This window comes from Nonomuraea sp. NPDC003707, from assembly GCF_053587055.1.
This window is the reverse complement of the sequence record NZ_JBSFNK010000009.1, coordinates 336132-437792: the sequence shown is the minus strand read 5'-3', so window position 1 is coordinate 437792 and position 101661 is coordinate 336132. Positions and strand designations below refer to the sequence as shown.

97 protein-coding genes (1 of these 97 cut by a window edge) are annotated in these 101661 nt (G+C 71.3%); 54 read left to right on the top strand and 43 right to left on the bottom strand.

The features are described from left to right. Nucleotides 1-122: 122 nt before the first annotated feature. Both ACWDRB_RS26065 and ACWDRB_RS26060 read right to left on the bottom strand, forming a co-directional pair. A complete protein-coding gene (locus ACWDRB_RS26065) occupies nucleotides 123-779 on the bottom strand; it encodes an L-2-amino-thiazoline-4-carboxylic acid hydrolase (protein WP_449897641.1) in 657 nt (218 codons plus the stop codon). Nucleotides 780-945: 166 nt separating this feature from the next. Then, on the bottom strand, nucleotides 946-1470 hold the full coding sequence (locus ACWDRB_RS26060; protein ID WP_449897639.1) for a hypothetical protein: 525 nt from the start codon (nucleotides 1468-1470) through the stop codon (nucleotides 946-948). A 96-nt stretch (nucleotides 1471-1566) separates the two neighbouring features. Between ACWDRB_RS26060 and ACWDRB_RS26055 the strand changes: the two genes are divergently transcribed. From ACWDRB_RS26055 to ACWDRB_RS26045, 3 genes are all read left to right on the top strand, one after another. After that, the gene (locus ACWDRB_RS26055; RefSeq protein WP_449897637.1) at nucleotides 1567-2238 is read left to right on the top strand and encodes a TetR/AcrR family transcriptional regulator; all 672 of its coding nucleotides are present in this window, start codon (nucleotides 1567-1569) and stop codon (nucleotides 2236-2238) included. 150 nt (nucleotides 2239-2388) lie between these two features. After that, nucleotides 2389-3615, top strand: a complete 1227-nt coding sequence (locus ACWDRB_RS26050) for a S1C family serine protease (protein WP_449897634.1) — start codon at nucleotides 2389-2391, stop codon at nucleotides 3613-3615. A gap of 84 nt (nucleotides 3616-3699) precedes the next feature. After that, nucleotides 3700-3993, top strand: a complete 294-nt coding sequence (locus ACWDRB_RS26045) for a hypothetical protein (RefSeq protein WP_449897632.1) — start codon at nucleotides 3700-3702, stop codon at nucleotides 3991-3993. Between the two features lie 3 nt (nucleotides 3994-3996). Here ACWDRB_RS26045 and ACWDRB_RS26040 read toward each other — a convergent pair whose 3' ends face one another. From ACWDRB_RS26040 to ACWDRB_RS26020, 5 genes are all read right to left on the bottom strand, one after another. After that, on the bottom strand, nucleotides 3997-4719 hold the full coding sequence (locus ACWDRB_RS26040) for a GNAT family N-acetyltransferase (protein WP_449897630.1): 723 nt from the start codon (nucleotides 4717-4719) through the stop codon (nucleotides 3997-3999). A 70-nt stretch (nucleotides 4720-4789) separates the two neighbouring features. Beyond that, entirely contained in the window at nucleotides 4790-5455 is a 666-nt protein-coding gene (locus ACWDRB_RS26035) for a response regulator transcription factor (protein WP_350723458.1), read from the bottom strand. Further along, the gene (locus tag ACWDRB_RS26030) at nucleotides 5452-6624 is read right to left on the bottom strand and encodes a sensor histidine kinase (RefSeq protein WP_449897628.1); all 1173 of its coding nucleotides are present in this window, start codon (nucleotides 6622-6624) and stop codon (nucleotides 5452-5454) included. Before ACWDRB_RS26030 ends, ACWDRB_RS26035 begins: the two co-directional genes overlap by 4 nt. A gap of 23 nt (nucleotides 6625-6647) precedes the next feature. Beyond that, on the bottom strand, nucleotides 6648-7232 hold the full coding sequence (locus ACWDRB_RS26025; protein ID WP_449897625.1) for a hypothetical protein: 585 nt from the start codon (nucleotides 7230-7232) through the stop codon (nucleotides 6648-6650). A 92-nt stretch (nucleotides 7233-7324) separates the two neighbouring features. Next, nucleotides 7325-7504, bottom strand: a complete 180-nt coding sequence (locus ACWDRB_RS26020) for a hypothetical protein (protein ID WP_355193846.1) — start codon at nucleotides 7502-7504, stop codon at nucleotides 7325-7327. A gap of 154 nt (nucleotides 7505-7658) precedes the next feature. On the opposite strand from ACWDRB_RS26020, the gene ACWDRB_RS26015 reads away from it, so the two are divergent. Together ACWDRB_RS26015 and ACWDRB_RS26010 are read left to right on the top strand one after the other, a co-directional pair. Next, the gene (locus tag ACWDRB_RS26015) at nucleotides 7659-8909 is read left to right on the top strand and encodes a sensor histidine kinase (protein ID WP_449897621.1); all 1251 of its coding nucleotides are present in this window, start codon (nucleotides 7659-7661) and stop codon (nucleotides 8907-8909) included. Then, the gene (locus tag ACWDRB_RS26010; protein WP_350723467.1) at nucleotides 8897-9547 is read left to right on the top strand and encodes a response regulator transcription factor; all 651 of its coding nucleotides are present in this window, start codon (nucleotides 8897-8899) and stop codon (nucleotides 9545-9547) included. The genes ACWDRB_RS26015 and ACWDRB_RS26010 overlap by 13 nt, the downstream gene beginning before the upstream one ends. A 4-nt stretch (nucleotides 9548-9551) precedes the next feature. Here the strand turns inward: ACWDRB_RS26010 and ACWDRB_RS26005 are convergent, their stop codons facing one another. The 4 genes from ACWDRB_RS26005 to ACWDRB_RS25990 are packed head-to-tail and all read right to left on the bottom strand — an operon-like array spanning nucleotide 9552 to nucleotide 11248. Next, entirely contained in the window at nucleotides 9552-9800 is a 249-nt protein-coding gene (locus ACWDRB_RS26005; RefSeq protein ID WP_449897618.1) for a hypothetical protein, read from the bottom strand. Between the two features lie 53 nt (nucleotides 9801-9853). Continuing rightward, nucleotides 9854-10216, bottom strand: a complete 363-nt coding sequence (locus ACWDRB_RS26000; protein WP_355193838.1) for a hypothetical protein — start codon at nucleotides 10214-10216, stop codon at nucleotides 9854-9856. A 6-nt stretch (nucleotides 10217-10222) separates the two neighbouring features. Beyond that, nucleotides 10223-10807, bottom strand: a complete 585-nt coding sequence (locus tag ACWDRB_RS25995) for a hypothetical protein (protein ID WP_449897615.1) — start codon at nucleotides 10805-10807, stop codon at nucleotides 10223-10225. 15 nt (nucleotides 10808-10822) lie between these two features. Then, the gene (locus ACWDRB_RS25990; protein ID WP_350723475.1) at nucleotides 10823-11248 is read right to left on the bottom strand and encodes an Hsp20/alpha crystallin family protein; all 426 of its coding nucleotides are present in this window, start codon (nucleotides 11246-11248) and stop codon (nucleotides 10823-10825) included. 175 nt (nucleotides 11249-11423) lie between these two features. On the opposite strand from ACWDRB_RS25990, the gene ACWDRB_RS25985 reads away from it, so the two are divergent. Then, nucleotides 11424-12440, top strand: coding sequence for a CapA family protein (locus ACWDRB_RS25985; RefSeq protein WP_449897613.1), 1017 nt, complete (start codon nucleotides 11424-11426; stop codon nucleotides 12438-12440). Nucleotides 12441-12543: 103 nt separating this feature from the next. Beyond that, nucleotides 12544-13869: a hypothetical protein gene (locus tag ACWDRB_RS25980; protein ID WP_449897611.1), complete on the top strand. Its 1326-nt coding sequence runs from the start codon at nucleotides 12544-12546 to the stop codon at nucleotides 13867-13869. 49 nt (nucleotides 13870-13918) lie between these two features. Here the strand turns inward: ACWDRB_RS25980 and ACWDRB_RS25975 are convergent, their stop codons facing one another. Both ACWDRB_RS25975 and ACWDRB_RS25970 read right to left on the bottom strand, forming a co-directional pair. Then, a complete protein-coding gene (locus ACWDRB_RS25975; RefSeq protein ID WP_449897608.1) occupies nucleotides 13919-15307 on the bottom strand; it encodes a hypothetical protein in 1389 nt (462 codons plus the stop codon). Nucleotides 15308-15408: 101 nt separating this feature from the next. Then, nucleotides 15409-16839, bottom strand: coding sequence for a glycoside hydrolase family 43 protein (locus ACWDRB_RS25970; RefSeq protein WP_449897606.1), 1431 nt, complete (start codon nucleotides 16837-16839; stop codon nucleotides 15409-15411). A gap of 180 nt (nucleotides 16840-17019) precedes the next feature. On the opposite strand from ACWDRB_RS25970, the gene ACWDRB_RS25965 reads away from it, so the two are divergent. The 6 genes from ACWDRB_RS25965 to ACWDRB_RS25940 all read left to right on the top strand — a co-directional run bounded on the left by ACWDRB_RS25965 (nucleotide 17020) and on the right by ACWDRB_RS25940 (nucleotide 22861). Further along, nucleotides 17020-18042 carry a LacI family DNA-binding transcriptional regulator gene (locus ACWDRB_RS25965; RefSeq protein ID WP_364245104.1) on the top strand — a complete coding sequence of 341 codons (1023 nt, stop codon included), beginning with the start codon at nucleotides 17020-17022 and terminating at the stop codon, nucleotides 18040-18042. A 129-nt stretch (nucleotides 18043-18171) separates the two neighbouring features. Beyond that, nucleotides 18172-18639 (top strand): NUDIX domain-containing protein, encoded by a 468-nt coding sequence (locus ACWDRB_RS25960; RefSeq protein ID WP_355193822.1) that lies wholly within the window; start codon nucleotides 18172-18174, stop codon nucleotides 18637-18639. Nucleotides 18640-18795: 156 nt separating this feature from the next. Beyond that, nucleotides 18796-19143 carry a type II toxin-antitoxin system RelE/ParE family toxin gene (locus ACWDRB_RS25955; RefSeq protein WP_364245106.1) on the top strand — a complete coding sequence of 116 codons (348 nt, stop codon included), beginning with the start codon at nucleotides 18796-18798 and terminating at the stop codon, nucleotides 19141-19143. Continuing rightward, nucleotides 19143-19442 carry a helix-turn-helix domain-containing protein gene (locus tag ACWDRB_RS25950; protein ID WP_103956704.1) on the top strand — a complete coding sequence of 100 codons (300 nt, stop codon included), beginning with the start codon at nucleotides 19143-19145 and terminating at the stop codon, nucleotides 19440-19442. Before ACWDRB_RS25955 ends, ACWDRB_RS25950 begins: the two co-directional genes overlap by 1 nt. Before the next feature lie 1024 nt (nucleotides 19443-20466). After that, nucleotides 20467-21516, top strand: a complete 1050-nt coding sequence (locus ACWDRB_RS25945; protein WP_364245109.1) for an MBL fold metallo-hydrolase — start codon at nucleotides 20467-20469, stop codon at nucleotides 21514-21516. Between the two features lie 565 nt (nucleotides 21517-22081). Next, nucleotides 22082-22861 (top strand): SDR family NAD(P)-dependent oxidoreductase, encoded by a 780-nt coding sequence (locus ACWDRB_RS25940; protein ID WP_364245111.1) that lies wholly within the window; start codon nucleotides 22082-22084, stop codon nucleotides 22859-22861. A gap of 343 nt (nucleotides 22862-23204) precedes the next feature. Here the strand turns inward: ACWDRB_RS25940 and ACWDRB_RS25935 are convergent, their stop codons facing one another. Continuing rightward, nucleotides 23205-23681, bottom strand: a complete 477-nt coding sequence (locus ACWDRB_RS25935; protein WP_449897598.1) for a hypothetical protein — start codon at nucleotides 23679-23681, stop codon at nucleotides 23205-23207. 434 nt (nucleotides 23682-24115) lie between these two features. Here ACWDRB_RS25935 and ACWDRB_RS25930 point away from each other — a divergent pair, with 434 nt between their 5' ends. From ACWDRB_RS25930 to ACWDRB_RS25910, 5 genes are all read left to right on the top strand, one after another. Continuing rightward, nucleotides 24116-25291, top strand: a complete 1176-nt coding sequence (locus ACWDRB_RS25930) for a trypsin-like serine peptidase (RefSeq protein ID WP_363978072.1) — start codon at nucleotides 24116-24118, stop codon at nucleotides 25289-25291. A 165-nt stretch (nucleotides 25292-25456) separates the two neighbouring features. Continuing rightward, the gene (locus tag ACWDRB_RS25925; RefSeq protein ID WP_350723497.1) at nucleotides 25457-26197 is read left to right on the top strand and encodes a response regulator transcription factor; all 741 of its coding nucleotides are present in this window, start codon (nucleotides 25457-25459) and stop codon (nucleotides 26195-26197) included. Then, nucleotides 26194-27621, top strand: coding sequence for a sensor histidine kinase (locus ACWDRB_RS25920; protein WP_449897595.1), 1428 nt, complete (start codon nucleotides 26194-26196; stop codon nucleotides 27619-27621). The genes ACWDRB_RS25925 and ACWDRB_RS25920 overlap by 4 nt, the downstream gene beginning before the upstream one ends. Before the next feature lie 78 nt (nucleotides 27622-27699). Further along, complete coding sequence (locus ACWDRB_RS25915) at nucleotides 27700-28116, top strand: hypothetical protein (RefSeq protein WP_449897592.1); 417 nt, start codon at nucleotides 27700-27702, stop codon at nucleotides 28114-28116. 6 nt (nucleotides 28117-28122) lie between these two features. Continuing rightward, on the top strand, nucleotides 28123-28404 hold the full coding sequence (locus ACWDRB_RS25910; RefSeq protein ID WP_355193808.1) for a hypothetical protein: 282 nt from the start codon (nucleotides 28123-28125) through the stop codon (nucleotides 28402-28404). On the opposite strand, the gene ACWDRB_RS25905 is transcribed toward ACWDRB_RS25910, so the two are convergent. Next, entirely contained in the window at nucleotides 28388-29896 is a 1509-nt protein-coding gene (locus ACWDRB_RS25905; protein ID WP_449897589.1) for an FAD-dependent monooxygenase, read from the bottom strand. The genes ACWDRB_RS25910 and ACWDRB_RS25905 overlap by 17 nt on opposite strands. Nucleotides 29897-30011: 115 nt before the next feature. Between ACWDRB_RS25905 and ACWDRB_RS25900 the strand changes: the two genes are divergently transcribed. Both ACWDRB_RS25900 and ACWDRB_RS25895 read left to right on the top strand, forming a co-directional pair. Then, on the top strand, nucleotides 30012-31205 hold the full coding sequence (locus ACWDRB_RS25900) for a cytochrome P450 (RefSeq protein WP_449897586.1): 1194 nt from the start codon (nucleotides 30012-30014) through the stop codon (nucleotides 31203-31205). A 78-nt stretch (nucleotides 31206-31283) separates the two neighbouring features. Further along, the gene (locus tag ACWDRB_RS25895) at nucleotides 31284-33602 is read left to right on the top strand and encodes a M28 family peptidase (RefSeq protein WP_449897583.1); all 2319 of its coding nucleotides are present in this window, start codon (nucleotides 31284-31286) and stop codon (nucleotides 33600-33602) included. Between the two features lie 15 nt (nucleotides 33603-33617). Here the strand turns inward: ACWDRB_RS25895 and ACWDRB_RS25890 are convergent, their stop codons facing one another. Continuing rightward, complete coding sequence (locus tag ACWDRB_RS25890) at nucleotides 33618-34571, bottom strand: NAD-dependent epimerase/dehydratase family protein (protein WP_449897581.1); 954 nt, start codon at nucleotides 34569-34571, stop codon at nucleotides 33618-33620. Nucleotides 34572-34650: 79 nt separating this feature from the next. Here ACWDRB_RS25890 and ACWDRB_RS25885 point away from each other — a divergent pair, with 79 nt between their 5' ends. Beyond that, the gene (locus ACWDRB_RS25885; RefSeq protein ID WP_449897579.1) at nucleotides 34651-35574 is read left to right on the top strand and encodes an AEC family transporter; all 924 of its coding nucleotides are present in this window, start codon (nucleotides 34651-34653) and stop codon (nucleotides 35572-35574) included. 154 nt (nucleotides 35575-35728) lie between these two features. Here the strand turns inward: ACWDRB_RS25885 and ACWDRB_RS25880 are convergent, their stop codons facing one another. Beyond that, on the bottom strand, nucleotides 35729-37954 hold the full coding sequence (locus ACWDRB_RS25880; RefSeq protein WP_449897577.1) for a M20/M25/M40 family metallo-hydrolase: 2226 nt from the start codon (nucleotides 37952-37954) through the stop codon (nucleotides 35729-35731). Nucleotides 37955-38163: 209 nt separating this feature from the next. On the opposite strand from ACWDRB_RS25880, the gene ACWDRB_RS25875 reads away from it, so the two are divergent. The 6 genes from ACWDRB_RS25875 to ACWDRB_RS25850 all read left to right on the top strand — a co-directional run bounded on the left by ACWDRB_RS25875 (nucleotide 38164) and on the right by ACWDRB_RS25850 (nucleotide 44093). Beyond that, nucleotides 38164-38733 (top strand): ArsR/SmtB family transcription factor, encoded by a 570-nt coding sequence (locus ACWDRB_RS25875; RefSeq protein ID WP_449897575.1) that lies wholly within the window; start codon nucleotides 38164-38166, stop codon nucleotides 38731-38733. Between the two features lie 100 nt (nucleotides 38734-38833). Then, entirely contained in the window at nucleotides 38834-39958 is a 1125-nt protein-coding gene (locus tag ACWDRB_RS25870; RefSeq protein WP_449897572.1) for a sensor histidine kinase, read from the top strand. Beyond that, the gene (locus tag ACWDRB_RS25865; protein WP_449897570.1) at nucleotides 39955-40626 is read left to right on the top strand and encodes a response regulator; all 672 of its coding nucleotides are present in this window, start codon (nucleotides 39955-39957) and stop codon (nucleotides 40624-40626) included. Before ACWDRB_RS25870 ends, ACWDRB_RS25865 begins: the two co-directional genes overlap by 4 nt. 99 nt (nucleotides 40627-40725) lie before the next feature. Next, nucleotides 40726-41709, top strand: coding sequence for an NAD(P)-dependent alcohol dehydrogenase (locus tag ACWDRB_RS25860; protein WP_449897568.1), 984 nt, complete (start codon nucleotides 40726-40728; stop codon nucleotides 41707-41709). A gap of 57 nt (nucleotides 41710-41766) precedes the next feature. Next, the gene (locus ACWDRB_RS25855) at nucleotides 41767-42519 is read left to right on the top strand and encodes a sulfite exporter TauE/SafE family protein (protein WP_449897566.1); all 753 of its coding nucleotides are present in this window, start codon (nucleotides 41767-41769) and stop codon (nucleotides 42517-42519) included. A 38-nt stretch (nucleotides 42520-42557) separates the two neighbouring features. Continuing rightward, a complete protein-coding gene (locus tag ACWDRB_RS25850) occupies nucleotides 42558-44093 on the top strand; it encodes an OmpA family protein (protein WP_449897564.1) in 1536 nt (511 codons plus the stop codon). 6 nt (nucleotides 44094-44099) lie between these two features. On the opposite strand, the gene ACWDRB_RS25845 is transcribed toward ACWDRB_RS25850, so the two are convergent. Beyond that, nucleotides 44100-44801 (bottom strand): hypothetical protein, encoded by a 702-nt coding sequence (locus ACWDRB_RS25845; protein WP_449897561.1) that lies wholly within the window; start codon nucleotides 44799-44801, stop codon nucleotides 44100-44102. Nucleotides 44802-44936: 135 nt separating this feature from the next. On the opposite strand from ACWDRB_RS25845, the gene ACWDRB_RS25840 reads away from it, so the two are divergent. The 4 genes from ACWDRB_RS25840 (at nucleotide 44937) to ACWDRB_RS25825 (ending at nucleotide 52277) form a co-directional block, all read left to right on the top strand. Continuing rightward, nucleotides 44937-46280 carry an AAA family ATPase gene (locus ACWDRB_RS25840; protein ID WP_449897559.1) on the top strand — a complete coding sequence of 448 codons (1344 nt, stop codon included), beginning with the start codon at nucleotides 44937-44939 and terminating at the stop codon, nucleotides 46278-46280. Beyond that, entirely contained in the window at nucleotides 46277-47479 is a 1203-nt protein-coding gene (locus ACWDRB_RS25835; RefSeq protein WP_449897557.1) for a tetratricopeptide repeat protein, read from the top strand. Before ACWDRB_RS25840 ends, ACWDRB_RS25835 begins: the two co-directional genes overlap by 4 nt. A gap of 111 nt (nucleotides 47480-47590) precedes the next feature. After that, nucleotides 47591-49153 carry a cellulase family glycosylhydrolase gene (locus ACWDRB_RS25830; RefSeq protein WP_449897554.1) on the top strand — a complete coding sequence of 521 codons (1563 nt, stop codon included), beginning with the start codon at nucleotides 47591-47593 and terminating at the stop codon, nucleotides 49151-49153. A gap of 259 nt (nucleotides 49154-49412) precedes the next feature. Further along, complete coding sequence (locus tag ACWDRB_RS25825) at nucleotides 49413-52277, top strand: ATP-binding protein (RefSeq protein WP_449897551.1); 2865 nt, start codon at nucleotides 49413-49415, stop codon at nucleotides 52275-52277. Here the strand turns inward: ACWDRB_RS25825 and ACWDRB_RS25820 are convergent. Continuing rightward, nucleotides 52274-54820 carry a M4 family metallopeptidase gene (locus ACWDRB_RS25820; protein WP_449897548.1) on the bottom strand — a complete coding sequence of 849 codons (2547 nt, stop codon included), beginning with the start codon at nucleotides 54818-54820 and terminating at the stop codon, nucleotides 52274-52276. The genes ACWDRB_RS25825 and ACWDRB_RS25820 overlap by 4 nt on opposite strands. A 250-nt stretch (nucleotides 54821-55070) precedes the next feature. Between ACWDRB_RS25820 and ACWDRB_RS25815 the strand changes: the two genes are divergently transcribed. The 3 genes from ACWDRB_RS25815 to ACWDRB_RS25805 all read left to right on the top strand — a co-directional run bounded on the left by ACWDRB_RS25815 (nucleotide 55071) and on the right by ACWDRB_RS25805 (nucleotide 60099). Next, entirely contained in the window at nucleotides 55071-58259 is a 3189-nt protein-coding gene (locus tag ACWDRB_RS25815; RefSeq protein ID WP_449897545.1) for a BTAD domain-containing putative transcriptional regulator, read from the top strand. A gap of 91 nt (nucleotides 58260-58350) precedes the next feature. Beyond that, the gene (locus tag ACWDRB_RS25810) at nucleotides 58351-59493 is read left to right on the top strand and encodes an FAD-dependent monooxygenase (protein ID WP_449897543.1); all 1143 of its coding nucleotides are present in this window, start codon (nucleotides 58351-58353) and stop codon (nucleotides 59491-59493) included. Between the two features lie 33 nt (nucleotides 59494-59526). Then, on the top strand, nucleotides 59527-60099 hold the full coding sequence (locus ACWDRB_RS25805) for a hypothetical protein (protein WP_449897541.1): 573 nt from the start codon (nucleotides 59527-59529) through the stop codon (nucleotides 60097-60099). Here the strand turns inward: ACWDRB_RS25805 and ACWDRB_RS25800 are convergent. Together ACWDRB_RS25800 and ACWDRB_RS25795 are read right to left on the bottom strand one after the other, a co-directional pair. Then, nucleotides 60089-60907: an SAM-dependent methyltransferase gene (locus ACWDRB_RS25800; protein WP_449897539.1), complete on the bottom strand. Its 819-nt coding sequence runs from the start codon at nucleotides 60905-60907 to the stop codon at nucleotides 60089-60091. The genes ACWDRB_RS25805 and ACWDRB_RS25800 overlap by 11 nt on opposite strands. Nucleotides 60908-61045: 138 nt before the next feature. Continuing rightward, the gene (locus tag ACWDRB_RS25795; RefSeq protein ID WP_449897537.1) at nucleotides 61046-61987 is read right to left on the bottom strand and encodes an NAD(P)H-dependent flavin oxidoreductase; all 942 of its coding nucleotides are present in this window, start codon (nucleotides 61985-61987) and stop codon (nucleotides 61046-61048) included. Between the two features lie 413 nt (nucleotides 61988-62400). On the opposite strand from ACWDRB_RS25795, the gene iscB reads away from it, so the two are divergent. Next, complete coding sequence (iscB, locus tag ACWDRB_RS25790) at nucleotides 62401-63804, top strand: RNA-guided endonuclease IscB (RefSeq protein ID WP_449897534.1); 1404 nt, start codon at nucleotides 62401-62403, stop codon at nucleotides 63802-63804. A gap of 85 nt (nucleotides 63805-63889) precedes the next feature. Then, nucleotides 63890-64075: a hypothetical protein gene (locus tag ACWDRB_RS25785; RefSeq protein ID WP_345000866.1), complete on the top strand. Its 186-nt coding sequence runs from the start codon at nucleotides 63890-63892 to the stop codon at nucleotides 64073-64075. A 17-nt stretch (nucleotides 64076-64092) separates the two neighbouring features. Here ACWDRB_RS25785 and ACWDRB_RS25780 read toward each other — a convergent pair whose 3' ends face one another. After that, the gene (locus tag ACWDRB_RS25780; RefSeq protein ID WP_449897531.1) at nucleotides 64093-65193 is read right to left on the bottom strand and encodes a serine hydrolase domain-containing protein; all 1101 of its coding nucleotides are present in this window, start codon (nucleotides 65191-65193) and stop codon (nucleotides 64093-64095) included. A 103-nt stretch (nucleotides 65194-65296) separates the two neighbouring features. Between ACWDRB_RS25780 and ACWDRB_RS25775 the strand changes: the two genes are divergently transcribed. Next, nucleotides 65297-65956, top strand: coding sequence for a TetR/AcrR family transcriptional regulator (locus ACWDRB_RS25775; protein ID WP_350723546.1), 660 nt, complete (start codon nucleotides 65297-65299; stop codon nucleotides 65954-65956). Here the strand turns inward: ACWDRB_RS25775 and ACWDRB_RS25770 are convergent. Beyond that, the gene (locus ACWDRB_RS25770; protein ID WP_449897528.1) at nucleotides 65937-66731 is read right to left on the bottom strand and encodes an N-acetylmuramoyl-L-alanine amidase; all 795 of its coding nucleotides are present in this window, start codon (nucleotides 66729-66731) and stop codon (nucleotides 65937-65939) included. The two genes, ACWDRB_RS25775 and ACWDRB_RS25770, sit on opposite strands and share 20 nt — an antisense overlap. 262 nt (nucleotides 66732-66993) lie before the next feature. Here ACWDRB_RS25770 and ACWDRB_RS25765 point away from each other — a divergent pair, with 262 nt between their 5' ends. From ACWDRB_RS25765 to ACWDRB_RS25715, 11 genes are all read left to right on the top strand, one after another. Continuing rightward, nucleotides 66994-67626, top strand: a complete 633-nt coding sequence (locus tag ACWDRB_RS25765) for a GOLPH3/VPS74 family protein (RefSeq protein WP_449897525.1) — start codon at nucleotides 66994-66996, stop codon at nucleotides 67624-67626. A 26-nt stretch (nucleotides 67627-67652) separates the two neighbouring features. Continuing rightward, the gene (locus ACWDRB_RS25760; RefSeq protein ID WP_449897523.1) at nucleotides 67653-69128 is read left to right on the top strand and encodes an APC family permease; all 1476 of its coding nucleotides are present in this window, start codon (nucleotides 67653-67655) and stop codon (nucleotides 69126-69128) included. A gap of 22 nt (nucleotides 69129-69150) precedes the next feature. Further along, nucleotides 69151-69744 (top strand): GNAT family N-acetyltransferase, encoded by a 594-nt coding sequence (locus tag ACWDRB_RS25755; RefSeq protein WP_449897520.1) that lies wholly within the window; start codon nucleotides 69151-69153, stop codon nucleotides 69742-69744. Nucleotides 69745-69840: 96 nt separating this feature from the next. Then, complete coding sequence (locus ACWDRB_RS25750; RefSeq protein ID WP_449897517.1) at nucleotides 69841-72351, top strand: glycoside hydrolase family 9 protein; 2511 nt, start codon at nucleotides 69841-69843, stop codon at nucleotides 72349-72351. A gap of 77 nt (nucleotides 72352-72428) precedes the next feature. Further along, nucleotides 72429-72749 carry a PadR family transcriptional regulator gene (locus ACWDRB_RS25745; RefSeq protein WP_449897514.1) on the top strand — a complete coding sequence of 107 codons (321 nt, stop codon included), beginning with the start codon at nucleotides 72429-72431 and terminating at the stop codon, nucleotides 72747-72749. Beyond that, nucleotides 72746-73657, top strand: coding sequence for a hypothetical protein (locus ACWDRB_RS25740; RefSeq protein WP_449897512.1), 912 nt, complete (start codon nucleotides 72746-72748; stop codon nucleotides 73655-73657). The genes ACWDRB_RS25745 and ACWDRB_RS25740 overlap by 4 nt, the downstream gene beginning before the upstream one ends. Nucleotides 73658-73691: 34 nt before the next feature. Beyond that, entirely contained in the window at nucleotides 73692-74594 is a 903-nt protein-coding gene (locus ACWDRB_RS25735) for a hypothetical protein (RefSeq protein WP_449897510.1), read from the top strand. Between the two features lie 28 nt (nucleotides 74595-74622). Continuing rightward, on the top strand, nucleotides 74623-75510 hold the full coding sequence (locus ACWDRB_RS25730; protein ID WP_449897508.1) for a hypothetical protein: 888 nt from the start codon (nucleotides 74623-74625) through the stop codon (nucleotides 75508-75510). A 7-nt stretch (nucleotides 75511-75517) separates the two neighbouring features. Next, a complete protein-coding gene (locus tag ACWDRB_RS25725; protein ID WP_449897506.1) occupies nucleotides 75518-77227 on the top strand; it encodes a peptidoglycan-binding protein in 1710 nt (569 codons plus the stop codon). After that, nucleotides 77220-77897, top strand: a complete 678-nt coding sequence (locus ACWDRB_RS25720; protein ID WP_449897504.1) for an ABC transporter ATP-binding protein — start codon at nucleotides 77220-77222, stop codon at nucleotides 77895-77897. The genes ACWDRB_RS25725 and ACWDRB_RS25720 overlap by 8 nt, the downstream gene beginning before the upstream one ends. After that, nucleotides 77897-79075, top strand: coding sequence for an ABC transporter permease (locus tag ACWDRB_RS25715; RefSeq protein WP_355193736.1), 1179 nt, complete (start codon nucleotides 77897-77899; stop codon nucleotides 79073-79075). Before ACWDRB_RS25720 ends, ACWDRB_RS25715 begins: the two co-directional genes overlap by 1 nt. Here the strand turns inward: ACWDRB_RS25715 and ACWDRB_RS25710 are convergent. The 6 genes from ACWDRB_RS25710 to ACWDRB_RS25685 are packed head-to-tail and all read right to left on the bottom strand — an operon-like array spanning nucleotide 79068 to nucleotide 85014. Then, nucleotides 79068-80483 carry a pyridoxal phosphate-dependent decarboxylase family protein gene (locus ACWDRB_RS25710; RefSeq protein ID WP_449897502.1) on the bottom strand — a complete coding sequence of 472 codons (1416 nt, stop codon included), beginning with the start codon at nucleotides 80481-80483 and terminating at the stop codon, nucleotides 79068-79070. The genes ACWDRB_RS25715 and ACWDRB_RS25710 overlap by 8 nt on opposite strands. Further along, nucleotides 80480-81115, bottom strand: a complete 636-nt coding sequence (locus tag ACWDRB_RS25705; protein WP_449897500.1) for a TetR/AcrR family transcriptional regulator — start codon at nucleotides 81113-81115, stop codon at nucleotides 80480-80482. The genes ACWDRB_RS25710 and ACWDRB_RS25705 overlap by 4 nt, the downstream gene beginning before the upstream one ends. A gap of 57 nt (nucleotides 81116-81172) precedes the next feature. Then, nucleotides 81173-81592: a hypothetical protein gene (locus tag ACWDRB_RS25700; RefSeq protein ID WP_449897498.1), complete on the bottom strand. Its 420-nt coding sequence runs from the start codon at nucleotides 81590-81592 to the stop codon at nucleotides 81173-81175. A 47-nt stretch (nucleotides 81593-81639) separates the two neighbouring features. Continuing rightward, nucleotides 81640-82545 (bottom strand): substrate-binding domain-containing protein, encoded by a 906-nt coding sequence (locus tag ACWDRB_RS25695; protein ID WP_449897496.1) that lies wholly within the window; start codon nucleotides 82543-82545, stop codon nucleotides 81640-81642. An 11-nt stretch (nucleotides 82546-82556) separates the two neighbouring features. Beyond that, nucleotides 82557-83522, bottom strand: a complete 966-nt coding sequence (locus tag ACWDRB_RS25690; RefSeq protein ID WP_449897493.1) for an ABC transporter permease — start codon at nucleotides 83520-83522, stop codon at nucleotides 82557-82559. Then, nucleotides 83512-85014 (bottom strand): sugar ABC transporter ATP-binding protein, encoded by a 1503-nt coding sequence (locus tag ACWDRB_RS25685; RefSeq protein WP_449897491.1) that lies wholly within the window; start codon nucleotides 85012-85014, stop codon nucleotides 83512-83514. Before ACWDRB_RS25685 ends, ACWDRB_RS25690 begins: the two co-directional genes overlap by 11 nt. An 89-nt stretch (nucleotides 85015-85103) precedes the next feature. Between ACWDRB_RS25685 and ACWDRB_RS25680 the strand changes: the two genes are divergently transcribed. After that, the gene (locus ACWDRB_RS25680) at nucleotides 85104-86078 is read left to right on the top strand and encodes a hypothetical protein (RefSeq protein ID WP_449897489.1); all 975 of its coding nucleotides are present in this window, start codon (nucleotides 85104-85106) and stop codon (nucleotides 86076-86078) included. A gap of 35 nt (nucleotides 86079-86113) precedes the next feature. Here ACWDRB_RS25680 and ACWDRB_RS25675 read toward each other — a convergent pair whose 3' ends face one another. From ACWDRB_RS25675 to ACWDRB_RS25660, 4 genes are all read right to left on the bottom strand, one after another. Then, a complete protein-coding gene (locus tag ACWDRB_RS25675; protein WP_449897487.1) occupies nucleotides 86114-87253 on the bottom strand; it encodes a monooxygenase in 1140 nt (379 codons plus the stop codon). Nucleotides 87254-87367: 114 nt separating this feature from the next. Further along, a complete protein-coding gene (locus ACWDRB_RS25670) occupies nucleotides 87368-88036 on the bottom strand; it encodes a hypothetical protein (protein ID WP_350723582.1) in 669 nt (222 codons plus the stop codon). Nucleotides 88037-88042: 6 nt separating this feature from the next. After that, the gene (locus ACWDRB_RS25665) at nucleotides 88043-88960 is read right to left on the bottom strand and encodes a hypothetical protein (protein ID WP_449897485.1); all 918 of its coding nucleotides are present in this window, start codon (nucleotides 88958-88960) and stop codon (nucleotides 88043-88045) included. Next, a complete protein-coding gene (locus ACWDRB_RS25660; protein WP_449897484.1) occupies nucleotides 88957-89277 on the bottom strand; it encodes a hypothetical protein in 321 nt (106 codons plus the stop codon). The genes ACWDRB_RS25665 and ACWDRB_RS25660 overlap by 4 nt, the downstream gene beginning before the upstream one ends. Nucleotides 89278-89366: 89 nt before the next feature. Between ACWDRB_RS25660 and ACWDRB_RS25655 the strand changes: the two genes are divergently transcribed. Together ACWDRB_RS25655 and ACWDRB_RS25650 are read left to right on the top strand one after the other, a co-directional pair. Next, the gene (locus ACWDRB_RS25655; RefSeq protein ID WP_355193715.1) at nucleotides 89367-89801 is read left to right on the top strand and encodes a YbaB/EbfC family nucleoid-associated protein; all 435 of its coding nucleotides are present in this window, start codon (nucleotides 89367-89369) and stop codon (nucleotides 89799-89801) included. A gap of 14 nt (nucleotides 89802-89815) precedes the next feature. Further along, a complete protein-coding gene (locus tag ACWDRB_RS25650) occupies nucleotides 89816-90193 on the top strand; it encodes a YbaB/EbfC family nucleoid-associated protein (protein ID WP_449897481.1) in 378 nt (125 codons plus the stop codon). An 8-nt stretch (nucleotides 90194-90201) separates the two neighbouring features. Here ACWDRB_RS25650 and ACWDRB_RS25645 read toward each other — a convergent pair whose 3' ends face one another. Further along, the gene (locus tag ACWDRB_RS25645; protein WP_449897479.1) at nucleotides 90202-91284 is read right to left on the bottom strand and encodes a sensor histidine kinase; all 1083 of its coding nucleotides are present in this window, start codon (nucleotides 91282-91284) and stop codon (nucleotides 90202-90204) included. A gap of 65 nt (nucleotides 91285-91349) precedes the next feature. Beyond that, nucleotides 91350-93293, bottom strand: a complete 1944-nt coding sequence (locus ACWDRB_RS25640; RefSeq protein WP_449897477.1) for a family 10 glycosylhydrolase — start codon at nucleotides 93291-93293, stop codon at nucleotides 91350-91352. A 322-nt stretch (nucleotides 93294-93615) separates the two neighbouring features. Here ACWDRB_RS25640 and ACWDRB_RS25635 point away from each other — a divergent pair, with 322 nt between their 5' ends. Further along, on the top strand, nucleotides 93616-95130 hold the full coding sequence (locus ACWDRB_RS25635) for a golvesin C-terminal-like domain-containing protein (RefSeq protein ID WP_355193707.1): 1515 nt from the start codon (nucleotides 93616-93618) through the stop codon (nucleotides 95128-95130). Nucleotides 95131-95230: 100 nt separating this feature from the next. On the opposite strand, the gene ACWDRB_RS25630 is transcribed toward ACWDRB_RS25635, so the two are convergent. From ACWDRB_RS25630 to ACWDRB_RS25620, 3 genes are all read right to left on the bottom strand, one after another. After that, on the bottom strand, nucleotides 95231-95596 hold the full coding sequence (locus tag ACWDRB_RS25630; RefSeq protein ID WP_449897472.1) for a DUF2809 domain-containing protein: 366 nt from the start codon (nucleotides 95594-95596) through the stop codon (nucleotides 95231-95233). 152 nt (nucleotides 95597-95748) lie between these two features. Next, a complete protein-coding gene (locus ACWDRB_RS25625) occupies nucleotides 95749-95973 on the bottom strand; it encodes a DUF397 domain-containing protein (RefSeq protein ID WP_449897470.1) in 225 nt (74 codons plus the stop codon). Further along, nucleotides 95960-96754 (bottom strand): helix-turn-helix domain-containing protein, encoded by a 795-nt coding sequence (locus tag ACWDRB_RS25620; RefSeq protein ID WP_449897468.1) that lies wholly within the window; start codon nucleotides 96752-96754, stop codon nucleotides 95960-95962. The genes ACWDRB_RS25625 and ACWDRB_RS25620 overlap by 14 nt, the downstream gene beginning before the upstream one ends. A gap of 176 nt (nucleotides 96755-96930) precedes the next feature. Between ACWDRB_RS25620 and ACWDRB_RS25615 the strand changes: the two genes are divergently transcribed. Beyond that, nucleotides 96931-97374 (top strand): ATP-binding protein, encoded by a 444-nt coding sequence (locus ACWDRB_RS25615; protein ID WP_449897465.1) that lies wholly within the window; start codon nucleotides 96931-96933, stop codon nucleotides 97372-97374. Further along, nucleotides 97371-97574, top strand: a complete 204-nt coding sequence (locus ACWDRB_RS25610; protein ID WP_449897462.1) for a hypothetical protein — start codon at nucleotides 97371-97373, stop codon at nucleotides 97572-97574. The genes ACWDRB_RS25615 and ACWDRB_RS25610 overlap by 4 nt, the downstream gene beginning before the upstream one ends. A gap of 4 nt (nucleotides 97575-97578) precedes the next feature. Here ACWDRB_RS25610 and ACWDRB_RS25605 read toward each other — a convergent pair whose 3' ends face one another. The 5 genes in view from ACWDRB_RS25605 to ACWDRB_RS25585 are tightly spaced (at most 54 nt apart) and all read right to left on the bottom strand, a layout consistent with a single transcriptional unit that may run on beyond the window. Continuing rightward, complete coding sequence (locus ACWDRB_RS25605) at nucleotides 97579-98337, bottom strand: SDR family NAD(P)-dependent oxidoreductase (protein WP_394497730.1); 759 nt, start codon at nucleotides 98335-98337, stop codon at nucleotides 97579-97581. 20 nt (nucleotides 98338-98357) lie between these two features. Then, nucleotides 98358-98936: a TetR/AcrR family transcriptional regulator gene (locus ACWDRB_RS25600; protein ID WP_350723612.1), complete on the bottom strand. Its 579-nt coding sequence runs from the start codon at nucleotides 98934-98936 to the stop codon at nucleotides 98358-98360. Between the two features lie 37 nt (nucleotides 98937-98973). Beyond that, nucleotides 98974-100197 carry a hypothetical protein gene (locus ACWDRB_RS25595; RefSeq protein WP_449897458.1) on the bottom strand — a complete coding sequence of 408 codons (1224 nt, stop codon included), beginning with the start codon at nucleotides 100195-100197 and terminating at the stop codon, nucleotides 98974-98976. Further along, nucleotides 100194-100709 carry a SigE family RNA polymerase sigma factor gene (locus ACWDRB_RS25590; RefSeq protein WP_449897456.1) on the bottom strand — a complete coding sequence of 172 codons (516 nt, stop codon included), beginning with the start codon at nucleotides 100707-100709 and terminating at the stop codon, nucleotides 100194-100196. Before ACWDRB_RS25590 ends, ACWDRB_RS25595 begins: the two co-directional genes overlap by 4 nt. A 54-nt stretch (nucleotides 100710-100763) precedes the next feature. Continuing rightward, a protein-coding gene (locus ACWDRB_RS25585) for an IucA/IucC family C-terminal-domain containing protein (protein WP_449897453.1) crosses the window boundary here: on the bottom strand, nucleotides 100764-101661 show its 3' portion. It continues 638 nt past the right edge of the window; the window shows 898 of its 1536 coding nt (coding positions 639-1536); the start codon falls outside the window, past its right edge; the stop codon is at nucleotides 100764-100766.

Below are 101661 nucleotides of genomic sequence, written 5' to 3'. Positions count from 1 at the left end.
TGATACTAACTCGCCCAGCCCCCGCTTCGTTCGTCATGTTTTTGCCAACCGTGACCCCACCTGGCCGGGGCCCACGACCGCGGGCCGCCACCGCGCCCGCCCGCGGGCCCGCCCCTACCGGATCAGTCCTGGTTGCGGGTGAAGTGGAACGGGCAGTGGCTGCCGCCCAGGCCGATGGTGGTGCGGCGCTCGAATGCGAAGCCGTGCCTGTCAGGCTCGATGGCCTCGATCCAGTTGGCGTCGAACGCGCACATGACCGGGGTCAGCTCGGGAGCCCCGTTGGCGGTCAGTACGTCGTGGTAGAAGCACCGGCGGACGTCGACGTGGTAGCGCCGGTCGTCGTCGGCCGGCCGGTCGAAGACGAACCCCTTGCCGAACGCGTGCTCCTCGCGCGACTTGGACACCGCCACCATGGCCAGGAAGGGGTCGGGAGCGGTGTCCAGCATGGCCAGGGTGCCCTGCCGGGTGGCCTCGCCGAGCGGCTCGACGAACGCCGCGCGCAGCGCGTCGATCGTCGCCGGCCGGCCCAGCCTGGGCAGCAGCAACTCGTAAGCGGCCACGAGGGCCAGGGTCATGCGCAGGTTGTGGCGGGCGGGCTCGTCGACGATCAGGTGCCGGTTCGCCGCTTCGAGCTCCTCGTGACGTGCCCGCATGGCGGCGACGAGATCGCCGTGCTCGCGGGCGAGATGGTCGTAGAAGCCGTCGAGGAGGAGGGCGGTGTCGCCATCGGGGTCGGGAACGTAGTCGCCGCCGGAGAGCCCGAACTGGTCGGTGGACATTGCGGTCCTTTCGGTACGGTGCTCGGTCCGTACACGGCCGCGATCTCGCCCGGAGGCGTGACTGGCCGTGCTCGCGACCGAGCGAGCACGCCAGCGCGCTCCACCGACCTACCAGGCGCTGACAAGCTGAGTTGATGTTGTCCCGGCCAGTCTAGCGATTGATCGTTCAGGCGAGCGCCTCGGCCAGGGAGACCACGCCTCCGACGGCCAGCCCCACGACCACGACCAACGGGCTGCCCTTGAGTGCCTCGACCGCGTGGAAGCCCAGGTCGCGGTACTCGGGCATGCCCTCGGTGCCCGGCAGCACCAGGAGCCCGGGCCGCAGCCCCACGAGCACGATCCAGTCGAGCACCACCAGGTCGAACAGCGACAGCGTGGCGAACATGACCGCACCGGCCACCGCCGCCGCCACGAATCCCAGGTCCGAGCCCAGCTCCGACCGCAGGTGCAGGATCGCCCCCGCCATGAGCGGCAGGCAGCACCCGCCCCAGAAGATCACCCCGAACCACAACGCCACCCGCCGGCCCCGCTCGCTCTTGGGCCTGCCGTAACGCTCCTGGACGGCCTCCGGGTAGTCGTTGAGCAGGAAATCCCTGCTCAACGCCGCCCCGGCGAACACCCCGGCAGTGAAGAGCACGCTCATCACCAGCCCGTAGGCGAGCGCGTAACCGACAACGAGGGACCAATCCATGCCGCTCCTCCTTGGTTAGCCTCACCTAAGTTTGGGAGGTCTGGCGGCTTAAAGTCAACGCTGTGTGAAGTTCAAGCGCCTGGCTAGCATGTTCCCGTGCAAGAACGGCGCAGGCGTCCCGAATCGCGGAAGGGCAGACCCACCCTGACCAGGGAGCGCATCGCCCGCGCCGCCCTGCGGATCCTCGGCGCGTCCGGTCCGGCCGAGCTGACCATGCGCAACGTCGCCGCCGAGCTCGAGGTCTCGCCGCGGGCCCTGTACAACTACGTGGCCGACCGGGACGACCTGCTGCGCGAGGTCATGGCCGTCTGTCAGGCCGACCGGCCACAGCCACGCCTCGACCCGGCGCGCTGGCGGGAGAGCCTGGGCGACTACTGCAGGGACCTGCGGGGCTGGTACCGCTCGCACCGCGGCATGCTGGCCCTGGCCCACACGGAGGACCTCACCTACCTGGTGGCGCCCGGCCATCTGCGTGCCGACGACGCGCTCGTGGGCTTCTTCCTGGACATCGGGCTGGCGCCGCAGGACGCGTACCGGGCCTGGACGATCACCGTGCTCCAGGTCGCCGGGTTCGCCGAGGTGTGGGACTCCTGGCACGACCATCCGCCGGCCGGCGCCGACCCGGCGAGCTGGACGGGGCTGCCGGCGTCGGCGGAGCTGCCGCACCTGCGGCGCCTGGCCGGGGAGGCCGTGGCGGAGCCGCCCGACGAGCTGTTCGAGTCGGTGATCGCCATGCTGACGTCGGGCATCGCGGCGATGGCCGGCTAGATTTTTCCGGCTGTTCCGCCCGGGGCGAGACCGTCGCGGCCTGCGGCGATAAGGCGGGCGTCAGGGTGCGCCGGGTGCCGAGATCTTGGGCTTAAGCAGGACTTACCCGCCGTTCGTCACGCTGGTGTCATCGGGACTCTAGGAGATGACATGGACGCGAACGCCCCTCGCGAGGACAGTGCCGGCGGCTGGAGCCAGTTCGGCGACAAGCCGCCCACCACCGGGACCTTCACCCGGCCCGGGCCGGTGCTGCCGCCTCCTCCGCCGCCGCAGCGACGGGCCGGGTTCGTGCTCACGCGCAAGGCGGTCGCCGGGCTGGCCCTGGCGGCGTTCGCGGCGCTGACGGCGACCGCGCTCGGGGGCGGCGCCGTCGGCGCCTACGTCGCCGGCGCCGGGCAGCCGGTCCCGACGGTCACCAAGACCGTGGCGAGCCCGGTCTTCCGTACGGCCTCCGGCCAGCTCACGGTCGCGCAGGTGGCGGAGAAGGTACAGCCGTCGGTCGTGATGATCCAGGGGCAGTCCGCCGAGGGCTCCGGCGTGGTGCTGTCGGAGGACGGGCTGATCCTCACCAACAACCACGTGGTGAGCGGCCAGGGCAGGCAGCTCACGGTCAAGTTCAGTGACGGCAAGACGGCCAAGGCCACCGTGGTCGGCACCGACCCGGCCACCGACCTCGCCGTCATCCGGGCCGAGGGTGTGTCGGGGCTGGCCAAGGTCACGCTGGGCGACAGCGACCAGCTCAAGGTGGGGGACGACGTGCTGGCCATCGGCAGCCCGCTCGGCCTGGACGGGACGGTGACGTCCGGCATCATCAGCGCGCTCGACCGTACCGTGACGGCCGGCGGCGGCCGGGGCGACCAGCAGCTCCCGCCGGGATTGGGCGGGCAGCAGCAGAGCCAGGCGGAGGAGCCGACCACGCTCGGCGGCATGATCCAGACGGACGCGGCGATCAACCCGGGCAACTCCGGCGGCGCCCTGGTGAACGCGGCCGGCGAGCTGGTCGGCATCAACAGCGCGGTCGCCGCGGACGGCGTCAACCTCGGCTTCGCGATCCCCGTGAACACCGCCAAGCAGGTCTCCGAGCAGCTCATCAGCAACGGCAAGGTGACCCACGCCTTCCTCGGGGTGAGCGTCACCGACGCCACCGGCGACGTGCCCGGCGCGCTGATCCGCCAGGTGAGCGCCGGCAGCCCGGCCGAGAAGGCCGGGCTGAAGCAGGGGGACCTGATCACCAAGATCGGTGACACGGCGGTCTCCGGCGGCGACACGGTGGTGGGCCAGGTCCGCGGGTTCAAGGTCGGCCAGCAGGTGCCGGTCACGTACCAGCGGGACGGCAAGACCGACACCGTGACCGTGACCATGGAGGAGAAGAAGTAACCCGTCTTCCGCGAACTTCCCGGTCAGGCACCGACCGGGAAGTTCGCGCGGAACACGCCCTGCGGGTCGCGGGCGCTGCTCGGGGTGCTCGATCCGGACGTGGTGATGCGCGTGGACGCGGGAGCCGCGGGCGGGATGCGGACGATCATCGGCGCGGCGGCCGTGGCCGGCGAGGCGACGAACTTCCGGCGGTTCAGCCGCGCCTACACGGTCGAGCCGGTGCTGGTCAACGGCATGGTCGGGCTCGTCGGCAGGGAGAACGGCCGGCCCCGGTCGGTGCTCGGCTTCACGATCACCGACGGCAGGATCACCGCCCTGGAGATCCTCAACGACCCGGAGCGCCTCGCCCTGCTCGACCTGAGCGCGCCGGCCGAGTGAGCGTCAGCGGAGGGAGATGTACAGGGCCTCGCCGACCTTGCGGTAGCCGACGCGGGCGTAGACCCGCGCGGCGCCGTCGTCGGCCGGGGTGAGGAACGGGGTCGTGACCCCGGCGCCCGCGCCCTCGCGGGTCAGCAGCGCCGTGACCGCGCCCGCGATGCCGCGCCGCCGGTGCGAGGACAGCACCGCGATGCCCGCGACCTCGGCGACCCCCTGGTGCGGGCGGCCGAGCTGCCCGGCGCCGACGACCTCCCCGGCGTCGAAGGCGGCGGCGATCAGGCCGCCGCCGTCGAGGACCCGCCGGAACCGCGCGATGTCGTGCTCGGTGGGCTCCGGCGCGTCGAACGCCTCGTTCATCACCCGCGCGACCTGCCAGAGGTCGGCATCCTCGGTCACGAGCGCGACCCGTACGTCCACCGGCCGCTCCACCACCTCGTCCGGCGGGCACACCAGCAGCGGATAACGCCCCTCCTGGGCGAACCCGGCCGCGAGCAGGGCGTCCTCCACCTTCGGGGACACCTGCGGCACGTATTCCAGGCGGGGCGTCCTGGCCCGCGCGCGGAACGCCTCGACCAGCTCGGCGACCTCGTCCGCCGTGGGCGCGGCGTCGTCGTCGGGAACGGCATAGTTGAACGGGAGCGCGTCGTCGTGCTCGTCGAACTTGATCGTGAACGGCCCGCACCGGACCGCCCGGTCCCCCGCCATCGACCTGAGATAGGCATGCACGTGAGCGCCCAGCAAATGCGTTCCCCTTCCCGAAAGATCCGACGCATACGCTATCGCCAGTGCCGCCTGATCACCCGCCCCCGGGGACGATCAGGCCGCTCTCGTAGGCGGCGATCACCGCCTGCACCCGGTCCCGCAGCCCCAGCTTGGTCAGCACGTTGCTGACGTGGGTCTTCACGGTGTGCTCGCTGACGACCATGGCCTGCGCGATCTCCGCGTTGGACAGGCCGCGGGCGATCATGCGCAGCGTCTCCTGCTCGCGTGCCGTGAGCACGGCCAGCCGCTCCGTCGGCGGCACGGCCGGACGGGCGGCCGTTCTGGCGGTGAACTCGGCGATCAGCTTCGTGGTGACCGACGGCGCGAGCAGTGACTCGCCGGCCGCCACCACCCGTACGGCGTGGATGAGGTCGTCGCGGCGGACGTCCTTCAGCAGGAACCCGCTCGCCCCCGCGCGCAGCGCGTCGTAGACGTAGTCGTCCAGGTCGAACGTGGTCAGCATGAGGACGCGGCAGCCGCTGTCCGCGCACACGATCCTGGCCGCCTCGATGCCGTCCATGACCGGCATGCGGATGTCGAGCAGCAGCAGGTCGGGACTGTGCTCACGGACGGCGGCGACGGCCTGCTCGCCGTCTCCCGCCTCGGCGACGACCTCGATGTCCGGCTGGGCGTCGAGGATCATGCTGAATCCGGCGCGTACCAGCTCCTGGTCGTCCGCGACCACCACGCGCACGCTCATGCCGCCACCGCCCGGCCGGCCAGCGGGAGCCCTACGAGGACCCGGAAGCCCGGCCCGTCGGGGCGCCGGCCGAAGTCGGCGGTGCCGCCGCAGGCCGCGGCCCGCTCGCGGATGCCGATCAGACCGTTGCCGCCCGAGGGGAGCGAGCTTCCTGAGCCGCGGCCGTCGTCGGCGATGTCGATCATGAGGGTGTCGTCCTGCCAGGTGAGTCTGATGTCGGCACGGGCCGCGCCGGCGTGCTTGACGATGTTGGTGAGGGCTTCCTGGGTGATCCGGTAGGCGGCGATCTCCGTGTCGGGAGTCAGCGGCCCCGGCTCGCCGGAGGTGGAGTATGTCACGTCGAGACCGGTGGCCCTGACCTGTTCGGCCAGGGTGGTGAGCGCGGCGATCGTCGGCTGCGGCGCCCGCGGGCCCTCTTCCTCCTTGAGCACGCTCAGCATGCGGCGGAGCTGGACCATGGCGTCGCGCCCCGCGGCGGCGATCGCGTCGAAGACGGCCTCCGCCCTGGCGGGGTCGCTCCTGACCACCACCGGTCCGGCTTCGGCCTGGACGACCATGAGGCTGACCGCGTGGGCCAGGATGTCGTGCATGTCGCGGGCGATCCTGGCCCGCTCGCGTTCGGCCGCCCGCTCGGCCTCGGCCTGGCGCTCGCGGGCCAGCTGGACGGCGCGTTCCTCCAGCGCGGCGGCGTGGGCCCGGGAGGCTGCGGCGGCCCGGCCGATGGCGTAGGCGGCGGTGAAGAGCACGACGCCGCGCATCGCGGTCTCGGAGGAGCCGACGATGAGCAGGCCGCCGGCGATCGTGAAGGCCAGCATGATCAGGCGGGGCCACCTGGCGGAGTAGGCGGCCACGGTGTAGAGCGCCATGAGCGAGCCGTACCAGATGGGCTGCGCGGCCACCTCGTCGACGACGTCGTAGAGACCGGTCGCGATGAGGCTGGCGGCCAGGACGGTCACCGGCGCGCGGCGCCGCCAGATCAGCGGCACCGCGGCGGTGACCACGACCGCGTAGCCCCACCAGTGCCAGGGCCCGCCGTACGGGTTCTCGCGGGTGAACAGCGGCCACAGCTGCGCGACCAGCACCAGCAGCGCGAGCGCCGCGTCCACCCAGATCGGCGGCAGCGAGCTCGACCACCGGCGAATAGCCGCAAAGAACCGTAGGTCGGACACGACATCCCATCTTGCCTCGTACGTCATGCGAGCGCTGCGGCGGGCCTGGGCGTGGCGGGGACCTGGCGGGCGACGGGGACGAACGAGACCAGCAGGCAGAGGGCGCCGAGCGGGATGAGGTCCTTCTCGATGAACGGCAGGATGAGGTCGACCATGACCAGGAGGGGCGTCCACACCCTGACCCGGCGCAGCGCCGCGAGCTGCACGACGAGGGCGAGCTGGCCGGCGAAGAACAGGAGCGGGACGACGTCGTAGACGACGGCCGAGACGCCGGGGACACTCTGGACCCGGTCGAACAGCACGCCCATCGCCTCGTTGTCGGCGGACATGAACCCGACCGCGATGTCGATGCCGAACTGCGCGAGCAGCGCCACGACGCCGACGGTCCCGGCCGTCGCGCTCGCGGTGGCCAGGGCGTTCCCCCCGGCCATCCGCCGCATCTGCCAGAAGACCGGGACGAACAGGACGAGTGCTGCCATGAAGGCGAGGTGGCCGGTGGTCCACGCGATGCCGGGACCCCGGCTGCCGTCGAGGCCGTCGAGGATCCGGATCACGCCGTAGGCGAGCACGAGCAGGGGCGCGGCGATGAAGGGGATACGGGAGTTCATGGGGACGATCCTCGGCCTCGCGGGGGTCCTCGGGCATCGCCGGTGAGGGCGATTCCGCGGCTCCCTCTCAGGAGTGAGGACGGATCCGTCGCTCAGCCGCGCCGCTGCGCGTAGTGCTGCTGGATCAGCGCGGCCGCGCAGGCCATCGTGGCCAGGCCGAACCCGATGCCGACGAGCATGTTGAGATCGGAGGTGGAGGTGACCATGTTGCCGACCGCGAAGATCGCCAGCAGCAGCCACAGCACGGGTCGGGGGATACGGACGGGGTTCATGGCGTGCTCCTCACAAGATCGGGTGACACCCCAAGACGCTACGGATCGCCGTCGCCACGGGCGATCCCGCCAGTGAGACAGCCCGAGGTACAGCAGGCTGTACTGTTCGTCCGCCATCGCCTCTTCGTCCTGGGAGATGCCCTAGGGTCTGAGGATGCCGACTCCCGACGCGGGGCCCTTACGCCGGTGGGACATGGTGGCCCGGACCCGCGCCACCCTCGACGCCCTCGAACACCTCGTCGGCGGCGTCGGCACCGCGATCCTGGCGATCCTGGCCGTGTTCGTCGTGGTCATCACCGCGCTGGCCTGCCTCGTCGGCGTGGGCCTGCTCCTGGTGCCCACCGCGCTGCACGTGCTGCGCGTCGTCGCCGACCGGGAGCGGGGGCGGCTGTCCCGCTGGGGGCCTGACGTCGTCATCAGTCCCGACCCGGTCCCGTCCGAGTTGCGGGCGGCGATCACGAACCCGGCGAGCCGGCGCGAGCTGTACTGGGTGCTGATCCACGGGTTCCTCGGGCTGCTGCTCGGGGCGGTCGGCATGACGCTGCCCCTCAGCGCGGTACGCGACCTCACGTTCCCGCTGTGGTGGCGGCTGATGCCGGATGGGGCGGGTGTGGACCTCTGGGTGGTGCGCGACCTCCCGGGCGCCCTCGCGGTCGGCGCGCTGAGCGTGGGCTGGATCGCGCTGACCCTGGCCCTCGTCCCCGGCATGGCGCGCCTGCAGGCGTGGCCGGGGCGGCGGCTGCTGGCCGCCGATCCCAGCACCGACCTGGCGCTGCGGGTTGCCCAGCTCACCGCGACCCGCGCGGAGGCGCTCGACGCGCACGCCGCCGAGCTGCGGCGGATCGAGAGATCGCTGCACGACGGCACGCAGAACCGGCTCGTCGCCGTCAACGTCATGCTCGGCGCGGCCCGCCGCGCACTGGCCCGCGACCCGGCCACCGCCGACGCCATGCTCGAACGCGCGCAGGACGCCGCCGAGCAGGCGCTGGCCGAGCTCCGCGCGGTCTCCCGCAGCATCCTGCCCCCGGTGCTGACGGACCGGAGCCTCGCCGACGCGTTGACCGGCCTGGCCGCCGGCTGCCCCGTCCCCTGCCGGATCGACGTCGACATGCCCGGCAGGTGCGCCGCGTCCGTCGAGGCCACGGCCTACTTCGTGGTGGCCGAGGGGCTCACCAACATCGCCAAGTACAGCCAGGCGCGGCACGCCACCGTCACGATCCGGCGGCACGACGACCGGCTGGACCTCCGGATCACCGACGACGGCCGCGGCGGAGCGGACGAGCGGAGCGGGTCGGGGCTGGCCGGGATCCGCCGCCGAGCCGAGGCCCTCGACGGGACCTTCGCGCTGACCAGCCCAGAAGGCGGACCTACCACCATGAATGTGAGCCTCCCATGCGGATTGTGATCGCCGAGGACGACCCGCTCCTGCGCGAGGGTCTCGCGCTGCTGCTGCGGGCGGAGTCGCTGGACGTCGTGGCCACCGCGCCCGACCCGGACGGCTTCCTGACCGCGATCGACGCCCACAAACCGGACGTCGCCATCGTGGACGTCCGGATGCCTCCGACCCACACCGACGAGGGCATCGTCGCGGCCGTCGAGGCCCGGCGGCGCCAACCGGAGCTGGCCGTGCTCGTGCTGTCGGCGTACGTGGAGCAGGCGTTCGCCACCGACCTGCTCGCCCACGGCAGCGCCCGGCTGGGCTACATGCTCAAAGAGCGGGTCGGGCGGGTCGAGGAGTTCATGGGCGCGCTGCACCGCGTGGCGGAGGGGGGCACGGCCATCGATCCGGAGGTCGTCGCGCAGCTGCTGGCCCGCAGCAGGCCCGACAGCCGGCTCGACCGGCTCAGCCCGCGCGAGCGCGACGTGCTGGCGCTGATGGCCGAGGGCCTGGGCAACGCCGCCATCGCCGAGCGGCTGTTCGTCACCGACGGCGCCGTGCACAAGCACATCCGCAGCATCTTCTCCAAGCTCGACCTGGCGCCGACCGACCGGACCGACCGGCGCGTGGCGGCCGTCCTGCACTACCTGGAGAACGGGAAATAGCGGGCTAGGCGCCCAGGTCGCGGGCGATGTTGTCCAGCCTGGTCGCCAGGTCCTCCAGGGCCTCCTCGCTCAGGCCACCCTCCGGCACCCGGGCCGCGAGCTCGTCGCGGCGCGCGATGACCAGGCCCTTGTGCGCGTCATCCACCTCGTCGGCCGGCAGGACCACGCAGTCACCCTGGACGAACACCAACGTGGCGTCGGGTTCCTCCGACTGCAGCAACTGGCGGACGCATTCAAGATCGATGAGAGACATCTCTGCTCCTCTCCCCCGACTGACCTCAAACTTGGCGCTTACCCAGAGGGCGCTCATCCGAACGTCGGAGGGCCGCCGTCGGCGTGCGAGCGCCGCACGCTGAACGTCACCAGATACACGGCGGCCCCCAGCGCCACGAGGGCAGGCGGCACGGCGAGCAGCGGCCGCGCGGCCAGCAGGGCCAGCACGGTCAGAACCACCCCCACCAGCAGCCCGAGCGCGGCCGCCAGCAGGCGCACGCCGAGCCAGTTCGACGGCGGCGGCGCCTGCGGCCACTCGCCATGGCCGCCTCCGTGCACGTCGGGCACGCCGGTGTCGCTCACCACGCCGGAGGAGGTGATGTCCTCGGGAGGCGGCGGCTCGCGCAGCACGGGAGCGAAGAACTCGTCCTCGGGATCGTTGTCACGCCTGTTCATCCTGGATCACCTCACCGGATCGGCTTCCTCCAGCTCGTGCAGGAACGGGTTGACCACGGCGTTCAGCTCGGCCAGGAGCGCTTCGAGCGAGGCCTGGGCGTCGTCGAGGTTCGGCAGGCCCGCGGCCCGCGCGTGGGTGGGCGTGGGCAGGCGCTCGACCGGCAGCGGCACGCGGAGCTCCAGCGTGCCCAGCGCGGTCGGCCGCTCGTACGGCGGCGGCACGTAGGTGGGCTCCTGGCGCTGCCAGCTCGACCAGCCCCGCGGCAGCGGGAACGGGAGCGGGGCGGCCAGCTCGACCACCGCCAGCAGGCCCGGAACCTCCTCCGGGCGGTGACAGGTCGCGTCCAGCACCCTCGGGTGGCGGCGCACGTAGGCGTGCTCCGCCACCGGGCGCGTGGCCACCTCCCACGCGCCCAGTGCGAAGTGCAGCGGGTCCAGAGTGACGCCGCCCGCGGCCGGCTCGCCGTGCACGGCTTCGAAGGCGTGCCGCCATCTGCGCAGCTCCTCGCCGTAGCGCTCCTGCGCGCTGCCCGGCTCCGCGCCGTCGCGCCCTCGCGCGGCGCCGATCCAGAACGCCTGCGTGCCGGCCATGCGCCTCCCCCGGTGTCAGCCCTTGATCTCGATGCGGCGGGCGCGGCCCTTCTCGGTCTTGGGAACGCGCAGGATCAGGATGCCGTCCGTCAGCTCGCCGCCGATGTGCTCGGTGTCGGCGTCGCTCGGCAGGATCGTCCGGTAGACGAACCGTCCGGTGCGCCGGCGCAGCATCTGGCCCTTGTCCTCCTCGTTGATCTCCCCGGAGACGCACAGCTCGCTGTCGTTGACCTCGACGTTGATGTCGTCCCGCTTCAGCCCGGGAAGCTCCGCCCGCACGATGTAGGCGTCCGGGGTCTCCTCGGTCTCCGCCACCGGCCGCCAGGCGGCCATATCGCTCTCCGCGCCCTGCTCGAAGAGCCGCCCCATCTGATCCCACAGCTGCTCGAACTCGGTGAAGGGATCCCAGGACCGCCTCTGCCAGGGAACACCCGCCTGCATCGCTCCGCGATTGCGCCTTATCGGCAAAGCCACTGCTTTCTCACCTCCGTGACGTGAGGGACACCGTCGTCCCCCTCCTCCAAATTCATCCCGTACCCGCAATCTTCCGTCATGAACGGTTCCGTCGCAGGTCAGAGAGCGTGTCGAAGCCATCGGACGGGGAAGCTGGGTGGACATGACCGACGGAACGGGGACCATGCCTGGCCCGGGCGCCGGGGAATCGGTCACGCTGGCGCTCGCGGGCGACACCATGCTCGGCCGCGGCGTGGCCGAGCGGCTGAGCCTGACCGCCGACCCGGCCGACTTCTTCGACACCGGCGTGCGCTCGGTGCTCTCCCGGGCCGATCTGGTCCTGTTCAACCTCGAATGCTGCGTCTCGGCCCGCGGCCGGCGCTGGGACCCGCTGCGCAAGGCGTTCCACTTCCGCGCCCCGCCCCAGGCCGCGGCGATGCTGGCGGAGCTGGGCGTGCACGCGGTCACGCTGGCCAACAACCACGCCCTCGACTACGGCCACGAGGCCCTCCTCGACACCCTCGACCACCTGGCGGCTGCCGGGATCCGCACCGTGGGCGCGGGCGCCGACCTGGCCCGGGCCTGGGAGCCCGCCGAGCTGAAGGTGGGGGATCTCCGACTGGCGGTGCTGGGTATCACCGACCATCCCCCCGAGTTCGCGGCCACCGAGCGCAGGCCCGGCGTCGCGTACGCCGACCTCGGCTCCGGGGTGCCGGACCGGCTCACGAGCACGATCGGGAGCCTGGACGCCGACCTCGTCCTGGTCTGCGTCCACTGGGGCCCGAACATGACCTCCAAGCCCGTCACGCACGTCCGCCGCGCCGCCCGGGCCCTGGTGAAGGCCGGCGCGTCCCTGGTGGCCGGGCATTCCGCGCACGTCTTCCACGGGGTGGCCGGACCGGTCCTGTACGACCTGGGCGACCTCATCGACGACTACATCGTGGACCCCGAGCTCCGCAACGACCTCGGGCTGATCTTCCTGGTCACCCTGGACGAGCGGGGCCCGGTACGGCTGCGGGCCGTCCCCATCGCGCTGGACTACTGCCGTACCAGGATCGCGAACGACATGGAGACCCGCTGGATCCGGGCCCGGTTCACCGCCGCCTGCGCCGACCTCGGCACCGAGGTCAGGTCGGAGGCCGGCACGCTCACCGTCGATCTCCGGCCACAGGTGGATTGACCGGACGCGCCACCCACTTCGGGTACGCGGTCAATTACCCACAGTGACCATATGGTGTGGTCAGTGGCCCTTTTGGGGTCCGGCACCTAGCGAGAGGATCGACATGGCGCACGAACCGAGAATCGACGTCGAGAGCAGAGCCCAGTCGGTCAGGAGCAGCCTGACAGAGGAGCAGTCCGAGCGGATCGTGGACGCGCTCGGCGAGCAGGGGGTCTGGTTCTCGACCCCGCATCCCCGCGTGAGCGAGGCGCCCAGGCCCGACCGCGTCTGGGAGCTGGTGGGCGACAAGCCGCACCTGGGGCGCACGGCCACCGGGCGGGCCGCGATCTATCTGGCCGACGGGCACGCCGCGCTGACCCGGCCGCTGATCTTCGCCGACGGCTTCGGTTACGGGCCCAGCGACCTGGACGCGTTGTGGGCCCACTTCAACAGCGAGCGCAGCCCCGGGTTCCTGGACCAGCTCCGGACCATGGGCATCGACGTCATCCTCCTGGGCTTCGACCAGCGTCAGACGTACATCCAGGCCAACGCCGCCGTGGCGGTCACCTGCGTCCAGCGGGCCATCCGGGAGCGGCAGGGCGACCTCCCGCTGGTCGTCGGCGGCGTCAGCATGGGCGGCATGATCACCAGGTACGCGCTGGCACGCATGGAGACCGAGGGTGCCGACCACCAGACCGACAAGTATTTCTCCTACGACACGCCGCACCTCGGCGCCTGGATCCCGCTGGTGCTCCAGCAGCTCGCCTACCTGCACGAATCGCTGGAGCCGAGCGCGAACGGCCCCGGGCAGGCCGAGCTGATCCGCAGCCCGGCCGCCCAGCAGCTCCTGTGGGCCTGGGTCGAGAACGAGGACTACTCGGGCCCCGTGACCACCGCGAGCCCGCTGCGCACGGACTTCCTGGACGACCTGCGCCGGGTCGGCTGGTTCCCGATCCGCCCGTACAAGCTGGGCCTGGCCAACGGGGTCGGCGACGGCACGGGGCGTGACCTGCCGCCGGGCACGCCGGTGTTCGACCTGCACTACGACCCGCTGCAGCTCACGGCCAAGATCCAGCCGGACATGGGCCAGCTGCAGAACGTCGGCACGGTCAAGTTCGGGGCTCCGACGTGGACGAGCGCCACCTCGCACGTGGCCGCGTTCGACGGGGCGCCGGGCGGCACGCTCGACTCGTGGGGCAGGGTGGCCGACGCGATCGGGCTGCCCGTCCAGGATCGGTTCCGCCACAGCTGCTTCGTGCCCGCGGTCAGCGCCATCGCCCTGGCCAGGGACCCGTACCAGTGGCAGACCGACCTGTACAGGGACCTCACCGAGCTGCCGAAGGACGAGACATTCCTGGACGCGTTCTGCTGCGACACGGCCAACACCGAGCACGGCAACGTCTCCGAGGTGCTGATCGACTGGTTCCTGGAGCAGCTCGCCGGCTGGTAGCGGCGGCGAAGAGGCGCCGGCTCGCACGCGGGCCGGCGCCTCTTCGTGTCTAGCGGGTGCCGCGGTGCACGACCAGGAGCTGGTCGCGGGTGGCGTTCCGGTCGCGGTAGGCGATCGCGGCCGGGGCCTCGGCGCTGTGATGGCCGGGCAGCCGCTCGTCGGCACTCCACGAGGAGCCGTCGAAGACGGTCCACCACAGGCGCTGGTCGCTCGCGCCGCGGTGGACGCAGTAGAGGCGGTCCTTGTAGACGGTCAGCGCGGGGCCCTCGGCGGCCGAGTGCATGGTCAGCTTCTGGTCGGGCGTCCAGGCGGAGCCGTCCCAACGCGTCCACCACAGGCTGGAGTCCTTGCCGGTGTGCACGCAGTAGAGGTGGCCCCGCCAGACGGCCAGCGCCGGGTTGGACCGGCAGGCGTGCTGGGGCAGCTGGGTGCAGGGGCTCCACGAGGAGCCGTCCCAACGCGTCCACCACAGGGTGGAGTCGGTGCCGGCGTGCACGCAGTAGAGCTGCCCGTCGAACGTGGCCAGCGCGGGGGCGGAGGCGCTGGGGTGCTCGGGGAGCTTGGCGTCGGGGCTCCAGGTGGAGCCGTCCCACCGCGTCCACCACAGGTTGTCGTCGCCGTCGCCGCGGTGCACGCAGTAGAGCCGCCCGTCGTACGCCGCCAGCGCCGGGGCCGAGTCGCTGACGTGCCCGGGCAGCCTCCGGTCCGCGCTCCACCCTTCCTGGGCGTCGTAGACCGTCCACCACAGGCTGGGATCGTCGACCTCGCCACGGTGGACGAGGACCAGTCCGTCCTGGAACTCCGCGAGGGCCGGGGCCGACACGCTGAAGTGCTCGACGAACGTCTGGTCAGGAGTCCATCCCTCGCCGGGCTCGTGAACCGTCCAGTACAGCCGCTCCCCGTCGCGCCGGTCCTCGCGGGCCGGCACCAGCATGGCGGGCGCGACCCACGGCGAGACCAGCTTCACGCCGTACGGCCGGGCGACCGAGGTGATCCAGTCGGCCTTGGCGCGCACCTGCCGCTCGATGTGCGGGGCGAGCCAGGAGCCCAGCACGGTGGCCGCGGTCTCGCCGACGAGCTGCGGGATCTCGGCGGCCAGCAATGCGGCGCTCTCGTTGATGTGGATCTCGAACCCCCACCACCTGGAGACCGGCCAGACCTCCGCGCCCATGGTGCCGAGCTCGCTCTGCAGCCGCCGTACGCGGTCCTGGGCCTGGGGCGACAGCCCGGCGATCTGGCGCCCGCTCTCCCGCTTGGCCGCCGACCACTCGACCTCGACGGCCTCCCGTACGGACGACTCGTCCAGCAGCTCGCTCTCGACGGCCGCGTCCACGGCGGCGGCGGCCACCGGGTCGTCCTGGCTGTGCAGCAGCACCTCCTCGCCGTCCACCTCCGCCGTGTCGAGCCCCGCTCTGTCGGCCCGGGTGTCATCAGTCATTTCCAGCCCCCCTGGAGTGATCCGCACCATTCGATGCGCATATGCACCATCTATGGTAACCAGAGGTAGTTGTCCGATTACTCTCCAGGGTGTCCCCGGGGCTACCTCTCGACGTCCACGGTGAAGGCGTCGAAAACCGCCCGGCCCGCGCCGTCCCCCGCCGCGAACAGGCCCAGCACCGCCCCCACCCACCGGCTCTGCGTGGCCTGGAAGGGAGCGCCGACCTCGCGCAGCCCGTCGCCGGTGTCGGCCAGGAACGTGACGAGCGCGTCCTCCCCGATCCGCGCGCCGACGGTGACGGACGCGCCGTCCTTGACGGGCAGGGGTTCCATGTCCCCTTCCATGTCCCCGCACACCAGGACGGTCCCGTCCGCCGTGCGCTCCAGCCCGACGTAGGCGTAGGTGAACCCGAGCACGACCAGCCCCGCCCGGCCCTCGCCGTCCAGGGTGAGGCCGGTGGTGACCGTGCACGGGTCGCCGGGCAGCCGCTGCCCGAGCACGGACGGGCGCTCCCTGAGGTCCTCCGGCCCCGGCGCGCACGCCAGGCGGAGGGTGCCGTCCCCCAGCTCCCACCAGGAGGGGTCGGGGTTGGCCTGCCAGCTCCACTGCAGGCCGAGCTCGGGGCCGGCGAAGTCGTCGGAGGTGGCGGGCCCGGCCGGCGCGCCGCCGGGGACGGGCACCGGGCCGCCGGGCACCGGCTCGCCGTCCGCGCCCATGACCGGCCAGCCGTCCTCCCAGGCCATGGGCTGCAGGTGGACGACCCGGCCGTAGGCGCCGCGGTCCTGGAAGTGCATGAACCAGTGCTCGCCCGACGGGGTGTCCACCCAGCCACCCTGGTGCGGCCCGTTCACGTCGGTGCCGCCCTGCTCCAGCACGATCCGGTCCTCGTACGGGCCGAAGATCGAGCTCGCCCGGAACACCGACTGCCAGCCCTGCTCCACGCCGCCCGCCGGGGCGAAGACCCAGTACATGCCGTCGCGCTTGTAGAGCTTGGGCCCCTCCAGCGTCCGGTAGCCGGGCAGCAGGTCGGCGTCGATGATCAGCGTGCCCTCGTCCAGCACCTCGCGGGCGTCCGGCGACATGCGGTGCAGGGTGAGCCGGTTGTTGACGCCGGCGCGGCTCTTGGCCCAGCCGTGCACCAGGTACGCCTGGCCGTCGTCGTCCCACAGCGGGCACGGGTCGATGAGCCCGGCGCCCGGCTTGACCACGTGCGGCGCGGTCCACGGACCCCGCGGGTCCTCCGCGCTCACCATGTGGATCCCCACGTCGGGGTCGCCGTAGAAGATCCAGAACCGCCCGTCGTGATGGCGCAGCGAGGGCGCCCACACGCCGCAACCCGGCCGCACGTCGTCATAGCCGCTCGTCACGGCGTGCCCGATGATCGTCCAGTTGACCAGATCGCGCGAGTGCAGGATCGGCAGGCCCGGGACCTTGGTGAACGTGGAGGCGGTCAGGTAGAAGTCCGCGCCGACGCGGATCACGTCGGGGTCGGACCAGTCGGCGTTCAGCACGGGGTTGCGGTAGGTCGTCATCCCTCACTCCTTGGCGGCACCTGCTGCAATCGGTTGCAGGAAACGTCGCACCCGCACGTACCTGGCGTCAAATGGCCCGAGTGCCCGCCCACGGCCGGGAGCAGGCCGTCATGCCTGAAATTCGAAATTTTCGGGGCGCTGGCCTGGCGATTCCCAGGCGCGGCGGGGAGAGTGGGGGTCATGACGGTCGAGGACCAGCCCCAGCAGTTGCCCAAACTGGCCGTGATCGCCCGCGAGGCCGGCGTGTCCGTTGCAACCGTTTCCAAAGCTCTCAACGGCCGCTCCGACGTCTCCGCCCACACCCGCCGACTGGTCGCCGAGGTGCTGGAGCGGCGCGGCTACCCCAGGCAGCGGGTCAGGCCCGCCCGGGGGAGCATGGTGGACGTCATGCTGCAGGCCCTCGACTCGCCGTACGCGCTGGCGATCCTGGGCGGGGTGGAGGACGCGGCCTGGCGGGCGGGCGTGGACCTGGTGGTCTCGGCCGTGTGCGACCGCACCAAGCACGGCCAGCCCCCGCCCGCGTGGCTGGACCGGATCGGCGCCCGCGACAGCGCCGGCGTCCTGCTCGTGCGCACGTCGCCGACCGCCGCGCAGCGGGCCTGGCTGGCCGACCGGGGGATCCCCGCGGTGATCGTCGACCCGCGCCGCAAGCCGCCGTCCGGCCTGCCCGCCGTCGCCTCGGCCAACCTGGACGGCGCACGGGCGGCCACCGAGCACCTGATCGCCCTCGGTCACTCGCGGATCGCCGTCGTCACGGGCCGTCCCGGGGTCCCGTGCGCGGCCGAACGGCTGGCCGGCCACCGCCAGGCCATGGCCGCCGCCGGGCTCCGGGCCGACCCCCGGTGGGAGGTGTGCGGCTACTTCCAGCAGGGCGACGCTTTACGAGCCACCCGCCGCCTGCTCGCCTCCCTCCCCCATCCGCCGACCGCCGTCTTCGCCTGCTCGGACTCCATGGCCGTCGGGGTGTACCAGGCGCTGGGCGAGCACGGGCTGCGCGTGCCCGACGACGTGAGCGTGATCGGCTTCGACGACTCCTTGGCCGCCGCCCACGTCACGCCGGCCCTCACCACGGTCCGCCAGCCCTGGCCCGAGCTGGGCGCGGCGGCGCTGACGGCACTGCTCACCGACGGCGCTCCGGCCCGGATCGAGCTGCAGACCGAGCTCGTCACCCGATCGAGCACCGCTCCACCCCGGCCGTCCTGACCACCAACCCGACCTTCCACTTCCGCCGTCTCGATGGCGGGACGATGGCCGAGCACTACATGTCGTCGTTCGAGCGCGTCTGGGCCGGAGCCGTTCCGTGGTCCGGCGTGGAGATCTGAGAGGCATCTCATGGGACGAGTTGAGTACTGGAACGACCCGAGCGCACCCAAGGCGAACAGTCTCGTACCGGCCTGTGGGACGGTCACCGTGGACGACGCGGGGCGCATCCTCATGCAGTGCCGTCGCGACACGGGCCAGTGGGCGTTGCCGATGGGCAAGATGGAGATCGGTGAGACGCCCTCGCAGTGCGCCGTGCGGGAAACCGAGGAGGAGACCGGTGTCTTGGTCGAGCCGGTGGGCATCCTTGGGATCTACTCCGACCCCGGTCACATCGTCGCCTACACGGACGGCGAGATCCGCCAGGAGTACGAGGTCATGCTGATCGCCCGCCCGGTCGGCGGTCAGCCGGAGGTCAACGACGAGGCGAGCGATGTGCGGTGGGTTGAGCCGGGTGAACTGCACTTGCTGGACATTCACCCCACGCAGTGGCGGCAGCTCAACGACTATCTTGAGCAGAGGCATCCCCACGTCGATTGAACCCAGGCCATCCGTAGCCGCCATGTGCCGTAGAACGCTCTAGCCTCTGCCTCTTCTGTTCGCAGGAGTAGCCGTGGATAGTTGCGAAATCACTTTGAGTGGTCAGATTCTGCGATCGCGCGAGCGGGGAGTCCTGCTGGTCATAGCATCGTTGCTATGGTCTGGGGTAGCGTAGAGCTGGAACCGGAAGTTCGGGAGTGGCTGGAGAAGCTCCCGGCAGAGTCGTTCGCGCGAGCGGCTTTCTACATCGATCTGCTGGCGGCGGAAGGCCCGTTGCTGGGAGAACCATACACACGACAGCTCGATGGCAAGCTGCGCGAGCTGCGGTTCTACCTTGATGATCTGACAATGCGGATCAGCTACTGGATCGCTTCGGATCGGCGGATCATCCTTCTGACCGTTTTCCACAAAACGCGAATGAGGGAAGATCGAGAAGTGGACCGGGCGCGGCGGGCGTTGTCCCGTTGCAAGGGCGAGGCGCACTCGGTGGACGAGGAGTGGTGATGACCGAGCGGACCGACTGGGCTGATCTCCGTGACCGACGGCTGTCCGAGCCCGGGGCGGCCGAGGCATACGATGCGGCTCGTCTCGCCTTCGAACTCGGTCGGGCAGTACGACAGATGCGGGAATCTCGCGGGTGGAGCCAGAGTGAGCTGGCTCGTGCGGCTGACATGACGCAGTCAGCAGTGGCCCGTTTCGAAGGAGGAGGCACCGTGCCGACACTGCCGGTCCTCGAGCGACTGGCCAGGGCTCTGGACGCCGAGCTGGAGGTGCGAATCAGTCCACGTGCTCCCGCAGCCTGAGCCTGATTTATCACGCGAGATGAAGTGCGACCACCAGCAGCATCAGACGGGTCCACCACCCGGCAGGCCCGATCGCCATCTCGTGAATTCTTACGCCGCTCGGGTCAAAGCTGAGGCCGTAATGATGGGTGTCGCGCCCTATGCGTGACGCTGTTCATGAGCGCGACCGAGAGGTCCCACGCGTCGGCTCTGCGCCGATGCAGGCGCGGCGCGCCGCCAGAATGGCGGACCGCAGGGGCGCAGCGAGGGCACCCACACGCCGCGACCCGGCCGCATGTCGTCATAGCCGCTCGTCACGGCGTGCCCGGTGATCGGCGCTACTCTGTACAGAAAGATGTACAGCGGAAGCGTACGCCGAGGCGACGGCGAGGGTTCGCGAGGCGGGTTTCGACCGTCCGGAGATCGTCCAGCTCGGCCAGGTGATCGAGCGTCTTGGCACGCTGGCCGATCACATTCGGGTGGAGAAGGCGCCATCTAGAGAACCGGTGCCAGATTGGCTCGCGGACCGGTTGATCTACACGGTCGGGATGGCCCGCGAGGCCGTTGCCGCTCTGGATCTCCAAGAGGCTGTCGACTTGTGGGCTGAGCACCGGTCCAAGCACCATTAGGTCGCATATCGGCAGCGGTTTCCGAGAGGGCGGTTCGTTGGCTGACGTCCGCCATGTCGCATTGTGATCGAGCAGAATGGCGGACCTGATGGTTCGTCTCACCTCTTCAGACCCGCACCGCCTGGGACGGTACCGGCTCGCGCGGCGGCTCATCGCACCGGACCACGTAGGAGGCCGTCACCGCAGGTCAGAAGCTACTTCGTTGGATTATCCGCCACTGCTACCAGGACCCCTACCAGTTACCCAGCACACGGCGTTTCCCTTTCAGTCACGTGACTGATACCGGTCGGTGCTTGCAATGCGCAGGATGGTGGGTAGCTGGCCGTGACGATCCAGAAGCGGCCTATCACGGTCCTGGCCTTACCTGATCGCAGGCGCTGCAGGACGTGATGAGTGATTCCATCGGAGTGCAAAAAATGGACAGCGTAAATCCTTCACGTTCCCTGAGCCGGCGCGGCTTTGTCGGAGTCACAGCGGGCATCGGCGCCGCCGGGCTGCTGGGCAGCGTGTTCGCCCAGCCGGCCTCCGCCGCGGCCTTCACCAAGGCCGAGAGCCGGACACGCGTCGAGACGATCCAGCTGGGCAAGGTCACCGTCACCCGCGTCCTGGAGTTCAGCGGCCCCGTCGGCCTGACGTCACGCCAGTTCTTCCCCGAGAGTCCGAAAGAGCTGTGGGAGGAAAACAAGGACTGGCTGAGCCCGGACTTCTGGAAGCCGAGCACCGACATGGTCAACTCCGCTCTGCAGACCTGGGTCCTGCGCAGCGAGGGCAGGACGATCCTGATCGACACCGGCGCCGGGAACGACAAGTTCCGTCCGTACGCCAAGCAGTGGCAGTACATGGACACGGACTTCCTGCGCCGTCTGTCCCGCGCGGGAGTCAGGCCGCAGGACGTCGACGTCGTCGTCAACACCCACCTGCACAACGACCACGTCGGCTGGAACACCCGGCGCGAGGACCGTGACTGGGTGCCCACCTTTCCCAACGCCACCTACCTGATCCCGAAGATCGAATTCGACTTCTGGAACCCTGAGAGCCCTGTGCGGCCGAAGTACTGGCAGGGCAACCAGAACGTCTGGGAGGACAGTGTGCTCCCAGTGCACGAGGCGGGTCTGGTGCAACTGTGGGAGGGCTCGTACACCCTCGACTCCAGCCTGAAGCTGAACCTCGCCGCCGGGCACACTCCCGGCTCGTCCGTGATCCGGCTGGAGTCGGGAAGCGACAGAGCCGTGTTCATCGGCGACCTGCTCCACACCCCGCTGCAGCTCGAACACCCCGAGTTCAACAGCTGCTTCGAGGAGGACGAGAAGCAGGCGCTCACGACCCGGCGCCGCGAACTGGAGTGGGCCGCCGACCACAAGGCCCTCATCCTGCCCGCGCACCTTCCCGGCCACGGCGCTGCCGAGGTGGAGCGCAGCGGCAGCAACTTCAAGATCAAGAACTGGGCGGGATTCAGCCGCAGCTGACGCGGCCTGAAGGACAGCCCGGACGCGCAAGCGCCCGCCCCGCTGCCACTCGGCGATGAGCGGATGAGGCCCGCGACCGCTGGGCCCGAGCGGGGTGCCGACACCGGACATGGACCCGGCGCCCAGACGGTAGCAGGGCGACGGGCGGACCTCAGAGAGATTTGGAGCGGAATCCGGCGAGTGACGCTGAGCTACCAGCGGTGTGCCCTGGCTAAGACACTTAGCGAGCAACCCGACCTGGGCAAACGCACCGCAGGGCGTTATCACGGCCGCGACCGCCGGACTCATCCCCGATCGTCCCGACCGAAACCCGTACCCGATCTGCTCCCCGGTCACCTGCTGTGACCTGGGAGGACGCTCCTACTTTGGGGCTCATCGTGTGGACCTGAGTGGAGGGCCTTGCTGGCCTGCCTGGTACCGGCGTTCCCAGGAAGACCAGACGTCTGGCTGGTCGCACGGCCATGTCGCAGGCTTGAGGCATGAGCACGAACAACGGTCACTTCTCGCAGAGTGGGCGGCGAAGCCGAACCCCGGCCGCCACGGCCGGCAATGGAAAGGAACAACAGTGAGCAAGCTCGCACTCGTCACCGGAGCCACCTCCGGCATCGGAAAGGCCTTCGCCGAGCGTCTGGCCGCCAACGGTTATGACCTGGTGATCGTGGGCCGGCGCAAGGACCGCCTGGAAGAGTTCGCCGCCGCGCACCCCGAGGTCAAGGTCCAGGCCGTGGTCGCCGACCTGTCCACCGCCGCAGGCATCGCCACGGTCGCCGAGATCTGCGCGACTGAGCCGCTGACCATGCTGGTCAACAACGCCGGTGTCGCCCACTACATGCCGCTCGCCGAGCTCCCCGCAGACAAGGCCGCAGAACTCATCAGCGTCAAGGTCCTCGCCCCCACCATGCTCACCCGCGCCGTGGTCGCGGGCATGCAGGAACGCGGCGAAGGCACCATCATCAACGTGGCCGGCATGATCGCCTTCAGCGGCCCCGCCCCTCACTCGCAGATGCCCCGCCGCGCCGTCTACGGCGGGAGCCTGGCCTACCTTGTCGCCATCTCCCAGACCCTCAGCGCCGAGCTCGAGGGCACCGGCGTCAACGTGCAGGTCGTGTGCCCCGGCGTGGTGGCCACCGAGTTCCACGAACGCCAGGGCCTCGACATGAGCAGGGTGCCCCGCATGACGGCCGACGACGTCGTCACCGCCAGCCTGCGCGGCCTGGAGCTGGGCGAGACCGTCTGCGCCCCGGGCGTGGAGGACGCCGGCCTCCTCGACGCGGTTTTCCAGGCCGACCTCGCCGCCTTCGGAGCACAGAGCCCCGAGCTGGCCACGCGCTACCGCGCCGCCTGAACCGACGGCCGCATCCTTGACATAGCCCGCTCGGGCCCACGAAGACCTCATTGACCAGCCTCAATGCGCTCGCGTGTGCTGAAAGCCGATATCCCCCATACTCCCTGGCCCACGAATTCTCCGAAGGCGGCCGGTCCGGGGTGGGCAGCAGACGGCCCACCATCCAACCGGTCAACGGGCGGGGACCGATGGCGCCGGAGGCGCGGGGGTGCGCCGGAGGCGCCTGAATAGGGGCGTCTGAGCCCCTGCGCGAAGCGCCCCCGGCGAAGCCCTTTGTCCGGGGCGGGTGTCAGCGGGCCCACCACCCAGGCGGGCAACGGGTGGGTGGCCCCCGGCCCACCTACTACTTGCCGTCGTGGCCGCGGTGGCGCTCGTCGCGCTGCGGGCGGGGGGCCACCACGTCGAAGGAGGCCGTGGCGGTCTTGTTGCCGACCTTGACGGTCACGGTCTTGCTGCCGGGCTTGGTCTTGGACGGCACGGTCAGGGTCTTGGTGGCCTCGCCGTCGGAGAGCGTCACGCGGTAGCTCTTGCCCTCGGGGCTGGTCACGACGGCTGTGCCGGAGCGCAGGCCCTTGGCGGCGATCGTCACCTCGTACGAGTCGCCGGCGCGCACCCGGTCAGGGTCGACGGAGACCTTCAGCGCGAACCTGCGAGCGTCGTCGCGGCCCTTGACCCACTGGTCCTGGGTAACAGTGGGCGTGACGGGGTTCGAGTGCGTCGGCTGCGGGGCCTTGGCGGTGGCCGCCGGCTGCGGCCTGGCGTCGGCGAACGCGGCGCCCGACAGGGGCAGCGTCAGCAGAGCGGCGCTGGCGAGGGTCACGGCGAAAGGCTTGGAGAAGCGCACTGGATACGAATCCAATCCGGGACGGACCTGGCCGAACATCTGAATTCAGCCCCGAAGGTCTTCCCTCGCCAATCACCCTGTCGAGCCAACCTGAGAAACGCCTGTGCTCACCTTATGTATTGGATAAGCGCAGGTAGTGGCCTCGACCTGGGGTCGGTGATCTGCAACACATAATTTCTCTTATGCGATTCTCAGATTCTTCCCGGGTTCGTTCTCAGGATCGGCGGCCGCCTTGGGGAATCGGCGCGGCGACGCGATCTTCGTGAGATCACGGCACGATCACGGCGAGCTGTGTGCCGGCTAAATCCGGACATAGGAGGACATAAAGGCTGGGCTGAGAGGGATACCTTCCTGCCTCACAGACGCACCGAACGCTCATGGCGTTCCCGCGACGAGCAAGGAGTATCCCCTTGAAGATCAAGCACACCCTCGCCCCCGTCGGCGGCGGGCTGGCCGCCACGGCGCTGCTCGGCGCCTCGCTGGCGGGCGGCGCGCAGGCCGCCCCGCACGTGAAGCCGACCGAGAGCGTCAGCATCACCACCGCCAAGGGCATCGCCGCCTACTGGCTGGAGAACAACGGCGCCGCGCTGAAGGCCGCCACCTACGTCGAGGAGGACACCACCGACGTCGACAAGCTCACCTCCACGGGCACCCCGTCCACCGACACCAAGGCGGGCTCGGTCGCCCCGACCGGCACCACCACGACCACCACCAAGTCGAAGAACGTCAACCTGCCGAAGACCGTCGGCAAGGTCTTCTTCGTCGACTCGGCGGGCAAGAAGCGCTGGTGCTCGGCCTCCTCCATCCAGGGCAAGTACGCCAACGTGGTCGCCACGGCCGGCCACTGCGTCTACGACACCGCCAATGACGAGCAGCTCATGGACAACTGGGTCTTCGTGCCCGGCTACTACCAGGGCAAGGCCCCGTGGGGCGTCTACGTCGGCAAGCAGGCGTTCGTGCACTACGACTACAGCGTGTACGAGGACTACGACCGCGACTACGCGTTCGTCTCGGTCTACAACGGCGTGACCGTCAAGGACTCGACCGTCACCAGGTCCGAGTACGAGGCCGACCGGGCCAAGCCGGGCACCGACACCACGAAGGCCGACCACGGCTACTACGACCGGTCGTCGAACACGTACCACGTGATCGACGCCACGGACGCGGGCCGGCTGGGCGACAACGTCGGCGGCCAGGGCATCTCCTGGAACCAGCCGCTGAAGAAGGCGCACTATGTGTTCGGCTACCCGCAGGCCGCGCAGCCCGACGGCAACAAGCCGTTCACCGGCGTCACGCCCAAGTGGTGCTACGGCACGACCACGGCCAAGACCGTTGGCTCGGCCGCCAAGAAGATCGAGGAGCACGTCGGGCTGAAGTGCTCCATGACCGCAGGCGCCGACGGCGGGCCGTGGCTGCTGAAGTACAGCAGTGCCAAGCGGCTCGGCTACCTCAACGGCGTGACCAGCGCGTTCTACGACCAGGACGAGAACGACCGGGTCGACTACATCAGCTCGCCGTACTTCGACGCCGAGACCTACAGCGTCTACGCCTCCGCGGCCAACGTCTGGTCCGGGAAGCTCTTCTGACCGAATAGGGGGTGACGGCTTCGCGTGGCTCTGATCGCGTCTTGAAGGGATAGGAAGGGCCCGGCACGCCGCCGGGCCCTTCCGCGCATCGCCCGGGAGCAGCTCACAGGCGATTCACAAGCAGGCATCATCAAACCTTCATAGAGGGAGGTCATCGTCACGGATATGCACACGACCAGCCCGAACTCCCGGTCCGAGCCCGTGCGCCGATCGGACGGCAGCTCGATCAACATCCTCGTCGTGGACGACGAGCCTCCGCTGACCGAGCTCCTTTCCATGGTCATGCGCCAGGAGTCCTGGGACGTCCGCAGTGCGCACAACGGCAGCGAGGCCATCCGCGCGGCGCGCGGGTTCCGCCCGGACGCGATCGTCCTGGACGTCATGCTGCCCGACATGGACGGGATCCAGCTCCTTCCCCGGCTGCGCGCGGTGCTGCCGGGCGTGCCGATCCTGTTCCTGACCGCGCTGGACTCGCTCCAGGACCGGCTCGTCGGCCTGCGGGCCGGCGCCGACGACTACGTCACGAAGCCGTTCAGCCTGGAGGAGGTCGTCATCAGGCTGCGGGGCCTGCTGCGCCGCTCGGGCGCGGCCCAGGCGCGGGCCGACGCCGGGCTCGTGGTCGGCGATCTCACGCTGGACCAGGAGACCCACCAGGTACGGCGGGACGGCAAGGAGATCAGGCTCACGCCGACGGAGTTCGAGCTGCTGCGCTTCCTCATGCACAACCCGGGCCGGGTGCTCAGCAAGTCGCAGATCCTCGACCGGGTGTGGGCCTACGACTTCGGCGGCCAGAGCAACGTCGTCGAGCTGTACATCTCCTACCTCCGGCGCAAGATCGACGCGCAGCGGCAGCCGATGATCCACACCGTGCGCGGGGTGGGTTACACGCTCCGACCCGCCGGATGACGATGTCGCTGGAGACCAAGCTGGTGGTCTCCTCGATCGCGCTGCTGGTCACCGTCTGCGCCGTCATCGCCACCGCGACGACGCTGCTGTTCCACGACTTCCTCACCGACCGGCTCGACAGCCAGGTCACCTCGGCCGCCCGCCGCTCGACCAGCGCGGCGGCGCAGCGGGACGACCCGCCGCCGCAGGCCCGGGAGGTGTCGTTCCTGCTGTCGCCCGGTCAGGCCGAGGGCACGTTCGGCGCGCGGATCCGCCAGGGGGTGGTGCGGCGGGCCGCCGTGCTGACCGGCATCGCCACCGTGCGGGAACTGCCCGCGCCGCCGTCGCTCGCCGCCGTCACCGGCGAGCCCGTGACGGTCGACCTCGGTCCGCTGGGCGACTACCGGATGGCCTCCGCCCGCACGCCCGACGGCGACGTGCTGGTCACCGGGCTGCCCATGACCGCCGTGGACTCCATGCTGACCAGGCTCGTCGTGGTGGAGGCCGCCGTCACGCTGGCGGGCGTCGCGCTGACGGCCGCCGCCGGCACCCTGCTCGTACGCCGTGCCGTACGCCCGCTCGGGCGGCTCGCGGCCACCGCTTCCAGAGTGTCGGAGCTGCCGCTGGCCACCGGGGACGTCGTGCGCCTGTCCCGCGTGCCCGAGGTGGACACCGACCCGCACACCGAGGTCGGGCAGGTGGGCGGCGCGCTCAACCGCATGCTCGGGCACGTCGAGTCCGCCCTCGCGGTGCGGCACGAGAGCGAGACGAGGCTGCGGCGCTTCATCGCCGACGCCAGCCACGAGCTGCGCACGCCGCTGGCCTCCATCGTCGGCTACGCGGAGCTGACCAGGCGCAGCGGCGAGTGGCACGGGCCGCAGACGGAGCACGCGCTCGGCCGCATCCGCTCGGAGGCGGGCCGGATGACCACGCTGGTGGAGGACCTGCTGCTGCTGGCCAGGCTGGACGCGGGCCGCCCGCTGGAGCGGGTGGAGCTGGACCTGTCGCCGATCGTGGTCAACGCGGTCGGCGACGCCTACGCGGCCGCGCCCCGCCACCGCTGGCTGATCAGCCTGCCCGACCAGCCCGCCCTGGTCCTGGGGGACGCCGACCGCCTGCACCAGGTGGTGACCAACCTCCTCGCGAACGCCCGTACCCACACCCCGCCCGGCACCACGGTCACCGCGACGGTTCGGCTCGGGGAGCGGGTGAGCGTCGAGGTCGCGGACGACGGGCCGGGCATTCCCGGGCACGTGCTCCCCCACGTGTTCGGCCGGTTCGCGCGGGGCGACGGGTCGCGCTCCCGGCTGGCGGGCGGCAGCGGGCTGGGCCTGGCCATCGTGTCGGCGGTCACTGCGGCCCACGACGGGCGGGTCGAGGTACGCAGCGAGCCGGGGAACACGGTGTTCACGCTCAGCCTGCCGCCGGGCCGGACCCGGAAGTAGTTTTTGCGCCAAGTTATCGCGACCCTTTAGAGGGCTTTCCGTGATGAGCCGTCCCCCGGTGCTACGTTTCAGTGGATCATGTCGCAAGAAATGGCGGGCAGCGCATTGAGGGCATTCGTACGGATTGTTGCGGGCCTCGCGTTCGGGTGCGGTGTGCTACTGGCCCCGACCGCCGCGTCGGCCGCGCCGCCGCCCGACGGGAGCTCCCTGCTCACCGAGCTGGTCGGCGCGGATCTCGGTACGGTGCTCAGAGCGCTTCCCGGAGTTTTCTGCGGAAATCGACTGGTCGCCTACAACTCACCGTCGCCCAATTCTCCGACCAAGTGCGTGAATGGCGCCGAGAACAGCGGGAACTCCACCAACAGCGGGAACTACCACAATGAGGGAAATCCCATCAACAGCGGCAACTTCGACAATGCGAACGGCGCCGTGAACAGCAACAACACCATCAACGGCGGGAACAACGCCAACGGCTCCCAGTCCACTTCCCGGTGACCGGCGATGACGACCTTCAGGCGGCGAACCGGGATGGTCGCGGCGCAGCTCGCGCTGATGTTGTCGCTCCCGCCCGCCCTTCCCGCTCTCGGGCACGGATTTCCCAAGGGCAGCGGCAACTCCTGGAACAGCGGCAACTTCCGGGGCAAGGGCCGGCAGGTGAACAGCGGCAACTTCCAGAATGCCAACTTCTCCGTGAACAGCAACAACACCATCAGCGGCGGCAACAACGTCAACGGCCCCCAATGCAGCGTCGAACGACGGGCCATCGTCAAGGGCGGCTGCTGACGGGCCGGTGAGAGAGCGCCCGCCTCAGAGCGCCGTCGGGGTGCTCGCCGCGCCAGGCCACGTGCTGGTCGGGGCGGACCAGCGTCAGGGGCACGCCCGGCAGATCCACGGCTCGCAGCGGCACCCCCAGCTCCCGCGCCTGCTCGGCCAGCGCCACGGCCCCTGGCAGGCGCTGGTCCCCGACCACGCTGAAGCCCCGGCCCAGCCGGTCGTACAGGGACACGCCGGGAGCCAGCCACCAGTGCGGCAGCCGCTCCCCGGTGCCCTCGGCGACGATGGGCGAGCCTTCGTAGGTGTAGCCGAGCACCAGCTCCAGGCTGTGGAACTCGCTGTCCTTCGTCCTGCGCACCGCCTCCGCCACGGCGGGCCGCACCTTCTCGAACTCGGCCTCCTCCCCCATCAGCGCCGGGTCGGCCAGTTCGGGGGCGAGGGTGGCCATGTTCGCGGCGGCGGCCTCGATGGTGTCGGCGGCCACCGGACGGCGCTCGGTCTCGTAGGTGGCCAGTAACGAGGCGGGCGCCCATCCGTGCAGTACGGCGGCCAGCTTCCAGCCGAGGTTGACCGCGTCCCCGATCCCGGTGTTGAACCCGTGTCCCCCGTACGGCGGATTCTGGTGCGCCGCGTCGCCCGCCAGGAACACGCGCTCGCTCCCGTACCGGTCGGCCAGCAGCATCCGCGCGGTCCACGGGTCGGTGGCCAGGATCTCCGCCTCGATGTCGGCACCCGCCAGGTTGCGGACCAGCCGCATCGGATCAGCGCCGGCGGCGGGGACGCCCTGGGCGATGCACCACCAGGTGTCCTCCAGGTCGAGGCGGCCGACGATGCCGGGCTGGGCGGGGTTCAGCACCCAGTAGTGCACGGCGGGGCCGTGCGGCATCCGCTCGGCCAGGCCGGGGGCGCGGAAGACGATGTTGAAGTTGGGCCTGGCGTCCTGGCGGCCCTCGTAGCGGGCGCCGATGGCCGCCCTGGTCACGCTGCGCGGGCCGTCGCAGCCGACCACGTACCGGGCGCGTACCTCACGCTCCTCGCCCGTGGCGGACGCGATGTGCACCGACACCCCGTCGGCGTCCTCCCGCAGCCCGGCCACCTGCCATCCGGTCAGCAGCGCGTCGCCGACGGCCTCCCGCAGCACCTCCTCCACCAGCGGCTGCGGCACCTGCTGGCCCGGCTCGGCCGCCAGCTCGGAGCCCACCAGGTCCAGCCCGAAGCACCCGCCGATCCTGGTGACCTCCCGTCCGAGCAGGCTGCTGACGAACAGGGCCTGGTCCGACCACGCGACCGCCAGCGGGGCGCGCTCCCGCACCCGCTCCGCCAGGCCCCATCTCCGCAGCAGCTCCATCGAACGCGCCGACGTCGTCTTCGCGCGGGGCCGCAGCCACGACACCTCCTTGCGCGGCTCGACCACCAGGCACCTCACGCCCTGGTACGCCAGCTCCACGGCGACCGCCAGCCCCACGGGCCCGCCTCCGGCGACCAACACGGGCACATCCACAGGGGCATGCTGTCCCTTCCCCCGCACCACCGCAACCCCCGCGCGGGCGCACTGGAGACCGGCTTGGGGGGTTGTTACGGTTTACGCCTCAACCGACGATCATCAAGGGGTTTGTATGACCGAGTCCTCGACGATGCCGCTGCACATGCGGCGGGTGGGGTTCGACCCGGCTCCCGAGCTGGCGGCGCTCAGGGAGGAGGAGGGGATCAGGCGCGTCACGACCCCGTTCGGCCTGGACGTCTGGCTCGTCACCAGGTACGCGGAGGTCCGCGAGGTCCTCGGCGACGCCGAACGGTTCAGGATCGCCCAGCAGACGGTGGCGCGCCTCCCCGGAGCGCCCGAGATGACCCCCGAGCAGTTAGCCAAGATCCAGGCGGGCAACCTCCTCGGCGTGGACGCGCCCGAGCACACGCGGCTGCGCAAGATGCTGACCCCCGAGTTCACGAACCGGCGGATGCAGCGGCTGGAGCCGCGGATCAGGCGCATCGTGGACGACCACCTGGACGCCATGGAGGCCACCGGTTCGCCGGCCGACCTGGTCACGTCGTTCTCGCTGCCGATCCCGTCGCTGGTCATCTGCGAGCTGCTCGGCGTCCCGTACGAGGACCGGGACGGCTTCCAGCACCGCACCAGCAGGATGCTCGACCTGTCGGTGCCCGGCGAGGAGCGGCTGGGGCTGCAGTTCGAGGCGCGCATGTACATGGAGGCGCTGGTCCAGCGCATCCAGCAGGACCCGGGCGAGGAACTGCTCGGCATGCTGGTACGCGAGCACGGCGACGACCTGACCACGGACGAGCTCGTCGGCATCGGCAGCCTGCTGCTGTTCGCGGGCCACGAGACCACCTCCAACATGCTGGCCCTGGGCACCCTGGCCCTGCTGCGCCACCCCGAGCAGCTCGAACTGCTCAGGAAGGAGCCCGAGCGCATCGACGCCACGGTGGAGGAGCTGCTGCGCTGGCTGAGCATCGTCAACTCGGGCACGACCAAGGTCGCGACGGCGGAGGTCGAGCTGAGCGGCCGTACCATCCAGCCCGGCGAGCTGGTCCTCTGCGCCCTGCCCGCCGCGAACCGCGACCCCGCCCTCATGTCCGACGCGAGCACGTTCGACATCTCGCGCGGCGCCCCCGGCCACGTCGCCTTCGGCCACGGCATCCACCACTGCCTGGGCGCCCCGCTGGCGCGCATGGAGCTGCGGATCGCCTTCCCGGCGCTGCTCCAGCGCTTCCCGGGCCTGCGCGAGGCGGGTGCCGCGGACTTCCGCTCCTCCCACATCGTGTACGGCATGAGCTCCCTGGAGGTGGCCTGGTAAACCTGCGGAAAACCGCAGGTCGATCCGGGCACGCGCATCATTCCGCCGCCATGGCCCGCGTACCTAGCGTTCCTGGCCATGACGGGAAAGTTGTTCGACGTCCCCCGCCGGGCGCTGGCGGGGCTGTGCGCCCTGCTCGCGCTGGCCGGCGTGATCATGCTGACCGCCATGGCGGACAGCACCATGCAGCCCCTGCCCGCCTCGGCGCCGGACGGGGAGTTCAGCGCGGAGCGGGCGCTGCGCCACCTGGAGAGGTTCGCCACCGAGCCGCGCCCGATCGGCAGCCGGGCCGGTGAGCGGGCCAGGGACTACCTCGCCGGGCAACTGCGCGCGGCGGGGCTCGACGTGCGGGTGCAGCGGGCCATCGGCGCGAACACGTCGGCCGGGCTGGCGTCGTTCGGGCAGGTGGACAACATCGTGGCCACGGCGAAGGGCAGCGACCCGACCGGGACGGTGGTGATCGCCTCGCACTACGACTCCGCGGCCATGGGCCCGGGCGCCTCAGACGACGCCGCCGCGGTCGCGGCCATGCTGGAGACGGTACGGGCGCTCAAGGGCACCGCGCTCCGCAACGACCTCGTGCTGCTGATGTCGGACGGCGAGGAGGACGGCGTGCTGGGCGCCGAGGCGTTCGTCAGGGAGCACCCGCTGGGCCGCAAGGGCGGGGTGCTGCTCAACTGGGAGGCCCGGGGCGTGAGCGGGCCGTCGCTGATGTTCCAGACGTCCAGGAACAACGCCGGGCTGGTCGAGACGTTCGCCGACGCCGTGCCGCACCCGCGCGGCGACTCCACGCTGGGCGAGCTGTACCGGCTGCTCCCGAACAACACCGACTTCACCCCGATGGCCGAGAGCGGCTTCACCGGCATGAACTTCGCCTACATCGAGGGCTCCTCCCGCTACCACACCGCCGACGACTCCCTCGCCCACCTCGACCGGGGCAGCCTGCAGCACCACGGCTCGAACATGCTGGCGCTGACCCGCGCGCTCGGCGGCGCCGACCTCGAAACGCTGGACACGGACCACGACCTCACCTATTTCCGGATCTTCGGGACCATGGTCACGTACCCGAACGCGCTCGTCTGGCCCCTGGCCGGGCTCGCGGCGGCGGCGGTCGCGGGGCTGGCGGTGCTGGCCCGCAGGAGGCGGCTGCTCAGCATGCCCCGGCTCGCCGTCGCCGCCGCGTCGGGGATCGTGCCGCTGCTGCTCGCGGCGGCCCTGGCCCAGGGGTTGTGGGAGGTGCTGGTGGCCTGGCGGCCCGCGTACGACGGGATGGGCGGGCTGCTGCACCGTCCGCAGGCGTTCCAGGCGGCCGTCGTGATCCTGGCCGCGCTGGCGCTGCTCTGCTGGTACCTGCCGCTGCGCCGCCGCCTCGGCCCCGCGGCGCTGGCCGTCGGCGCGCTGGCCTGGCCGGCCGCGCTCGGCCTGCTGTGCGCCCAGGTCGCGCCGGGCATGTCGTACGTGCTGACGCTGCCCGCGCTGTTCTGCGCGCTCGGCGGGACGGCCGCGATCCTGCTGCGCGGCGCGGCCCGCCAGGTGGCGGTGCTCCAGGTGACGGCGGTGATCCTGGGCGCGGTCGTGGCGGCGGCGCTGCTGCCCGCCCTGGCCAGGACCGCGTTCGACGGGATGGGCCTCGCGCTCGGCGGGGTGCCCGCGCTGGTGCTGGCGGTGTTCGGGCTGACCGTGCTGCCGATCGTCGAGCTGTGCCTGCCGGAGCGCAGGCAGTCCCTGGTCCCGCTCGCCGCCGCCGGGCTCGCGGTGCTGCTGGTGCCGATCGGCCTGGCCCGGGACGGCTTCGACCTGGCCAACCCCTTGCGCACGCACCTCGCGTACGTGATGGACGCCGACACCAGGACCGCGAGCTGGGTCAGCGCCGACGCGGAGCCGCCCGCCTGGACCAGGAGGTACGTGTCCGGCCACGACACCACGCCGCTGCCCCCCGGCTACGCCCGCGGCACCTCCCTCTGGACGGGACGGGCACCGGCGGCGGCCGGCGCCGCCGAACCCCGGGTGACCGTGCTCGGCCGCGACGGCGACACGGTCCGGCTCCGCGTGACCGCCGGCAGGGCGGCGCGCTCGGTCACGCTGCGGGTCGAGCGCCCGATCGCCGCGGCGACGGCCACCGCCGACGGCCTGACCCCGGTGAACGTCGACGTGACCGGCGTCCGGGCCAACACGTGGCCGGGCGAGATCCGCTTCCGCGGCCTGCCTGACACGGGAGCGGAGATCTCGCTGCGGGTCCCGGGGGCGGACCGGTTCCGGCTGACCGCCGTCGCGGAGACCGACGGGCTCCAGCGGGTGCCCGGATTCGTCCCGAGGCCGAAGGGCGTGGTGGCGGCGACCCGGGAGGACGGCGACCTCGTGGCGGTCACCCGTACGTACGAGATCAACGCGAGGTGAGCCCCCGAACCGGCCTCAGCGGGTGATGGTGCCCGCCCGGACCAGCCAGTCGACCGCCTCGGAGATGGCCTCGAGCGGCGCGTAACGGGGCCGGTGCCCCAGCAGCCGCTCGGCCTTCTCCATGCTGCAGTGGGGGCTGTAGGAGATGTGGTCGAGCGTGATCTGCGCGTCCCGCTCCGACACCGTCTCGCGCCACCGCTCCCACGGCAGGAACGTCAGGCGCGCCTCCTGCCCGAACCAGCCCGCCACCGCCTCGGCGTATCCGCGCAGCGTCAGGGCGCTGGTGGCAACGGAGTGGAAGCTCTCGCCGACGGAGACCGACGGGTTGACCATGGCGTCCACGAACAGCCGCGCCACGTCGTCGGCGTGCACGTGCTGGACGGTCTCCAGGCCGAAGTTCGGCAGCGCCAGCTCGCCGCCGTCGGCCAGCGTCTGGAACACGGCCGGATCGACGTTGCCCGCCGGGTTGACCGGCACCCAGCCGGGGCCCGTGATGTGGCCGGGGTGGATGATCGTGGCGGGGAAGCCGTCGCGGTGGGCGCGTTCGAGGAGGTGGGCCTCGATGGCGGCCTTCTGCTTGCCGTACTCGCCGAGCGGCCGCTTGGGCATGTCCTCGGTCGTCGGCACCCGGCTGCTCGGCCCGTGCGTCCAGATCGTCCCGCAGTGCAGGAACTGCCGGACCTTCCCGGTCAGCGCCGCCGCCAGGTCGCGGGCGCTGGTCTCGGTGAAGGAGATGAGGTCGATGACGACGTCGGCCTCCAGCTCCACGATCCGCCGCCCGAACGTGCCGTCGGCGTCCTCCGCGTCGCGGTCGGCGGTGATCTGGGTGACCCGCTGCCAGGCCCCGTGCGGGCTGTAAGGCTCCCGCTTGCCCCGGCTCACGGCCACGACGTCGTGTCCGCCTTCGACCAGCCTGGGGATGAGGTACGTGCCGATATGACCGCTGGCGCCAATCACCGCTACTCGCATGCGCCCCAGCGTAGACCCGCTGCTTCGCCGGTCAACCATCCCGATACGCTGCTGAACGTCCCATTTCGGAGGTTGGTCAGTGTCGGGGGTTGTCGCGGCGTTCGCCGCCCTGGTGTCCGTTGCCGTGATCGGCTACCTGATCGGGATGGGGGGCCTGCTGCGGGCCAGCGACGAGCTGGTGCTGTCGCGCCTGGCCTTCTTCGTGGCCACCCCGGCGCTGATGTTCGCCACCGTGTCCAAGGCGGACCTCCACATCCTCTTCTCGCCGGTGCTGCTGACCGAGGTGGTGGCGGTGGCGTGCGTCCAGCTCGTCTACGTGCTGGTGGCGCGGCTGGCCTGGGGCCGCGACCGCCGCGAGGCCACGATCGGCGCGCTGGCCTCGTCGTACGTGAACGCCGGCAACCTCGGCGTGCCCATCGCGATCTACGTGCTGGGCGACGGCGCGCTGGTCGCCCCGATCCTGCTCTTCCAGCTGATCGTCCTCACCCCGGTCTCCTTCCTCATCCTCGACAAGGGGGCCCGCTCGGTGCGCGCGGCCCTGCTCCTCCCGTTCCGCAACCCCCTCACGGTCGCCTCCCTCCTCGGGCTCGTGCTGGCGATCACCGGGATCTCCCTGCCCGTCCTGGTCATGCGCCCGGTCGAGCTGCTCGGCGGCGCAGCCGTGCCCGTCGCCCTCCTCGCGTACGGCCTCAGCCTGTACGGCTCCCAGCGCACCCCCGCGGCCCCCGAGGCGAACGGCGTCGGCAAGGACATCTTCCTCGCGGTCACGCTCAAGGCCTTCGTCCAACCGGCCGTCGCCTACCTGACCGCGCGCCTGGTCCTCGGCCTCGACGGCAGCGCGCTCCTGGCCGCCACCCTCTTCGCCGCCCTGCCGACGGCGCAGAACATCTACGTGTACGCGGTGAACTACGACACCGCCCGGCGCCTGGCCCGCAGCGCGGTCCTGCTGACCACGGGCCTGTCCATCCCCATCATGACCGCGATCGGCGCGGTCCTGGGCTGACGGCATGGGATCGGGAATCCGGGAAGAGGACATCGGCACCCGCATCACCCGCGGCTGCGCTGGTGCGCCCGCCGGGGTGAGGGGGTCGAGCCGGGTGTCCAGGGACCGGCGGACGGTGGAGGCGCGGGCGTACCCGAATCAGAGGGCAGCAGCGTCAGATGGTGTAGGCCTTGGTGACGGAGATCTTGGCGTCGCCGAGGAACAGCCAATCCGGTGGCGTGATGAAGCCAGGAAGTGCGGACATCTCACGGGGATTCGGGCTCACATCGGTGACCCTCAGCCGGATCTTGCCGCCCGTCACCGTCAGCGACACCTCGACGCCCTCCGCCCCCGGGGCGTGGAAGACGAATCCCGCCGGTTCGGCCTTGATGGAGCGGCCCTCGACGGTCAGCGAGCGCACCCTCGCGGTGTCCCCGTCCACCCGCAAGCCGACCGTGTCCGCTCCGCGCTCGGAGCGGATCCGGACACGCACGGTTCGTATGCCCTGCCGGGTCGTGTCCGCGAGCACCCGAAGCGAGGGCGCCGGCAGCGCGGCGGCCTTCGCCGGGCTGAGGAGCTTGGACCCGCCACCCCACAGCTCCGCCTGCGGCCGGCCGGTCGCGTCGGCGCCGCCATAGCGGCGGGCCCACTGGTCGGGCTTCTTCGAGGTCAGCCAGACGGCCTTGCCGGTGTCCGCGTCGAGGCCGTACGCCAGGCTGGTTCGCCGCGGGTGCTCCTTGTCGATCGGCTCGACCAGCAGGCCCGCCGCCACCAGAGTGATCGAGATGACCAGCGCGGTCAGCGGGACCAGCGGGGAACGCCTGCGAGGCCACACCACCTCGACCATCGGCAGCAGGAGACCGCCGAACAGGATCACCAGCGGCATGGGGGCGTAGCCCACGTACTGCAGGCCCGTCGGCAGGGTGTTCCACGCGCTGGGCAGCAGGATCAGGGCGGCGGGGACGAGACCGGCGGCGAGGACGAGGACACGCCACCGCGGCGGGCGGCGGAGCGCGGCCAGCCCGCCCAGCGCCGCCCCCAAGGCGGGCCAGGCGGCGAGGTGTGACGCTCCGGGCGACACGATGCCGAGTCCGAGACCGATCAGGGCCGCCCAGGTCAGCATCCCGAGGGCCAGTTCGGTGGTGCCGACGCGACGGCGCAGCAGCGCGTACCACGCGGCCAGGATCGTGCCCGCGAGCATCAGTACGGCGAGCCACAACAGCTCCGGCCGGTACGGCGTCGTGGTGGCAGTTCCACCGAGTTCGGGCCGGATCACCTTGAGCAGGTCCCAGAAGAAGACACCGACACCCACCCCGAGTCCGATCGGGATCGCGGCGAGCGCGGTGCCAAGGAGCGTGCGCCGCAACGTGACCACGCCGCGGCGGCGGGTCAGAAAGATCAGTGCCAGTGCCGCCAGCAGGGCGACCGCGCCCAGCAGGGTGGCCGCCCAGGCCGGATAGCGGACCAGCAGGCCGGGCGGGACGTTGAAGTAGACCAGGTCGTTCCCGGTGGTCAGCCGCGCAAGGTCGGTGCCGCCGAACGCGCGCACGAGCGCCAGCGTGTTGTCGCCCATCTGCTGCAGTGCCGCGAGATCAACGTGCGCGGGGTCGTCGAGAACGCTGTGGTACAGGGTGCCCGCGTTGGCGTAGGCGGAGTCGAGCACGGCCATCCCGCCAGGTTGGAAGGCGGTGAAGTCGGTGTCGTTGTTGAGCAGTTTCATGAGCTCGGCGTACACGGAGTCGGCCACGGGCATGGGCGCCGCCGATCCGAACATGGAGATCAGGCCGGAGTTCGGCTCCGTGCTCCGGAACATCAGCACCGGGCCCTTGGAGCCGCGCGCCTCGTTGTTGATCACCACGCTCCGCCCCTGTGCGAGCGGGTGGTCCTTGACGAACGCCTCCGAACCCAGGAGCCCGGCCTCCTCGGCGTCAGTGATGAGGAACACGACGTCGTTGCGCAACCGGGTGCCGTCCGCGACCAGCGCCCTGGCCGTCTCGATCGCGCTCGCCGTACCGGCCCCGTCGTCGTTGGCGCCCGGCCCCTCGGGGACCGAGTCGTAGTGAGCGGTGACGAAGACCCGGCCGGTGGAAGCGGTCCCGGGTATCACGGTGACGATGTTGAAGACGCGCCCGGCGGTGACGGGGTCGCCCGGGTCGTCGATCGGTGAGGTGCCCACCGCCTCGTGCACCTCGGGCCGCAGGCCCAGCCGTCGCAACTCGCCGACGAGGTAGTCCCGGACCCGGGCGTGCTCGGCCGTGCCGACGGGGTGGGGTGCGACGGCGATGCGCTCGACCTGGGTGAAGGCCCGCTGCGCGCTGAACTCCCGGACGGGGGCGTCGGCCGGGCTCACCGCGGTGGGGGTGGTGTCCCTGATCGCGCCGACGGCGATCAGCAGGAGCACGCACAGGGCCATGAGTCCGGCAGCGAGTGGGCGTCGTCCCGATGTGTGCTCGTCTGATGTCATCCTCGTCCATTCCTGTGTTTCGCGCCCCAAATGTCCCCTTGCGGTGGCATCGGGAGCATCGCGGCCGAGTATTGCAGAAAAAATGCTGCAGAAAAAATGCTGCAGCGAAAATTCCGCAATGTTGCGGAAGGTTGTAGGCTCGCGGCGTGGCGAACAGACGGGCGACCCGGCAGCTCAGTGATCCAGGTGCGCACAAGGCACTCGGCCATCCGCTGCGACAGCGGATCCTGCAGCATCTCGGCATCCACGGCCCGGCCACGTCCACCACGCTCGGCCGGGCGCTCGGCGAGAACACCGGGACGCTCAGCTATCACCTGCGCCAGCTTGAGCACAACGGGTTCATCGAGGAGATCCCTGAGCGGTCGACCGGAAGGGAGCGCTGGTGGCGGCAGATCAGCGCCGACCTGAGGTGGCCCTCGGCGGGTGAGATGGACGAGGAGTCGCAGAAGCTCCTCGACGAGATCACCGAGTTCAAGGTCGAGCAGGAGCTGGAACTCGCCCGGCGCTTCTTTCGCGACCATCGGCGGTACGGCGAGTGGGCGAAGGCGTCCCGCGGGCTCACTCACCTGACCCGGGAAGAGCTCGACGAGTTCTTCGAGGCGTACATGGAACTGCTGTCCAGATTCAGCCGCACGCCGGAAGACGCGTCGCCCAGCGCGCGGCCGGTGTTCCTCAGATTCTTCACGATGCCCGCCTCCGAAGACCCGCCGTCCTGACGCCGGCGATCAGAGGGGCGCGGCGCCGGAAAACGGCCGAGCACGGCGTCGCCATCGTCACGGGCCCCGGCCGTCCTGCTGTGGTGACTACCATGAAGGCGTGTTTCGCTCCTTGTGGAACGAGCCCCGTCCCCCCGATCCTCCGTTACGCGTCTGGCGGGACTGGGCGCTCGTAGGGGTGCTCGTGCCGCTCGCGGTGCTCGAAGGGGTCGTCCGCCCCGACCTGCCGTGGCGGGCCGTCTCCGTGACCGTCACGGTCGGGCTGGTGTTCACCCTGCTCTGGCGGCGCACCAGGCCGCTGCTGATGCTCGCGATCCCTTTCGTCACCACGATGCTGGCCCCGCTGGCGACGGGCGGTCACCGTGCCGAGACGTACACGATGGCGTTCCTGCTGATCATCGTGTACGCGCTCTACCGGTGGGGGTCGGGGCACGAGATCGTGCTCGGCTTCGGGATCATGCTCCTGTCCGTCGGCGTCTCGGCGTCCTTCTACGACCTCGCCCCCTCCGACGCGGTCGGCGCGTTCGCCGTCATCTTCTCGGCCGTCGCGCTGGGGGCGGCGTTCCGGTTCCGGGCCAGGGCCCGGATGCGCGAGCTCGACCAGGTCAAGCTGCTCGAACGCGAGCAGCTGGCCCGCGACCTGCACGACATCGTCGCCCACCACGTCTCCGCCATGGCGATCCGGGCGCAGGCGGGCCTGGCCACGGCGCCCTCGAAGCCGGAGGCCGCCATCGACGCGCTCCGCGTGATCGAGGCGGAGGCGTCGCGTACCCTTGCCGAAATGCGGGCCATGGTCCGCGTCCTGCGCCGCAACGAGCCGGCGGACCTGGCGCCCGGCCGGCGGATCACCGATCTCGAAGAGCTCGCCGGGCGCGTCCGCCTCGGCCCGTCCGTGGAGGTGGAGATGCTGGGCGACCTCGACGACCTGCCTCCGGCGGTCGACGCCGCGATCTACCGCATCGCGCAGGAGTCGGTCACCAACGCCCGGCGGCATGCCCGGCACGCCACCCGCATCCGGATCCGCGTCGCCGCCGACGACACGTCGGTGCGCCTGCGCGTCAGCGACGACGGCGAGACGGGCTCCGCGAACCCGATGCCCGGCTACGGGCTCATCGGGATGACCGAGCGCGCCGGCCTGCTCGGCGGCACCTGCGAGGCCGGCCCCGACCCCGGCCGCGGCTGGACCGTGACCGCCGTGCTCCCCCGCGCCGGGGCGGCGACGTGACCGCCCAGGACCGCGACATCCAGGTGATCGTCGCGGACGACCAGGAGATCGCCCGCACCGGGCTCAGGATGATCCTCGACGCGCAGCCCGGCATCGAGGTCGTCGGCGAGGCCGGCGACGGGCGGCGGGCCGTCGAGCTGGCGCAGCGGCTGCGTCCCGACGTGTGCCTGTTCGACATCCGGATGCCCCGCCTCGACGGCATCGAGGCCACCCGCCGCCTGGCCGGGCCGGGCGTCGCGGATCCGCTCGCCGTCGTCGTCATCACCACCTTCGACCTCGACGAGTACGTCTACGCCGCCCTCAGGGCCGGCGCCCGCGGCTTCCTGCTCAAGGACGCCGGCCCGGACCTGCTCGCCCAGGCCGTCCGCGCCGCGGCCGACGGCGACGCGCTCATCGCCCCCAACATCACGGCCCGGCTGCTGCAGACCTTCGCCTACTCCGGGCGCGCCACGCCGGCGGCGCAGCCCCGCGAGGCGCTGACCGGCCGGGAGGAGGAGATCCTGGCCACCGTGGCCCGCGGGCGGACCAACAACGAGATCGCCGACGAGCTGCACATCTCCCTCAGCACGGTCAAGAGCCACATCGCGAGCCTCATGCTCAAGCTCGGCGTCCGCAACCGCGTCGAGATCGCCATGTGGGCTTATGAGACCAAGCGCGTCAGGCTCTGATCGGGCCGATCGGCCAGGGAAGAGGTCGTACTTTCGGCCGTAGAGCGGGCGTGGCGGGTCTGGCGACACTGGTCGCGAGTCCCCCACAAGGAGAAAGCCATGAAAGCGTTCGTCCTTCCCGCGTACGGCTCACCCCTCGTCCTGACCGACATCGACCAGCCCGTGCCGGGCGACGACGAGGTGCTGGTCCGGGTGCGCGCCACCTCCGTCCAGCCCTACGACTGGCACTTCCTGCGCGGCGAGCCGTACGTCGCGCGCGTGATGGGCGGCGGCGGCCCGGGGCTGCGCGCCCCGCGGTTCAGCGTCCTGGGCGCCGACGTGGCCGGGGAGGTGGAGGCGGTCGGCAAGGACGTGACCGGGTTCCGGCCCGGCGACGAGGTGTACGCGATGCCCAAGCAGGGCGGCTTCGCCGAGTACGTGTGCGTGCCGGAGAGCGAGCTGGCGCTCAAGCCGAGGAACGTCTCGTTCGAGGAGGCGGCGGCGGTGCCGATGGCGGCAGGCACCGCCCTGCTGGCCCTGCGCGACGACGGCCGAGTCCAGCCCGGGGAGCGCGTCCTCGTCAACGGGGCCTCCGGCGGCGTGGGCACGTTCGCCGTCCAGCTCGCCAAGGTGTTCGGCGCGCACGTCACCGGCGTGTGCAGCTCCAGGAACGTGGGCCTGGTCAGGTCGCTCGGCGCCGACGAGGTCGTCGACTACACCAAGGAGGACTTCACCCGGAGCGGGCGGCGCTACGACCTGCTGCTGGACATCGCGGGCAGCCGCTCCGGCTCCGCCTGCCGGCGGGTGATGACCCGCAAGGCGACCCACGTCCTCGTCGGCGGCCCGGCCGGCCGCTGGTTCCAGCCCGCGAGCCACGTGTTCGCGACGGTCATCGCGGGGCTGTTCGTGTCCCAGCGGGTGGTCGTGACGGAGGTCGTGCCCTGCACGGAGACCAAGCAGAACCTCATGACGCTGGCCGAGCTGATCGAGGGCGGCGAGATGCACCCGGTGATCGACCGGACCTACCCGTTCGCGGAGATCCCGGCGGCCGTCAGCTACCAGGAGGAGGGCCACGCGTCCGGCAAGGTCGTGATCTCCATCTGATCCCACATCCTGGACTGATTTGTCTTAGTAAGAGAGATCTGCCCTAGAGTTCCGAGCATGACACCACTGGAGATGGTCGCGGTCCTGGCGGCCGGGGTGGCGGGCGGGGCCATCAACACCGTCGTCGGCTCCGGGTCGCTGATCACGTTCCCCACGCTGCTGGCCGTCGGCCTGCCGCCGATCACGGCGAACGTCTCCAACAACATCGGCCTGGTCCCCGGCGGCCTCTCCGGCGTCATGGGCTACCGGCCCGAGCTGAAGGGCCAGCGGGAGCGGCTGCTCAGGCTGGCCCCGGCCTCTATCATCGGCTCGCTGGCCGGCGGGCTGCTGCTGCTCACCCTGCCCGAGAGCAGCTTCAACGTGATCGTCAGCGTGCTGATCGCGCTGTCCTGCGCGCTGGTCCTCATCCAGCCCAGGCTGAGCCGCCTGCTGTCCACCCGGCCCGGGCGCGCGCACGGCGGGCCGTGGCTGTGGCTGGGCACGCTCGCCGCCGGCGCCTACGGCGGCTACTTCGGCGCCGGCCAGGGCATCCTGCTCATCGGCCTGATGGGCATCATGCTGAACGAGGAGCTGCAGCGCATCAACGCGGCCAAGAACGTGCTCGCCCTGCTGGTCAACTTCACCGCCGCCGTCCTGTACATCCTGGTCGCGGACGTCGACTGGCTGGCCGTGCTGCTGGTGGCGGCGGGCTCGGCGATCGGCGGCTTCCTCGGCGCGCGTCTGGGCCGCAAGCTGCCCGCCCCGATCCTGCGCGGCGTGATCGTCTGCATCGGCGTCGTCGCGATCGTCAAGCTTCTCGCTCAGCCGTAATACCGATATTCGGACGGAGAGTACGACAGGATCATCCGGTGAGTTATCGGATTATCCCCCCATTCGTCGCGTTGCTCATGGCGTCGGCCTGCGCGCAGCAGACCCCTGCCCCCACCCCCAGCGCTCCCCCTTCGACCACCGCCGCCGCGAGCCCGAGCGGGACGCCCCAGGACACCCGCCCGGCGCTGGCGGAGACGCGCAGCACCATGACCCCCGACCTCAAGGTCGAGGTCGTCGGGCTGAACCGGGTCAAGGCCAAGCACCTGGTGGCTCAGCTCAGGCTCACCAACACGGGAGCGGACAAGAAGCTGCCGTGGACGGGCGAGATGGGCGACAACACCCGCCCGCTGGGGGAGATCCGCTGGGCTTCGGGCATCGGCGTGCTCGACGCGCCGGCCCGGGTCTGGATCCTGCCGTACAAACCGGCCGACTTCCCCTGCCTGTGCACCGACCAGGACCGCGACGGCCTCGCTTACTTCATCGACCCCGGCGAGTCGATCAACGTGTACGCCGTCATGCCCGCCCCCTCAGGAAACCCCGCCGCCGCCACGGTCGTCACCCCGGTGGGCCCACCGATGCCGGACGTGCCGATCAGCGACGAGCCGCCGGTCACGCCGCCCGGCACGACGATCCCCGATCCGGACGCCGAGCCCGTCACCACCGTCGTTCGCCCGCTCGTGACGCCGTCGGAGTCGCTGGACGGATCGGAGGAGACGGCCGACGACGGCAGGGACCTCCAGGTCAGCCTCTCCGCGGATGTGCTCTTCGCGCTGAACAAGGCGACGCTCACCGCCAAGGCCAGGGCCGTGCTCGCGCGTACCGCCAAGCTGGTCGACGCTTCGTCCGGTTCGTCCGTACGGGTGGAGGGGCACGCGGACTCCTCCGGCGACAACGCCATCAACGACCCGCTCTCGACGCGCCGCGCCGAGGCCGTGCGCAAGGCGCTGTCCGCGCTCGTCACCAGGCAGGGCGTCGGCTTCCAGGCCAAGGGGTACGGCTCCCGTCGCCCGCTCTACGGCAACGACACCGACGAGGGCAGGCGGCGCAACCGGCGGGTCACGGTGACGTTCGCCAGGCCGCAGGTCGCCGCAGCCGAGCAGCCGACCACTCCGGCCGCGACCGACGCCCCGGGCGCGACAGGGCTGACCGGCACGGGGAAGGCGGACGGCCAGCCGATCTCCATGAAGGTGACGGGGCTGCGCCGGCTCACCGGCGGCCTCGGGCTGCTGACCTACCGGATCAAGAACGATGGGTCCGCCGAGGCCTGGTTCAACGAGTTGCACCAGGCGCAGGACTGGATGTCGTTCAAATATCGCGCGGCCTTCAACGTGCGGCTGACCGACGTGGCCGCCAGGAGGCGGTACCTGCCCGGCCGCCTCCAGGTGCCGGCGGAGAGCGGCGGCGTGGACGCATACTGCGCCTGCACGGATGTGTCCGGGGTGCGGCTCAGCACCACGAAGTTCGGGCCGGGCGCGGAGAAGGAGTTCTGGGGGCTGTTCGAGCTGCCCGACAGCGCCACGACAATGAGCGTCAAGATCGGGAGCTTCCGCGACCTCCAGGTTCCTGTCCGGTAGCCGCGCTCAGCCGGACAGCCCGAAGAAGAACGCGGCCGGGATCAGCGCCACGACCAGGGCGGCGGCCCACCACCGGGGAGCGGGGCCGGCGCGCAGCACGGCGACGCCCAGCGGCACGAACGCGACCGCCAGCCCGGCCAGCGCGACCAGCGAGATCGGGTCGCTGCTGCCCTTGAGCACGCCCAGCGGCAGCCCTGCCGCCAGCGCCAGGCAGACGCACCGGATCACGCCGAGCGCCCTGGCACGGTAGGCGCCGACGGCGAGCACGATCCAGCCGGCCATGATGCAGACGTTGACCGCCTTGAACACGTGAAAGGCGCCGTAGGTCATGCTGACCGCCTTTTGGGCCGACGCCAGGCCGAGGGCGTCCACCAGGTGGAAGGCCAGGTGGCTCACCCCGGCGTGGAAGACCCGTCCGAAAAGGCCGAGGATCACCAGCGTGGCGCCCCATTGCGCCCAGCCGGGGTGCGAGCTCCTGATCAGGCGGGCCAGCGAGGTCACCGCGGGCCACAGGAGCACGACCCCGGCGGCGTACAGGCTGTAGGACAGGACCATCCGCTCCGGGTGGGCGGCGTAGGCGGCGAGCTGGTCGGGGAAGAAATCGCCCTCGCCCGCCCGGATGAGCACCCCGGCGAGCAGCAGCGACGGGCCGAGCACCAGCCCGGCGCCCTCGACCCAGCGCCCGGGAAGCGTGTGCGTGATCGTCATGCCACCGATCCAAGCGGCGGGCGCGCCCGCGCACACGGGCGCTGTCGCGAGAACCGACGGTAGAGCCAGCACTACCAGGATGTAGTCTGCGTAGTTTTAGTACGACCGAATCCTGCGACAGAAGGGACCAGGCACGTGCCCGACGATGCCGGCCTCCAGGCACTACGCGAGGCGGCGCGCCTGTCTCCGGACAACCTCCCGCTCCGTCGGCATCTCGCCGAGCAGCTGCTGGCCAAGGGGTACCTGGCCGACGCCGAGGCCGAGTTCCGCGCCGCGCTCCTGCTCGCGCCCAAGGACCCGGACATCTCTGCGGGGCTGGCGGAGGCGTTCGTCCGGCAGAGCGCCCACGGCGCGGCGCTCTCGGCGCTGGAGCCGTTCCTGGCCTCGCCCGGCTACCCGCCGCGGATGGGCGTGCTCGCGGCCAGGGCCCTGCTCGGCGAGGGCGACTTCGGCCGGGCGGCCTACCGCTACCACGAGGCGGTCTCCCGCGACGCGTCCGTCGCCGACCCCGAGCTGGCCGCCCGCCTGACCACCCCGGTCGCCCCGTCCGTGCCCGCGGCGCCCGCCCCGTACGCGACGACCCCGGCGGACGCGCCCTCCGGCGCGGAGGTGGAGAAGTCGAAGGTCACCTTCGACGACGTGGCCGGGATGGACGCGGTCAAGGAGGCGCTGCGGGTAAAGCTGCTGCTGCCGCTCCAGCAGCCCGAGCTGTTCGCCGCGTACGGCAAGCGCGCCGGCGGCGGCGTCCTGATGTACGGCCCGCCCGGAGCGGGCAAGACCCACCTGGCCAGGGCCGCGGCCGGCGAGCTCGGCGCGTCGTTCGTCAACGTCGGCCTGTCCGACATCCTCGACATGTACGTCGGGTCGAGCGAGCGCAACCTGCGCGCCACGTTCGAACTGGCCCGCCGCAACCGCCCGTGCGTGCTGTTCTTCGACGAGGTGGACGCGCTGGCCGCGCGCCGCTCCGACATGCGCCAGGCCCACACCCGGCAGCTGGTCAACCAGTTCCTGGCCGAGCTCGACGGCGTGGACCAGGACGCCAACGAGGGCGTCCTGGTGCTGGCCGCCACGAACGCTCCCTGGTACATCGACGTGGCGTTCCGCCGCCCTGGCCGCTTCGACCAGCTCGTGTTCGTGCCGCCGCCCGACCCGTCGGCTCGCGCGGCCATCCTGCGCCTCCTCTGCCGAGACAAGCCGCTGGCCGAGATGGACTTCGACGCTGTGGCGCGGGTGACCGACCACTTCGTCGGCGCGGACCTGAAGGGCGTGGTGGACCGCGCGGTGGAGGTCAAGCTCCAGCAGTCGATCAGCGCCGGCCGGCCCATCCCGATGAACACCCACGACCTGCTGGCCGTCGCCCAGGTCACCAGGCCCACCGCTGTGCGCGAGTGGCTGGCCACCGCGCGCAACTACGTGCTGCACGCCAACGAGTCCGGCGCGTGGGACGAGCTGATGCCCTGGATCAAGGGCAAGCGGTGAACCCACGCGAGTCGATCCAGCGGGCGGGCACGCTGCTGCAGATGCGCCGCCCGGCCGACGCGGAGCGGGAGCTGCGCGGCGTGCTCGCCGTCATGCCCGAGCACTTCACCGCGTTCTCGCTGCTCGGCCTGGCCCTCGTCCAGCAGGGCAGGACCGCCGAGGCCGTGTCCGCGGCCCAGGAGGCGGTACGGCTGGCGCCCGACCAGTCGTACCCGCACTACATGGCCGGGCAGGTCTACCTCCGCATCCAGCGGCCGGACCTGGCCGTCACCGCCGCCGAGACGTCGCTGGCGCACAACCCCGAGTCGGCGTCGACCTGGGAGCTGCTGGCCCGCGCCCACCTGCGGCTGGGCCAGTACCGTCAGGTGGTCGAGGCGGCCCGCCGGGGGCTGGCCATCGATCCGCAGGAGTCGGACCTGGTGAGCCTCCTGGCCATGGCGCACGTCCAGCTCGGGGAGGCGGAGCAGGCCAGGGCCGCCGCCGCGGACGCCGTACGGCTCGATCCGGAGAGCGAGACCGCGCACCTGGCGTACGGGCACGCGGCGCTGGCCGCCGGCGACACGAAGACGGCCGCCGCGGCCTTCCGCGAGGTGCTCCGGCTCGACCCCGGCTTCGACCCGGCCAGGGACCTCCTCGTCACGGCGCTCAAGCAGCGCAACCCGCTCTACCGGATCCTGTCGAACCTGCGCGGCCGGTTCCTGGGCGGCTGGCGGATGGTCCTCCTGCTGCCCGCGGTGCCGCCGCTCATCGCCGTGTTCGTCCTCATCGCGGTGCTGCACTGGGCGGCGTGGGTGGCCGAGGCGGTGACCGTGCTGCGGCTGGCCCGCGCGAAGGCGACCAAGCTGCTGTTCGAGGGCGTCGAGGCCCGCGTGGCCATCGCGAGCTGCGCGCTGCCGGCCGCCGGGGTGGGCGTGCTCGCGCTGGGCATCACGCTCGGCCAGGACGCGCTCGGCATGGCGGGGGCGGCGCTCATGGCGCTGGTCACCCCGGTGCAGGAGGCCACGCACACGGGCTCGGCCCGCGGGCGCCGCGTGCTGTACGGCTGGACGGGGCTGCTCGTGGTCGCGATCGTCGCGTCCGTGCTCCTCGGCTCGCCGAGCGCCGCGCTGCTGGCCCTGTACGCCGGGATCGGCACGATCTGGGTGGCCGCCGGCGTACGCCGGTTGTTCCCCGCTCCCGAGCGCCAGCCTGCCCGGTGAAACTTTCAAGCATTCTGCCTGGTCACAGCCATAGAACCCACGGTGCGTTGACGAGCGTGAAGACGGCGGCCGAGCATGACGCCGCGTTCTCCCTCTCCGAAAGGCACCCCCATGCACTTGTCCAAGGCGATGACGGCCGCCCTGGCCACGCTGGTGGCCGGAGCGGCAGTCGCTGTCGCGGTGACCACCGCCGCCCCGGCAGGCGCGGCCGCCGGCACGGGCACCGGCTACCTGCACACCAGCGGCAACAAGATCGTTGACAGCATGGGCGCGACCGTGCGCCTGACCGGCCTGAACTGGTTCGGCATGGAGACCGACAACCGGACCTTCCACGGCCTGTGGTCGAGCACTCCCTGGAAGGGCCACATCGACAAGATGGCCTCGCTGGGATACAACACCATCCGCGTGCCGTACTCCAACGACGCGCTCAAGTCCGGCGCCACGGCCACCGGCATCAACGACTACGTCAACCCCGACCTGATCGGCCTGTCGCCGCTGCAGATCCTGGACAAGATCATCGCGTACGCGGGCGGCAAGGGCATGCGGATCATCCTCGACCGCCACCGCCCGACCGCCGCGGGCCAGTCCGCGCTCTGGTACGTCGCCGCCACGCCGGAGAGCACCTGGATCAACGACTGGAAGGCGCTGGCCCAGCACTACGCCAACAACCCCACCGTCATCGGCGCCGACCTGCACAACGAGCCGCACGCCGAGGGCACCAACCCCAACGCGACCGGCTCCTGCTGGGGCTGCGGCGACCAGGCCCGCGACTGGCGGCTGGCCGCCGAGCGGGCCGGCAACGCGGTCCTTTCGGTCAACCCCAACTGGCTGATCTTCGTGGAGGGCGTGAGCTGCCCGAGCGGCGGCCTGTCCAACGTATGGGACGGCGATCCCACCAACGACGAGGACTGCGGCTGGTGGGGCGGCAACCTGTCGAAGGCGGGCCAGTACCCGGTACGGCTCAACGTGGCCAACCGCCTGGTCTACTCGCCCCACGACTACGCGACCTCGGTCTACCACCAGACCTGGTTCGACGCCCCCGACTACCCCGCCAACCTGCCGGCCATCTGGGACAAGTACTGGGGCTACCTCTACAAGCAGAACATCGCGCCGATCATGATCGGCGAGTTCGGCACCACCCTGGCCGCGAACGTGGACAAGATCTGGCTGCAGGAGCTCCTGAAGTACACGGGGACCGGGGTGAACGGGATGTCGTTCACCTACTGGTCGTGGAACCCGAACTCCGGTGACACCGGGGGCATCCTCAACGACGACTGGACCACCGTCAACCAGGCCAAGCAGGCCATCCTCCAGCCGTACCTGATCCCGCCGACCGGCGGCACCGGGCAGCCCTCCGACACGCCCACGCCCAACCCTCCCGGGCAGTGCACGGTGACGTACAAGCAGACGGGCTCCTGGCAGGGCGGCTTCCAGGGCGAGCTGACGGTGAAGAACACCGGCACCGGCACGATCAACAACTGGGCCGCCACCTGGACGTTCCCGTCGGGGGTGACGCTGGTCAACGGCTGGAACGCGGTCGTGACCCAGTCGGGCACCACGTGGACCGCCAAGGGCCCCGACTACGCCAAGAACCTCGCCCCCGGCGCGTCGGTCGCCGTCGGCTTCACCGCCAACGGCGCGGCCGCCCAGCCCACCGGCGCCACCTGCTCCTGACCCTTCCCACCGTCACGGGCTCCCGCCGTCGCGAGCTCCTGACCCTCCGCCGTCGCGGGCGGACGCGCTCCCGCCCGCGGCCCCCGAACGAGCGCCCGCCCCGCGATCCACGACCGAGCACCGCGGGGCGGGCGCTCGCCTGCCCTCCCCAAAGGGACGGCAACCCCCTACGGAGGGAAGGAGGGTTGACCACGGGTCCCACGTGGTGGATAACGGATTCCGACAAAGGGAGTAAACCTGCACTGTTACGGAGACCCCGATGGCAAGCGCGGCTTCTCCCGCATTGGTCGGGCGCGACACCCAGTTGCGGCTGCTCACCGGCGCCATCGCGGAGCCCCCCTCCGTCATCCAGGTGCAGGGTGAGGCGGGCATCGGCAAGACCAGGCTCGTCAGAGCGGCCATCGACCCCCTGCGTCAAAGCGGGCGAACCGTGCTGCTCGGCCACTGCCACCAGATCCGCGAGCCGCTCCCGTACGGCCCGGTGCTCGACGCGCTCCGGGACGTCGCCCCGGCGCTCCCACCCCAGGACCGGCTCAGCCCGCTCACCGGCGTCCTGCGCGGTCACCTGCCCGAGCTGGCCGGCCACCTCCCGCCCGCCCCCTCGCCGCCGGCGTTCGACGACCCGCGGGCCGAGCGGCATCGGCTGTTCCGGGCCGTCCACGCGCTGCTGGCCGCGGCCGGTCCCGTCGTCCTCGTCGTGGAGGACCTGCACTGGGCCGACGACGGCACCCGTGACCTGCTGCGCTTCCTCACCGACCAGCCGCCCGACGGGCTGGCGCTGGTGGTGACGTTCCGACGGGAGGAGCTGCCGGTGCCGGGGCTGCCGTTCGGGCACGCGTACCGGCGGACTCCCGGGGTGCGCGGCGAGGTGATCTCGCTGACCCCGCTCGACGTCGAGGGCGTGCGCAGCCTCACCGGCGCGCTGCTCGGCCGGTCGGCGCCGACCCCCGAGTTCGCCGCCCGGCTGCACGAACGCACCGCGGGCGTGCCGTTCGTGATCGAGGAGGTGGTGCGCTCGCTGCTCGACGACGAGGGCCGCTTACCCGAGCCGGACGCGCTCGACCGCATGGCCGTGCCGCTGCTGCTGCGCGAGGCGATGGCCGAACGGCTCGCCGGGCTGTCACCGGCCGCGCTGCGCGTCGTGCGCGCCGCCGCCGTCCTGGGGCTGCCCGCCGACGAGACCTTGATCGCCGCCGTCTCCGCGCCCACCCCGTCCGAGCCCGGGCTGGGCCAGGCGCTGGAGGCCGGCGTGCTGCTCGAGCACAAGGACGGCCAGTACGGCTTCCGCCACACCCTCGCCCAGCAGGCCGTCTACGACACGATCCCCGGCCCCGAGCGCCGCCAGATCCACCACCGGGCCATGACCGCGCTGTCCGGGCTCGACCTGCCGCCCCTCGTCCAGCTCGCCCACCACGCCCGCCGCGCCGGCGACTACGCGGCCTGGCAGCGCCACGGCGCCGCCGCCGCCGACCACGCCGCCGCGCTCGGCGACATCCCGCTCGCCGTCGAGGTGCTCGAAGGGCTGCTCGCCGACCCCAAGCTCCCCCACGACGCCCGCGGCCCGCTGGCGCTCAGGCTCAGCAGGGTAGCCGCCATCGGCCTGTCCCACCGCCGCGTCGTACGCATCCTGCGCCACCTGCTGTCGGACGACTTCCTGTCCCCGCAGGTACGCGGCCAGGCCCGGCTCAACCTGGGCGTGCTCCTGTCCAACCAGGCGGGCGCGGTCGCCGCCGGCCGCCAGGAGATCCTGGCCGCGCTCCCCGACCTGCACGACAGCCCCAGCCTGGCCGCGCGCGGGCTGGCCCTGCTGGCGATGCCCGCGTGGGGCGGCGAGCCGCTCTCCATGCACCAGGAGTGGATGGTCCAGGCGGAGAAGCTCCTCGACGACCGCGACCCCGAGCTGACCGCCGCCGTGCTGGTCAACAAGGTCACCTTCGCCATGCTGATCGGCGCGCCCGACGCCTTCGAGCTGGTCGGAGAGCTGCCGGTCAACGACCCGGCCCCGGCCGTGCGCCGCCAGGTGGCACGCGGCTACTCCAACCTGTACGACGCCGCGGTGGCGCTCGGGCACTACGCGGCGGCCGAGCGGTTCGCGGACCAGAGCAGGCGCATCGCCGAGGAGACCGGCGCGCTCTACCCGGAGTTCCTGCTGGAGATGTCGTCGATCCGGCTCGACCTGCTGACCGGCCGCTGGAAGGGGCTGCGCGAGCGGGCCGTCGCCGCCGTCGAGATGTCCTTCGAGGCGCCGCTGCTGGCGGTGGACGCCCGGCTGACGCTCGGCATGCTGGCCCTGGCCAGGGGCGAATGGGACGAGGCCGGCGAGCACCTGGAGGCGGCCGGCGTACGCGACCTGGACTCGGGCTTCCTGCCCGTCGCCGCGGCGGCCTCCGGCGGGCTGGTGGAGCTGCACCTGACCCGCGACTCGCCGGAGTCGGCGCTGCGCGAGGCCGATCTGGCGGTCGGCAGGCTCCGGCGCAAGGGCGTGTGGGTGTGGGGCGACCAGCTCGTGCCGGCCGCCGTCCTCGCACTGCTCAAGGCGGGCAGGCGGGGCGCGGCGGCGGACCTGGTGGCGGAGTTCGCGGCGGGGATCGAGGGCAGGAACGCGCCGTCCGCGGAGGCCGGGCTGGACGCCGCCAGAGGGGCGCTGGCCCAGGACGCGGAGGAGGCGGCCCGCCACCACGCCAGGGCCCGGAGCGCGTATGAGGCGATGCCGCGGCCGTACGGCGCGGCGCGGGCGGCCGAGGCCGAAGCGGTCGCGCGGTTCGCGTTCGGCGACCGGGCGCGGGCCGCCGACCTCGTCGCCGACGCGGGCGAGCGGTACGCGGCGCTCGGCGCCACCCACGACGCGGCCCGCTGCCGCCACCTGCTGCGCGAGATCGATCCGACCGGGGCGCGGCGCAGGGGCCGGCGGGGCCGCAGCGGGGTGCTGTCACCCCGGGAGAGCGAGGTGGCCAGGCTGGTCGCGCTCGGCCGGACGAACCGGGAGATCGCGGAGGTGCTGTTCCTTTCGCGCCGCACGGTGGACACCCACGTGGCCAGGGTGCTGCAGAAGCTCGGCGTGCGGACGAGGGCGGACGTGCGGGAGCCCCGGCCGGACGACCGGCCGGGGCTCGTGGAGAGCTAGACGGTGATGCTCCAGGAGTCGATGAAGCCGGTGTCACCGGCGTAGACGTCCTCGATGTCGAGCACCCAGGTGCCCGCCGCCTGCTGGCTCACCGGGACGGAGAACGTCCTGGTGCCGTACTGCGTGCAGGTCGTGCCGCCGTACCTGTCGACCGCGTACCACGTGCCGCTCGGCCCGCGTACCCAGATGTCGAGGTCCTCCGCGCACGTGTGGCTGATCGTGATCGAGATCCGGACCGGTGAGGTCGCGGTGCCCGTCGCGGTGGAGGTGATCGAGCTCTGGGTGTTGTTGAAGTCGGTGATCGGATAGTTGGTGTCGTTGGTGAACGTCCGGCCGCCTGAGGTGGTCTGGACGGTCAGCGCGTACGTCGCCGTGTGCGTGCCCGTCACGCCGGTGCCCGTCACCGTGACGGTGTAGCTGCCGGCCGGAGTGGTGGGCGCGGTCGAGATCGTCAGCGTGGACGAGCCGCCCGAGGTCACCGAGGCCGGGTTGAACGCGGCCGTGGCGCCGGTCGGCAGGCCGCTGGCCGACAGGTTCACCGTCTGCGCGGTGCCCGCCGTGGTGGCCGTGCCGACCGTGGACGTGGCCGCCGAGCCCGCCTGCACCGTGCCGGACGTCGGGCTGAGCGAGATCGAGAAGTCACGCGTCGGCGGGTTCGAGCTGACGGTGAGCGCGTACGTCGCCGTGTGCGACGTCGAGCCGGTTCCCGTGACGGTGATGTTGTACGTGCCCGCCGCCGTCGACGAGCCGACCGAGAGCGTCAGCGTCGAGGAGTTGCCCGAGGTCACCGACGACGGGCTGAAGCTCGCCGTGGTGCCGCTGGGCAGCCCGGACGCGCTCAGGGTCACGGTCTGGGCGCTGCCGGAGGTGGTCTGCGTGCCGACCGTGGCCGTCGCCGAGCCGCCGGGAGCCGCGCTGCCGGAGGTCGGGCTGAGCGAGATCGAGAAGTCGCTGGTCGAGGTGCCGCACGCGGGCTCGCCCGAGGCCGCCGCCACGCTGACCGCGCTCCACGCCGCCTTGGTGGTGTTGCACTGGGCGCTGTTGGCGCCGAACAGCTCGATCGCGGCCGCGACCGAGGCGGCGCGGATGTTCGTGTACCGCCAGGACGAGGTCTTGCGGGCCAGCGCGCCCATGTAGATCTTGCCGGCGTTCTGGATGCCGACACCGGTGACCGACGAGGGACCGCCGGAGCAGATCGGGCTGGACGGCTTGCCGCCGCCGGGGTTGTTGCCCTCGGCCAGCAGGTAGAACCAGTGGTTCAGCGGGCCCGCCGCCGCGTGCACCTCGGTGCTCGGGATCGAGGACGAGTAGCAGTTCGGGTCGCCGAGCGCGCTCGGGTTGTACATGTTCCGGATCGGCCCGTCGCCGACCAGGTCGACCTCCTCGCCGACCAGGTAGTCGGCCGGGTCGTTCGGGTTGGCGGCGTACGCCTCGGTGAGCGCGCCGAAGATGTCACCGGTGCCCTCGTTGATGCCGCCGTTCTCGTTGCCCGATCCGGCGCCGCCCGGGGTGGTCTGGAAGATCGCGTGCCCGAACTCGTGCGCCACGACGTCAATGGGGGTCGCCTGCCGGGCGTTGTCCTGGCTGTGGCCGAAGTTGGTGTAGCTGCCGTTCCAGTAGGCGTTCACGTCGGCGAGCCCGACCCGCGCGGGGAAGCCGCGGCCGCTGCCGTTGATGCCGCTGCGGCCCAGCCAGTCGCGCAGCATGTCCCACTCGCGCTGCACGCTGTAGAGCGCGTCCACGCAGGCGGTCTCCAGGTTGGTGCCGCCGGCGTTGCCCCACGCGTCGTCGGTGCCGGTGTAGGCGCTGCCGTTCTGGCCGCCGCACTGGATGCCGGGCCTGGACGTGTCGGTCATCGAGTACGAGCTGCCGGAGCCGCTCGTCCCGATGGTGACCTGGCCGTAGTAGTAGCCGTTGCCGGTGCCGGCGCGTACGAGGTCGTACGAGTCGGCGATCTCACCGGTACGCGCGTCCACGAACACGTGCTGGATGCTCGGCTTGCCGTCGGAGATGCCGCTGACCGTGGCGTCCCAGGCCAGCCTCGGCTTCTCGCCCCAGGCCAGGACGACCAGGCGGGGCGCCGCGGTGTCGTCCACGCGCGAGAGCTTGGTCCTGGCGACCTCGGTGGCCTTGGCGGCGCTGACCGTGGCCCTGGTCGGCACGTCGCCCGGGGTCGGGCCCGTCGCCGCGACCGTGTCCCGGACGTTCCCCGCCGCGTCGGTGACCACGACGGCGTCGCCGCCGACCATCGGCAGGCCCTTGTAGGTGCGCTCGTACGACACGTAGAACATGTCGGCCGCGCCCGGGGTGACCGCCACGCGGCTGTAGGCCTCGTCGGGGCCCCGGGTGAGCTCGTCGAGCTGGCTGGAGACGGCCTTGTCGGCCACCTGTGCGGCGAGCGAGGCGGGGTCACTCACGCGCGCCGTCTGCTGCTGCTGCGGTGCGGCTCCCGGAGGGGCGGCGTTCGCGGGCGGCGTCTGTAACGCCAGGGTCGTGGCCGTGGCCACGCCGACGACCGCCGCGAGTAAGGCTTTGCGTTTCACGGCTGTGCTGCTCCTTTCGAAGATCTCCCTCGGGGTCGGCGCGCTTCGTGAGCGCACGACGGCCCGCGCGCCGCACGGGGATCGCCTCGGCGGCGGGATTGCAGGGAGATTGGGGGGTGGAAGCTAGCAGTGCTGTTGCGCCTTGATGCCGCGACGCTAAACGGTCACTCCCGACTGGGAAATACGTATACGCATCGGTAGGTATACCGATAATTCCGTTTCAACTGCTCAGTTGGGGGACAATCGGGGCGTGCAATTCGGCATCCTGGGCCCGCTCCAGGTGCGCTCCCCCGGTGGCGAGCCCCTGGCGATCGGCGGTCCGCGCCCGCGTGCCCTGCTCGCGTTGCTGCTGCTCGACGCCGGGCGCATGGTGAGCGTCGAACGGCTCATCGACGGCCAGTACGGCGACCGGCCGCCCACGGAGGCTGCCAACGCCATCCAGGCGCAGATCTCCCGGCTCAGGCGGAGCCTGCCGGCCGGCCTGATCGAGTTCCACGGGGCGGGATACCGGCTGGCGGTCTCGCCGGACGACGTGGACGCGCACCGGTTCGAGCGGCTGTCCCGCGAGGGGCGCAGGCTGCTGGCGGCCGGTCGATTCCCGGGAGCCGCCTCCTCGCTGAGGGAGGCCCTGGAGCTGTGGCGGGGACCGGCGCTCGCGGACGTGGCCGACGCGCCGTTCGCGGGGCCGCAGGCGCTCCGGCTGGAGGAGCTGCGGGTGTCGGCCATGGAGGACCTGATGGAGGCCGAGCTGGGCCTGCCCGAGGGCAGCCCGGTGGCCGCGCTGCAGGACCTGGTGGCCGCGCATCCGCTGCGCGAGCGGCCACGCGGGCTGCTGATGCGCGCGCTGGAGGCGGCGGGGCGGCCGTCCGAGGCGCTGACGGTCTTCGACGAGACGCGCCGCCTGCTCGCCGACGAGCTCGGCACCGACCCCTCACCCGAGCTGGCGGCCCTGCACCTGGCCATCCTGCGCGCCGAGCGGCACCAGGTCCGGCGGGTCGCGCCGCCGGCCCAGCTGAACCGGCTCGTCGGGCGGGAGGAGGAGCTCGCGCGGCTGGCCGCCCTGAGCGGCGTCCGCCTGGTGACGCTCGTCGGCCCCGGCGGCATCGGCAAGACCCGCCTGGCCATCGAAGCCACCCGCCTCCTCCACCCAGGGCCGGCCACCACCGACGAACGCCCGGAGACGCCCACCACCGACCGGCCCCCGGGCACGACCGCCGCTGACGGGGGTGCGGTGCGGCGTGCCCGGGAGGCGTGTTTCGTGGACCTGTCGCTGGTGGACGGGACCGGGCAGGTGGCGGGCGCGGTGCTGGCGGCGCTCGGGTTGCGCGAGTCGGCGCTGCATGGGCTCCCCGACCCCACCGAACGCCTGGTGGCGGCGCTGGCCGAACAGGAGCTCCTCCTCGTCCTGGACAACTGCGAACACGTGCTCGCCGAGGTCGCCACGCTGGCCCGCCGCCTCCTCGCCGCCGCCCCCGACCTGATGATCATGGCGACGAGCAGGGAGCCGCTGGGCATCACCGGCGAGCACCTGGTCCCCCTGGCGCCTCTGCCCACCGACCCGGCCGTCACGCTGTTCGCCGAACGGGCGGCGGCCGTGCGGCAGGAGTTCGCGGTCGGGCCCGGCAACCTGGACGCCGTCCAGCGGATCTGCGCGGCGCTGGACTGCCTGCCGCTGGCCATCGAGCTGGCGGCGGCCCGGATGCGCACGTTCGGCGTGGAGGAGATCGCCACCCGGCTGGCCGAGCACGACAGGTTCAGGCTGCTGTCGCGCGGCGACCGTACCGCCCCCACGCGCCACCAGACGCTGCACGCCATCGTGGAGTGGAGCTGGAGCCTGCTCGACGCCGAGGAGCAGGCGCTGGCCAGGCAGTTCTCCGTGTTCGCCGGGGGTGCGAGCCTGGAGGCGGTGGAACGGGTGTGCGGCGCGGACAGCGCCGACCTGCTGGCCGATCTGGTGGACAAGTCGCTGGTCGAGACCGACGGCGAGCGCTACCACATGCTCGACACCATCCGCCTGTTCTGCGCGGAGCGGCTGGCGGAGGCGGGCGAGGAGGACCGGCTGAGAGCGGCCCATGCCGCCTGGTTCCTGGAGTTCGCGCGCCGCGCCGACGGGCACCTCTACAGCGCCGAGCAGCTCCGGTGGCTGGCCCTGCTCTCGGCCGACAACGCGAACCTGCAGGCGGCACTACGGTGGGGCGTCGAGCACGACCCGCCGGGGGCGGCGCGGCTGGTGTCGGCGCTGGCCATGTACTGGTGGCTCAGCGGGCGGCGGGGGGAGGCGACCCCGCATGCCGTGCGCCTCCTCCAGGCGACAGGGCCCGAACTGGCCGAGGAGTACGTGCTGGTGGTGCTGCACGCCGTACCCGACGCCGGATCGCCGCACTGGAAGCAGGCCCGCGCGGTCATCGAGTCGCTCGACGGGCCGATGCGGTGCCCGTTCGGCCCGGCCTTGTGGGGAATGATCGCGGGGCCACCCGAGCCGCAGGCGCTGGCCGGGCGAGTGTTCGCGTCCGACCCGTGGAGCAGAGCACTCGAACGGCTCGGCCGCGCGCTGCTGGCGCTGATGAGTGGCGGGGTCGCGGTAGCGGAGCAGGAACTGGAGTGGGTGCTCGCGGAGTTCGGCTCCATGGGGGAGCGCTGGGGCAAGGCGCAGGGCCTCGACTGGCTCGGGGTGATCGCGAGCTGGCGCGGCGAGTGGGGACGGGCCATGGCACTGTGGCAGGACGCGGTCGCCCTGCTGGAGGAGCTGGGCGCGGTGGAGGAGTTGGTGGACGTGCTGGGCCGGCGGGCCGACGCGCGCCTGCGGGCCGGCGACGTCCGGACGGCACGCGCCGACTCCGAGCGGGCCGGGGAGCTGGCGCGCCGGCTGGGGAGGCCGGAGCTGGTGGCGGCGGTTCACTTGCAGCTGGGCGAGATCGCCCGGTCCGAGGGCGACCTCACAGAGGCCGGCCGCCTGCTCGACGCGGCCCTGGCCGCCTCGGGGAGCGGGGCGTTCACGTCCACGGGGTTCAGGTCGCACGTACTGACGGCGCTCGGCCGCCTGGCCGAGGCGACCGGCGACGCCGCCGAGGCCACGCGCCGGCACGCGGAGGCCCTGGCCATGGCGCTGAAGTCGCCGCTGACCACCGACCTCGCCGACGCCGCGGAGGGCCTGGCGGGCCAGTGCCTGCTGGACGCCGCGGAAGACCCGGCGGGCCGGCGGCTGGACGGCGCGGCGGCGGGCAGCGGACCGGCGGAGCGGGCGGCGGTGCTGCTGGGTGTGGGGGTGGCGCTGCGTGGCATGGCCGTGGCCGGGGATCCGGACGTCGCCAGGATCGCCGCCGCCGCCACGGAGCTCCTCGGGCCGGCGGGATTCGCGGCGGCGTACTCCAAGGGGGCGTCGATGAGCAGGGACGACGCGCTCGCCACCCTGATCGCGACCGCGAGCCCGGACCGCTGACCCAGCCGCTGACCCAGCCGTTGACGGGGCCCGCCCCGGCTGTCAGCCGGCAGTCGCCCCGCTGTCAGCGGCGCTCGCGAAGCTGACGGACATGAAGAACACCAACGTCCTCATCTCCGGCGCCAGCATCGGCGGCCCCGCCCTCGCCCTCCTGCTCTCCCGCTACGGCTTCAACGTCACCGTCGTCGAGAAGGCCCCGTTGCTGCGCCCCGGCGGCCAGGCCGTCGACTTCAAGGGCCACACCCACCGCACCGTCCTGACCCGCATGGGGGTGCTCAAGGACATCGAGGCGCTCCAGACCGGCGGCAGCGACCAGGTGATCGTCGACGCGGACGGCCACAAGCTGACGGTCATTCCCGGCGAGTTCACCGGCGGCGAGATCGAGATCAAGCGCGGCGACCTGTCCCGGGTCTTCTACGAGCGGACGGCCGCGAGCTGCGAGTACGTCTTCGGCGACTCGATCACCTCGCTCACCGAGACCCCCGGTGGCGTGCACGTCACCTTCGAACGCTCCGCCCCCCGCACGTTCGACCTGGTGGTGGGGGCGGACGGCATCCACTCCAACGTCCGCCGCCTCGCCTTCGGCCCCGAGGCCGACTACGTGAAGCACCTCGGCTACTACTACGCCCTGGTCGACGTCGAGGGGGAGTTCGGCACGGTCGCGAAGATGTACAACGAGCCCGGCAGGATGGCCGCCGTCGGCGGGCCGAAGGCGCCCGCGTTCTTCGTCTTCGCCTCCGAGCGCCTCGACTACGACCGGTACGACATGCGGCAGCAGAAGGACCTGCTGACCCGCGCCTACGCGGGCATGGGCTGGCAGGGCCCGGCGCTCATGGAGGCGGTGCGCCGCTCCCCGGACGTCTACCTCGATTCCCTCAGCCAGGTCACCATCGACCGCTACAGCCAGGGCCGCGTGGTGCTGCTCGGCGACGCCGCGTACGGCAACACCCTGGCCGGCTTCGGCACGGGCCTGGCCGCGGTCGGCGCGTACGTGCTCGCGGGCGAGCTCAAGCGGGCCGGCGGCGATCACCGCGTGGCCTTCGCGCAGTACGAGGAGCAGATGCGCGGATACGCCAAGGTCGCCAAGAACGGCAACGCGGGCCCCTTCCTCGCTCCCCGCACCAGGAAGGGGATCCGGATGCGGAACTGGATGTTCAAGTACGGCTTCCTGCTCGGTTGGATGATGAAGATGACCGACAAGTTCGCGAACGACATCACGCTGAAGGAGTACTGAACCTTTCGCGCGTCGGCCGCATCCAACCCACACATGAACAAGATTCAGCAGCTTGCCGCCCTGTCCGTGCTGCCCGTCGCCGCGGTCTTGATCGCCCTCCCCGCCCAGGCCGCGGAGCGCCCCGCCTGCCCCGTCCCGACGAAGGCTGAGGTGAAGCGGTCGGGCGACGACAAGGTCGACCAGCCGGCCAGGGGCGCCACCGCCATCAAGGGGGTCCGCGTCAACTACATCCCGAAGGGCTTCACGTACGGCGGGGTCGTCATCAGCAAGCACGACGGCATCAGCGAGTACGGCTACCAGTGGGGGGACGACCGCCCCAACGCGGACATCAAGCAGCGCTCACTCTGGGTCAGGGTCGTGTGCTGGCCGAAGGCGAGCAAGCCGGCGCAGCTCAAGAACGGGCCGTTCGACATGGGGACGTTCTCCGGCGACACCGAGACCGTGAAGATCGGCGGCCGCCAGGTGCTCACCCAGGAGGGTGACGGCGCGCTCGGCGACGGCCGGTACGCGGGCTGGGTCGAGCGCAAGGGAGTCGTCGTCACCGTGATGGCCAGCACGCCCCTCGTCCCCGAGCTGTCGAAGATCATCGAGGGGATCAAGCTCTGAGCAGGCCGACCCCGCCGTCGATGCGCAGCTGCGGGGGGCCGTCCAGAAGGGGGATGTGGGGCTCGTCGTCGCCGAGGTGCCAGTCCTGGACGGGCACCAGGCCCGGCCCGATCAGCTCGAACCCGTCGAACAACTCCAGCACCTCGTCCCGCGTCCGGAACCGCGCCTGCGCGGGAGTGCCCGCGGTCGCCATCGTGAGCTGGGCGATCGCCTCGGGGGCGCTCTCCGCCATCCCGTGGGTGGCCACCAGACAGCTGCCCGGCACCATGCGCTTCCTGAAGGCGGCCACGATGCCGCCGGGGTCCTCCTCGTCCATGACGTAATGGAGCACCCCGACCATCAGCACGCACACCGGCTGCTCGAAGTCGATCAGGCCGGTGACGCTGGGGTCGGAGAGCACGTCTTCGGGGCGGCGCAGATCGGCCTGGATGCTGGCGATGCCCGGCGAGTCGGCGAGCAGCACCTGCGCGTGCAGCCGCACCACCGGGTCGTAGTCCACATAGACCACCCGGCAGGCCGGGTTCACCGAGCGGACGGTCTCGTGGATGCTGGGCGAGGTCGGGATGCCGGTGCCCAGGTCGATGAACTGCCGCAGGCCCTGCTTCGCCAGATGGCGGACGGCCTCGACCTGGAACCTGCGGTTGGCCCTGGCGACCAGACGGGTGTCCGGGGCTACCGCGAGGAGTTTTTCCGCCACTGCCCGGTCGACCGCGACGTGGTCCTTGCCGCCGAGCAGATAGTCGTACACCCGGGCGGAGCTGGGAACCGTCGGGTCCACTCCGGGCGGAACGCGTTCTAGCTCGGTCACTGGGGGCCGTCTCCTTCCACGCGTGCGACTCCGAACGCCATACTACTCGGCAGTCCAGCACGTAATAGGGCAGATTACGCAGGCACCCTCAAGCCGGACGGGCAGCCCCAACAGAACAGGTTCTGCCCTGCCCGCCGATCAGGAGAAGCGGCCCAGGAGCTCCTCGGCGGCGGCGAAGCCGGCGACCACGTCGGCCGCCGTGCGCCGCTCGCGCACCATGCCCACGGCCTGCCCCGCGTAGATGCAGGCCGTGTCGAAGTCGCCTTCGGCCTGCGCCGCCGCCTGTCGGCCCGGGGCGTCGTCGTCCGCGGCCAGCTCGTCCTCCCGCCCGGCCCACCGGTCGAAGAACGCGTTGCGCAGCGCCCGCCCGCCGAACTCGGGCGGCCAGTCCAGGCGCTGGGCGATGTCGAAGACCCGCCCGTACGCGGTGCCCGTCTCCTCGGCCGCCAGCAGGCGCTCGGTGGCCGTCTCCGACAGGGCCGTCTCCGCGCACCCCATGAAGGCCGTCCCGACCCAGGCCCCGGCGGCGCCGGCGGCCAGCACGGCGGCGAGCCCGCGCGCGGTCGAGATGCCACCCGCCGCGAGCACGGGGACGCTCACCGCGTCGAGCACGCTCTGCAGCAGCGGCAGCGTGCCCACCGCGTCGCGCCCGTGACCGCCCGCCTCGGCCCCGCGCGCCACCACCGCGTCCACCCCGGCCTGCTCGGCGGCGCGGGCCTCGTCGGTCGTGCCCGCCTGGGTGACGACCGTGATGCCCGCCTGCCGGAGCTCCTCCACATAACGTGCGTACGGCCCGAAGCTCACGGAGACGATCGTGGGCCGGAGCTCGAGCACGGCGTTGAACTGGGCCGGGTTACCGGCCAGCGCCCAGGCCATGAGCCCGATCCCGTACGGACCGCCGCCCGCGACGGCGGCCTCCTTGGTGATCCACTCACCCGTGGCCGCGGCGGCGACCCCGATCATGCCGAGCGCGCCCGCCTCGGAGACGGCGGCGGCCAACCGGCCCGCGCCCACCCCCGCCATCGGCGCCCCCACCACGGGCACCGCCAGGCCGAACCGTTCGGTAAGCCATGTGCGCAAGGTCATCTCCCCACAGAAAACCCCTGTTGAGACCAGTCTTCCATGGCCTTCCCGACCCCCGGACCGGAAAATACAGCCGGATGACCGATGCGCTCGCGGCACACACCTGTGCATCCTGGTGGGGAACGGCTTTCGTTCCGCAGCGGAGAGGAGTCACGAGGGCGTAACGGGATCCCGGCCCCGAAGTGAGGGCCAGGCTTTCAGCCCCATGGGCTGAGGGCCCGCCGTTACCAGCACCAGCCAACAGCGACAAGGAGGTGACCCAGTTGGCTACGTTCCGCGTACGACAGAAGACCCACCAGGCTGTGCTTCCTCAGCAGTCTGCTCTGGAATTCAAGTCAGCAGACAACCCCGGGATCAGGGACGAAACGGGACTCGAACGCCGCCGCAAGGCGGTACCGGGCGTGGGACATGTGCGAGAGGAGACTGTCAGCGCTTCACCTGGCGCTGGCGGCGTCACCCCCGCGCCCGTACGGGCCGGGGAGGAGCCGCGTGAGCGGCACCCGTCCGTGTTCGTCCTCGACAAGCACGGACAGCCGTTGCAGCCGTGCACGCCCGCCAGAGCACGCAGGCTGTTGAAGTCCGGGCGGGCGGTGGTGGCTCGGCACACCCCGTTCGTCATCCGGATCAAGGACCGTAGCTCGGCCGACTCGCAGGTAGCCGGCGTGGAGCTGGGTATCGACCCCGGCTCGAAGCACACCGGCATCGCCGTGTTCACCGCCGTGGCGGGAGAGCGGCGCGGCCGGTTCGCCCTCCAACTCGACCATCGCGGCGCGCAGATCCGCAAGACGCTTCAGCAGCGTGCTGCCTACCGGCGCAGGCGCCGCTCGGCGAATCTGCGCTACCGGGCCCCGCGCTTCTTGAACCGGACTCGGACGGACGGGTGGCTAGCGCCGTCGCTGCGGCACCGCGTAGAGACCACGCTCTCGTGGGTGGACCGGCTCGCACGCTGGGCGCCGGTCCGGGCGGCGCACGTGGAGCGGGTCGCGTTCGACACCCACGCCCTGTCCGCGGGCCGCCCACTGGAGGGAGCGGAGTACCAGCATGGCACTCTGTATGGGTATGAGGTGCGCGAATACCTGCTGGTCAAGTGGGGCCGGGCCTGCGTCTACTGCGGCGCTACCGGGGCGCCGTTGAACATCGACCACATCCACCCCCGCTCGCGGGGTGGCTCGGACCGCATCTCCAACCTGGCCGTGGCCTGCATCGGCTGCAATCAGGCCAAGAACAACCAGCTGGTCGAGGAGTTCGTCACCAACCCACGCACGCTGGCCCGGATTCTGGCCCAGGCCAAGACGCCGCTGCGGGATGCCGCCGCAGTGCAGTCGGTGCGCTGGGCGCTGTGGCACGCTATCGAGGAGCGCCTACCTACCCACAGCGCGTCCGGCGGGCTCACGAAGTGGAACCGCACCCGGTACGGGCTACCCAAGTCCCACACGCTCGACGCTCTGGCGGTCGGCAAGCTCGCCGCCATTACCGAAACCGTCACCACTGTCCTTGTCGCCGGGTGCACAGGCCGCGGCAGCCACGCCCGCACCCGGACCGACGCCTACGGCTTCCCGCGGCTGCGTATGCCCAGGCGAAAGCAGTTCTTCGGCTATACCACCGGCGATCTCGTCCGCGCCATCGTCCCTACCGGCAAGAACACCGGAACCCACACCGGCCGGGTCGCCGTGCGCGCCAGAGGCAACTTCAACATCGCCACCGCCCACGGCACCGTCCAGGACGTCCATCACCGGCACGTCCGCCTGCTACAACGCGGCGACGGCTACGCATACGTCACCAAAATGGAGGAACCATGCGCACGACGTGCGTGAGGGCTGCCCTTCTCCGCAGGCCAGCCCTTGATAGGGCCCCGATTCCTCCCCGCCGTGAACGGCCGGGTTCCCCAGGAGGACTGTGATGGACAACGCGGCAGGCCGCCCGACCGTGATCTTGGACAATGGCGTGGTCGGCAGGGTCATGCTGGCACATCCCTCCAGGCGCGACCTCGTGCTCGTGCTCGGCATGGACGGCACCCTGCTCAGCTGCCAACTCGACGACATCGCCTGTGTGGTCGGGGGCAAGCCCCTCTGCCGCGACGGCTGACCGGCGGGCCGGAGGTTCTAGGCACCGGTCACGATGCCGCCGATCAGGCTCGCGGCCGCGAAGTCGTTGGTGAGCCGGTTCTTGGTGAGCGCGAACGCGGTGCCGGTCGCCGTGTCGGCCCAGGCCGCGCTGCCGCCCGCCCCGGGCACCCCGAACACCGTCGGGCTCGCCTCGGCGGTCGAGCCCGGGCCTCCGATGCCGTACCCGAGCCCCCAGGTCGTCGGCATGCCGAACACCTCGTCGAGCCCGCTGGAGGCCACCGCCGTCACCTCGCGCAGCCGGCCGGACGGGATCAGCCGCGTCCCGTCCACCTCGCCGAGCAGCGCGGCGTACATCCGCGCGATGGCCCGGGCCGAGGTCTTGCCGCCCGCGGGGATGTCGGAGGACAGGTAGTCGCCGCGGTTGCCCAGCTCGGCGGTCGGCATCAGCGTCATCGGCCCCGCCTTGAACATCGGCAGGTCCGCCGGCATCTCGCCCCACGCCGCCGGGTCCACCGGCGCGTCCTCCAGCCTGGCCAGCCGGTGGTGCTCGGTCTCCGGCATCCCGAAGTAGAGCTCGTCGGCCACGCCCAGCGGGCCCGCCACGTCCTCCAGCAGCACCTGCGAGATGGGCTTGCCGGTGACCCGCCGGACGATCTCGCCGACCAGGAACCCGAACGTGTACGCGTGGTAGCCCACCTTCGTGCCCGGCTCCCACCACAGCTCGGCGTCCTCCAGCGCGGCGACCATCTTGCCCCAGTCGCAGACGTCCTCAGGCGTGGTGTCGAGCGGCACCCCCGGCACGCCCGCCGTGTGCGACAGCACGTGGCGTACGGTCACGCCCTGCTTGCCGCGCCGCCCGAACTCTGGCCACAGCTCCGCCACCGGGGTGTCGTAACCGAACAGGCCCCGCTCGGCCAGCACATGGGCCACGGTCGCGGTGGCGCCCTTGCCGATCGAGAAGTTGTAGAAAGGCGTGTCAGCAGTGACAGGCCGCCCGGTCCCGGGGTCGGCCACGCCCGCCACCACATCCACGACCTGGACGCCGTCACGATAGACGGCCACCTGGAGCCCGCGCTCCGTGCCTGACTCGACGAGCCCGTCGGCGGCTTCCTGCACCTGCTGCTGAAGATCACTCATGTCCTGCTCTGTCCTTTTCATCGGTGGAACTAGACGGTACCGTACCCACATAAGTACGGAACTGTCTAGTACTGTGTTCTCGTCGACGGGCGAAGGGATGGGCATGGCACCGGAAGAGGACGGCCGCACGGCACGCAAGCGCAGGCAGATCATGGATGCGGCCCGGCCGGTGTTCCTGCGCAACGGCTACGTGGGCGCGAGCATGGACGAGGTGGCGGCGCTGGCGTCGGTCTCGAAGCAGACCGTCTACAAGCACTTCACCGACAAGGAGCAGCTGTTCACGAGCATCATCCTCGACACGACGACCCAGGTCGAAGGGCTGGCCAAGCTCATCACCGCGGCGCTCGACGACAGCGAGGACCTGGCGAAGGACCTGGGCGAGCTGGCCCGCCAGTTCCTCGGCGCGCTCATGCGGCCCGACGTGCTCCGCCTGCGCCGGCTGGTGATCGCCGAGGCCGACCGGTTCCCCGACCTCGGCCGCACCTGGTACCAGCAGGGCTTCGAGCGCTCGCTGGAGACCCTGGCCGCCGCCTTCGACCGCCTGGCCACCCGTGGCCTGCTCCGCCCGGACGACCCCGAGCTGATCGCCCAGCACTTCGTGGGCCTGCTGCTGTGGGTCCCGGTGAACAAGGTCATGTTCTGGGGCGGCGGCGACCACTACACCGAGGCCGACCTCGAACGGCTCTCCGAGTCCGCCGTCGCCGCGTTCCTGCGCGCGTACGGGGCCTCTCCGACCGGCAGGGCTAGGTCAGATATTTCCTGAGCCCGGCGGCCAGGGCGACGGCCATGCGCTCGCGGAAGCCGGGGTCGGACATCTTGGCCGCGTCGCCGCGGTTGCGCATGTTGCCGCACTCGATGAACACCGCGGGGCGCACGGAGAGGTTGAGCCCGCCCAGGTCGGTGCGGGTCTGCAGCCCGTCCACGCCGGTGTAGGTGGCGTACGGCAGGCCCGTGCCGTCCCGGTAGGCGTTCCTGATGTCCACCCCGAGGCGCCGGGACGGCTTGATGATCTGGTCGTTGTGCCCGGAGACCAGCCCCGGCATGATCACGTGGAAGCCGTGCCCGCTCGGCGCGGCGCCGTCGCCGTGGATCGACAGGACCGCGTCCGCCCTGGCCTCGTTGCCGATGGCGGCCCGCTCGGTGACGCACGGGCCGACGCCCTTGTCGTCGGGCCTGGTCAGCACGACCTTGGCGCCCATCTTCTCCAGGATCGGCCGGAGCCGGCCGGCGACGTCCCAGGTGAAGGCGTGTTCGGGGTATCCGGCGTTCGTCTGCGTGCCGGTCGTGTTGCAGGGCTTCCTGCCGGTGATGATGTCGACCTGGCGGTTGATCTCCGCGGGGTGCGCGGCGTTGCCGCCGTTGTGGCCGGGGTCGATCACCACGATCTTGCCCGAGAGCGCGCCTGCGGCCGGCGTCCGGCTGGCGGACGGCGCCGCGGGCAGTGCCGCCTCCTGCGAAACGGGCACGGCGGTGCCGCACGCCGTGGTCAGCGCTGCCAGCGTGACGACCGACACGAATCCGGTCCGGTACGCGCACATGATCCCGACCGTACCGGCTGCCGCAGGGCAAACCCAAGACCCGCCTGACCTGCGCGTTCGTGTCGCAGCACGGCTTTCCGGCACCCGAGAATTCCTCATTTTTTTATCTGGCACTTTACCCAAAATCACCATTTTCCGGACTTGGGGATAAATGGGCCTACCCGGGCGATCACGTTCTTGGTAGACATTTCCGCTGGCGGCCGAACGCCGCCGCCGAAAGCGGGTTGTCCTTTTAAGGCGATAGTGAGCGGACCGATTCAAGGTGCTTGCCGATGATTTCTTCCTCGTCTCATGGGACACGACCGGCACGGGCAAACCCCGCCTCCACGTGCAGGGCATCGCGCTCGGCCTGGCGGGTGCCCTGATCGGCGAACTCGTGCTGCACCAGAGGGTCGCCGTGCGCGGCGTGCGGCTCGACGTGATCGACTCCGAGGACGTCACGGACAAAGTGACCAATCGCGTGCTGGCCGATATCGGGGATTCGCCGCACCACACCGACGTGCGCACGTGGCTGGCGTATCTGGCGCAGCGCTCGGTCGATGACGTGGGCGCGCGGTTGGTCGACGCCGGACTGCTGGAGCGCGAGGCCCCCAAACTGCTCAGGCGCAAGCCGCCCCGGTTCTTCTCCACCGACTTCAGCAAGGCCATGTGGCCCGCGACCCGGCTGCGGCTGGCGCTGGTCCGGCACTGGCCGCTGTCGCCGCAGGACATGGCGCTGGCCACGCTGGTGGACGCGTGCGACATGACGGAAACTGTGCTCGACGATCCGGCCGACCGGCGGGTGGCCCGCCGGTACCTGACCACGCTGCCGACCTCGATGCCCCAGCCGCTGCGCGACCTGAGCCGCCAGGTGAGCGCCGCCGTCGGCGACGCCGTACTGACCTACCGCACCTGAACACCCCCCACCCCCGGAGGAATCCGATGCTTCCCGTGAAGTCCGGGCCCGACCTCGTCGCCGGCGCGCTCGCCGCCGACCGGCTCGGCGCGCCCTCGGTCGTCTACTTCGTGCTCTCCGCCGCGGCGCCGCTCACCGTCGTCGCGGGCGTGGTCACCACCGCGTACGCGGTCACCGGGATCACCGGGCTGCCCATCGCGTTCCTGGTGGTCGGGGTGGTGCTGGCGGTCTTCGCGGTCGGGTACGTGGCGATGGCCCGCCACATGGCCAACGCCGGAGCGTTCTACACCTACATCAGCCGCGGCCTGGGCCGGCCCGCGGGCATCGCGGCCGCCTGGGTGGCGCTCATCGCGTACAACGCGCTGCAGGTGGGCCTGTACGGCGCGTTCGGGACGGCGGCCACGCCGCTGCTGGAGCGCTGGCTGGGCCTCACGCCGCCCTGGTGGCTGGTCGCCCTGGTCGCGTGGGCGCTGGTCGCGGTCCTGGGCCTGATGCGGGTGGACGTGAACGGCCGCCTGCTGGCCGTGTTGCTGACCGCCGAGGTGGCGGTCATCCTGCTGTTCGACTTCGCGGACCTGGCCCACCCGGCGGCCTCCGGGTTCTCGATGGAGACGCTGTCGCCGGGCGCGCTGTTCGCGCCCGGTGTGGGGGCGCTGCTGGTGATCGCGACGCTGGGGTTCGTCGGATTCGAGTCGTCCGTGGTGTTCTCGGAGGAGAGCCGGGAGCCGCGCCGTACCGTCCCGCTGGCCACCTACTCGGCCGTGGCGATCATCGCGGCCGTGTACGCGCTGTCGTCATGGGCGATGACGGTCGCCACCGGGCCCGCGAACATCGTGGCCGTCGCGAACCGCGACCAGGCCGACACCATCTTCAAGCTGGCAGGGGCGCACCTGGGCGACGCAGTGGTGGACATCGCCAGGGTGCTCTTCGTGACCAGCCTGTTAGCGGCGATGATCTCGTTCCACAACACCACCGCCCGCTACTTCTTCGCGCTCGGGCGCGAGCGGGTGCTGCCGGCCGTCTTCGGCCGGACGCGGGCGCGCAGCGGAGCGCCCAAGGCGGGCTCGATCGCCCAGAGCGTGTTCGGGCTGGCGGTCATCCTGGTCTACGCGGCGCTCGGGCTCGACCCGCTGGTGCAGCTGTTCTTCTACGGCGGCTCGTTCGGCGGGTTCGGCGTGCTGCTGCTGATCTTCGTGACGTCCGTCGCGGTGATCGTCTTCTTCGCCAGGGAGCCAGGCGGGGAGACGCTCGCGCGGCGGGTGATCGCTCCGGTGCCCGCCGCGCTCGCGCTGGCCGTGATGGTCTGGCTGGCGGTGACGAACTTCGCGGCACTGCTCAACGTACCCGAGAGTGATCCGTTGACCTGGATTCTGCCCGGTGTTTACGGGGTAGCTGCGGTAATTGGGGTGATTTGGGCGTTCATCCTGCGTGCCGGACAACCCGCCGTTTACTCACTGGTCGGGATGGGCGCCAAGGCGGCGACCGCCCAGGACGGCAGCTGACAGAACGAGAGGAGCCTGGGCGATGAAACAGCAGACGTGGGCGATGCGGCCGGTCATCCGCCACGCGACGGCGGACGACGCGGGACGGGTGGCGGAGCTCATCGCGACCGCGTTCTCCGGGCTGAGGGCGGTGCACTATCTCGTGCCGGATCGCAGGGAGCGGCACCGGGTCATGACCGCCAACTTCCGGATCCTCGTCGACCACGCCGTCGAGCACGGGGAGATCCACCTCATCGACGACGGGCCCGCGGTGGCGGTCTGGTTCCCGCGCACCGCGCCGCTGCCCGAGCCGCCCGACTACGACCGCCGCCTGGCCGAGACGACGGGCGAATGGGTCGAGCGCTTCCGCGTGCTCGACGAGTTGTTCGAGGCGAACCATCCGGCGGAGCCGTACCACCATCTGGCCTTCCTGGCGGTCCACCCGGACCGTCAGAACGAGGGGCTCGGGTCGGCGCTGCTGCGCTACCAGCACGCCCGGTTGGGCGGCGTGCCCGCGTACCTGGAGGCCAGCGACCCGCGCAACCGCGACCTGTACGTGCGCCACGGCTACCGGCAGAGCGAGCCGTTCGCGCTGCCGGACGGGACCCTGTTCTGGCCGATGCGCCGCCCTGCCTGAAAGTTTCACAGTTTCCGCAGGCCGTTGACGGGACGGCGACGGGAAAGGAGGATCGGAGGGCTCCGATTGGGAGCGCTCCCAACCCTGAGGACCTCCATGACCCGAAGCCGGGCCGCCTTACTGGCCCTCCTCACCATGGTCGCCCTGTCCCCCGCCACGACGGCACTGGCGGACGAGGGACCCGAGCAGATCGTGAACGGCACCTTCGACTCCGGAACCGCCCCCTGGTGGAGCACCGGCAACACCACCCTCGCCATAGACGCGGGCCGGCTCTGCGCCGACATCCCCGGCGGCACCGCCAACCCGTGGGACGTGATCATCGGCCAGAACGACATCCCGCTGGTGGCGGGCGACACGTACGCGTACCGGTTCAGCGCCTCGGCGACCCCCGCCAAGGTCGGCAAGGCGCTGATCCAGCTCCCGGTGGACCCGTGGACGCAGTACCTGTCGGCGAACCCGGAGCTGAGCGTCTCGGGCAACGACCACTCCTACACGTTCACCGCCCCCGTGTCGCTGCCGAACTCCCAGGTCGTCTTCCAACTGGGCGGCAGCGCCGAGCCATGGAGGTTCTGCATGGACAACGTGTCGCTCAAAGGCGGCGCCGAACCCGAGGTGTACGAGCCCGACACGGGCCCGCGCGTCCGCGTGAACATGGTCGGCTACCTCCCCCAGGGCCCCAAGAACGCCACCGTGGTCACCGCCGCGACCACGGCCCTGGACTGGGAGCTCAAGAACGCCGACAAGCAGACGGTCGCCAAGGGCCGGACCACCCCCAGAGGCGTGGACGCCAGCTCCGGCCAGAACGTGCACACGCTCGACTTCGGCTCCTACCGCAAGCCCGGCAAGGACTACACGCTGACGGCCGACGGCGAGACGAGCCGGCCGTTCGACATCGCCGCGGACATCTACGACCAGCTGCCCACGGACGCGCTGAAGTTCTACTACACCCAGCGCAGCGGCATCGAGATCCTCGACAGCCTCAGGCCCGGCTACGGCCGGCCCGCCGGGCACGCCGGCGTCGCGCCGAACCAGGGCGACGCGAGCGTCCCCTGCCAGCCCGGCGTCTGCGACTACTCCCTCGACGTCAAGGGCGGCTGGTACGACGCCGGCGACCACGGCAAGTACGTCGTCAACGGCGGCATCTCGGTCTACCAGCTCATGGCCGCGTACGAGCGGGACAGGGCGGCCTTCAAGGACGGCCAGCTCGCCATCCCGGAGAGCGGCAACGGCAGGCCGGACATCCTGGACGAGGCCCGCTGGGAGCAGGAGTTCCTGCTGAGCATGCAGGTGCCGGAGGGCAAGCCGTTCGCGGGCATGGCCCACCACAAGATCCACGACCGGAGCTGGACGGGCCTGCCGCTGCTGCCGCACCTGGACCCGCAGCCGCGCGAGCTGCACCCCACCTCCACGGCCGCCACGCTCAACCTCGCGGCCACGGCGGCCCAGGCGGCCAGGCTGTTCGCGCCGTACGACCCGGCGTTCGCGGCCAGGAACCTCAAGGCCGCCCGCAGGGCGTGGGCCGCGGCCAAGGCCGACCCGGCCAGGTACGCCGACCCGAACGACGGCACCGGCGGCGGCGCCTACAACGACGCCGACGTGAGCGACGAGTTCTACTGGGCGGCGGCGGAGCTGTTCATCACGACGGGCGAGAAGGAGTTCAAGGACTTCGTGCTGGCCTCGCCGCACCACGCGGGCGACATCTGGCGTGACCGGGGCTTCGACTGGGGCAACACCGCCCAGCTCGGCCGCCTCGACCTGGCCACGGTGCCCAACGCGCTCCCCGACCGGGCACGGGTGCGGCAGTCCGTGGTCGAGGGGGCCGAGAAGTATCTGGCGGTCCAGCGGGCGCACCCGTACGGGCTGCCGTACAACCCGCCGGACTTCGACTGGGGCTCGAACAACCTGGTGCTGAACAACCTGGTCGTCCTGGCCACGGCGTACGACCTGACCGGCCACGAGAAGTACCGGGCGGCCGTGCGCGAGGGCATGGACTACATCCTCGGCCGCAACGCGCTCAACCAGTCGTACGTGACCGGCTACGGCGAGGTGGCCTCGCGCAACCAGCACAGCCGCTGGTACTCCCACCAGCTCGACCCGGCGCTGCCCAACCCGCCGCGCGGCACGCTGGCCGGCGGCCCGAACTCCGGCATCCAGGACCCGCTCGCGCAGCGGCTGCTGAAGGGCTGCAAGCCGCAGTTCTGCTACATCGACGACATCGAGTCGTGGGCGACGAACGAGCTGACCATCAACTGGAACTCCCCGCTGGCCTGGGTCTCCGCGTTCCTGGCCGACAAGAGCGGGCGGTCCGACTGCCGGGTGCGCTACACGGCGCACGGCTCGGGCCAGTTCACCGGCCAGATCGTGGTCGAGAACACCGGCAGGCAGACCGTGGACGGCTGGGCACTGCGCTGGTCCTTCCCGGGCGGCCAGCGCGTCCGGCAGGACTGGGGCGCGGCGCTGTCGCAGTCCGGCTCGGTGGTGACGGCCACGAGCTCCGGCAAGATCAAGCCGGGCAGGTCCGTGACGTTCGGCTTCGTGGCCACGAACCCCTCGGGCCCCAACCCGTCTCCCGAGGTCTTCCACCTGAACGGCGAGCGCTGCGGATGACCCCGCCCGTCCGGCGGCCTCTCCGCGAGAGGCCGCCGGACGTTGCGGACGCTCCGTTGAACGGAATAATCTGGGCCATGCCCAGGGGAACCTCAGAAGTCAGCGAGCCGATGTTCTTCGTGCTCGCCGCCCTACGCGTCGGCCCGCTGCACGGCCACGCGATCAGCAAGTCGATCAAAGAACTGTCGGGCGGCCGCGTCCAGCCGTCGGTCGGCACCCTCTACGGCATCCTGGAGCGCCTGAACGAGCGCGGCGTGATCACCGTGGACCGGGAGGAGACGGTCAACGGCCGGAACAGGCGCTACTTCCGGATCACCGACGAGGGACGGACCCTGGTCGAGGCCGAGGCCAGGCGCATGCAGGAGGCCGCCTCCCTCGTGCTGCGCCCCATCACATGACCGCCACCGTGCCCCAGCCCATGACGTCCCTCGAACGGCGTTACCGCCGGTTACTGCGGGCATACCCGAGGCAGTATCGCGCGGCGCACGGCGACGAGCTGGTCGACGTCCTGCTGGAGTCGGCCGGCCCCGGCAGGAACGTCCCGGTGCCCAAGGAGGCGTGGGGCCTGCTGGTGGGCGGCGTGCGCAGCCGCATCGTCCACCTGGCGACGGGCAGCGCGTGGGAGGACGGCCTGCACCTGGGCATCACGGCCGTGGCCGCCGCGAACCTGGCGGCGCTGCTCCCCTACGCGGGCGCGGTGCCGCTGTGGACGCTACTGTCGGCGCTCGCGCTGCTGGCCGTCCTGCGCGGACGGCTGCCGGTGGCATTCCCGCTCACGCTCGTCGCGGGCGTGAAGACGGTCGCGGTCGCGGGCGGCTGGCAGATGTTCGAGCCGACGCTGATGCCGGTGTACCCGTCGGTCCTCACCGGGCGTGCCCTGTTCCAGGACAGCAGCCCCTTCGCCGTGGCCTTCGGGTACGCGGTGGTGCTGCTCGGGCTGCTGGTGCTCATGGCGAGAAGGCGGGAGACGCCGCGGATCCGGTCATGGTGGTGGCCGGCGGCCGTGGTGGCCGTCGCGTGGGCGGGCCCATCATGGATGGAGGAGGGCACCTGGTACCCGCTCAGCCTGAGCCGGCTGGCGACGGAGGCGGCGGTGTTCGGGCTGGCCGTAGCGGGCTGCTACCTGGCGCGCGACCACCGGTGGGCGCTCGCGTCGGGCATCTACCTGCTGGTGAGATCGGTCGAGCTGTCCATGAACGCCGATTCCCTGACCAGGCAGCACCTGGCCTACTGGGGCGTGCTGGCCGTGCTGGTCCTCGGGGCCGCCTCCGTGCCGTTCCGGAGGCGGCGGCACTGTCTGGATTGACCATGCTCCGTTAAACGGAGTATGGTCTCCCGCCATGACGAGGAAGACGCTGCCTACCGCGCTGCTCGCCCTGGCCGTCCTCTGCGGCTGCGGGGGCGCCGCAGAGACCGCCGCCGCCCCGCCCTCCCCCAGCGCGGCGGCGGCGGCCAAGGACAAGAAGCACCAGCTCGAAGCGGCCAAGGCCGACTGCATGAAGCAGAAGGGCTTCAAGTACGTCGCGTGGGTGAAGCCGGAGCAACCCCAGAGCGACGAGGACCGCCGCCGGGACGCGGGCGACTACCAGGCCATGAAGAAATATCGCGAAAAATACGGCTTCGGGGTCTTCGCCGAGTTCGTCTACCCCAAGGAGATGAACGCCCCGGCGGCCCAGAGGGAAAGCCCCAATCAAGATCCGAACATGAAGATCCAAGAGGCGCTCTCCGAGGCTCAACTGGGCGCCTACCACAAAGCCAAGGACGCCTGCATGGTCACGGCGGGCAAGCAGGTCCTCGGCGTGACCCTGAAGTCGAACCTCGACTACTACAACCAGATAGCCCTGACCAGGAAACGCGCGACCGCCGCCACGCTCGACAGCGACCCCAAGCTGGTGGAGCTGGCCGGCGCCATGGCCACCTGCCTGAAGGGCAAGGGCTACGCCGTCACCGACACCGGGCCGACGGCCCTGGCCAAGCGCGGCCAGGACGCGTTCTACAAGGAGCAGGACAAGGTGGGCCGGGAGCAGGACGACACCGTGCCCGATGTCGCGCCTCCGGCGAAGAAGGGCGACAACCAGCCGATCAACATGCCGTCGCTCACCGCCGAGCAGGCCCGGCCCTACCTGGCCAAGGAGATCAAGGCCGCGCTCGACGACCTGGAGTGCGGCAAGGACTTCTACCCGGTCTTCACGCCGCGCAAGTCGGCGATCGACACGCAGGTCAGGGCCCAGTTCGCCTACTGACACCCAGGATCGGAGGACGGACTTCGCCATGCTCACCAAACTCACCGTGACCGCCACCGCCCTGCTGGCCCTGGCCGCGCTCTCCGGGTGCGGGGGCGCCACCGAGAGCGCCGCGCCCACGCCCGGCTCGACCGCCGAGGGCAAGGAGGTTCAGATCGAAGCGGCCAAAGCGGACTGCATGAAGCAGAAAGGCTTCAAGTACGTCGCGTACGTGACGCCGCACAAGCCGGGCACCGAGGACGACAAGAGCCGCGCTTCTGGCAACTACCAGGCAATGCGGAAATATCGCGAAAAATACGGCTTCGGGGTCTTCGCCCAGCACGTCTATCCCAAGGAGATGGGCACGACCGGCCTCGACAACGAGCCCAACCCCAACATGAAGATCCAGAACGCGCTCTCCAAGACGCAGATGCAGGCGTACCGGAAGGCGATGGACGCCTGCCAGGTCTCGGCGGCCAACACGGTCCTCGGCCTGAAGCTGAAGTCGACGGAAGACTTCTACGACGCGCAGTTCAAGGCCTCCGTCCGCGCCCGCAAGGGCACGCTGAACACCGACCCCGAGCTGGTCGAGCTGGCCACCGCCATGGCCACCTGCCTGAAGGGCAAGGGCTACGCCGTCGGCGACACCGCGCCGGTCGCCATGTCCGAGCTGGGGCAGAAGACGTGGCTCGGCAACGAGGACAAGCTGGGCCGCGAGCAGATGGACGACGTGCCCGACGTGGCTCCCCCCGCCGAGGACGACAAGGTGCCGAGGTACTACGCGCCGACGCTCACTCCCGAGCAGGCCAAGCCGTATCTGGCCAAGGAGATCAGGGCGGCGCTCGACGACCTGGAGTGCGGCAAGGACTTCTACCCTGCCTTCCTGCCGAAGGAGCAGGCGGTCCAGGGGCAGGTCAGCGCCCAGTTCGGCATGTGACCACCTCATGAAGTCACCGCGCAAGCTCCTCGCCGGCACCGTCGCCGGAGTTGTGATCATCGCGGGCGCCGGCTGGGCCGTGGGCTCCCGGCTGCGCTCCCCCGCCGACGAGGCGGCCCGCCGCGCCGCGCCGCGGGCCTCGCTCGTCACCGCCGCCGTCGAGCGCCGCAAGCTCGTCAGCACCGTCGTGGTCAGCGGCACGCTGGAATACGGCTCGCCCCTGCCGGTCAGCCTGGCCGGGGCGGTCGGCGGCACGGCCGAGCAGCAGCGGGCCACCCGGGCGCCGCGCCAGGGCCGGCTCTCGGAGGGCTCGGTCTTCCTGGAGGTCAACGGCCGCCCGGTGTTCGCGCTGCGCGGGTCCGTGCCGATGCACCGCACGATCGCCCCCGGCAGCAAGGGGGACGACGTCAAGCAGCTCCAGCGGGCGCTGCGCAGGCTGGGGTACGGCGGTCCCGTCTCCGGCGTGTTCGATCAGGCCACGATCGCCGCCGTCACCCGCATGTACACGAAGAAGGGGTACGAGGCGCAGCAGCCGACGCTGACCGACCGGCAGGCGTACGACACGCTGCGCAAGGCCGTACAGACCGCCCAGGAGACCCTCGCCGCCGAGAAGAAGGCGCTGGACCAGGGGCGCGACGTGCTGCCGCTCAAGATGAGGCTGGCCAACGCCAAGGCGGACCTGAAGACGGCCGAGCGCGCCCTCCAGGAGGCCGAGGCCCGGGAGGTGACGCCGGAGGACGAGACCAGGATGGCGGCGGCGGAGGCGGCCGTGCGCGCGGCACAGGAGAAGCTCGCGGAGGCCGAGCAGGCGCTGGCCGAGGCCAGGAAACAGCCCACGCCGGCGGCCACCGCCACCCCCCAGCCCACGGTCTCCACCGACACGAGCCTGCTGGAGCTGCGGGTCCAGAACGCCCAGGCCGACCTGGCGGCGGCTCTGGAGGCGCGCGAGCGGGTCGCGGAGGAGGCGCGGCAGGCCAGGGAGAAGAGCCTGGTGGAGCTGCGCAAGGCCGTACGGACCGCGAAGGAGGCCAAGGCCACCGCCGAGCAGGCGCTGCGCCAGGCCAGGCAGCTCTCCCCGACCAGGCTCAAGGTGACCAACGCCGGTAAGGACGTGGCCGCGGCCAAGGGGATGCTGGCCGAGTTCGCGCGTACGTACGGGACCTCCGTCCCGCCCGGCGAGGTGGTGTTCCTGCCGAAGCTGCCCGCCCGGGTGCGCAAGGTCTCGGTCAAGCAGGGGCAGCAGGTCGAGAAGGAGGTCGCCACGGTGACCAGCTCGGCGTTCACGGTGACGGGGGCGGTGGAGGCGACGGAGGCCGAGCTGCTGCGCACGGGCATGGAGGCGGCCATCGAGCTCGACACGGGCAAGACGTACAAGGCGCGCCTCACCGCGGTCGGCGACCAGGCCAAGGTGCCCGGCTCCGAGGAGGCCAAGGACGGGTCGGAGCCCGTCCTGATCACGCCGGCCTCGATGAAGGGGCTCAAGCCGGGGACCGCCGTCACGGCGCGGGTGACGGTGGGGGCGACCAAGGAGCCGGTGCTGGTCGTGCCGGTGGCGGCCGTGATCACGGGGGCCGACGGGAGGGCCCGGGTGCGGGTCGAGTACGCCACGGATCAGACCAGGGACGTCGAGGTGCGTACGGGCCTGACCGCCGACGGGAACGTCCAGGTCGCCGGCGCGATCGAGGAGGGCGACCGGGTGGTGGTCAGCGGTGCCTGAGCCGGTGATCTCGCTGGCGGAGGTCAGCAGGGAGTTCGCCGCAGAGCCGCCGGTCCGGGCGCTCGACCGCGTCACGCTCCGGGTGGGCAGGGGCGACTACCTGGCCATCGTCGGCCCGTCGGGCTCGGGCAAGTCGACCCTCCTGAACGTGCTCGGCCTGCTCGACCGCCCCAGCTCGGGCAGCTACCGCCTCGACGGCACGGAGACCACCACCCTGCGCGACGGGGCCAGGACCAGGTTGCGCGGCGACCGGATCGGCTTCGTCTTCCAGTCCTTCCACCTGCTCTCCCACCGCAGCGTGGTCGAGAACGTCATGCTCGCCGAAATTTACGGCAGGCAGGCGCGTAAGGGCAGGCGGGAGCGGGCCCTGGCGGCGTTGGAACGAGTCGGCCTCGGCCACCGGACCGGGTTCGCGCCCGACCGGCTGTCCGGGGGCGAGCGCCAGCGTACGGCCATCGCCAGGGCCCTCATGGGCGAGCCGTCCCTGCTGCTGTGCGACGAGCCCACGGGCAACCTCGACAGCCGCAACACCGAATCGGTGCTCGGCCTGTTCGACGAGCTGCGGGGGCAGGGGATAACGCTCGTGGTCATCACCCACGAGCGGGAGGTCAGCAAGCGGGCCGGGCGCCGGGTGCGGATCACCGACGGTGTACTCGTGGAGGAGGAGTGATGCACGTACGCGACCTGTTCGGCGAGGCCGTGGCCGGCATGCTCGCCCGGCCGGTGCGCTCCGCGCTCACCACTCTCGGGACCGTGCTCGGCATCACCACGCTGGTCATCACGCTCGGCGTGGCCGCCACCGCGGGCAACCAGATCGTCGGCCGCTTCGACGCGCTGGTGGCCACGGCCATCACGGTGGAGGTGCCGGAGTCGCCGAACACGCCGCTCGTGGAGTGGGACTCGATCGACCGGCTGACCAGGCTGCGCGGCGTCGAGTCCGCCGCCGCGCTGGCCGAGTCGGAGGACAGCGCGAACCTGTCCGTGCGCTCCAACGACATCGTGGATCCCACCAGGGTCACCGCCCAGTCGTTGACCGTGCTGGCCGCGACGACCGGGCTGCCCGAGGCGGCGCGCGGCAGGATGGTGCAGGGCAGGTTCTACGACCGAGGGCACATCGAGCGGCGCGACCGGGTGGCGGTGATCGGCGACCAGGCGGCCAAGCTGCTCGGCGTCGGCCGCCTCGACCGGGCGCCGGCCATCTTCATCGGCAAGCACGCGTACACGGTCATCGGCATCCTGGGCGACCTGCGCCGCGAGCGGAACCTGAGCACCGCCGTGTTCGTGCCGCCCACGGTGGGCAGGCAGTTCGGGCTGCGGGACGTCACCAGGGTGCTGGTCAACACGAGCCTGGGCGCGGCGGACCTGGTGGCCCGGCAGGCGCCCACCGCACTCAGCCCGGGGAACGGCGACATGCTGCAGGTGATGGCCCCGCCCAGCCCCACCAGGGCGCGTGACCAGGCTCAGGACGACGTCAACGCGCTCTTCCTGATCCTCGGCCTGGTCTCGCTCGTGGTCGGCGCGGTCGGCATCGCGAACGTCACGCTCGTCACCGTGATGGAACGCGTGCCGGAGATCGGCCTGCGCCGCTCGCTCGGGGCGGCCAGGCGGCACATCGCCGCGCAGTTCCTGCTGGAGTCGACGCTGATCGGCCTCGCGGGCGGCGTGATCGGCGCCAGCCTGGGCGTCGTCACGGTCGTCGCGGTGTCGGCCGCCAAGCAGTGGACGCCGCTGCTGGACGTGCGCCTCGCGGTCGCGGCGCCGGTGGCGGGAGCCCTGGTGGGCCTGCTGGCCGGGCTGTATCCGGCGCTCCGGGCGGCCAGGATGGAGCCGGTGGACGCGCTCAGATAGCGTAAACGGCCGACAGGAACCGGACGAGCACCGCCTCCCGGGCGGCCGCGGGCAGCGCGTCCAGGATCGCGTTGACCGTCGCCATCTCCGGCTGCCCCGCCTCCGGCCGCAGGTCCACCCCCACGGAGGAGGCCAGCTCGGCGAAGTCCGCCTCGTCGAGCGTTTCCAGGTCCGTGGCCGCCACCAGCTCGACCAGCCCGTCGGGCAGCACGACCGGCCCCCGTTCCCTGGCGGCCTCGGCCGACTCGGCGATCACCTTCAACATGTCCTCGACCCCCGCCAGCGTCACCCCGGTGACCGTGATGTGCAGGTTGGCCGGGATCCCGGCGTACGAGAGCTGCGGCTGCAGGAACCAGCCCCGCTCCCGCGCCTCGTCCGCCAGCACGAACACGTCGATCCCGTCCCCGGCGAACGCCACCAGCGACGACTCCGGCTCGCCGAGCACCCGCAGCCCGGGGATCCGCGCGAGCCCTTCGCGCAGCTTGGCCGTCGCCTCCAGGGTCGCCCGGCCCAGCTCCAGGTAGCCCTCCGTGCCCAGCGCCCGCAACGTGGCCCAGGCGCCGCCGAGCGGCCCGGCGGACCTGGAGCTCTGGACGGTCGCGTTGACGATCGTGTAGCCGGGCCACGCGGCGGAGGCGAAGTACGCCTTGCGCCGCATCGCGGGATCGGCGAAGAGCACGACCGAGGCGCCCTTGGGGGCGTACCCGAACTTGTGCAGGTCGCACGAGAGCGACGTGACGCCCGGCACGGACAGGTCGAACGGCGGCACCGCCGCTCCCGCCGCGCGCAGCCACGGCAGCAGCCACCCGCCGACGCAGGCGTCCACGTGGCACGGCACGCCCGCCGCCGCGGCCACGGCGGCGACCTCCTCGACCGGGTCGACCACCCCTTGGGGGTAGGAGGGCGCGGAGGCGACGACCATGATCGTGTTCTCGTCGATCGCGTCCGCCACGTCCCGCGCCCGCACCTTGTACGTCTCCAGGTCCACCGGCACGGCCACGACCTCGACGCCGAGGTAGTGCGCCGCCTTGTGGAAGGCGGGGTGGGCGCTGACGGCGAGCACCAGGTTCGGGCGGGCCTTGCGCGCGGCGTCGCGGGCGGCCTTGACCGCCAGCATGATCGACTCGGTGCCGCCGCTGGTGAAGATGCCGTGGCCGCCGCCGAGCAGGTCCGCGACCGCGCCGACGACCTGCCGCTCCATCTCGACCACGCTGGGGAACGCGGTCGGGTCGAGGCAGTTCACCTCCAGCATCTCGAAGTACGCCCGCGCCGCCGCCTCGTGGACCTCGGCCCGGCCGGTGTCGTAGACGTACGCCGTCACCTGGCCGCCGCGCACGGGTAAGTCGTGCGACCTCAGCCTGGCCACCTCGGCCAGCAGCTCCTCGGCGGTCCTCGCTGCGGGGTTCACACAGGCTCCTTCGTGCTGGGGTCGCCGGGCAGGCCGAGCGTGCGGTGGACGCTCAGATGCAGGTGGGTGCGGAAGCGGCGCAGGGCGGCCCGGTCGCCGGCGGCCCTGCGGCGGCCCTCCGCGTCGAGCACGCCTCCCTTGGCGAACCCGTGCACGGACCAGATGACCATCCACATCGCGTACTCGAGATCGACCTTCTCGTCGATCAGCCCGCCCTCGACCGCGGGCCGGACGGCGGCGGTCACCGAGGCCACCAGCGGCTGCACGTACTCGCGCTCCAGCTCGGTGATGTCACTGGCGTCGGAGAGCCAGCGGTGCATCCACAGGGCGGGCACCTCGGGATTGTCCACGCAGAAGTCGAGGTAGTCGTCCAGCAGCCGGTGGATCGCCGCGACGAGGTCGTCACCGGGCAGCCGGGCGAACGCCAGGTCCAGGGCCGCCTTCTCCGCCCGGTGCGCGCGCTCCATGACGGCCAGGTACAGCTCGCGCTTGCCACCGACGTGGTAGTTGACGGTGGCGATGTTCATCCCCGCGGCCTCGGCGATCTGGCGCGTGGAGGTGCCGTCGAAGCCTCGCGCGGCGAACAGCTGTGTCGCGACCTTGAGGATCAGATTGACCTGTCCGCTGTCCATGCGGCCGAAGGTAGTGCCACCCTTACCTTTCGGTCAATCGCTTGATGGAGACCCGGCTCAGTCCGGCGCCCAGTACTTCACCATGATCTTGTCGAGCTGCTGCACCACCGGCTGCCAGCTCGGCGGGAGCGTGTAGCGGCTCACGCGGTGCTTCTTATAAACAAGCGTGTACTTGAGGAAGTCCGCCCCCTGCGGGGTGGCCTCGGACCGCCCGAGCTTCAGTCCCTTGAGGGACGTGCGCAGCCTGCGTTCCTCCTTGCCGGTGAGGCACTTGTCGACGGTCGGCCCCGTACGGTGGCTGAGCCGCACGCAGCCGTTCGCGTAGACGATCACATGGTCGCTCAGCCCCGCGAACCCGCCTTGCTTCCGGTAGTCGATCAGCACCTTCTTCGCCGCGACGGCCGCCTGCGCGGGAGCCGGGACAGCGGACAGGGTCAGGGCCGGCAGGAGCACCGGCACGAGCACGATTCGCCACATCTTCTTCACACCTACTTGGACGGATGGGAGCGCCGAACGGCTCAGCCTCAGCCGAACTGGTCCGCGTTCTCCTTGGTCGCCGGTTTCACGGGCACGGCCACCGCCTTGGGGATGCTCTCCCCCTTGGCGGCCCTCACCGCGGCGTCCACCGCCTGCTGCCCCAGCAGCCTGGGCTGCTGGGCGACGGTGACGGAGAGCGTGCCGGCCCGGACCGCCTTGATCGCGTCGGGCGTGCCGTCGAACCCGACCACCTTGACCCGCTGCCCGGCCCGGGTCCCCAGGGCCTTGATCGCGCCCAGGGCCATCTCGTCGTTCTCGGCGAACACGCCGGCGAGGTCGGGGTGCGACTGGATCAGGTTCGTCATGACGTCCAGGCCCTTGGCCCGGTCGAAGTACGCCGGCTGCTGGGCCACGACCTTGATGTTCGGGTACGCGGCGATGCCCTCGGCGAACCCCCTGCCGCGGTCACGGGAGGCGGAGGTGCCCGGCACGCCCTGGAGCACGGCCACGTTCCCCTTCTCGCCGAGCAGCCTGGCCAGCTCCTGGGCGGCGAGCCGCCCGCCGGCCACGTTGTCGGAGGCCACGGTCTGGGCCACCTCGGCGCCGTTGACTCCGCGGTCGGCGGCGATCACCGGGACGGCGGCCCGGTCGGCGGCCTTGACCGCGGGGGCGGCCGCGTCGGAGTCGACCGGGTTGATGATGATCGCCTTCATGTTCTGGCTGGTGAAGTTCTGGACCTGGTTCACCTGCTGCGACGGATCGTTCTGGGCGTCGGTGACGGTCAGCCTGGCGCCCAGCTTCTTCGCCTCGGCCTGCGCGCCGTCCCGGAACTGCACGAAGTACGGGTTGTTCAGCGTCGACACCGACAGGCCGATCTTGACGTCGCCCGTGGCTCCCCCGCCGCCGCACGCTGCCAGGCCGGCCAGTGCGGCACCCGCTATGAGCATCCGCATGATCTCTCCCCCTAAGTGGTTCCCCTGCGCCGCAGGGTGTCGACGAGCACCGCCAGGGCGATGACCACACCGATCACGACCTGCTGCCAGAACGCCGAGACCGACAGCAGGTTCAGGCCGTTGCGCAGGACGGCCAGGATGAGCGCGCCGACGAACGTGCCGAGCGCCCTGCCCTTCCCCCCGGACAGGCTGGCGCCGCCGATCACGACGGCCGCGATGGCGTCGAGCTCGTACCCGGCCGCCGCCTGCGGCTGCGCCGAGGCCAGGCGGCTGGCCAGCACGATCCCGGCCACCGCCGCGAAGCCGCCGGACAGCGCGTAGGTGATCAGCTTCTGGCGGCCGACCCTGATGCCCGACAGGCGGGCGGCCTCCTCGTTGCCGCCGATGGCGTACATGGCGCGGCCCGCGTACGTGCGGTTGAGAATCACGGCGGCGAACACCCCCATGACCACCATCACGATCACGGGGACCGGCAGGACTCCGCCGGCCGTGTCGCCCAGGTGCGAGACGGCGTCCGGCATCGGGATCGGGCTGCCCGCCGAGATGACCAGGGCCAGGCCGCGGGCGACCCCGAGCATGGCCAGCGTGGCGATGAACGGCGGCAGCCTGCCGTACGCGATCAGGACCGCGTTGACCAGCCCGCACACCACCCCGACCAGGAGGGACACCAGGGTGGCCAGTGGCCACGGCAGGCCGGCGACGGTGGCGGTCCAGGCCAGGACGATCGCGGAGAGCGCCGCGACCGAGCCCACGGACAGGTCGATGCCGCTCGTCACGATCACGAACGTCTGCCCGAACGCCAGGATCGCGGTGACGGCGGCCTGGACGCCGACGTTGAGCAGGTTCGTCACGCTGAGGAAGTCGGGCGACAGCAGCGACAGCGCCACGACCAGCACCACGAGCGCCGCCAGCGCGCCGTTCTCGGCGAACCAGGCGGCCGCCGGTGACCGGCGGCCCAGGAGCGCGTCACTCGGCACGGGAACCCTCCACCTCCGCGACGGCCAGGGCCATCACGTCGTCCTGCGTGGCCCCGGCCGCGCGCAGCTCGCCGACGAGCCGACCCCGTGCCATGACCAGGATCCGATCGCTCATCCCGAGGACCTCCGGCAGATCGCTGGAGACCATCAGCACGGCGTCCCCCTCGGCCGTGAGCTCGTTGACGACCTCGTAGATCTCGACCTTGGCGCCGACGTCGATGCCGCGCGTCGGCTCGTCGAGGATGAGCACGCGGGCGTCCGCCATCAGCCACTTGCCGATGACGACCTTCTGCTGGTTGCCGCCGGAGAGCGTGCGCACCTCCTGGTCCAGCCCGGCCATCCGGATGCCGAGCCGTTCGGCCGCCTTCGCGGCGGCCGAGCGCATCCAGGAACGGTCCACGAAACCGGCCGTGGTGGCGGCGCGCATGGTGACCAGGCCCAGGTTCTCGGCGACGCCCGCCTGCGGCACCAGGCCCTGACCCTTGCGGTCCTCGGGGACGAGGCCGAGCCCGGCCTCCATGGCGGCGTGCACGTCGCCGGGCGGCAGCCGCGTCCCCCGTACGGTGACCTCGCCCGCGTCGTAGCGGTCGGCCCCGAACACCGCCCGCACCACCTCCGTGCGGCCCGCGCCCACGAGCCCGGCCATCCCGACCACCTCACCGGCCCGCACCTCGAACGACACGTCGCCGAACGCTCCCCTGCGGGTCAGCCCGGACACCTCGAGCAGCGGCTTGCCCCGCCTGGCCGGTCGCCGCGGGTACTGCTGGTCGACGGGCCGCCCGACCATGAGGGCGACCAGCTCGTCCCTGCGGGTGTCCGCCGGGACCCTGGCCACGGACCTGCCGTCGCGCAGCACGGTCACCCGGTCGCCGATCTCGGCGATCTCCTCCAGGTGATGGGTGATGAACACGACCGCCACACCCTCCTCGCGCAGCTGCCGCACGATCGCGAACAGCCGCGCGACCTCGCCGGTGGTGAGCACGGCCGTGGGCTCGTCCATGATCAGCACCCGGGCGTCCAGGGCCAGCGCCTTGGCGATCTCGACCATCTGCATGCGCGCGATGCCCAGCCCGGCGACCGGCGTACGCGGGTGCACGTCGACGCCGACCCGGTCCAGCAGCCCCTTGGCCTGCTGCTCCATGCGCCCGGTGGCCACGAACCCGAACCTGCGCGGCGGGCGGCCGAGCGCGAGGTTCTCCGCGACCGTGAGCTGGGGGACGAGGTTGAACTCCTGGTAGATGGTGGAGATCCCCAGCCGCTGCGCGTCCCCCGCGGTGCGGAGGTGCACCGGGTGGCCGTCCACCAGGATGCGGCCCTCGTCGGGGTGGTAGGCGCCGGAGAGGATCTTGATCAGCGTGCTCTTGCCCGCGCCGTTCTCGCCCAGCAGGACGTGCACCTCGCCGGTGCGCAGGCTCAGGTCCACGCCGTCGAGGGCGACCACGCCGGGGAAGGTCTTGCGCAGCCCCTCGGCCTTGAGAATCTCCTCGCTCACGTGGTGGTCCCTATCCGCTCACGAGGCCGGTGAACCACTGAATGCCCAGGTCAGGGTTATTGCCTTGCTGAGTGGGGAGTGAAAATGGGATGACGTCCTCGCGGCTCCGCATCGGGGTGCCCGTCTCCCTGTCCGGGAAGCACGCCCGTTTCGGCGGGCAGGTCCGGCTCGGCCTCGAAGTCTGGCAGTCCCTCGACCCGGCCGTGGAGCTGATCGTCGAGGACGACCACAGCGAGCCGGGCTCCCTGGACGTCGTGCTCCCCCGGCTGGCGGGCCAGTGCGACCTCCTGCTGGGGCCGTACTCCACTCAGCTCATGCGGCGGGCGGGGCGCATCGGCGTGGCGCTCGACATGCTGATCTGGAACCACGGCGGTTCGGGCGACGACGTGCAGGCGGCCAACCCCGGGCATGTCGTCTCCGTCCAGACGCCGGCCGGCCGGTACGCCGAGCCTTTCGTCCGCCGGCTCGCGGAGAGCGGTGACCACAGCCCGCTGCGGATCGTGAGCGGCAAGGGGCGCTTCGCCCTGCAGGTCGCGGAGGGTGCCGCGCGGGCCGCGCACGCGGTGGGCATCCCGGTGGTCTTCGGGGGCCCGGTGGACGACTCCTGGAATCTCTTCTGCGCCGGGGCCTTCGACGAGGACGTGGAAGTGGTCAGGCGGGCCGGGCGCGCGCGCACCATCTGCGCCGTGGCCGCCGGGGTGCGGGAGTTCGGCGCGGCCGTGGGCGATCCGCGCGGGATCTACGGCGTCGGCCAGTGGTTCCCCGGCGGCGCGGGCGAGGCGGCCTTCGGGGTCTCCGAGCAGGAGTTCGTCGCGGCCTACGAGAAGCGGTCCGGGGTGCCGCCGAACTACATCGCGGTCCAGGGGGTCGCCGCCGCGATCATCGCGACGTACTGCGCCGCCCGGGCGGGTGGGACCGGGCGGGCGGAGCTGTGGTCGGCCGCCGCCGGCCTGGAGACGGCGACCCTGTTCGGCGACTTCGCGATCGACCCGGGCACCGGGCTGCAGACCGGGCACCGGGCGGTGCTCACCCGGTGGGAGAGCGAGGGGCCCGTCGCCGCCTGAGGTCAGGCGGCTCGGGGGATCGGGCAGCTCGGGGGTCAGGCCGCTCCGGGGGTCACGATCGCGATGCCCAGGCACATCTCGTCGCTGGTCCCGTCGCCCCACACCACGTACCGGGGCGGCAGCTTCTGCAGCTGGGGCAACTGGGCGCGCAGGCCCGCGTCGTGCGTGCACGTCACCCGTACGACGTCGCCCTTGTTGACCGTGACGGGCTTGGGCAGGACCCGCAGCGACTGGTCGTCGAAGTTGTACTCGGGCACGTCCAGGAGCGTCTGCGCCTTCGGCGTGCCGGGGTTGAGCTCGACCTTGATGGCGCGGCCGAGCAGGTGCATGTGGCCCGCCATGGCGTGGACCGTGGCGGTGCCCTCGACGGGCATGTCACAGTGCTGGGTCGGCCCCGGCTTGCTCGGCCCGCAGTACTTGGTGAGGATCGCCACCTGCTGCGTCAGCTCCTCGCCGAACCTGGCGCCGACGTCCTTGACCGCGGCGGCCCGGTCGCAGAGCGGTCCCGACTCCTTCGGCGTGCAGGGAAGCTCCACCGGGGCCTGGAACAGGGCGGTCTCCAGGGGCCGCAGGGTCTGGTCGGTCACGCGGAGGCGGATGCCCGAGCGGTCGGTGCCCGGCTTGCCCTCCACGCCCAGCAGGTTGTAGTGGACCTGCATGACGAGCCGGCTGCCCGGCGGCAGCTCGTAGCCGTACTTGGGGTCGAGCAGCGTCTCGCTGGTGCCGGGCGCCCAGTGCGCCACCCATGAGGAGTCGCCGACGCCGTCGTCGCCGAAGCACGTCCAGCCCTGGCCGGGGGTGCGCCGGTCGATCTCGCGAGCCTTGGCGGCGTGCTCGGGGTCGATCCTGAAGAAGATCGCGTGGTGGACGAGGTCGAGGTTCTGGGGCTGGAACTGGGCGCCGGTCAGGAACACCTTGCTCGCCAGCTTGGGGTCGATGAGGAAGCAGCGGTAGTCGTCCGTGCCGCCGTTGGGCGGGTTCGGCGTGTACGGCTCCGCCATCGTCAGGTTGACGAACCGTTCACCGGCCCGCAGCGGGGCCGCCGCAACCGTGGCCTTGGCGGCATGTCCGGTATGACCGGTGTGACCGGCCGGCGTGGTGGTGCTCCGGGCGCCGCACGAGGCGAGCAGAACGACCGCGAAGAGCAGGGCGGCCGTCCGGGCGAGTCGATTCATACATCAACACTCGCCCGGGAAGCGGCTCCGGACATCCTTCCACGGGACGTTCTCGTTCGTTCCTTGGTAGGACTCCGGCATCAGACCCGGGTCGCCCCCTGGGACGAGACCGGGTCAGTCCGACCCGCTCAGCCATCTCTCGGCGAAAGCCCGGATCTCCTCGTCCTCCGCATTAACCGCGTGCTCCAGGAGGCCCGTGTCCTCGTCGGACAGGCGCCCTGCGGCCGCCGCGGCGAACAGCCGGGCCGTCGGGTCGGGCCCTTCGAGCCGGGCGAGGACCTCACGCGGGTCGGGCGCCTCGGCGTCCAGGCGGACCAGCCATTCGGCCAGGTCCTTGACCGGACCGGGCTCCAGGTTCGCCGCCCCGGCCGCCAGCTGGTCCGTCGTGGCCGAAGCCAGGAAGCCGAGAACCTGCCAGCGGACACCGGTGTCGTAGTCCGTGCTCAGGCTCATGACGCGCGCGATGGTGGATCCGTGCAGGGCGTCGCCGTTGACCAGGACGACTTCGACCGCGTAGAACCGCACCTGGGCGAACGGGTGGGCGAGCAGAGCGGGGACCTCGTCCATCATCGGGGCGGCGAGCTCTCCCAGCTCCGACAGCAGCCAGGTCGCCGTCCGCACGGCCACGTCGTCGCCGCTGTGCAGGAGCTCGGCGAGGTTCCCGACGGGGTATCCGTCGTACAACTCGCTCAGCAGGTCGTTGGCCGCCGGGCCGACGACGTCGCCGTCGTGCGAATGCGCGCGGATGCGATGGATCAGGTCGTCGCCTGCTTGCGTCTGCATCGGCGGTTAACTTCCCCCCAGGAAGCGCTTGAGCATGTTGATTGCTCCCTTTTCCTCATCAACCCTGTGCACGTGCCCACGATCGTTGTCTTTGTACCACTTCAGCTGCAGCTCCCGTTCTTGGACGCTCTTTTCCAGCTGCGCCTTGAGCGCCTCCGCCTCCTCTTTCGTCATGTTTTCTGTGCTTTTGGGGACTTTTCCATGGAATTTGATTCCTTGGTCTCTCCAACCGCCGCGGCCGCCGCCCCCGCCCCTGCCGCCCTTCTTCCCGGCCATCTGGGCCATGCCGTCCTTGAGGGAACGGGGGCCCGACGGCCCCGGCCGTAGCGGGACGGTCCGGCCGCCCGCGCCCGCCAGGGCCGGGCTTCCGCCGCGGCCGCCCGGGCGGCGCAGGTCGTCGAGGATGCGGCGCATGGGACCGGTGATACGGCGGCGCACGATGGGGGCGATGACCTTGCCGGTGCCCTCGCTACCCTCGCGCAGGACCTTCCCGACGATCTTGCGGCGCATGAGCACGCGCGCGGTGGCGGCGGTCACTCCCACCGCTCCGCCGAACGCCAGCAGCCTGGCCAGCTCGACCGAGGTGTAGACCGCCTGAGTGCCCGCCGCCACCTTCACCGCCGACACCACCCCCGCGGCGCCTTCGAGCACCGCGGGAGCCAGCTTCAGCGCGGCGTTGGCCTGGGCGACGTGGCCGTTCTGCGTGCCCGTGCGCTCCCAGTGGGCCTGCATGGCGGCGGCGGACTCGCCTCGGTAGACCTGCTGCGTGGCGCGTACCGACGAGTCGGCCCCCGCCGCGGCGGGGACCGTGTTCGCGTGCGCCAGGCGCACCGCGCCGCCTTCCCGCCTGGCGTCGTCCTCGTCGAAGGTCGGGTAGGGCCCGAGCATCTGCATGACCCCGGCGGCCTCCGGGGGAAGTGTCACACCCACGCGCGTCCCAGGTTCTGGATGGCCTCGACGTTGGCGGTCTCGGTGTCACCCGTGTTCTTCACCACGGCCTGCAGGCCCTCGCCGGTCGCGCCCATCTCCTGGGAGAGCCCGGAGAGCGCGGCCATGGACACCGCGCGGGATTCGGCGTACGTGCTGGTGAACACGGCAAAGAGGCCGTCGTCCCCCCAGGACGACACGCCATCCCCGCGTCCGTGCATCGGCGCGAGAGCGCCGCCGTAGTCCTCCCCGTGGGTCCTGATCCGGGAGGCATCCTGCCCCACCGCTCCCAGAGCTATCTCAAGTCCCGTCATGCCAAATGACCATATAGGGGCATATCGCCGCGCGCGTAACGCTTCCCGTTAATGAGACTTACATCGCTCATTAATGATCTTGTCGGTGTATGTCTAGACTTGGCCGCCTGTGCTCTCCTGACCACCCGGAGGTCGCCATGTCCTTCCCCTCGCCCGACCACGACGCCGAATACCTGGAGGAGTACGCCGCCCAGGGGCGGCGGGTCATCCGCGACCTGCGCGCGGCGCAGGCCGCGATCCGGCAGGTGGAAGGCCTGGCCAGGAGCAAGGACGGGCTGCTGGAGGCGGCCGCCGACGGCCAGGGCGGGCTGACCCGCCTGCGCATCGACCCGCGCGCTCTGCGGCTCGATGAGGCGACGCTCGGACGCGAGGTGACCGCCGTGCTCCAGGCGGCCCAGGAGGACGCGGCCCGCAAGGCGCAGGAGATCGCGGACGAGGCCATGGGCGCCGCGCACCTGCCCGAACCTCTCGACGAGACATTCGTACGCCAGCGGGTCGAGCAGGCGGCCCGCGATCTTCTCTAGGCTCGGAGGCAAGTGTGTTCGGCCATCCCTACGACCCGGCCAACATCAGGGAACAGGACCTGGACGAGGCCGGCCGCCAGAGTGAGCAGATGCTGGCCTGGCTCGAGACGGCCCAGGAGGACCTCGAAAAGATCGTCGGCACCGGCGAGGCGGCCGCCGGCCAGGTCAAGGCGACCGTTGACGTCAACGGGCGCGTCCTGGACGTCCGGTACGGCCCGCGCGCGACCCGTCTGAGCAGCCACGAGCTGGCCGAGCAGACGCTCGCCGCGGTGGGCGAGGCATGCGCGGACGCCCAGCGCCAGACCCATGACTTCATGCGCGAGGCGCTGCCCGGCTACGACCCCGTGGAAGCGAACGCCCATTTCGAGCGCCTGCTGAACGACTGGGACTGATCTCCCGTTCACGGGGGCGGCGTGGGGAACGTCGCCTCGACCCGGAAGCCGCCCTCCCGGTCCTCCCCGGTCTCCAGAGTGCCGCCCACCAGCTCCACCTGCCGCCGCAGGTCCAGCAGCCCCATCCCGGCCCCGGCGCCGCCGACCCAGGCGTCCGGCTGGCCGGGGGTGTTGCGTACGGCGATCCGTACCGATCCCGGGCGATAGCGCACCCGCACCCGCGCCTCCGCCCCGGGCGCGTGCTTGCGGACGTTGGTGAGGGCCTCCTCGACCATCAGGTACGCGGTGCGCCCCACCACGCCCGAGACCGGCACCGGCGTGCCGTCCACCACCAGCTCCGCGGGGACGCCCGCGCAGGCCGACTCGGTGACCAGCGGCCGCAGGTCGGGCAGCGGGAGCCCCAGGTCGAAGCCCTCCCCGGTGCCGCGCCGCAGCAGCGCCACCATGTGACGCAGCTCGTCCAGCGCCTCGAATCCGGTCGCCCGGATCTCCTCCGCCGCCGCCCTCCCGCGCTCGTCGCGCGCCGCCATGGCCAGCACCCCGGCCTGCAGCACCATCCGGCTGACCCGGTGGGTCACGACGTCGTGCATCTCGCCCGCCAGCCGTTCGCGCTCGACCCGCTGGGCCCGCTCCGCCAGCTCGCGGCGCAGGCGCTCCCTGACGGCCACGTACATGCCGTACAGGGTGGCCAGGGCCAGCGCCGCCTCGGTGCGCAGGATCAGCGGGAGGCGGTCGGGCAGCGACAGCACGGCCAGGCCCAGGATGATCACCGGCAGCCAGCGCTGGATGCCGCGATACCGCTCGGCCGCGAACGCCATCGCGCCGTACGCGGCGAAGGCGCACGTGGGCGGCCAGAGCGGCGCCGCGTCCGGCAGCGGCACGTGCCAGACCACCGACAGCACGGGCAGGGCGATCGCCGTCCCCGCGCTGACCCAGGCGACGGTGAGCGGCGCCCTGCGCGTCCAGAGCACCGGCACCGCCGCCGCGAGCAGGACCACGAGGACCGGGCCGGTGTAGCCGGTCGCCAGCGTCAAGCCTCCCGCGGCCAGGACCGCGACCGCGTCGATCGGCCGCGGACGGACACCGTCCACCGGCTCATCGTACGATCACGCACCGGCCCTGCCCAGACTCCAACCGGGCCCTCCAACCGACTGGGTCAGGTCTTGGTGATGCGGACGGCGTCGGCGATGACGTAGCCCGTCGCCGAGGTCCACCGGCTCACCCCGACCACGTTGTACGTGCCCGCCGCCAGCGTGTACGTGCCCAGCACCCGCCACTGCCCGCCGCCGCTGCGCTGGTCCACGGTGACCGTCTGGTTCCCGCCGGAGGTGGCGACGATGTACGGCGTCGCGCTGTTGTAGCCGGAGTCGGCCGGGTACCACACCTCCACCCGGTAGGTCCCGGCGCTGGGGATGGTCGTCTGGTACCAGGCGGGATCGCTGGCCGAGACCGGGTTGGCGAAGCGGTAGTCGGCGCCGTGCAGCTGTCCGGAGAAGGCGGACGTGCCCCAGTTCGAGCTGGCGGTGAAGCCCGCGTCCGAGTTGTCGATCACGACGCTGAACCCGTCGCCGGACTGCCCCACAGGCTTGCCCGTGCTCGGCGCGCTCTCCTGGTGGGTGCGGTTGAGGGCGGTCACGTAGTACGTGAACGCCCCGGAGGCGGCGGACGAGTCCGTGAAGGACGTCTTCCGGGTCGTCGTGAGCAGGTTGCGGGCGTCGGCGAAGGAGCACGGGTCCGCGGTGGACTGCAACCCGTTCACCCGGTACACCGCGTAGTACGTGCCCGAGCCCGTCCACGCGAGCTGGACGCCGGTCGAGCCCTGGGTGGCCGAGGTGATCGCGGGCGCGGGCGGCGCCGCCGCCGAGCCGCGGGCGGGCAGCAGCGCGGGCTTGGAGTAGTGGGCGTTCACCACCCGGGTGATCGAACCGATCCGGTCCGCCTTGACGTCCTTCGCGCTGAAGAAGATGTCCCCGGACACCTCGGGATGCCGGCGGTTGTCGGTCAGGTGGTCGCTCAGCTCCGCCGGATCCTGCCAGGCGGCGTCCTGCCCGGAGGCCCCGGCGCGGTAGGCGGCCTGGCCGACGACGAGCTGCACGCCGGTGCCCCGCACCTGGTCGGACCACCAGGCCGTGAGCACCTCGTAGGCGGCGGCGGAGAAACCGATGTGCCAGTAGATCTGGGGCGAGATGTAGTCCACCCAGCCCTGCTTGACCCATTTCCGGCTGTCGGCGTAGATCGCGTCGTACGACTGCAGCCCGGACGTGCGCGAGCCCAGCGGGTCGGTCGCGGAGTTGCGCCAGATGCCGAACGGGCTGATCCCGAACGACACGTGCGGCTTCGCGGTGTGGATGCGCTGGCCCAGCTCCTGCACGAGCAGGTTGACGTTGTTGCGCCGCCAGTCGGCGACGTTGCCGAACCCGCCACCGTGCTGGGCGAACGTGCCCGCGTCGGGGATGGTCTGGCCGTCCACCGGATAGGGGTAGAAGTAGTCGTCGAGGTGCACGCCGTCCACGTCGTACTTGGAGACGGCGTCCATGATCGCGTCCTCGATGAAGGCGCGTACCGCCGGGATGCCCGGGTTGTAGTAGAGCTTCCCGCCGTACGCGAAGCGCCACTCGGGGTGCTGCCGTGCCGGGTGCGTGGACACGAGCTTGTTCGGATCGGCGTGGTTGGCGATCCGGTACGGGTTGAACCAGGCGTGGAACTCCAGGTTGCGCGCGTGCGCCTCGTTGACCATGAAGGCCAGCGGGTCGTACCCGGGGTTCCCGCCCTGGGTGCCGCTCAGCCACTCCGACCACGGCTCGAACGGTGACGGCCAGAACGCGTCGGCCGTGGGCCTGATCTGCACGACCACGGCGTTCATCCGCTTCTGCACGGCCATGTCCAGCCACGCGCGGAACTCGGCCTGCTGCTTCGCCGCGCTCAGCCCCGTGTCGCTGGGCCAGTCGATGTTCGCGACCGTGGAGATCCACATGGCCCTGAGCTGGCGTTTCGGGGTGGCGGGGTCAGGCGTGCAGGCGGCCGCGGCGGCGGAGAAAGTGGAGGTCACAAGGTGGACGAGTACGGCGAAGGCCGCCAGAGCGGTGCGCAACGCGATCACGAAGAGAAGTTTCAGCGCGTTCAGAAGAAAGTGCAATAGTCTTCACCGCTTCGGTGGGGCCCAATCTCGGGGCGCAGAACACGCACCACGTCAGGCGCGCCCGCTCTCTTTGAAGCGGCACTCGAACCTCTTCCCCCGGGCGGCCTCGACACCGGACGACCGCCGTCAAAGGGGCGAAAAGTTTCACCTAACACGTGAGTAATGTCAATTATCGACATATGTCAAGACGTGCCATACGGTGGGCGCGTCTAGCGGTCCACCCGGAGGTAGCAGGTTCCGCGCGCCCACGGTGCGCCGCTTACCACCAACGAGGAGCACCCCCATGACTCTCGTCCGCACGCGATTAGCAGCCCTCGCCACCTCGACTCTCGCCGTCCTCCTCATCGCCGCAGGCCAGCCCGCCCTGGCGGTGGCCAAGGACAGCCCGCTCCAAGCGGCGTTCGCCAAGGCGGCCGCCGCGCAGGACGTCCCCCGCGACCTGCTCGTCGCGCTCGCCTACGCCGAGACCCACCTCGACGGCCACAAGGGCGAGCCCAGCGCCAGCGGCGGATACGGCGTGATGCACCTGGTCAGCAATCCGACCAACCACTCGCTCGAGAAGGCCGCCGAGCTGACCAAGCTCCCGGCCGACAAGCTGAAGGCCGACGACGAGGCGAACATCCTCGGCGGCGCGACCGTGCTGCGTTCCCTCGCCGACGGGCTGGGCCTCGACGAGACGGCCAGGAAGGACGCCGGGCGCTGGTACCAGGCCGTGGCCAAGTACGGCAACGCCTCCTCGCCCGAGCTGGCCCGCCTCTACGCCGACGCCGTGTACGAGCAGCTCGGCCTCGGCATCGACATCCGCGGCGTCCAGGTCAAGCCGCAGGAGGTCACCGCCGACCGGGGCGAGCTCGCCAAGGCCCGCCAGCTGAACGCGCAGGCCGAAGTGGCCAGCCCCGACTACCCGCCGGCCGCGTGGGTGGCCGCCAGCTCCAGCAACTACACCGCCTCCAGCCGCCCGTCGGCCTACGCCATCGACCGGGTGGTCATCCACGTCACCCAGGGCTCGTACGCCGGCACCATCTCCTGGTTCCAGAACTCCGCCGCGCAGGTCTCCGCCCACTACGTGGTCAAGTCCTCCAACGGCGCCATCACCCAGATGGTGCGCGACAAGGACATCGCCTGGCACGCCGGCAACTGGACCTACAACACCAGGTCCATCGGCATCGAGCACGAGGGCTACGTCGCCGACGCCTCGTGGTTCACCGACGCGATGTACCGGGCTTCCGCGGCCCTGACCAAGGCCATCTGCGACAAGTACGGCATCCCGAAGGACCGCAGCCACATCATCGGGCACAACGAGGTCCCGGGTGCGACCCACACCGACCCGGGCTCGTACTGGAACTGGACCACGTACATGAACTACGTGACCGGTGGCGGCACCCCGTCGTGGTCCACGACCATCGACAACACCACCTCCGGCCAGTTCACCGCCAGCGCGAACTGGGGCACCTCCACCTACTCCAGCCAGCGCTACGGCGCCGACTACCGCTACGCCGACCCCGTCGCCGCCAGCGACCCGGCGTGGTACTCGGCGACCATCCCGAGCGCGGGCACGTACCGGGTCGAGGTCTGGTATCCGGACGATCCCGGATACAACAGCTCGGCGCCGTTCATTGTGGCGGCGTCGGGCGGCAACCAGACCGTCTACGTCGACCAACGCTCCGGCGGAGGGGCCTGGAAGAGCCTGGGCACCTTCTCGCTCAACGCCGGCACGTACAACGCCGTCGGCGTGAGCCGCTGGACCTCGGGCACGGGCTACGTCATCGCCGACGCCGTCCGCATCAGCCGGGTCTGAGAATCACCTCGTACGGCCCGCGTCCCCTCCGCAGCGAGGGCGCGGGCCGTACCTTCACGTCTCAGGGGACATGCCGTGCCGGTGGGGTGGTGTCCGAGAGTCAGCCAGTCTGATCATCGGATCGGACCGATCGGCGTTCCCAGGCCAGGGCCGCGACCACACCGATGGCATAGGCGACCAGGTCCCATGGGTCGGGGAACGCACCGACCAGGACACCGCCGATCCCCGGCGGGGTCATGCCGACTATTTGGTAGAACTCGACGGCGGCGGCGATCGCGGCCGTGGCCAGGGTGCGGCGTGCGGCGGTGGTGCGCCACAGCAGCCCCAAGAACGCGTAGACCAGCATGGTGGCGGCGACGTCGCTCACGTAACCGCGGATGAACGGTTGTCCCGGGCCCCGGTAGAAGAGGACGAACGCGCCGACGGCGAGGGCGGCGCCACCCAGAAGGAGCATGGTGCGGCGCATGAGATTGACATCTTCTCCGAATCTCAACGATCAGGACGACCTGATCATAGAGTTCGTCCCCTATGGCGGCATGCTGATTGCGTCAGGTCAGCGACCGCACGGTGGAGTGCCAGCACTCTCCTCGCCTCTCTGCTTCATCCGCAAGGGACGGGTCAGAGGTCGAATTCGCCGAGCTTCGCGCCGCCTACGAAGGCGCGGAAGACGCCTCCGCGTACGATCATCGGCGGGACATCGGGCTGCTCGGAATCCCTGATCGCGTACCGGTCGCCGCTCAGCTTGGCCGCGTAGAGGCAGTCCCCTCCGTTCGGGCCGGAGAGCGTGGACTTCGTCCACTGCGCGGCATCCAACTCGGCGCGCAACTCGTCACTGATCTTCATACTTCGCTGCCACCTCACGTACTAGTCGCTGGCTCACGTGCATGGGATGTGCCCATTTGTGGATTGCGTCGTATATGACGTTAACGCCCCTTACCATCTCCTCGCGAGCGGATACGGCACCCTGCACGGCGTCTTCGAGGTAGACGTGGTCCTGCATGTCGCACCCCTGGGCGAGGGCGAAGCCTCCGAGCACACCTGCCGTGGCGCCCACTTCCAGGGGCACGATCTGGAACGAGATGTTGGGCCGCTCGGCCATTTTCAGCAAATGCTCCAACTGCTCGCGCATCACGTCCTTTCCGCCAACCGGCCGAAGGAGCACGCATTCGTCGAGCAGGGCCCAGTACATGGGTGGATCCTCGCGCTCGAACACCGACTGTCGCCGAAGCCGCGTCTCGACGGCTTCTTCGACCCACTGCTCGGTGGCCCTTGGTGCGACAGAAAGCATGGCCCGCGCGTAGCGAGCCGTCTGGAGGAGCCCTGGGACCACGAGCGGTTGCCAGGTTCGGATGGTGTGTGCCCTTTCCTCCACCTTCGGCCACTCGCTGAACCACTTCGGAGTGGACATGGCGGTGGTGTTCGGCAGGAGCCCGAAGAGCTCCCCGTTCAGCCCCAGAATCGCCTCGGCCGCCAGGGTGAACTTCTTGCTCGGCCTCCGCTTACCGCGCTCGATCAGCCCGACCAGGCTCTCGCTGCATGAGAGCAGGTCTCCCAGGGCCGTTTGAGAAAGACCTGCCGAGTTACGCGCCTTTTTCAGTACCTCGCCGTAAACCTCTGTCGTCATGTCATCGCCCTTTCGCAGGACCCGGACAAGTGCCAGCACGTCTGTCTGAAAACGGACTGTGACGAGCCGATTACAAGTTAGCCCGGCGGCGGCACCCTGGGAAGTGCTTTCCAGACACCTGGTCAGCCTGTTGTCCGAGCCAAATATCGGCGTAACAGAACAAAGGCGGTGATTTTGTGCGGGCAAGAACCACATCAGCAGAGCTCGCCGATGTCGTCCTATGGCGCGACACGACGCTGCGCCGCAACGACAAGACGTCGTGGCAGGCGCGGCAGGCGACCGGGCTTTGGCTCACCGACAGCCATCCGACGGTCCGCTCCGACGCGCTCCAGATCGTCTCCGAACTGGTGGCCAACGTCATCCAGCACGTCCCGGGCGGCAGGCGGCGCGACTGGGTCAAGGTCCGGCTGGGCTTCGGCGACGGCTTCGTCCGCCTTGAGGTGATCGACCCGGGCGCTCCGGAACCGGAGCCGCGCTTCGTCCCTCGCCAGTTGGGCCCCATGGAGGAGTCGGGTCGCGGCCTCGGCATCGTGACCCGGCTGAGCGCCAGATGCGGCACGCACGTCACCGAGGACGGCCACCGCGTCGTGTGGGCCGACGTCGTAGCGGGCGTGCCGTGACGGCGATCAGGAGGATTCCCGGCTGGGAGATCATCGAAGGCGCCGGAGGCGGCTACATCGCCATCCGCACCGTGCTGGTGTCCGAGCACAGCGCGCTGTCCAACGTACGGTGCGGCGCGACCCTGCCGGAGTTGTTCGAGCATCTGGAGGAGGAGACGCGCCGCAGGGCCAACTCGAACGCCCGTGATCGAGCAGGATGACCGGTCAGGCGGTGGCGCCGCCGTCGATCACGTGGTCCTGGCCCACGACGAAGCTCGACTCCGGCGACGACAGCCACAGCGCCGCCGCCGCGACCTCCTCCGGCGTGGCGACCCGGCCGATCGGCAGCGCGCCCCTCATGCGCTCGTCCCGCTCCTCCCGGGTCTCGCCGGGCCGCGTCGCCATGGGCGAGTCGATCGGGCCGGGGCTGACGGCGTTGATCCGTACGCCGTCCGCGATGTGGTCGCGGGCGGCGGTGCGGGTCAGAAAGCTCACCCCCGCCTTCGAGGCGGCGTACGCGGCGGCTCCGGGCAGCCGCCAGTGCGCGCCCAGGTTGGAGGCCACGTTGACGATGACGCCACCGCCGTGGGCGCGCATGTGGGCGATCTCGTGCTTCATCGACAGGAACACGCCCTTGAGGTTCACCGCGAGCGCGGTGTCCCAGACGTCCTCGTCGTAGTCGGCCAGCGGCGCGAGCATGCCGAAGACGCCGGCCGCGTTGAGCGCGACGTCGAGGCCCCCGTACCGGGAGACCGCGGCCTCGACCATGGCGGCGACCTCGGCCGACCGCGTGACGTCCACGGCGAACGCGCTCGCCCGCCCGCCCCGCTCCTCGATCAGCTTCACGACCTCGGCCAGCCTGGCCGTGTCGCGCCCCGCGACCAGCACGGAAGCGCCCTCACCCGCGTACGCCAGCGCCGCTGCCCGTCCCAGGACGCCGCTCGCGCCGGTGACCAGGGCGACCTTGCCCTCAAAGCGATTCATCTATTCCATACCAATCGTTCTCAAATTTGGACGGCGACCATGGCCTGGTCGACCGCGTCGCGCAGGCGGCGCGGATCGGGGTCGGCCCTGCCGAGCACCCTGATGCCCTGCAGCAGCACGAGCAGGAACCTGGCCAGCGCGTACGGGTCCTTCCCCGCCGGGATCTCGCCCTGGGCCCGCGCCCGGACCAGGGTGGCGGCGAGCACGGTCTCCAGCCCCGCCCAGCTCTCCGTCACCTTGCGGGACACGGCGGCGTCGCGCGTGGCGAACTCCACCGCCGTGTTCACCACCATGCAGCCCCGCCGCAGCTCGTCGGCCAGGCACTCCGCGACGTACGAGTCGAGGAAGGCCCGGACGGCGGGCAGCGCGGGCCCCGGCTGGGACAGCCGCTCGACCACGTTGTGCTGCTCCAGGTAGCGCTCCAGCGCCTTCAGGTAGAGCTCGCGCTTGCCGCCGAAGGTGCCGTAGATGCTCGCCCGGGCGATCCCGAGGTGCTCCACGAGGTCCGCCATCGACGTCGCCTCGTATCCGCGCTCCCAGAACAGCTCCAGAGCCTTCTGCAACGCCACCTCGGGATCGAACTCCTTGCTCCTTGCCACGGGGCCAAGCTAGCACATTCAAGAACGATCGATCCAATTATCTAGGAGTGAGCACCCATCGCCAGGAGCCGTCCTGGTCGGATCGGCGGTTCGCGCCGAGCTGCGTCGTCCGCTGACCGTCCACGCTCACCAGGACCAGCCCGTTGTTGAACTCGCTCTCGCACGACCCTGCGCACCCCATGGCGATGACGTTGTCGTCGTCGGCCCAGGCGTGCAGCTGCAGCACCCGCTGCTGCCCGACGACCTGGCCCGTCCCCGCATCCGTGATCTTGGTCGGCAGGCCGTCGGGGCCCAGGACCAGGCGGCCGTTCGGGGAGCTCGCCGAGACGTGCGAGTAGTCCACGTACCGGTCCCCCTTGGGCCACTCCGCCTTTTCGCCGTCGAGGGTGTAGAAGACCCGGTCCGGAGAGGTGGAGGTGGGCGCCCAGAGCATCGTGCCGTCCAGGCTCCAGCCGAGGTCCTGGCGGCCGTTCACGTTGAACGGCTTGTCGTCGTTGAACATCGCGTCGGCCATCGGCGGCAGCTCGTGGTAGTCGGCCGTGCCCGCCTCGGCGTCGACGATGTAGTAGCCCGTACGTGGGCTGCTCCCGGGAACGGGGCCCGCCTGGTCGCCCTTCCCCTGCAGGGTGTCCGGGTAGCTGGAGTACGCCGTGGCCAGGACCTTGGTGCCGTCAGGGGACCACGCGACCGACCCGACCGGGTGTTCCAGGTCGATCCACTTGAGGATCTGCCGGGTGTTCAGGTCGAGGATGCCCAGCCGCTTGCTGATCAGCTCCCCTTCCAGCACGGCGGCCACCTGCAGCCCGGGGGCCACGTCCACCCAGGCCCACGAGGTCTTCTCGTAGCCGTCGGTGCGCGGGTCGTACAGCGACCACGTGCGCACGACCCGCTGCTCGTTGTCCGAGACCTGCTCCCGGCGGATGGTGTAGTACGCGGACACTGCCATGCGTCCCGCGGCGATCAGCTTGACCGGCGGGCTGTGCTCCGTGTCGGTCCGCACGTCGGTCGGCGCGGGTGATGGGCGCGGGGGCAGCGTGACGCCGGTGGCCGCGCGCATGGTGGCCTGCGGGTCGCGTACGGCCGGCCCAGCGCCGCGCAGGCCCACGGCGGACACCGCGATCGCCGCCACCAGCCCCACGGCCAGCACCACCATGCCGACGGGCTTCCAGGCGCGCCTCCGCAGCGCCCGGTCGGCCAGATCGTGTGGCACCCTCGTCTCGTCGGCCCACTCCTGCAGCGTGTCCCTGAGCAGTCGCGTCATTTGGCCGCCTCCAGTTCCCTGGCCAGTTCGGGGGCGATCTCGCGCAGGCGGGCCAGCGACCTGTGCGCCGTGCTCCTGACCGTTCCGACAGAACAGCCCAGCGCCCGCGCCACGTCCTGCTCGGGCAGGTCCTCGAAATACCGCAGCACCAGCACGGTGCGCTGCCGCGCCGTGAGCCGCGCCAGCGCCGACCGCAACACCATGCGCAGCTCGCTCTGGTGGTTGAGGTCCCGGTCCGCCAGCTCGGGCGGCTCCGCCTGCACCACCTCGCCGCGCCGCCTGCTCGCCCGCCACCAGCTGATCTGCTGGCGGTACATGATCTGCTTGGCGTACGCCTCAGGCGCGTCCACCCGCCGCCACCGGCTCGCCAGCTTCGCCAGCGCGGTCTGCACCAGGTCCTCGGCCGCGTGCTGGTCACCACCGGTGAGCAGGAACCCGAGTCGCATGAGTGCGGGGGAGCGCGCAGAGACGAACTCGCGGAAACGTTGCTCGTCCGCGACGTCCACGATCACCTCCAGGGGATAGTCATCACCCCCTCAGACGCCCCCCGGCCGCCCCGCTATGCGTCACGGGGCCAGGGGGTTGGGTACGGGGACGGCCCGCATGTCGCCGCCCCCGGCGTTCAGCCAGCGCAGCAGCAGGTTGGCCTTGGCCGGGATGTGCGTGGCGCCCAGCAGATCGCGCAGCTCGTCCGGATCCCCGTGATCCTTGCCGCACCCCGTGAACACCGTCCTGGCCCGTGCCCACAGCTCCCCCCGCAACCCCGGATGGCGCGCGGCCAGGGCTCCCGCGATCTCGCAGAGGTTGTTGGTCACCAGGCAGTACACCAGCCGCTCCCACGCCTGCGCACCCCCGACGCCCTTCAGCGACGGGTGCCGCTCCGCGACGAGCTTGACCCCCTCGTGGTCTCGGAAGACGGCCTGCGCGGGAAGCCCGTGCTCGTCCACCGCGATCAGCACGTTCTGCAGATGGCACTCCAGCACGACCCCATGACGGAAATAGGCGTGCAGGAGCGGGGGGACCACGTGATCCAGGTACCGCTCCCACCACACGAGCGCCGGTTCCTCGCCCAGCCCGTCGAGCGGGTTGCCGGGGAAGCCCTCGCTGATCCCCGCCGCGAGCAGCACCGTCAGCCCCGGGCGCACGTGTTCGCGCAGGCCGTCGCGGACGATCACCGCCAGCGCCTCCCCGCCGTCCCGGTCCAGCTCGGCGCTGCGGTAGCCGCGGTCGCGCAGCACGGCGGGCCGGGCCACGTGGTCGGGCAGGTCGTCGAACGCCTGCCCGACGACCTCGGCCACCACGGCCAGCCTGCTCAGGTCGCGCAGCCACAGCCGCCGGATGTCGTTCGTGATCCGCACGTCCAGGCTGAACTTGCAGAACAGGTCCAGCTCGGGCAGGTACACCGTACGGATCGACGAGGTCGGTGAGGCGAGGGCCCCGGTGACGCCCACGTGGCGCAGCGGC

Coding starts and splice junctions, on each gene's coding strand:
- ACWDRB_RS26065 (WP_449897641.1), bottom strand. CDS start 779: ATGTCCACCGACCAGTTCGGGCTCTCCGGCGGCGACTACGTTCCCGAC.
- ACWDRB_RS26060 (WP_449897639.1), bottom strand. CDS start 1,470: ATGGATTGGTCCCTCGTTGTCGGTTACGCGCTCGCCTACGGGCTGGTG.
- ACWDRB_RS26050 (WP_449897634.1), top strand. CDS start 2,389: ATGGACGCGAACGCCCCTCGCGAGGACAGTGCCGGCGGCTGGAGCCAG.
- ACWDRB_RS26035 (WP_350723458.1), bottom strand. CDS start 5,455: ATGAGCGTGCGCGTGGTGGTCGCGGACGACCAGGAGCTGGTACGCGCC.
- ACWDRB_RS26025 (WP_449897625.1), bottom strand. CDS start 7,232: ATGAACTCCCGTATCCCCTTCATCGCCGCGCCCCTGCTCGTGCTCGCC.
- ACWDRB_RS26020 (WP_355193846.1), bottom strand. CDS start 7,504: ATGAACCCCGTCCGTATCCCCCGACCCGTGCTGTGGCTGCTGCTGGCG.
- ACWDRB_RS26015 (WP_449897621.1), top strand. CDS start 7,659: ATGCCGACTCCCGACGCGGGGCCCTTACGCCGGTGGGACATGGTGGCC.
- ACWDRB_RS26010 (WP_350723467.1), top strand. CDS start 8,897: ATGCGGATTGTGATCGCCGAGGACGACCCGCTCCTGCGCGAGGGTCTC.
- ACWDRB_RS26005 (WP_449897618.1), bottom strand. CDS start 9,800: ATGTCTCTCATCGATCTTGAATGCGTCCGCCAGTTGCTGCAGTCGGAG.
- ACWDRB_RS26000 (WP_355193838.1), bottom strand. CDS start 10,216: ATGAACAGGCGTGACAACGATCCCGAGGACGAGTTCTTCGCTCCCGTG.
- ACWDRB_RS25995 (WP_449897615.1), bottom strand. CDS start 10,807: ATGGCCGGCACGCAGGCGTTCTGGATCGGCGCCGCGCGAGGGCGCGAC.
- ACWDRB_RS25990 (WP_350723475.1), bottom strand. CDS start 11,248: ATGCAGGCGGGTGTTCCCTGGCAGAGGCGGTCCTGGGATCCCTTCACC.
- ACWDRB_RS25985 (WP_449897613.1), top strand. CDS start 11,424: ATGACCGACGGAACGGGGACCATGCCTGGCCCGGGCGCCGGGGAATCG.
- ACWDRB_RS25980 (WP_449897611.1), top strand. CDS start 12,544: ATGGCGCACGAACCGAGAATCGACGTCGAGAGCAGAGCCCAGTCGGTC.
- ACWDRB_RS25975 (WP_449897608.1), bottom strand. CDS start 15,307: ATGACTGATGACACCCGGGCCGACAGAGCGGGGCTCGACACGGCGGAG.
- ACWDRB_RS25970 (WP_449897606.1), bottom strand. CDS start 16,839: ATGACGACCTACCGCAACCCCGTGCTGAACGCCGACTGGTCCGACCCC.
- ACWDRB_RS25965 (WP_364245104.1), top strand. CDS start 17,020: ATGACGGTCGAGGACCAGCCCCAGCAGTTGCCCAAACTGGCCGTGATC.
- ACWDRB_RS25960 (WP_355193822.1), top strand. CDS start 18,172: ATGGGACGAGTTGAGTACTGGAACGACCCGAGCGCACCCAAGGCGAAC.
- ACWDRB_RS25955 (WP_364245106.1), top strand. CDS start 18,796: ATGGTCTGGGGTAGCGTAGAGCTGGAACCGGAAGTTCGGGAGTGGCTG.
- ACWDRB_RS25950 (WP_103956704.1), top strand. CDS start 19,143: ATGACCGAGCGGACCGACTGGGCTGATCTCCGTGACCGACGGCTGTCC.
- ACWDRB_RS25945 (WP_364245109.1), top strand. CDS start 20,467: ATGGACAGCGTAAATCCTTCACGTTCCCTGAGCCGGCGCGGCTTTGTC.
- ACWDRB_RS25925 (WP_350723497.1), top strand. CDS start 25,457: ATGCACACGACCAGCCCGAACTCCCGGTCCGAGCCCGTGCGCCGATCG.
- ACWDRB_RS25920 (WP_449897595.1), top strand. CDS start 26,194: ATGACGATGTCGCTGGAGACCAAGCTGGTGGTCTCCTCGATCGCGCTG.
- ACWDRB_RS25915 (WP_449897592.1), top strand. CDS start 27,700: ATGTCGCAAGAAATGGCGGGCAGCGCATTGAGGGCATTCGTACGGATT.
- ACWDRB_RS25910 (WP_355193808.1), top strand. CDS start 28,123: ATGACGACCTTCAGGCGGCGAACCGGGATGGTCGCGGCGCAGCTCGCG.
- ACWDRB_RS25900 (WP_449897586.1), top strand. CDS start 30,012: ATGACCGAGTCCTCGACGATGCCGCTGCACATGCGGCGGGTGGGGTTC.
- ACWDRB_RS25895 (WP_449897583.1), top strand. CDS start 31,284: ATGACGGGAAAGTTGTTCGACGTCCCCCGCCGGGCGCTGGCGGGGCTG.
- ACWDRB_RS25890 (WP_449897581.1), bottom strand. CDS start 34,571: ATGCGAGTAGCGGTGATTGGCGCCAGCGGTCATATCGGCACGTACCTC.
- ACWDRB_RS25860 (WP_449897568.1), top strand. CDS start 40,726: ATGAAAGCGTTCGTCCTTCCCGCGTACGGCTCACCCCTCGTCCTGACC.
- ACWDRB_RS25855 (WP_449897566.1), top strand. CDS start 41,767: ATGACACCACTGGAGATGGTCGCGGTCCTGGCGGCCGGGGTGGCGGGC.
- ACWDRB_RS25845 (WP_449897561.1), bottom strand. CDS start 44,801: ATGACGATCACGCACACGCTTCCCGGGCGCTGGGTCGAGGGCGCCGGG.
- ACWDRB_RS25830 (WP_449897554.1), top strand. CDS start 47,591: ATGCACTTGTCCAAGGCGATGACGGCCGCCCTGGCCACGCTGGTGGCC.
- ACWDRB_RS25825 (WP_449897551.1), top strand. CDS start 49,413: ATGGCAAGCGCGGCTTCTCCCGCATTGGTCGGGCGCGACACCCAGTTG.
- ACWDRB_RS25810 (WP_449897543.1), top strand. CDS start 58,351: ATGAAGAACACCAACGTCCTCATCTCCGGCGCCAGCATCGGCGGCCCC.
- ACWDRB_RS25805 (WP_449897541.1), top strand. CDS start 59,527: ATGAACAAGATTCAGCAGCTTGCCGCCCTGTCCGTGCTGCCCGTCGCC.
- ACWDRB_RS25785 (WP_345000866.1), top strand. CDS start 63,890: ATGGACAACGCGGCAGGCCGCCCGACCGTGATCTTGGACAATGGCGTG.
- ACWDRB_RS25780 (WP_449897531.1), bottom strand. CDS start 65,193: ATGAGTGATCTTCAGCAGCAGGTGCAGGAAGCCGCCGACGGGCTCGTC.
- ACWDRB_RS25775 (WP_350723546.1), top strand. CDS start 65,297: ATGGCACCGGAAGAGGACGGCCGCACGGCACGCAAGCGCAGGCAGATC.
- ACWDRB_RS25770 (WP_449897528.1), bottom strand. CDS start 66,731: ATGTGCGCGTACCGGACCGGATTCGTGTCGGTCGTCACGCTGGCAGCG.
- ACWDRB_RS25760 (WP_449897523.1), top strand. CDS start 67,653: ATGCTTCCCGTGAAGTCCGGGCCCGACCTCGTCGCCGGCGCGCTCGCC.
- ACWDRB_RS25755 (WP_449897520.1), top strand. CDS start 69,151: ATGAAACAGCAGACGTGGGCGATGCGGCCGGTCATCCGCCACGCGACG.
- ACWDRB_RS25750 (WP_449897517.1), top strand. CDS start 69,841: ATGACCCGAAGCCGGGCCGCCTTACTGGCCCTCCTCACCATGGTCGCC.
- ACWDRB_RS25745 (WP_449897514.1), top strand. CDS start 72,429: ATGCCCAGGGGAACCTCAGAAGTCAGCGAGCCGATGTTCTTCGTGCTC.
- ACWDRB_RS25740 (WP_449897512.1), top strand. CDS start 72,746: ATGACCGCCACCGTGCCCCAGCCCATGACGTCCCTCGAACGGCGTTAC.
- ACWDRB_RS25735 (WP_449897510.1), top strand. CDS start 73,692: ATGACGAGGAAGACGCTGCCTACCGCGCTGCTCGCCCTGGCCGTCCTC.
- ACWDRB_RS25730 (WP_449897508.1), top strand. CDS start 74,623: ATGCTCACCAAACTCACCGTGACCGCCACCGCCCTGCTGGCCCTGGCC.
- ACWDRB_RS25725 (WP_449897506.1), top strand. CDS start 75,518: ATGAAGTCACCGCGCAAGCTCCTCGCCGGCACCGTCGCCGGAGTTGTG.
- ACWDRB_RS25715 (WP_355193736.1), top strand. CDS start 77,897: ATGCACGTACGCGACCTGTTCGGCGAGGCCGTGGCCGGCATGCTCGCC.
- ACWDRB_RS25705 (WP_449897500.1), bottom strand. CDS start 81,115: ATGGACAGCGGACAGGTCAATCTGATCCTCAAGGTCGCGACACAGCTG.
- ACWDRB_RS25700 (WP_449897498.1), bottom strand. CDS start 81,592: ATGTGGCGAATCGTGCTCGTGCCGGTGCTCCTGCCGGCCCTGACCCTG.
- ACWDRB_RS25695 (WP_449897496.1), bottom strand. CDS start 82,545: ATGCGGATGCTCATAGCGGGTGCCGCACTGGCCGGCCTGGCAGCGTGC.
- ACWDRB_RS25680 (WP_449897489.1), top strand. CDS start 85,104: ATGACGTCCTCGCGGCTCCGCATCGGGGTGCCCGTCTCCCTGTCCGGG.
- ACWDRB_RS25675 (WP_449897487.1), bottom strand. CDS start 87,253: ATGAATCGACTCGCCCGGACGGCCGCCCTGCTCTTCGCGGTCGTTCTG.
- ACWDRB_RS25670 (WP_350723582.1), bottom strand. CDS start 88,036: ATGCAGACGCAAGCAGGCGACGACCTGATCCATCGCATCCGCGCGCAT.
- ACWDRB_RS25660 (WP_449897484.1), bottom strand. CDS start 89,277: ATGACGGGACTTGAGATAGCTCTGGGAGCGGTGGGGCAGGATGCCTCC.
- ACWDRB_RS25655 (WP_355193715.1), top strand. CDS start 89,367: ATGTCTAGACTTGGCCGCCTGTGCTCTCCTGACCACCCGGAGGTCGCC.
- ACWDRB_RS25635 (WP_355193707.1), top strand. CDS start 93,616: ATGACTCTCGTCCGCACGCGATTAGCAGCCCTCGCCACCTCGACTCTC.
- ACWDRB_RS25630 (WP_449897472.1), bottom strand. CDS start 95,596: ATGCGCCGCACCATGCTCCTTCTGGGTGGCGCCGCCCTCGCCGTCGGC.
- ACWDRB_RS25625 (WP_449897470.1), bottom strand. CDS start 95,973: ATGAAGATCAGTGACGAGTTGCGCGCCGAGTTGGATGCCGCGCAGTGG.
- ACWDRB_RS25620 (WP_449897468.1), bottom strand. CDS start 96,754: ATGACGACAGAGGTTTACGGCGAGGTACTGAAAAAGGCGCGTAACTCG.
- ACWDRB_RS25605 (WP_394497730.1), bottom strand. CDS start 98,337: ATGAATCGCTTTGAGGGCAAGGTCGCCCTGGTCACCGGCGCGAGCGGC.
- ACWDRB_RS25595 (WP_449897458.1), bottom strand. CDS start 100,197: ATGACGCGACTGCTCAGGGACACGCTGCAGGAGTGGGCCGACGAGACG.